This window comes from Streptomyces doebereineriae (genome assembly GCF_031845645.1).
Lineage (GTDB): Bacteria > Actinomycetota > Actinomycetes > Streptomycetales > Streptomycetaceae > Streptomyces > Streptomyces canus.
The window spans coordinates 1-103,644 of sequence record NZ_JAVREZ010000030.1; the positions used below are offsets into that span (position 1 = coordinate 1).

Here is a 103,644-nt window from a genome sequence, read left to right on the forward strand (position 1 = left end):
GGTTGCGGTGCCGGTGCGGGCGGCGGGGGCGGGGGAGCCGGTGGCTCGGGGGTCGGCGTCGGCTTCGGCGGCTTCGGCGGCTTCTGCGTCGGCGTCGGCGTGGGGTCGGGAGTGGGGGTCGGTGTACACGGAGGCTCGGGGGGTGTGGGAGTGGGTGTGGGCGGGGGTGGAGGCTCGGGCTTCGGGCACGGCGGGAAAGTGGGCCAGGTGGGGCTCCCGGCGACCGCCACCGCCTCTGCGCCGTTGGGACCGACAGAGGCGTAGGCGCAGGCATCCGCCTCGGCCACCCCTGCCGTGGGACCGATGAGCGCCCACGTCAACGTCAGCAGGGCCAACACCCGTATGGCGGAGGCGGATTGGGGTGATTCGGGTCGATGCACGACGGAGATCATGAGGCCTGCCACGCTCTCCCACGCGCGGGCGCGAACAGATTGGTCCGAAGGAGGGATAAAAGGTCGCTCGATGTTTGAATTCCGGGCGCTCGTCCGTCCGGCGGGGGGTACATCTGTGCGGCCTGAGGCAGGTGTGGTCACAGCTTCCGAAAAGAAATATGCGGGACGGTTGAACACAACCCCTGCTCCGCTGCGTACCCATTGTCGTGCGGCGGCGCAGCAGGGCGCTGCAACACCCTTTTGAATTATGGGGAGTTGACGATGAAGACCTCCTGGCGGAACGCCTCACTCGTGGCAAGCGCCGCGGCGGTGCTGGTGCTGACGACGGCGTGCGGTCAGGAAGGCGGCACGTCGTCGGTGGGCAGCCAGAACGTCGGTGCCACGGCGGCGGCGGGCGGTTACGGCGGTGTCGGCTCCGGTATCGGGACCGGTACCAGCCCGAGCGCCAGCTCGACCGTGGGCGGTGGCCAGGGGAACCTGGGAGCCCAGTCGGCCTCGGCCGGCAAGCTCGAGGTTTCCGCAAACGCCGAACTCGGGGACGTGCTGACCGACAGTGCCGGTCTCAGCCTCTACCGCTTCGACGAGGACACCGCCGAGCCGCCGAAGTCGAACTGCAACGGCGACTGCGCGACCGCCTGGCCGCCGGTACCCGCGAACGACGCCTCGGCCGGCGCCGGTATCGACAAGGCGCTGCTCGGTGAGGTGACCCGGGCCGACGGCAGCAAGCAGCTGACCATCGGCGGCTGGCCGGCCTACCGCTATGCGAAGGACACCAAGGCCGGCGATCTGACCGGCCAGGGCGTGGGCGGCAAGTGGTACGCGCTGGCGCCCACGGGCAAGAAGGCGTCGGTCGCCAGCCTGCCCGGACTGTCCACGCGCAATGACCCCAACCTGGGCGAGATCGTCGTCGACAAGAACGGCATGACGGTCTACCGCTTCGCCAAGGACAAGGCCTGGCCCGAGCCGGTCTCCAACTGCAACGGTGCCTGCCTGGAGAAGTGGCCGGTCGTGGCGCCGGTGTCGGCGAACGACACCAAGGACGTCCAGAAGAAGGGCCTGATGAGCTTCACCCGCTCCGACGGCGTCAAGCAGCAGACGGTCAACTGCTCGCCCATCTACACCTTCGCGGGCGACAAGGAGGCCGGAGACACCAACGGCCAGGGCGTCGGCGGCACCTGGTACGCCGTCCGTCCCAACGGAGAGATGGTCGGCGTCTCCGACAAGTGACGGCGGTCTCGCCCGAACCACCGGTCCGCCCCTTCCGCGCCGCACGGAGGGGGCGGACCGGTTTTGCCGTCATTCCCCCCAACTCCCCGCGAGTCGGCGCCCGCTCCGGAACTCTCCGGAGTGCGGCGCCTACTTTTCGTAGGGAATCCACAGCGTTCCGCAGCGGCACGTGCCGCAGGCAGTGACCGGGAACGGACGGTCAATTTCCGTTTCCACTCGCTCCATTGGCGGTCGATCAGTAGCCTCAGCTCGAACACCGGATCGTCTACGCCTTGGAGAGATACATGGAGCGTCCCGCCTGGGCTCCCCGGAGCATCGACATCTCGGTGCCGAGTGTCTCGCGTATCTACGACTTCTACCTGGGCGGTTCGCACAACTTCGAGGCCGACCGCGAGGCGGCCCGCAGGGTCATGGAGTTCGCACCGGGGCTGCCGAAGACCATGCAGGCGAACCGGGCCTTCCTGCGGCGAGCGGTGCGGTTCGCCGCCGACGAGGGCATCACCCAGTTCCTGGACATCGGCTCCGGCATCCCGACCTTCGGGAACGTCCACGAGGTCGCCCAGAGTGCCCGCCCCGGCGCCCGTGTCGTCTACGTCGACCACGACCCGGTGGCCGTCGCGCACAGCCAGGCGGTCCTGGAGGGCAACGCGGACGCGGGAGTCGTCGCCGCCGACCTCCGCAAGCCCCAGGAGATCCTCGCCAGCCCCGAGGTTCAGCGCCTGATCGACCTGAACCGGCCGGTGGCACTGCTTCTCGTTGCCATACTGCACTTCGTGGAAGACGCGGACGACCCCTACGGAGCGGTGGCGGAGCTGCGCGACGCACTCGCGCCCGGCAGCCTGCTGGTGCTCACGCACGCGTCGTTCGAGGGAATCCCGCTTCCGCCGGAGCGGACCGAGGGTGCGGTGGACGTGTACAAGGACATTCGCAACCCGCTGATCATGCGCTCGCGCGAGGAGATCGCGCGGTTCTTCGAGGGGTACGACATGGTGGAACCGGGACTGGTGTCGCCGCCGCGGTGGCGGCCCGAGTCGGCGACCTGGAACCCCGACGACGAGGATCCGTGGGCCTTCTCCGGGTTCGCCGGCGTGGGGCGTACCGCGTGATCGCCGAGCCGGACGGGCCGGAGGACAGACTGCGCCGGTTCGCGACGATCTGGAGCCGGGCCGTGTTCCCGGTGACGTCGACGTCCGCGACCCGGCCGGAGTTCGAGGAACAACTGCTGCCGCTGGCCCGCCGGTTGAGCGAGGCGCTCGCGGCCAGGGTCGTCGACACGGACGAGGGCCGGGCGGTCGGCGCCGCCCTCGTCGACGCGCACTGCACGGACCCGGAGGCGCTGACCCGCTCCCTGGACTGCGTCGACGCCTATCTGGTGCTCTACTGCGGCGGCGACGGCGACCGCGAGGACCTGCGGTCCCGTTCCGCACGGCTCCAGCACGCCATGGCCGCCGGGTTCGCCCACGCGCTGCGGGAGCGGACGCTGGCCGAGCAGGAGGCCATCGCGCAGGCCGCCCTCGAGGCGCAGGGCGTGGTGGCGCAGGCGCTGCACGCGACCGAGGCCCGGTTCCGCGCGGTGTTCGAGGGCGCGGCCATAGGGATCGGCATCGCCGACCTGGACGGCAACGTCCTCCAGGTCAACGGCGCCCTGCTGCGCATGTTCGGCGTCTCAGACCAGACGATGCGCGGCCGCAGGGTCCAGGAGTGGATCCACCCCGAGGACGCCCCCCAGACCTGGACGCTCTACGACGAACTCGTCCGCGGTGACCGCGAGCACTACCACCTCGAAAAGGCCTTCTACCGCCCGGACGGAACGGTCCTGTGGACCAACCTGACGGTCTCCCTGCTGCGCGACGCCGACGGCGTTCCGCAGTACCAGCTCGCCCTCATGGAGGACACCACCGAGCGCCGGCTGCTCAACCTCCGGCTGCGCTACGAGGCCACGCACGACGCGCTCACCGGACTGCCCAACCGCACGCTGTTCTTCGAGCGCCTGGAGAAGGCGCTGAACGCGGGCGAGGGCCAGCGGTTCGGCCTGTGCTACCTCGACCTCGACGGCTTCAAGACCATCAACGACAGCCTCGGCCACGCGGCCGGCGACCGGCTGCTCGTCGAGGTCGCCGACCGGCTCCAGTCGTGTGCGACCGCGCCGGGCGAGATGGTGGCCCGGCTCGGCGGTGACGAGTTCGTGGCGCTGACCACCGGCCCCGACACCGAGAGCGAGGTCGACGACCTCGCGGCGCGCATCATGAACGTGCTGCTCGCCCCGGTCCGTATCGACGGCCGCGAGCTGACCGTGCGCGGCAGCATCGGCATCGTCGAGGGACCCACGGGCGAGCGAGGTCCGGCGGAGGTCCTGCGCAGCGCCGACATCACCATGTACCGGGCCAAGTCGGCGGGCGGCAACCGCTTCGAGCTGGCCGACCCGGAGGCCGACGCCCGTGCCATCACCCGGCACGGGCTGACCACGGCGCTGCCCGCGGCCCTGGACCGCGGTGAGTTCTTCATCGAGTACCAGCCACTGGTCCACCTCGGCGACGGCAGTGTGCGGGGCGCCGAGGCACTGGTCCGCTGGCTGCATCCGCAGCACGGAGTGCTCGGCCCGGACCGGTTCATCCCGCTCGCCGAGCACACCGGGCTGATCGTGCCGCTCGGCCGCTGGGTCCTGGAGCAGTCGGTACGTCAGGCCCGTGAATGGCGAGAACGGTACGGGGAGAACGGTCCCCTGAGGATCAACGTCAACCTCTCGCCGTGCCAGCTCACCCACCCCGGCCTGGTCCAGGACACCGTCGACATCCTGGAGCGCGCCGGCGTCGAGCCGGACGCCCTCTGCCTCGAAGTCACGGAGTCGGCCCTCATCGGCGCCGACGACGACCTCCTCAAGCCGCTGCGCCGGCTCGCCGAGATGGGCGTCGACATCGCCCTGGACGACTTCGGCACCGGCTACTCGAACCTGGCGAACCTTCGCCGCCTCCCGGTCAGCGTCCTCAAGCTGGACCGCTCCTTCACCCAGAGCATGCAGCAGTTCCCCGCCGATCCCGTCGACCTCAAGATCGTCGAGGGTATCGTTTCGCTCGCTCACGGCCTGAACCTCGCGGTGACGGTCGAGGGGGTCGAAACCGGGGCCCAGGCCGAGCAGTTGCGGATACTGGGCTGCGACACGGCCCAGGGCTGGTACTACGCCCGCCCGGGCCCGCCGGAGCGGCTGCACGAGCTGGCGCTGGTGGACGCGACGGGCTGACGCACCTTCCGCCGTCCAGGTCCCGCCGCCGACTCAGGGCAGCGGGACCGACCGCAGCGAACCGGGGATGCGGGTCACGACGACGTGGCACGTGATCTCCGCCCGGCGCGACGACTGCGGGGGTGTTCGCCGGCCCTCGTCTGCGGGTACGCCGGCAACATGCGGGGCGCTTCCGGTTCCCCGCGGACCGCGCTCAGCGCTCCAGGAGCATCCGCTGCAACTCCCGTGCCGCCCGCGGCGGAGCCACATCGCTGCGGTGGGCCAGCGCGATCGTCCGGTGCAGGCCGGGACGGGCGAGCGGGGTGACCCGCAGCCCCCGGCCCGAGCGGGTGGCGACCATGCGCGGTACGACGGCCACGCCCAGGCCCGCCCGAACGAAACCCAGCACCGCGTCCATCTCCCCGCCCTCCACCGCGAAGTCCGGCTCGAAGCCCTCGGCGCGGCACGCTGCCACGGTCAGTTCGCGCAGGTCGTAGCCGTGCCGGAACATCACCAGGGGCTCGCTCTCCAGGTCGGCGACGCGCACGGTACGGCGGCCCGGGCCACCCGGGGCAGGCGCCTCCGGCGAGGACACGACGACCAGGTCCTCGCGCAGCAGCTCCACCGTCGTCAGCGCCGGTGACGGCGACGGCAGCGGGAGGACCACCAGGGCCAGGTCGAGGGCGCCACGCGCGAGCAGCCGTACGAGATCGTGGGAGCCGCCCTCCTCGATCATCAGCCGGATGCCGGGATAGCGGTCGTGGAAGGCGCGCAGCACGTCCGGCAGCAGGCCGGTGCACAGGCTCGGGGTCGCGCCGAGCCGGACCCGGCCGCTGCGCAGCTGCGCCAGCTCCTGCACCTCGTGCCGGGCCGTGTCCGCGTCGGCCAGGATCCGGCGGGCCAGCGGCAGCAGGGCCTCGCCCGCGTCGGTGAGGGTGATGTTGCCGCGCGCCCGCAGGAACAGATCGGCCCCGAGCTCCCGCTCCAGCGCCTTGATCTGCTGGGACAGGGACGGCTGCGCCACATGGACGAGATCGGCGGCGCGGGTGAAGTGCCGGGTCTCGGCGACCGCCACGAAGTACTGGAGCTGCTGGAACTGCATCCCCGTACGATAGTCGCTCTCTATGGAATCAAGCCGGACCATGTCTTGGACCGATCGGCTCGTTCGGCTCTAGCGTCTTGACCCATGGCTCTGGCAACGCGGACGGACCGACGGCCGTCCATGGCACGCACCGTGTGGGACAGCTCCGTCGGCAAGAAGACCGTGATGGCCGTCAGCGGCCTGATCATGCTGCTGTACCTGGTCGTCCACATGATCGGCAACCTGAAGATCTTCTTCGGGGCGGGCGAGTTCAACCACTACGCGCACTGGCTGCGCACGGTCGGGGAACCGTTCATGCACTATGAGTGGACGCTCTGGATCATCCGCGTCGTGCTGGTGGTCGCCGTCGTCGCGCACGCCACCTCGGCGTACCAGCTCAGCCGCCGCGACATCCGGGCACGGCCCACCAAGTACGTCCACAAGAAGCCGCAGGCGAGCTACGCGACGCGCACCATGCGCTGGGGCGGGATCATCCTCGGCCTGTTCATCGTGTGGCACATCCTCGACCTGACGACCGGCACCGTGCACTCCGGCGGCTTCCAGGAGGGCCACCCGTACCAGAACGTCGTGGACACCTTCTCCACCTGGTACGGCAACGTCATCTACATCGTCGCGATGCTCGCCCTCGGCCTGCACGTCCGGCACGGCTTCTGGAGTGCCGCGCAGACCCTCGGCGTCGGCAGCCGCACCCGCGACCGTGCCCTCAAGGCCGTCGCCAATGTCCTCGCACTGGTGCTCACGGCCGGCTTCATCGCCGTGCCCGTGGGTGTCATGACCGGAGTGGTGAGCTGAACATGACGTACACCGACTACCTGACCGGCGAACCGGCCGCCGACACCAAGGCTCCGGCAGGACCGGTGGCCGAGCGCTGGGACAAGCGCCGTTTCGAGGCCAAGCTGGTCAACCCCGCCAACCGCCGCAAGCACACGGTGATCGTCGTCGGCACCGGCCTCGCGGGCGGCTCCGCGGGCGCGACCCTCGCCGAACAGGGCTATCACGTCGTCCAGTTCTGCTACCAGGACTCCCCGCGCCGCGCCCACTCCATCGCCGCTCAGGGTGGCATCAACGCGGCCAAGAACTACCGCAACGACGGCGACTCGATCCACCGCCTCTTCTACGACACCGTCAAGGGCGGCGACTTCAGGGCGCGCGAGTCCAACGTCCACCGCCTGGCACAGATCTCGGTGGAGATCATCGACCAGTGCGTGGCGCAGGGCGTGCCCTTCGCGCGGGAGTACGGCGGTCTGCTCGACACCCGCTCCTTCGGCGGAGTGCAGGTCTCCCGGACCTTCTACGCCCGGGGCCAGACGGGTCAGCAGCTCCTGCTGGGCGCCTATCAGGCGCTGTCGAGGCAGATCGCGGCCGGGAACATCGAGATGCACCCGCGCACCGAGATGCTCGACCTGATCGTCGTCGACGGACGGGCCCGCGGGATCGTGGCCCGCGACCTCGTCACCGGGCGCATCGACACGTACTTGGCGGACGCGGTCGTGCTGGCCTCCGGCGGCTACGGCAACGTCTTCTACCTGTCGACGAACGCCATGAACTCCAACGCCACGGCCATCTGGCGGGCCCACCGCCGCGGCGCACACTTCGCCAACCCCTGCTTCACCCAGATCCATCCGACCTGCATCCCGCGCACCGGCGACCACCAGTCCAAGCTCACGCTGATGAGCGAGTCACTGCGCAACGACGGCCGGATCTGGGTGCCGAAGGCCAAGGGCGACACGCGTCCGCCGAACCGGATCCCCGAGGACGAGCGCGACTACTACCTGGAGCGCATCTACCCGTCCTTCGGCAACCTGGTCCCGCGCGACATCGCCTCCCGCGCCGCGAAGAACGTCTGCGACGAGGGCAGGGGAGTGGGGCCGGGCGGACAGGGCGTGTACCTCGACTTCGCCGACGCCATCCAGCGCATGGGCCGGGGGGCCGTGGAGGCGAAGTACGGCAACCTCTTCGACATGTACCAGCGGATCACCGACGAGGATCCCTACGAGGTGCCGATGCGGATCTACCCCGCCGTGCACTACACGATGGGTGGCCTGTGGGTGGACTACGACCTCCAGACCACGATCCCCGGGCTGTTCGCGATCGGCGAGGCCAACTTCTCCGACCACGGGGCCAACCGCCTCGGCGCCTCCGCGCTGATGCAGGGCCTGGCCGACGGCTACTTCGTGCTGCCGGCGACCATCAACGACTACCTCGCCCGCAACCCGCACCAGGACGCGGTGACCGGCGAACACCCCGCCGTGCAGGAGGTGTTGGCGGAGACCGAGGACCGGCTCAACCTGCTCCTCGCCGTGGACGGCGACCGCACGCCGGACTCCTTCCACCGCGAGGTCGGCGAACTCATGTGGGAGTTCTGCGGGATGGCGCGCACCGACTCCGGACTGCGCAAGGCGCTGGAGCGCATCCCGCAGATCCGCGAGGAGTTCTGGCGGCGGATCAAGGTCCCCGGCACCGGCGAGGAGTTCAACCAGTCGCTGGAGAAGGCGAATCGCGTCGTCGACTATCTGGAGCTCGCCGAGCTGATGTGCCTCGACGCACTGCACCGCGCCGAGTCCTGCGGCGGTCACTTCCGCGAGGAGTCCCAGACGCCGGACGGCGAAGCCGCCCGCCGGGACGACGAGTTCGCCTACGCGGCGGCCTGGGAGTTCACCGGCACCGGCGATGCTCCCGTCCTGCACAAGGAAGACCTGGTCTTCGAGTACGTCCACCCCACTCAGCGGAGCTACGCATGAAGCTCACCCTGCGCGTCTGGCGACAGAAGAACGCCGACGCCGACGGCGCGATGTCCACATACGAGGTGGACGGCATCTCGTCCGACATGTCCTTCCTGGAGATGCTGGACACCCTCAACGAGGAGCTCATCCTGCGCGGTGAGGATCCGGTGGCCTTCGACCACGACTGCCGCGAGGGCATCTGCGGCGCGTGCTCGCTCGTCATCAACGGCGACGCCCACGGGCCCGAGCGGACGACCACCTGTCAGCTGCACATGCGGTCCTTCTCGGACGGCGACACGATCGACGTCGAGCCGTGGCGGGCGTCCGCGTTCCCGGTGATCAAGGACCTGGTCGTGGACCGGTCGGCCTTCGACCGGATCATCCAGGCCGGGGGATACATCACGGCGCCCACGGGTGCGGCACCCGAGGCCCATGCGACGCCGGTACCCAAGCCCGATGCCGACCTCGCCTTCGAGCACGCCGAGTGCATCGGCTGCGGGGCGTGTGTCGCCGCATGTCCCAACGGGGCGGCGATGTTGTTCACCTCGGCCAAGGTGAACCACCTGAACGTGCTGCCGCAGGGGGCCCCGGAGCGGGAGACCAGGGTGCTCGACATGGTCGAGCAGATGGACGAGGAGGGCTTCGGCGGGTGCACGTTGACGGGTGAGTGCGCGACGGCCTGTCCCAAGGGGATTCCGCTGGTCTCCATCACCAGCATGAACAAGGAATGGCTGCGGGCGACCCGGAAGGTCGCCAGGCGCTGAGAGACGTTCGCCGACAAGGTGCGGACGGGCGGGGTCGGACGTGGTGCTCAAGTCCGGCCCCGCCAAGGTCATGTGGACGTGGACAGGGCCTCGTCGATCAGCGCGCGGAGCCTCTCGTCGTCCAGGACCGCGCGGTAGTCGCCGTACGGGGAGAGACGGTCGTCCTGGGCGCGGAGGGACTCCAGGGCGGTGCGTGCGGGGCCAATGGGCGTGCCGCCGAGGCGGATCAGGGCGCTGAGCGCTTCACGGAACGAGCCGTAGTGCTCGCCGCCCGCTGCCATCGCCAGGAACTCCTCCTCCAGGACCGGGCGGGCGGGCCCGGGATCGCCGGTGATCGACCAGAGGGTGATCGCCGCCTGGAGCCTGACCCCAGGCAGCTCGCTCTTCAGGGCGTTGCGCACCCGGTCGGCGTACGGCGCGGCCACGGTGCCGAAGTCGGCGAGGAAGCCGACCGCGGCCACACTCCGGGAGTGGTCCGTGACAGGGAGGGACTCGCCGACGGCCCGCAGGTTCCCGGCGGGATCGTCGCCGATGCGCCAGAGGATCCAGTGCAGCCAGGCGTTGTTCTCCTCCGGATCCTCGGACAGGTGCCCGCGCACGGCCGGGGCGGCTGGGACGGCGGCCGGACCCAGCGTCGCCAGCGTCCGCACGGCGTCGTGCCACCGGAAGCGGTCCGGCAGATACCCCGTGATCTCCGGCAGGGCGGGAAGGGCGGCAGGCCCCCAGGCCCGGAGGACCTCCAGGAGGTCGGCCATCAGGTAGCTGTCCGCGTCGGGGTCGGTCAGCCCGCGGCGCAGTTCCTCGCGTATCGACGGCAGGAGGTCATCGACGTGCGCCGTCATCGGACCCAGCACGTCGACGAGCTCGGGGCGGCGCGGATCTCCGGAGGTGTAGGCGCGCCCGTCCTCCTCGCGGAACCGCGCGCACAGCCGCTCCACCAGCCCCGGCAGCGCCCGTGGGTCGTCCATCCGGGTCAGCGCCCACAGCGCGTGCTCACCGACGGTGCCCTCCAGGAAGCCGCCGTCGCCCGGGTCGTCGAGCAGGCCGGCCAGTCGGTCGGCGTGGGCGACGGCCCGGGGGCCCAGCGCGGCGAGGAGATGCACCGCCCTGAGACGCACCGTGGAGTCCGGGTGGTCCATCAGACCCGCCGCGACCCGGAGCAGCGCGGCCTCGACGGACCGGTGGCGGGTCAGCAGCCGCCAGGACCGGTCCAGCACCGCCCGCAGCAGATCGGCGTCCTCGGCGGGGTCCGCCGCCGCGGCCAGCCGGGTCAGGAACCGCGTCGTCGCGGCGGGCTCGTTCTCGTACAGGGCGGCCGTCCAGTAGGCGACGTCCTCACGGCTGAAGGGCTCGTCGACGTCCAGGACGTACCAGACGGCCTCCCAGCGCGACCGCAGAGCGGGATCGGCGAGGGCCTCGACCAGCGCGTCCAGCTCTCCTACGGCGAGCTCGGGCTCCGTTCTCGCGAGGGTGTGGACGGCCGCGACCCGCAGGACGGGGTCGGTGTGCCGCAGCAGTCCGGTGAGGATTGCCCGGACTTCGGCGTCGGCCGTGTGGTCGCCCAAGGAGAACAGCACCGTCAGCCGGACCGCCGGGTCCTGCTCGGCCCGCCAACGCTCCCGCAACGCACCGGCGCCCTCCACGAGGGCGAGCGCCTCTCGTCGTACGGCGGGATCGGCGTCGGTGAGCAGGGCTTGGACCGTGTCGTGCGCGCGCCGCCACGCCTCGGGCCAGCCCGGGTCCACCGGGCCCTGTCGTCGGGCCAGGGCGGCCAGCAGCTCGACCAGGGTTTTGCGCGCGCCCGTCCCCGGCTCGGTGGCGAGCGCGACGACGAACGGCAGGGCGGCGGTGGCGAGCGCGGAGATACCGGTCGGTGTGCCCGCAAGGGCGGAGAGGAGTGGACAGCAGTCGCTCTCGGTCGAGTCCGGACCCCGCTCAAGCAGTCGGCTCAGAGCGCGCCGCACGTCCTTTGCCGACTCGCCCAGCTCCTCCCACGCAACTGCCTCCAGCGCCTCCACCACTCGTACGTCCCCCTGCTTCTGTGATCGGCTCCTGGAGAGAGACGGTAGCCCCGGCCCGGGGGTTGCCTTGCTCCGGTCACCGGCGGGACACCGGCCGGTCGACGGACTCGGAGACCCCGGACACCTTGCCCGAGGCGTTCAACCTCCGCACATCCGCGCTCTCGGAACCCGTCACGTACACGCCAACCGGCGTCGGGAGAACAGGGACAGCGGCACCGCTCGCCGCCTCCGCCTGTGACCTGGAGAGTGCCATGAACGGCGTTTCCACCCTGGACCGTCCCCCGCAGAGCGTCGCCCCCACCCGCTACACCGTCAGCCTGGCCCGCGACGAGGACGACGTACGGGCCGCGCAGCGGCTGCGGCACGACGTGTTCGCCGGGGAGATGGGCGCCCTCCTGTCCACCCCGGAACCCGGCCTCGACGTGGACGGCTTCGACGCCTACTGCGACCACCTGCTCGTCCGCGACACCGTGACCGGCCAGGTCGTCGGCACCTACCGGCTGCTGCCCCCGGAGCGGGCCGCGGTGGCCGGACGCCTGTACTCGGAGAGCGAGTTCGACCTCGCGCCGCTCGACGCGATCCGCCCGAGCCTCGTCGAGGTCGGCCGCTCCTGCGTGCACCCCGACCACCGCGACGGGGCCGTCATCGGTCTCATCTGGGCCGGGATCGCCCGCTACATGGTGGACCGCGGCCATGAGTGGCTGGCCGGCTGCTGCTCGATCCCGCTCGCCGACGGCGGCGCGCTCGCGGCCGGCACCTGGGACCGGGTGCGCACCAAGTACCTGGCTCCCGAGGAGTTCCGGGTACGGCCCCTGCTGCCCTGGGAGCCGGCCGAGGGGGCGCCCGCCGTCCACACCGAGCTGCCCCCGCTGCTGCGCGGTTACCTCCGCCTCGGCGCCTGGGTGTGCGGTCAGCCCGCCCACGACCCGGACTTCGGGGTCGCCGACATGTACGTGCTGCTGTCGATGCGCCGGGTCAACGCCCGCTATCTGCGGCACTTCCTCTCGCTCGTCCCGGCCTGATGAGCGTCTGGCTGCCCAGCGCGCCCTGCACCCCGGGGGCGTGTGTGGAGCGGACGGGGGCCGCCACGGCCGTACCCCGTGCCGTGCTCCGGCTCCTCGCGGTCAGTTCGGTGCTGCTCGCCGGGATCGCGTTGCTGCCGGTCGGCCGGTTGCTCCCGGCCGGCGCGGTCAGGTGGTGGTGCCGGGCGGTGGTGCGGGCCTCGGGGGTCCGGGTCCGCATGTCCGGCGCCGCCACGCCCCCGGGCGGGGTGCTCCTGGTCGCCAACCACATCTCCTGGCTGGACATCCCGCTGCTCGCCGCGGTACGCCCCGCGCGGATGCTCGCCAAGTCCGAGATCCGTCAGTGGCCCGCGGCGGGATGGCTGACGGCCCGCAGCGGGGCGCTGTTCATCGAGAGGGACCGGCTGCGTGCCCTCCCGGACACGGTCGCCCGCATCGCCGAGGCGCTGCGCGGCGGCTCCGCGGTCGCCGTCTTCCCCGAGGGCAGCACCTGGTGCGGCCGCGCCCAGGGCCACTTCCGCCACGCGGTGTTCCAGGCGGCCCTGGACGCCGGGGTGCCCGTCCAACCGGTGAGGCTGCGGTACCGCCTCGTCGACGGCGGGTCCAGTACGGCCGCCGCCTTCATCGGCGACGACTCTCTGCTCGCGTCGGTGTGGCGGGTGGTGTCGGTACGGGGGCTGATGGCCGAGGTGGAGGTAGTCGACCCCGTCACCCCGGGCAGCCACCCCGATCGCCGCTCCCTGGCCCGGGCGGCACAGTCGCGCTCGTGCCACGGGCGGACCGGGGAACACACGGCCGACTGACACCCCGACGGCGAGCAGCCCGGGCGCCGCCCGTACCCAACGCCCGGACCAGCGGGCGGGGCCGATGGAGCCAGGGGCTTGAATTCGGTGTCTGGGTCAGGCTGGCGGGTCTTGGGCTGAGGGCGGCGGATCGAGTGCCCGCGCTCAGTGCCCGGGGCGGAGTGTCGGTCATCGTGTGGGGGCTGATGAGGGCGGGTGTCTGTATCCGGTGCGGGGGTCGGGGTGGCGGGTCTTGGGCTGAGGTCGGGCGGATTCGGGTGCCCGTGCCCAGTGCGGGGGTCGGGGTGGCGGGTCTTGGGCCGGGGTTGGGTGGATTCGGGTGGCCGTGCCCAGTGCGGGGGCCGGAGTGACGGCCATCGTGTCGGGGAGATGGAGTCAGGTGCCTGTTTCCGGTGCGGGGGCCGGGGTGGCGGGTCTTGAGTTGGGGTCGGCGGATTCGGACCCAGGTGCCGAGTGGCCCGGCCGGAGCCACGTCCCCCCGCCAGGGCTCACGGAGTCAGGTGCCCGAGGTCAGTGCCCTTGCCAGGTAGGGGGCCGTGGCGCTCTCCTCCACCTCGGCCACTTGCCCCGGGGTTCCTGCCGCCACGATCCGTCCGCCGGCGTCCCCGCCGCCCGGGCCCAGGTCGATGACCCAGTCCGCGCCCGCCACGACCGACATGTCGTGCTCGACGACGATCACCGTGTGGCCGGCGTCAACGAGGCCGTGGAGTTGGCGCATGAGGACCTCCACGTCGGCCGGGTGGAGGCCGGTCGTGGGTTCGTCGAGGAGGTACAGGGTGTGGGCGCGGCGGACGCGCTGGAGTTCGCTCGCGAGCTTGATGCGCTGGGCCTCGCCGCCGGAGAGTTCGGTGGCCGGCTGGCCGAGGCGGAGGTAGCCGAGACCGACGTCGAGGAGGGTGGCGAGACTGCGGGCCACGGCCGGGGTGTCCGCGAAGAAGTCCGCCGCCGACTCCACCGTGAGGTCGAGCACCTGGGCGATGTTCCGTCCCCGGTACGTCACCTCGAGCGTGGCGGGGTTGTAGCGGGCCCCGCCGCAGTCCGGGCAGGGCGCATAGGTGCTCGGCAGGAAGAGCAGCTCCACGCTGACGAACCCCTCGCCCTGGCAGGTCTCGCAGCGCCCTCCCGCCACGTTGAAGGAGAACCGGCCCACACCGTAGCCGCGTTCACGTGCCTCGTCGGTGCCGGCGAAGACCTTGCGCGCGACGTCGAACAGACCCGTGTAGGTCGCCAGGTTGGAGCGCGGGGTCCGGCCGATCGGCTTCTGGTCGACCGAGACCAGACGGCCCACCCCCTCCCGCTCCTCCGTGATCTCTCCGACCAGCGTGGACTTGCCCGAGCCCGACACCCCGGTCACCGCGGTGAACACGCCGAGCGGGAACTCTGCCGTCACCCCGCGCAGGTTGTGCCGGTCGACCGGCCCGACCGTCAACCGGCCTCGCCATGACCGCACTTCACGCTTCACCACGGGGGAGTGGTCGAACAGGAACCGAGCCGTCGCCGATTCCGCGACCTCGGCCAGCTGCTCCACCGGCCCGCTGTGCAGCACCCGCCCGCCGTGCTCACCCGCCCGCGGACCGACGTCCACCAGCCAGTCCGCCCCGCGCATGACGTCCAGCTGGTGCTCCACCACGAACACCGAGTTGCCGGCCGCCTTCAGCCGCGCCAGCACGGTGAGCAGTGCCTCGGTGTCCGCGGGGTGCAGTCCGGCGGAGGGTTCGTCGAGGACGTACACGACTCCGAACAGCCCGGACCGCAACTGGGTGGCGAGCCGCAGCCGTTGGAGTTCACCGGCGGACAGGGTGGGCGTCGCGCGGTCCAGGCTGAGATAGCCGAGACCGAGCTCGAGGATGGGCGCGATACGGGCCTTGAGGTCGTCGGTGAGGACCCGCGCGGTCTCGCCGCGGGCGACCAGCGAGGCGGCCAGCTCGGTCAGCGGCAGCGCCGCGATGTCGGCGATCGTGCGGCCCGCGAAGGTGACCGCCAGCGCCTCCGGACGCAGCCTGCTGCCGCCGCAGACCGGGCACGGGGCGGAGACCAGGAACCCCTCGGCCTTCGCCCTGAGGGTCTGGCTCTTGGAGTCCGCGAACGTCTTGAGGACATAGCGGCGGGCGCTCATGTACGTGCCCTGGTACGGGCGTTGAATGCGGTCGGCGTTGCGCACCGGGTGCACGGTGACGACCGGCTGCTCGTCGGTGAACAGGATCCACTCCCGCTGTTCGGCGGGCAGTTCACGCCAGGGCCGGTCCACGTCGTAACCGAGCGCGTCGAGGATGTCCCGCAGGTTCTTGCCCTGCCAGGCACCGGGCCACGCCGCGATGGCGCCCTCCCGGATCGACAGCGACGGGTCGGGGACCAGCGACTGTTCGGTCGTACGGTGGACGCGGCCCAGGCCATGGCACTCCGGGCAGGCGCCGACCGCCGTATTGGGGGAGAAGGAGTCCGAGTCGAGCCGTTCGGCGCCCGGCGGGTAGTCACCGGCCCGGGAGAACAGCATGCGCAGCGAGTTCGAGAGGTTGGTGACGGTCCCCACGGACGAGCGGGACGTCGGCGCCGAACGACGCTGCTCGAGCGAGACCGCGGGCGGCAGTCCGGTGATCTCCCCGACCTTCGGCGCGCCCACCTGATGGATCAGCCGGCGCGCGTACGGAGCCACCGACTCGAAGTACCGCCGCTGAGCCTCCGCGTAGATCGTCCCGAACGCCAGTGACGACTTCCCCGAACCGGACACCCCCGTGAACACGGCCAGCACATCCCGCGGAATGTCGACATCCACCCCTTGGAGATTGTGCTCACGGGCACCGCGGACGCGGACGTACGGGTCGTGGGAGCCGTTGGGGTCGTGCATGAGAACGACTCTAACCGGAGGTGATCGTCGCCAGCCGCCGGTAGGAGTCCAGCAGGGCCTCGCGGTCGTATGTGCTGGTCGTGACCAGGACCTCCTGCGCCGCCGTCTCCTTCAGTACCGTCTCCAGCTCGTGGGCGACCTGCTCCTCGGTGCCGGCGATGTGCCCGGCGAGACCGGCCTCGTAGAAGCCGCGTTCCCTCTCCGTCATCGTGAGACCCTCGACGCGCTCCACGGGCGGGAGCGGCGGGAAGGTGCCGTGGGTGCGGGAGTACGCCATCGCCCAGGCCTCCGGGATCAGCAGGCGCCGTGCCTCCTCCGGGGTGGCGGCCACCGCGACCGTCCCGGAGATGACGACATACGGCTCGCGGGCCCAGGGAGAGGGCCGGAAATGCGCGCGGTAGTGGTCGATGCCGCGCTGCATCCGCTCGCGGCTCCTGAGGTCGCCGATGACCATCGGCAGGCCCGCGCGGGCCGCGATCGCGGCTCCCTCGCCCATGGCCAGCACGAAAGGCGGCACGGTCAGGCCTTCGGCCGGCCGGGCGTGCACGCCCGTCGGGGAGGTGCCGCGGAACCAGCCCAGCAGTTCCTCCAGCTGTACGGCGAAGTCGTCGGCGTCGTCCTTGCCGCGCCCCAGCGCCTTGCGCACGCCGTCGGTGAACCCGACCGAGCGACCCAGGCCCATGTCGATCCGGCCGGGAAAGAGGGACTCCAGCACCCCGAACTGTTCGGCGACGACCAGGGGTTGGTGGTTGGGCAGCATGACACCGCCGGTGCCGACCCGGATCCTGTCCGTGGCGGAGGCGACGGCGGCTGCCAGCACGGTCGGGGCGGAGCCCGCGACCCCCGGCACGCCGTGGTGCTCCGAGACCCAGAACCGGTGGTAGCCGAGCCCCTCCAGCTCCCGCGCCAGCCGGACGGTGTCCCGCAGCGCCTGCGCGTTCGAGCCGCCCTCGCGGGTGCGGGAGCGGTCCAGGACGGAGAAGCGGGTGGCGGCGATCACGGAACTCACACAGGGTTCAACGCGAGACCGGGTGCGGTATTCCCGCCGGAAAACCGGATGACCGCGATCGCCGCAGGTCAGCACAATGGACCGCGTGACCGTCCAGAACATTCTGCTCTCCGGCGTCGTCGGCTCGACCGCGTACGGACTCGCCCGCGAGGGCTCCGACGTGGACCGGCTCGGCATGTTCGCCGCGCCCACCGAGACCCTGCTCGGCCTGCACACGCCGAAGGAGTCCCACGTCACCACGGCACCGGACCGCACCCTGCACGAGGCGGCGAAGTGGTGCCGACTCGCCCTCGGCGGCAATCCGACCGTGATGGAGCTGGTCTGGCTACCGGACGAGCTGTACGAGGTGCGCACCCCGCTGGGCGACGAACTCATCGGCATCCGCGGGTCGTTCCTGAGCGCCCAGCGGGTCCGGGACGCCTATCTCGGCTACGCCACCCAGCAGTTCAGGAAACTGGAGAGCCGCGCCGGCGACCACCGCACAGCCAAGCACGCCCGGCATCTGAAGCGGCTCTGCCACCAGGGTCTGGAGCTGTACACCACCGGACGGCTCGCGGTGCGGGTCGTGGACCCCGAGGAGTACCACCGCTTCGGGGACGCCGTCGCCGCCGATCCCGCGTCGGCCCGGTCACTGCTCGCCCACTACGAGACCGCGTTCGCCGAGACCCGCAGTGTGCTGCCGGACCGGCCCGACGAGCGACCGGCCGAGGCGTGGCTGCGCCGCGTCCGCGCGGAGTTCTACGACACGGCGGCGTGAGCGGGGGCTTCAGCTGAACCGGGCTGGACCCGACCCTCAGCCCTCGGGACGCAGCAGGCCGCGCTCGTACGCCTTGACCAGGTTCTGCGGGACGAGATGGGCGACGCCCTCGATCGTGACCGGCACCAGCTGGGTGGTGGTGGCCTTCCACTGCGAACGGCGGTGGCGGGTGTTGCTGCGGGACATCTTCCGCTTGGGGACAGCCATGGCGGGAACCTCCTCGGTGGGTGAGCACCGAGGACGCTACATGAAAATGGATCCCATTAACAATTAACGGCGGCGTCGGGACCGTACCCGAGCCTCCCGCGGCGGCTCGATGAACTGCAGCTCCAGCGTCAGCGGCGGCTCGGCGACCCCCGGCCCGCCCGCGGCCGCCCACTGCACGACCTCCTCGGTGCCCTCGTCGTCCATGACGAACCCGATCCAGGCGGCCCGGCCACCCGCCCGGCGCCCGGCGGCGGAGGGCCGCACGACGATGACGTTCGCCTGGTCGCAGGGGCCCAGGCAGTCGGTCGTACGGACCTGGAAGCCGTGCTCGGCCGCCCCCGCCCGCAGCAGCTCCAACTGCCAGGCGTGGTCGGTGCCGGGGTGCTTGCGGGTGTCGCCGCAGCAGCAGCCCCGGCAGACGACGACGGTGCAGGAGGCGGAGCCGATCAGGGAGGTGCGGGGCGTCGAGGGCATGGGAGAAGCATGATCCATACGGCTCGCGCCCCGTGTCACCGGGTCGGCAGGATCAGAACCTCGCGCCCACGGCGGCCCCGCTCCGCGGCACCAGGAACGACGGCGCCGACGGCAGTGAACCGTCGGCCCCGCGTGCGCCCGTGAGCGGCGCAGGGTCCGTGCTCAGTACCGAGGACGCGTTCCACGTGCCGCCCAGATCCCAGGAGTTGCCGCTGGAGACGGTGGCAGAGCCGAGGGCGGCCGCCTTGGCGTCGGCGACGGACAGGTTCCCGGTCAGCTTGGCCTTGCCGCCCGAGACGTCGGCGTCGAAGCCGGTTCCGCCGTTGGCCCACGTGGAGTTGCGGGTCAGAGCCAGGGCGCCGGTGTTGCCGTTGTCCGTCACGCCGTGCGCCGCGTTCTTGAAGGCGATCGAGTTGCGCAGGGTGTGCGCCACCGCCGGTGCCGGGCTGCCGCCGCCGAGCTTGAAGCCATTGCCGTCGCCCGCGAAGTCGGGGAAGTTCCAGCGGTTGAAGCCGTTGCCGTACGCGATCGTGTTCTCGACGGTGACCGGCGAGGTGAACTTCCAGTCGTCGAAGCCGTCGTCGACGTTGTTCCACAGCCGGGCGCCCCGCACGACGTTGCCGCTGCCCGAACCCTCCTTGATGGCCAGCCCGTCCGCGCTCTCGCCGTTCTTGCGCGGGTCGCGGTTGCCGTAACTGTCCAGGTTCAGGATCTGGTTGTTGCTGGAGGCGCCCTGGAGCTGGAAGCCGGACTCGTAGTTGTCGTGGGTCTTCAGACGGGCGAAGACATTGCTGTTGCACCCGTCGCAGTAGACGCCGTAGGGGCCGTTCACGATCTCCAGGTCCGAGATCCGCCAGTAGGAGGCCTCCTGGTGGATCGCCCCGCGCTCGGCCCGCGGGATGCTGCCGCCGACCGGGGTGTGGCTCGCGGCCAGCTGCTCGCCGTCGATCACGACCCGCTCGCCCTGATAGGCGCCGAGAGAGATGGGCTGGGACGCGGTGCCGGAGGTGGCGATGGTGATGTTGTCGGTGAGCGCGTAGGTCCCGGCCCGTACGGCGATGGTGTCGCCGGCCTTCGCCAGGTCCACTGCCCGTTGGACGGTGCGCAAGGGCTGCGCGAGGGTGCCCGGGGCGCTGTCGCTCCCGTTCGTCGCCACGACGAGCGTCGTCGGCGCCGCGGATGCCTCGGTCGCCGGTAATGCCGTCATCAGTACGGCGCTCACCGCTGCCGCCGTCCAGATCGCCTTGTTCACGTGCATGGGGTCTCCCGCCTCGGCCTGACTGCTGTATCGCCAGGCAGTGGTCGCCCGGGGCGGGAAGGTTGCCGGGTCTAGGGTGGGTGAGGTGACCGCCAGCAGCAAGCGCCCGCTCGCCGTGTTCGACCTGGACAACACCCTGGCCGACACGGCCCACCGGCAGCGGTTCCTGGAGCGCAGGCCGCGCGACTGGGACGCCTTCTTCGCGGCCGCGCCCAAGGACCCGCCGATTCCCGAGGGCATCGCGCTGGTGCTGGAGCGCGCCGAGGAGTGCGAGATCCTCTACCTCACCGGGCGGCCCGAGCGCTGCCGGCGCGACACGCTCGCCTGGCTCGGCGCACAGGGGCTTCCCGAGGGGCGCGTGTACATGCGGCGCAACGACGACCGGCGGCCGGCCCGGCGCACCAAGCTGGAGATCCTGAAGCAGCTCGCCCGCACCCGCGAGGTCCGGGTCCTGGTGGACGACGACGAGTTGGTCTGCGAGGACGCCGAACGAGCCGGATTCACCGTCGTACGGGCACGCTGGACCGCCCCTTCCGCGGCGCTGGAGGTGGTGCAGGAGCAGGAGGGGCGGACCTGAGAGCCGTCAGTCGGTCTCGTCCAGGCGGAAGCCGACCTTCAGCCCCACCTGCCAGTGCTGGACCTGCCCGTCCTCGATCTGGCCCCGCACTTGGGTCACCTCGAACCAGTCGAGGTTGCGCAGGGTCTGCGAGGCACGGGTGATGCCGTTGCGGACCGCCTGGTCGACGCCGTCCGGCGAGGTGCCGACGATCTCGGTCACCCGGTAGGTGTGGTTCGTCATGGTTCCACGGTGCCTCAGGCGGCGGCGGAGCGCGAGCCGTCCGACCCTATCGTTGGCCCATGGACGGTATGCCCAATCCCCTGCGCCGGCTCACCTTGGAGCAGCTCCGGCGCCGTACGAGCATGAAGTGGCGGACCTACCCGGAGGACGTACTGCCCCTGTGGGTCGCCGAGATGGACGTCCCCCTGGCCGAGCCGGTCGCACAGGCGATCCGGGACGCGGTGGCACTGGGAGACACCGGGTATCCGGCCGGCACCGCGTACGCCGAGGCGCTGGCCGACTTCGCGAGCAAGCGGTGGGACTGGGACGGGCTCGCCGTGGAGCGTACGGCGATCGTCCCGGACGTGATGCTGGGCATCGTAGAGATGCTCAAGCTGGTCTCCGGACCGGGCGATCCGGTGGTCGTCAACTCGCCCGTGTATCCGCCCTTCTACCAGTTCGTCGGAAACATGGGCAGGCAGGTCGTCGAGGCTGAGCTCGGTGCGGACGGCCGGATCGACTTCGAGGTCCTGGAGGACGTCTTCGGGCGGGTGCGGAAGGGCACGGCCCGGCCCGCCTATCTGCTGTGCAGCCCGCACAACCCCACCGGCGCCGTCCACTCCGCCGCCGAGCTGGCGGACGTGGCGGCGCTGGCGCGGACGTACGGAGTGCGGGTCGTGGCCGACGAGATCCACGCCCCGCTCATGGCGGCGGGTGCGACGTTCGTCCCCTACCTGAGTGTGCCCGGCGCGGGGACCGGGCTGTCGCTGATGTCGGCCTCCAAGGCCTGGAACCTGGCCGGGCTCAAAGCCGCCGTGGCTGTCGCCGGGCCCGACGCGGCCGACGACCTCGCGCGCCTTCCCGAAGAGGTCGGTCACGGCCCCAGCCATGTCGGCGTCATCGCCCACACCGCCGCGCTGCGGGACGGCGGTGCCTGGCTCGACGCCCTGCTCACCGGCCTCGACGACAACCGTCGGCTGCTGGCCCAGCTCCTCGCCGAGGCGCTGCCCGCCGTGCGCTACGAACCGGCCCAGGCCACCTACCTCGCCTGGCTGGACTGCCGCGCGCTGGATCTGCGCGGCGATCCGGCGGACGTCTTCCTGGAGCGTGGCCGGGTCGCCCTGAACTCCGGCGTTCCGTTCGGCACCGGGGGCGCCGGCTTCGTACGGCTGAACCTGGCGACGTCTCCCGAGCTGATCACCGAGGCGGTCCGGCGGATGGCCGCGGCCCTCGACTGACCGCGGGGACCGGCCCGGAACCGGCCCCCGCGAGTCCGCGCTACCGCACCACGCTCAGCGACAGCGCGAACCGTCCCTCGCTGTCCGTCCACCAGTGCGCCAACTCCAGCCCGACGGCGGCCAGTTCGGCACGGACGCCCTCCTTGCGGAACTTCGCCGAGATCTCGGTGTGCAGCTCCTCGTCCGCCGCGAAGTCGACAGCCAGGTCGAGCGCGGGGACCTTCACGGTCTGTTCCGTACGAGAGCGCAGCCGCATCTCGATCCACTCGTTCTCGGCGTCCCAGAGGGCCACGTGGTCGAAGGCGCCGGGATCGAAGTCGGCGCCCAGCTCGCGGTTGACGACGGTCAGGACGTTCTTGTTGAACGCGGCCGTCACCCCGGCCGCGTCGTCGTACGCCCTGACCAGCACGTTCTCGTCCTTGACCAGGTCGGTGCCGAGCAGCAGCGCGTCACCGGGCGAGAGCAGGGCATGGACGGAGGCGAGGAACGCGGCGCGCTCGACCGGCAGCAGGTTGCCGATCGTGCCGCCGAGGAAGGCCACCAGACGCGGGCCCGGCGTCCCCGGCAGGCTCAGACCGCCCGTGAAGTCGGCGATCAGCGCGTGCACGCTCAGCTCCGGCCGCTGGGCGATGAGCGCGTGCCCGGCCTGGGTGAGGGCACTCTCGCTGACGTCGACCGGCACATACGTGTGCAGCCCGGTCAGCGCGTCGAGCAGGTACCGGGTCTTCTCCGAGGAACCGGAGCCCAGCTCGACCAGGGTGCGGGCGCCGGTCGCCGCGGCGATCTCGCCGGAGCGCGCGACGAGGATCTCCCGTTCGGCGCGGGTCGGGTAGTACTCGGGCAACTCGGTGATCTGCTCGAAGAGTTCGCTGCCGTGGGCGTCGTAGAACCACTTCGGCGGCAGTGTCTTCGGCGTGTGCGTCAGGCCCTTGAGGACATCGGCGCGCAGGGCGGCCTCGGTGGCGTCCTCGGGCAGGGTGCGGGTCAGAAGGAACGGACTCACGTGCTGGGCTCCTCGAGTGGTTCCGCGGACGGTTCCTTGAGCGGTGTGAGCAGGACGTCGGTGCGGCTCGCCGCGAGCAGGGTGCGGTCGGGGACCTCCTGCCAGTGCGGATCGTCGTCGTACGGCTCGGAGGCCACGACGGTGCCGGTGCCGGGGCGCTGGAGGTACCAGAGGGTGTCGCCCCAGGCGGTCGCGGCTATGGACTCCCCGTTGGTCAGCAGGAGGTTGAGCCGGGAGCCCGGGGCCGCCTCGGCGACCTCCAGGACCGTGTCGGCCAGCGCCTGGCCCTCCTCGTCACCGCCGTGCAGCCGGTTCAGGACCAGCGCCCACACGAACGCCGAGTCGTTGCGGGCCTCCATCGACAGAAGGTCCGCCGGGGGCAGCGCGGTGGTCAGGGGCGCCAGGGCATGTGGCCACCCCTTGACCGCGCCGTTGTGGCTGAACAGCCAGGGCCCCGAGGCGTACGGTGCCGCGGCGGCCTCGGCGTCGGCTCCCGCCAGGGTCGCGTCCCGTACGGCGGCCAGGATCGCCGTGCTGTTCACGACCCGTGCCAGGTCCGCGAAGGACAGGTCCGCCCAGATGGGTCCGGCCCGTCGGTACCGTGCCGGGACCGGGTCGCCCTCGGCGTACCAACCGACCCCGAAACCATCGGCGTTGACGGTGCCGTACCGCTGCCGCCTGGGCGCCCAGGACTGGCGGTAGAGGCTGTGCGGGGGCGCCACGAGGAGGCTGCCGAGCGGCTCCGCGGGTCCCAGATACGCCAGATGACGGCACATCAGACGGCTCCCGAACGGGCCGTGCGGAAGCCGGAGAAGATCTGCCGCCTGATCGGATAGTCCCAGTTGCGGAACGTGCCCCGGCAGGCCACCGCGTCCACGGCGAACGAACCACCGCGCAGCACCTTGTGGTCGGGGCCGAAGAACACCTCCGAGTACTCCTTGTACGGGAACGCCTGGAACCCGGGGTAGGGCTCGAAGTCGCTCGCCGTCCACTCCCACACGTCACCGATCAACTGCCTCACGCCGAGCGGTGACTCGCCCTTCGGGTAGCTGCCGGCGGGGGCGGGTCGCAGGTGCCGTTGGCCCAGGTTGGCGTGCTCGGGCGCGGGGTCGGCGTCGCCCCACGGGTAGCGCGTCGAGCGGCCGCCGGCCGGGTCGTGGCGGGCCGCCTTCTCCCACTCGGCCTCGGTGGGCAGCCGCCGTCCGGCCCAGCGGGCGTAGGCGTCGGCCTCGTACCAGGACACGTGAACCACCGGCTCGTCGGGCGGCACGACCTCGGTGACGCCGAAGCGCCTGCGCAGCCACTGCTTGCCGTCGCGGCTCCAGAACAGCGGTGCGTGGATGGAGTGTTGGCGGATGTGTGCCCACCCGGCCGGGGCCCACCAGCGCTCGGTGTCGTAGCCGCCGTCCTCGATGAAGGCCTGGTACTCGGCGTTCGTCACCGGAGTGGTGTCGATGTAGAAGGGATCCACCTCACGCCGGTGCGCCGGGCGTTCGTTGTCCAGCGCCCACGGCTCGTCGGAGGTACCCATCGTGAACGGGCCTCCGGGCACGAGGACTTCGGCCGGGCCGGTGAACAGCGGGGCCGGTTCCGGGTCGGGGGCGGTCAGGGCCTGGGGGCCCCTGCGGAGCTGATGGGTGATCAGCATCGTCTCGTCATGCTGCTGTTCGTGCTGCGCGATCATCCCGAAGGCGAATCCGGCCTCGGTGAGCCGGGTCCCGTGGAGCGCGGCGCCCTCCAGGACGTCCAGCACCCGGCCGCGTACCTCCGCCGCGTAGCGCCGGGACTCCACGGGCGACAGCAGGGGCAGCGTGGGGCGTTCGGAGCGCGGGTGCTCGAAGGCGTCGTAGATGCCGTCGATCTCGGGCCGTATCGCCTCCTGCCCGCCGACGGTCCGCAGCAGCCACTGCTCCTCCTGGTTGCCGATGTGGGCGAGATCCCACACGAGCGGCGACATGAGCGGCGAGTGCTGGGCGGTCAGGTCGGGGTCCTCCACACAGCTGGTGAGGAGGGTCGTGCGGTCCCGGGCGGTGACCAGGGTGGTCACGGCCCGCTCGCGGACGGACTCGGGGTCGACGAGGGAGTCGACGGACGGGTTGGTCATGTGCGGATTTCCTTCCCGAGCGAACCGTGCGTCCGGTCCAGCAGATCGTCGGCGGGGCACCGGCCCCGGATGACATAGCGGTGCAGATACGTTTCGACGGCGTCCGTGACCTCGGGTGTGGCGCCCAGCCGTGGCAGCGCCTCCAGGGCCGCCGCGAAGCACGCGATCGCCGCTTCGTGCAGTTCGGGGTCGGCCAGGCCGTGGCGGGCCGCGTCGATCCACAGCGGATTGTGCGGCGCGGGCAGCGCGAGGGTGCGCTCGGCCAGCGGCTTCACCACCCGGTAGGCGGTCTCGGCGGCCTCGGGGTCGTCGAAGAGCGCCGTCGTCACCGCGAGCGGCACGATCCAGCCGTCCTCGCCCGGCTGGGCGTCGATCATGCGCAGCTCGAGATGGCCGCGCGGCCTGACCGGCGGGAACAGGGTCGAGACGTGGTAGTCGAGATCCTCCCGGGTCGGCTGCCGGGGCGCGCCCGACCTGGCCCACTCCCGGAAGGTGAGACCCTCCGGGACGTCCCAGGGGCCGCTGTCCCGTCGTATGCACATCACCGGCGCGTCCAGGACGTGCCGGGCCCAGGCAGTGCGGGGGTCGGTGTCCAGGGAGGGGCCGCCCGCCCGGCCCTTGCCGATCTCCGTCCACAGCAGCTGGCGGGTCGAGAGCCAGCCGGTGGGCTCGGAACCGGCGAGCGGGGAGTTGGCGAAGGCGGCCACCAGGACCGGGCCCAGCTGGTGCGCGAACGACCAGCGTCGTCCGAGGCCGAGGGGACCGGGCTCCTCGTGTCCGGCGTCCACGCACACCTGCACGGAGGCCGAGGTGCACATCATCGCGCGGCCCGCCGGGCCGGTGCGGTCGAGGCAGGTCTCCAGGGCGTCGTAGCGCGGTTCGTGCAGATACCTGCGGGGCGGGTGCCACGGGTCGTGGCCGATGCCGACCAGGCCGAGGCCGTGCTCGGCGAGGGCCGCCCGGACGGCGGCGAGGTCGGCGGAGACGGTACCGATGCACTCCATCAGGGAGTCGGCGGGCTGAGAACTCAGCTCCAGCTGACCGCCCGGTTCGACGGTGAGCGCCGACTTCAGGGGCACGGTCCGCAGTGCGGCGTAGGCCGCCGCGAGTCGTTCGGGTGTGACGGGGAGCCGAGGGCTGCTCAGCTCGTGCACGAGCCATTCCACTTCCACCCCGATGCGGCGGGGCGGGCCGGTCTTGAAGCAGATGCCTCGGACCAGGGCCTCGAGCTCTGCTTCGGGCAGTGATGTACGGGGCTTCGTACAGTCGCCCGGCGTACAGTCGCTGGGTGTGTCGGACATGTCGGGATCCTCCTGAGATTCCACCATGCCACCAGTCCGGGGATCAGGTGGGTCGGACCGGCAACGCTCGTCCCACCCAAGACCCTCATCTCGTTCCGCACAAGGGGGCACATCCTTGCATTAGGGGCTGTGGATCTCCGTTTTCCCGGGGTTTTCGAGGCGTTTTCCTGCTGTGCCGGGCGCCGGAAACTCTGTTGCACCGCATCCACGCCATCGCCGACGATTCCTCCATGGGTACGACGGGGGAGACCGCGCGGCGCGCGGTCATGGCGCTCACGGGGGTGGCGCCATGAGCGCGCGTCTGCGCGGGATCGCGCACGAGACGGAACAGATCGTCGCGGCGGGGCACTATCGAGCCCCGGACGGGCACGAAGTCTCCCTGGCCGCCGCGATCGAGGCGGCACGGGCGGGGACGCGGATGCACGGACCGGAACCCGTGGAGGTGCCGCCCTTCCCCGCTGTGGACACGTTCCTCGAGGTCACGGGCGAGAGCAGCCTGGAGGCGGCCCATCGGCTCGGCGGCCGCACCGCCGTCCTGAACTTCGCCTCGGCGCGCAATCCGGGCGGCGGTTATCTGAACGGCGCCCAGGCACAGGAAGAGGCCCTGTGCCGGGCGTCCGCGCTGTACACCTGCCAACTGGAGGCCCGCGAGTTCTACGACCATCACCGGGCCCACCGCGACCCGTTCTACACCGACCGGGTCATCCACTCACCGGCCGTGCCGGTGTTCCGGGACGATCGCGGGCGTCTGCTGGAGGCGGCACACCTCGTGGGTTTCCTGACGGCGGCCGCCCCGAACGCCGGGGTGGTCCGGCGGACGGCACCCGAGCGGGCCGCCGAGCTGCCACGAGCCCTCGCGGCGCGGGCCGGGCAGGTGCTGTCGGTCGCCGTCGCGGAGGGCTACCGGCGGCTGGTGCTGGGCGCCTGGGGATGCGGGGTCTTCCAGAACGACCCCGCACAGGTGGCGGGGGCGTTCCGGGCGCTGCTCGAGCCCGGCGGACGGTTCGCCGGGGCCTTCGAGCATGTGGTGTTCGGGGTGCTGGACCGGACGCGCGACGCGCAGGTGCGCGCAGCCTTCGTAGGGGCGTTTCCGGAGCGTCAGCTCCAGCCGTAGCGCTCGTGCAGCCGCTGCCTGACCAGGTTGAACCGCCCCCGGTCCAGCGCGCACGCCTCGCGGCGCATCCCCTCCTCGTGGAGACGCAGGATGCGGTCGACATCCACCCAGGAGTCCCGCCCGGTCCGGTCCCAGGGCCCGCTGCCGATCGGCACCCACTCCCGGTCCCCGTCGTGCCGCTTGCTCGACAGCTGTACGGCGAGCAAGGTGCCGGCCGCCTCCCGGGCGACCACGAGCACGGGACGGTCCTTGCCGCGTCCGTCGTTCTCCTCGAAGGGCACCCAGGTCCACACGATCTCGCCGGGGTCGGGGTCGCCGTCGTGCGCGGGGGAGTACTCGGTGCGCACCCTGCCGACCTCGCGGGGATCGGCCTCGGTGGTGGCGGTGGCGCCGAAGCGGCCGGGGACGTTCTCATCGGTAAACGCAGTCACGTGGGGAACCTTAAGGCGTCCCGCGAACCGGGCCAGGGGTACGGTCGGTCGGATGAACGCGACGTCGGCCGCGACGGCGGGCGCGGTCACCTTCGTGTGGCTGGGGATGGTGCTGGCGATCTCCTTCCTGGACCCGGTGACCCACCGGGCCGGATCGTCGGGTGGACCGTGGCCGCGGTGGTGCTGCTGGTCGGCCTGGGTGTCACGCTGCTCGCGCTGTGAACGCGGGTCGTCCGGGACCCTCGTACCCGAGAGCCCCGGACGGATGTCGGGTGCCGCTGCCCGTTACTCCTGGACCGGCACCTTCTGGGAGGGCGGCGACGCCACCCCGTTGAGCGAAGTGCCGTTGACGGGCTGACCGTTCTGGTTCATCGACGCCAGCAGCTGACGGGCCAGACCCAGCCCGGTGCCGCCCATGGTGAGCGCCTTGGCGAACATGTCCGCCATGCCGTCGGCGCCGTTGAGGATCACCATGTTGTCGGCGTTGCCGAACGCGGACGCGCCGGCCCTGACGATCTCCGGCCAGTTCTCGGCGAGTTGCTGGGCGACGACCGCCTCCTGGTTCTCGGCGAGGGCGGCGGCACGGGCCTTGATGGCCTCCGCCTCCGCGAGGCCCTTCGCCTTGGCCGCCTCGGCCTCCGCTAGACCCTTGGCCTGAGCCGACGCGGCCTCGGCCTCACCGGTGGCCCGGGTCGACGCCGCCATGGCCGTACCGCGGGCCTTGGTCGCCTCGGCCTCGGCCAGCGCGGCCGTCTTGACCCGGGTGGCCTCGGCTGCCGCGGCGAGCTCGGTCTCCTTCGCCTTGGCCTCGGCCCCGGAGATCCGCGCGTCACGCTCGGCCTCGGCGAGGGTGCGCTTCTCGTAGGCCTTGGCGTCCGCCGGCTTGCGGACGTCCGCCTGGAGCTGCTGCTCGCGCCGGTTCGCCTCGAGTTCGGCGATCCGGGTCTCCTGGACGACGACCTCCTGCCGGGCGGCCGCGTCGGCGAGCGGACCGGCCTGGCGCGCTTTCGCGCCCGCCTTGTCCCGCTCGGCCTGGTAGCCGGCCTGGAGGATCTCGCTGTCCCGGGTGGCCTCCGCCATCCGGGCGAACGACTTCTGCTCGGCCTCGGTGGCGAGCCGGTTCGCCTCGGCCTGCGCGATGCGCGCGTCCCGCTGGACGGCCGCCGCGTGCGGCATCGCCAGGTTCTGGATGTACCCGGTCGGGTCCTCGATCTCGTGGATCTGCAGGGAGTCGACGATGAGCCCCAGCTTCTCCATCTCCGTGCCGCAGGCGGCCCGGGTCTGCCCGGTGAGCTTCTCCCGGTCGCGGATCATGTCCTCGACGGTCAACCCGCCGACGATGGACCGCAGATGACCGGCGAACACGTTGTGCACCCGCTCGGACATCAGCTTCTGCTGGTCGAGGAAGCGACGCCCCGCGTTGGCGATCGACACGAAGTCGTCGCCGACCTTGAAGATGACCACGCCCCGCACCTTGAGCGGAATGCCCTGGTGGGTCACGCAGTCCACATGCAGTTCGGTCTCGTTCAGGTCGAGCGAGAGCTTGCGCACCGCCTGTACACCGGGCAGCACCAGCGTGCCGCGTCCGGTGACGATGCGGAATCCCATACCCGCTTCGAGCCCCTCCGTCTTGTGGTTGGAGCCCGAGATGATCAGTGCCTCGTTGGGTTCCGCGACACGCCACATCAGCTTGAACAGACCGATCAGAACGGCGATGGCAGCAACGGCCACCCCCGCAACGACGCCGACAATCATCGGCATACGCCCCCTTTGCATGGTGCCCTTTCGGCACCGAACGAAGGGAGTGTGCGCCTGTTCGAGGCCCGGGTGAAGACGCTGACGCATCCTTGTCGAAACCTTGATACACACGCCTCTCACCTGCGCGTGAGCAGGCTCAACTGTCGTACGCCGCCTGTACGTAGACCGTCCTCGGCGGCAGGTACTCCACCACCATCACCACCGTCCCCCGCTCGATCCGGTCCGTGCCGGTGGCGGGGTAGGCGAGGAAGTGCTCGGCGCCGCCCCGCACCCGGACGATCACCTCGCCGACGAGCCCCGGTCCGATCGCCCCCGTGACCCGCCCCATGAGCCCGACCATCGACGCATCGTCCATGGTCACAGGGTACGGGCCAGGGGTCCTCAAGCGACCGGTGAATCCGCGCTGACGCGAGGCTCCGGCCAGACCTCGGGCCAGCGCAGCTCCGCCTCCAACTGCGCGGCGAGCGACAGCAGGAGCGGCTCGCTGTTCGCAGGGCCGAGCAACTGCGCCCCGACGGGCAGCCCGCCGCCGACGAACCCGGCGGGCACATTGACCCCGGGCCACCCCAGCACGTTCCAGGGCCAGGCGTAGGGACAGGCCGCGATCATCGCGCGGTCCGTGGCCAGCCCGCCCAGCTCCAGCATCGCCCCGATGCGTGGCGGGGGAGCGGCCGTCGTGGGGGCCAGGACGACGTCGTACGACGTGAAGAACCCGCCGATACGGCGGTGCAGGACCGCCTCCGCGCGCCGCGCCACCCGCAGCGGGACCCCGCCGAGCAGTCCGCCGAGCCGGGCCGCGTCCCGGGTGCGGCGATCGAGGAGCGCGGGGAAGGGCGCCTCGCGGACCCGTTCGGCGATACCGGCCGTGGCGCGCGGGATGAAGGTGAGCCCGATCTGCCCGTACGGCGGATCCGCCTCCTCGACCGTGTGCCCCAAGTCGCTGAGTTTCTCGGCGAGTTCGACGACCCGCGCCCGTACCTCCGGCCGGAGCCGGGCGGGCAGCGCGGTGAACGGCGGCTTCAGGGCGAGCGCGATGCGCAGCCGGCCGGGGTCGCGGCCGATCGCCGCCGAGGCATCGACGGCGGGCGGGCGATGGGGGTCCAGGGCGTGGTTGCCGGCGGCCGCGTCGAGGAGGAGGGCCGCGTCGGCGACCGTGCGGGCGAGCGTGCCGTTGACGGTGATGCCCTGGAAGGACTCGCCGCGCGGCCAGGTCGAGATACGGCCGCGCTGGGGTTTGATGCCGACGAGGTGGGTCCAGGAGGCGGGGATCCGTACCGACCCGGCCCCGTCCGAGCCGAGCGCGGCGGGCACCAGACCTGCGGCGACGGCCGCGGCGGACCCGCCGGACGAGCCGCCCGGCGTGTGCTCCGGGCTCCACGGATTGCGGGTCGCGCCGAAGGCGGGCCCCTCGGTGAACGGCCACTGCCCGAACTCGCAGGTGTTGGTCTTGCCGACGATCACAGCCCCGGCCGCGCGCAGTCGCCGTACCGCCTCCCCGTCCCGGGCGACCGCCGGGAACTCCCCCCGGCAGCCGAACGCCGTGGGTTCACCGGCCACATCCATGTCGTCCTTGACGGCGACGGGCACCCCGAGCAGCGGCTTCCGTACCCCGGCGGCCAGTTGGGCGTCCGCGGCCTCGGCCTCGGCGAGAGCGGCCTTCGTCCGGACGATCCGGAAGGCGTTGAGGGAGGCCTGGGACGTCTCGATCCGCGCAAGGGCCTGTTCGACGAGGGCCCGGGAGGTGATCGTGCCGTCGGCCAGTGCGCGGGCGGTCTCCACCAGGCCTGCGGAACGGTCGTGCGTCATACGGGGCACCTCCGGACTCCGGGACGACGTTGCCTACTGAACAGTAACGTCGGAAAGCGCTTCGCCGGAACGTGCCAGGCCGGAGTGACGGCCATGCGGGTGCCACAGCTTTCGCACAGGGCTCACCGGGTCCTGCGCGAAGCATTGACGCGTTCAGGCCACAGCCCTACCTTCTGATCGACTTCCCGAACTGCGTTCGGTATGTCGGACGTGCAGGTCGAACGTCAGAGTCGCGTCTTGTTCTTGTCCGAGGGAGAGCCGCCCGTGAGCACACGACCCCCCACACCGTCCCGCCGCACACTGCTGCGCGCCATGGCGGCCCTGCCCGCCTCGGCCGTCCTGCTGGGCGAACTGCCCGGCCTCGCCGGCACGGCACTGGCCGCCGCCCCGCCCGGCGGCTCGGCCACCCGCTACACGATCGTGCCGTTCCTCAACAGCAATGACGGGACCGTGAACGTCTACCAGTCCGACGATGCCACGGACTTCCGGCTGCTCAAGTCCTCCGCCTACACACCGCCCGGCAACAGAATCCGCGACGCGAGCGTCTTCAAGCACGCCGACGGCTACTACTACCTGACGTACACGACCCACACCTGGCAGGACGTCAGCACCACCATCGGTTTCGCGCGGAGCTCCGACCGGGCCAACTGGACTTTCCTGTACGACTACACGGTCCCGATCACCAACCTGTCCCGTGCGTGGGCGCCGGAGTGGTTCGTCGACAGCGACGGCAGCGTGAACGTCATCGTGTCCTGCTCGGTCACCAGCGACGAGTGGATCTTCACGCCGTACCGGCTGAAGGCGACGAACTCGGCGCTGACGGCATGGAGTTCGCCGGTAGCCCTGTCCGGGATCGGCGCGAACCACATCGACACGTACATCGTGAGGACCGGCTCGACGTACCACGCCTTCACGAAGAACGAGACGACGAAGTACATCGAGTACGCGACGGCCTCCTCGCTCACCGGCCCCTACACGATCTCCCGGACCGGCGACTGGGCGGGCTGGGGCAGCTATCGCGAGGGTCCGTCGGTGATCCAGCTCGACAACGGCGGCTGGCGGATCTTCTTCGACGGTTACGGCGACGGCACCTACTACTACGCCGACAGTTACGACACGTTCGCGACGTGGTCCGCCCCGACCGCGCTGCCGGTGGTCTCCGGCACCGCCCGGCACTTCACGGTCATCAAGGAGACGGTGTCCGGCGGGCCTTCCCTCGCGAAGAACGTCACCCGGTCCTTCCAGTCGGCCAACTACTCGACGCGCTACTGGCAGGCGCAGTCCTCGCTGCTCAACCTCCCGGTGGTGACCGGCTCCAGCACGGCTGCCGAGAAGTCGGCGTCCACCTTCACGGTCGTCGCGGGCCTCGCCGACTCGAACGGCTACTCCTTCCGCGACGCCTCCGGCAGCTACCTGCGCCACTGGGACTTCCGCGCCCGCTTCGACGCCAACGACGGCACGTCGACCTTCGCCAAGGACGCGACGTTCATCGCCCGCACGGGCTCGTCCTCGGGCGCGATCCGCTGGGAGTCGTACAACTATCCCGGGTACTACCTGCGCCACTACAACTACCAACTCCGGGTGGAACGGACGGCCGGGACGGATCTGTTCCGGCAGGACAGTTCCTTTGTGCCGGTGGGTGCCTGGGGCTGAGCCGGACTCAGGACCGTCGCGGGTCTTGTCACCAGGGCGGGCGGCGTGCCAGTGTCCGGGCAATGGTTACGTAACCATTACCGGTTTGAACGGGTTTGAGGGTCTGTGTCCGGCCCCTCATTCATCACTGCCTCGGCTCAGGTGACGAACCCGCACGCCGCAATCCGCACATCCGTCACTGGAGACGACATGACGAAGACCCCGACGAGACCGAGAAGACTGGCCAGTGTGCTCATGGCCGGCTTCGGCGCGACACTCATGTTCCTGACCGCCCCCGCCTTCGCCCAGCCGGCCGCCGAGACGTCAGCCGCCTCGCCCGCGCCGGTGAAGCCCGCGAAGGGCGGCACCAGTGACTTCCGCGGGGTGAACTGGGCGGACCCGCGGGACAACTACGCCAGTGACGCCGTGGTGCCCAGCGGCCTGTCGGTGACCGACGACTACCGCACGGTGTACCGCACCACGGGTCGCATGGTGCGCGGCTTCAAGAAGAACCTGGGCGCCAACACGCTGCGACTGCCGATCAACCCGGCGAGCGTGGGCACCACCTGGTGGAAGTCGTACCGGGCGACGATCGACGCGGCCACGGCCGACGGCGACAAGGTCATCGTCAGCTACTGGGAGGCCGACAGCAGCAAGGACGGCCTGGTCGACGACACGGCCGCCTGGAAGACGATGTGGAACACCGTGGTGCGGGAGTACAAGCACAACCCGCGGGTCTACTTCGAGCCCATGAACGAGCCGCACGGCTACACCCTGGACCAGTGGGTGTCCGTCACCAGCGGCTGGCTCGCCCAGCACAAGGACGTCCCGCGCGGCCGTGTCGTGATCAGCGGTACCGGCTACAACGACAACGTCACCGGTGTCGGCGCGGCACCCGAACTGCGGGGCACGCTGCTGTCGCTGCACTTCTACGGCTTCTGGGCCAGCTACACCCAGCAGGCGGACTGGACCGCCGACCTCGAAGCCCGGATCGGCAAGTACGCCGGCCGGACGATCATCGACGAGGCCGGCTCCCCGATGACCATCGGGCTGAACTACGGCGCCTGGAACGGCAACGTCTACACCTCGTATCTCGCGGCCGTGGCCAACACCGCCCGCAGCAAGGGGATGGGACTGGTGTACTGGCCGGGGCTGAGGTTCGGCGACGCCTACTCGATCGAGTCGCTGGACTCCGAGGGCAACCTGGTGGACAACAGCGCCACCGGAGTCGCCCTGCTGCGCTGGGGCTACGGCTTCGGCAAGACCCCGCCGGTCAACGACCTGCCGCCCGCGCCTCCCGGCGAGGTCCTGCGCGGAGTGGGCTCGGGCCGCTGCGTCGACGTGCCCGGCTTCAGCACGGCCAACGGCACCCAACTCGACCTCTGGGACTGCAACGGCGGCGGCAACCAGACCTGGAACTTGAACGCGGACAAGCAACTCACCGTCTACGGCAACAAGTGCATGACCGTGGGAGGCACCGGAGCCACGGCGGGAGACCCGGTGGTCATCGAGGACTGCACCGGCGCGGCGGCACAACAGTGGAACGTGAACGCGGACCTCTCCGTGACCAGCGTCGCGAACCCCGCGCTCTGCCTGGACGCGGCCGGGGCGGGCACCGGCAACGGCACGGCGGTCGACGTCTGGTACTGCAACGGAAGCAGCAACCAGCAGTGGACCAGAAGCTGATGCCGGTACCTGGTTCCCGCAACCACTGATCCGACCCGTACGGGTCAGCGCCGCCGCGCTTCACCTTCCGGTGAGAGCGGCGGCGCTTTCGTACGGCGGAGCAGTGCTGCTCGGGTGTCGCGGCGGGCCTCGACCGGCCGTGGACGGGGCCGCTCGGTCGCCACGCAGGCCGGGTGAGGACAGAACCGCGGCCCCCGTGCGCGTCCCCGCGGCCCCGGCGGGGGAGAATGAGGGCCGTACCCAACGGTCGAGCCTTGCGGAGGAGCCGGGAAATGCAGAACGCGCGAGCGGGGCAGGTCGCAGGGCCCGAGGACCTCATCGATGTGGCCCGTCTGGTCACGGCGTACTACACGCTGCGCCCCGACCCGGCCGAACCGGGACAGCGGGTGGCCTTCGGCACCTCGGGACACCGCGGTTCGTCCCTGGCGGCGGCGTTCAACGAGGACCACATCGCGGCCACCAGCCAGGCCATCTGTGAGTACCGTGCCGCCCAGGGCACCGACGGGCCCCTCTTCCTCGGCGCCGACACCCACGCCCTGTCCGAGCCCGCCCGGGCCACGGCACTGGAGGTGTTCGCGGCCAACGACGTGACCGTCCTCATCGACCAGGCCGACGGCTACACGCCCACCCCGGCCGTCTCGCACGCCATCCTCACCCACAACCGGCACCGGACCTCGGCGCTCGCCGACGGAGTCGTCGTCACCCCCTCGCACAATCCGCCCGCCGACGGCGGCTTCAAGTACAACCCGCCGAACGGCGGCCCCGCCGGATCCGAGGCGACCTCCTGGATCCAGGACCGCGCCAACGAGATCATCACCGGCGGCCTGAAGGACGTACGGCGCATCCCCTACGCCCGTGCCCTGGCCGCACCCGGCACCGGCCGCCACGACTTCCTCGGGACCTATGTCGCCGACCTGCCGAACGTGCTGGACCTGGAGGCGATCCGGTCCGCCGGCGTGCGCATCGGCGCCGATCCGCTGGGCGGCGCCTCGGTCGCCTACTGGGGCCGGATCGCCGAAGAGCACCGGCTCGACCTGACGGTGGTCAATCCGCTCACCGATCCCACCTGGCGCTTCATGACGCTCGACTGGGACGGCAAGATCCGCATGGACTGCTCGTCGCCGCACGCCATGGCCTCGCTCATCGAGCAGCGCGACCGGTTCGACATCGCCACCGGCAACGACGCCGACTCCGACCGGCACGGCATCGTCACGCCGGACGCGGGCCTGATGAACCCCAACCACTATCTGGCCGTGGCGATCTCGTACCTGTTCTCGCACCGGGACCAGTGGCCCGCGGGGGCCGGGATCGGCAAGACCCTGGTGTCGTCGAGCATGATCGACCGGGTCGCGGCGGACCTCGGCCGGACGCTGGTCGAAGTACCCGTCGGCTTCAAGTGGTTCGTGGACGGCCTGTCCGACGGCACGATCGGCTTCGGCGGCGAGGAGTCGGCCGGCGCGTCCTTCCTGCGCCGCGACGGCTCGGTGTGGACCACCGACAAGGACGGCATCATCCTGGCCCTCCTCGCCTCCGAGATCACGGCGGTCACCGGCAAGAGCCCCTCACAGCACTACGCCGAGCTCACCCAGCGCTTCGGTGCCCCCGCCTATGCGCGGGTCGACGCCCCGGCCTCCCGCGAGGAGAAGGCCCTGCTCGCCAAGCTGTCCCCGCGCCAGGTCACCGCCGACACCCTCGCCGGAGAGCCGGTCACGCAGGTCCTCACCGAGGCCCCCGGCAACGGCGCTGCCCTCGGCGGTATCAAGGTATGCACCGCCAACGCCTGGTTCGCGGCCCGCCCCTCGGGCACCGAGGACGTCTACAAGATCTACGGGGAGTCGTTCCTCGGCCCGGACCATCTGCGCCGGGTCCAGGAGGAGGCCAGGTCCGTGGTGCTGGCGGCGCTGAGCGCCTGAGCCGACATGGACGATCGCGACGTGGCGTCGAACGGGGAGGCCGACGAGATCCGCCGTTTCTGGGGCGGGCTCGGTCTGCCGGGCCTGATCGACGTCCACACCCACTTCATGCCCGAGCGGGTCCTGCACAAGGTCTGGGACTACTTCGACACCAACGGGCCGCTGATCGGCGGGCTGGGATGGCCGATCACCTACCGGAAGGAGGAGGCGGAGAGAACGGCGCTGCTGCGGGAGTTCGGGGTCAGGGCCTTCACCGCGATGCTCTACCCTCACAAGCCCGGCATGGCCAGGTGGCTGAACGGATGGGCGGCCGACTTCGCCCACCGCACCCCCGACTGTCTGCACACCGCCACCCTCCACCCCGAGCCGGACGTCGAGACCTACGTCCGCGAGGCCGTCGAAGCAGGGGCGCGGGTGTTCAAGGCGCACGTCCAGGTGGGCGCGTACGACCCCGCCGACGAACGCCTCCAGCGGACCTGGGGGCTGCTGGCGGAGGCAGGCGTCCCCGTGGTGATCCACTGCGGCTCCGGGCCCGCACCCGGCAAGCACACCGGCCCCGAGCCGATCGCGCGGGTGCTGGCACGGCACCCGAAGCTGCGGCTGATCGTCGCGCACATGGGCATGCCCGAGTACGAGGAGTTCCTCGACCTCGCCGAACGGTACGACCAGGTGCGGCTGGACACGACGATGGCGTTCACCGACTTCACCGAGGGGTTCATGCCGTTCCCGCGCCGGGCCCTGCCCCGGCTCGCCGCACTCGGCGACCGCATCCTGCTCGGCTCCGACTTCCCGAGCATCCCCTACCCCTACCTGCACCAGCTCCACGCCCTGGAACGGCTGGACCTCGGACCGGAGTGGCTGCGGGCCGTGTGCCACGACAACGCGAGAAGTCTGTTCGACGTATAAGGCCGCCACACATGTATGGGTTGAGGGAAGGGCCGCCTCGACCTCCCCAGGTGTGACGGCCCTTCCCCCGGGCAAGCATCGTTTCTGCTACCCGGAAGATCCGGACTCATTCCCGGCTTGCCGTGCCTCGCACTCGCCGGCCCGCGTGAAGATGCTGCCGGGAGGGGTTGACGGGCACGCGTCAGGCGGTCACCTTGAAACAGCGCCAGGGGTGTGGGAGCGCTCCCGTGCCGTACGGGTCGTACGGGCCACACGCGTTGTACGGGCCGTACGGAAGGGTCCCGGGGCCCGGCACCGCATCCCGCGTCCCGCCCCGACCGTCCCCACCTCCGAAGGATGGCCACATGCAGCCCCCTCCGCCCCGTCACTTATCCCGCAGAACACTGGTGACCGCCACCGCTGCCGGCCTGGTCGCCGCCGTCGCCGCTCCCTCGCGGGCGTCCAGCGCCGCCCCGACCCGGTTCCACACCGTGGGCCGGGTCAAAGCGGCCGCCGACGGGTTCGTGCGGTACAGCTGGCCCGGCATCTACTTCGAGGGCCGGTTCCGCGGTACCGGTGTCGGCGTCGTCCTCGACGACTCCGTCAACGACTACGACGTCCAGATAGACGGCAGGACCACGGCCACCCTCGTGACCCCGGGCCGAACCACCGCCTGGGTCAAGGGACTCACCGACACCGAGCACCGCGTGCGGCTCGTCAAGCGGACGGAAAGCGCTTGGGCCGAGGGGCGGTTCGGCGGTTTCGTCGCCGCTCCGGGCGGCGCGATCCTCGCCAGGCCGCCCGCCCGGCGCAGGCAGATCGAGTTCATCGGCGACTCCTACACCGCGGGCTACGGCAACGTCTCCGGCACGCGTGACTGTTCGACCAACGGGGGAGTCGACCGGAACACCGACTCCGACCTCTCCTTCGGCGCCCTCACCGCCCGACGGCTCGGCGCCGACTACCAGATCAACGCGTTCTCCGGCCGTGGCATGGTCCGCAACTACAACGGCAGCAGCCCGGGCACCGACTTCCGCGCCTACTACGACCGTGCCCTGCTGAGCGTGGAGGGCGACGTCTGGCAGAAGCCGGCCGGCTGGCGGCCGCAGGCCGTCGTCATCGGACTGGGCCTCAACGACTTCTCGACGCCCCTCAATGCGGGCGAGCATTGGGGCACTGAGGCCGAACTGGTTGGCGCCTACGAGTCCGCCTACCACGGCTTCCTCGACAAACTGCGGGCCCGCTACGGCCCCAGGACGTTCCTCGTCGTCAGCGCCACCAACCTGGGCTCCAGCCCGTTCGCCGAGACCGTCGAGCGCATTGTCCGCACCCGCAACGCGCAGGGCGACGGACGGGTGAGCTACTGGTATTACGACGACCCCGCCCTGGACCACCTGGGCTGCGACTGGCATCCCTCCGCCGAGGACCACCGGATCATCTCCGGCCTGCTCGACGACCACCTCGCCACGCTTCCGCTGCGCTGGTAGCCGACGGGCCGTCAGTACACCCTCATGCCGCCCCGGTGTTCAGTTGATGCAGAGCAGGTTGAGCACGCACAGCCCCGACGGATCGGTCGCAGAGGACGAGGACGTCGTCGTCTGCGAAGTCTGCGAGCTGTTGCTGCCCGCGCCCGTGTTCGTGGTCGTCGTGCTGTCCGTGGCCGTGGACGAAGGGGTCTGCTCCGTCGTCGTATCGGTGGTGCCGGACGTGCCCGTCGTGCCGCCGGTGTCGGCGCCCGTCGCGACCGATGTCGAGAGTGTGGTCCGAGACTGCGACTGCGAGGCGGTCGTCGCCGTGGGCGTGGGGGAGGTGGCGGAGTCCGGGTGGACCGACGACCGGGTCGTGGTGGACGCCGCGTCGCCCGTGCGCCGGTGCGAGGTGACCGACTTGGAGGGTGTGTTCGTGGATGCCTGCTGTGCCTTGGCGGGTGTCGACGCCGGGAGTGCGTCGTCCGAGGTCGGCAACTCCGCCACGCCCATGGACCGGTTGTCCGGTGACGTGGCCGCCTGGGTGCGGACGTTGGACTGCTGGTTCATCGCGGAGACGGTCAGGCCACCACCGACGAGGGCGACGGCGGTCGCGACCACCGCCTTGCGCTGGTTCTTCCGCCAGCGGGCCCGCTGACGTCGGCGCGCTGCCCGGCCCTCCGCCGCCACCGGCGCGTCCGTCACGTCGTCGGACGGCACCTCGGCCGGGTCGGCCCCCGCCGCAGGCTCCTCGTGGAGGCCCGCGTCGTGCCACGTGGGTGCTTCGTCCCACGCCGCTGCCGCCACGCCCGTCGTCGCGTAGATGTGGGCGGGGGGAGCGATGTCCGGGGCGTAGGCGCCGCATCCGGGACACGCCAGGGCGCCGTTGAGATGCCGACGGCACGAGGAGCAGTAGTCCATCTGGTCTTCCTGAGTCGACTGCACCATCGGCCCAGTGGCCGTGGCCGGTCTCGTTCGCACGGAGGATCGAGCCGGAGGCAAAAGTAGCGAGCCTTTCGAAAGGCGGTGTGCAGCCTGTGTGATGCTCCTGCGCAGATGTCCGAGGGGTGAGGTGGACAGGAGGGACGTAAGTCTCTTTCGCGCCCCTTGGTCCTTGGTCGAGCGGCATCGGTCCGGTCGACGAGTGGTCGGCGGCTGGGGAGCGAACTGTCGTCAGGTTCGCTCCCCCCGGTCGGGGTCAGGCTCCGCCGCTCAGGCCGAGTCCGGGTGATCCGGCCGGCAGCAGTGTGCCGAGGGCCTCCGGGGTCGCGATGCCGGGCAGGATCTGCTCCCACCAGTTGGTCAGGCGGTCGTGAAGATCGCGGTGGGCGCTCGTGACGTGAGAGAGCATCTGGATGCCGGTGAACGAGCCCACCACGCTGGCCGCCACGTCTTCGGGCGCCAGCTCCTTGCGGAGTTCTCCGGCGCCCTGGGCACGCGCCAGCTCCCGGCTGAAGGCCCGTAGCCACCAGTCGTACATGTCGGAGTCGTTCGTCTGGAACGTTCCCCGCTCCACGGTGAGCCGGATGCTCGCGCGGAACAGGACGTCCGTGCGCAGCCGACGGGCCAGCTCGTGGGTGAGGTCGATGGCCTGCTGCATCGGTGACGCCGAGGGGCTGCGCACCTCGACCGGAACCTCGGTCTGGGCGGTCATGACGCCCTTGGCGATCTCCTCCTTGGATGCGAAGTGGAAGTACATCGCTCCTTTCGTGACGCCGCTGCGCTCCTGGATCTCGTTGATACTCGCCGCGGCGTAGCCTCGTTCGTCGAAGACCTCGGCCGCCCCGACCAGGAGCCTCTTCCTCGTCTCGATCGCTCTTTCCTGCCGTGCCATCGGGTCAGTCCTTGTTTCATGGGCGTGTCAGCCCTGTGAGCGTTCTGATCAGTTAATTCAAAAACAAACCGTACGTTGGGTATTCTATGCCTCCGTAACCCGTACGTCGATCACCCGCTGGAGCCCGTGCCATGCCGGTCCACCTGTCCCTCCCCGCCGAACTCGCCGACGACCTCTCTGCGCCCGCCGCCGAGTCCTTACATCCCCTGACCTTCGAGCGGACGGCGCCGCGTGATCTCGTCCACCGGCGGGCCATCGGCGAGGTGCTGCTGACCGACGACTGGATACGTCTCGGCGCGCACCGCTTCAAGGTGGGAGCCCAGTGGCCGCGCGGACACGGCTTCTACGGCCCGGTCGGAGGCCGCTGGCACGATCCGCTGCTGGCCGCCGAGAGCATCCGGCAGACCTCCTCTCTGGTCAGCCATGTCTTCTACGACCTGCCACGCGACCACCCGACCCTGATGACCGAACTGAGCCTCGCCCTGTCTCCGGAGGCCCTGCGGCTCGACGACCGGCCGGTCGATGTCGAACTGACCGTCGACTGCGGTGAGGTGACCCGGCACGGCAGCCGGCTCGCGGCGATGACGATGGAGATCGGACTGGTCCGTGACGAGGTGCCCCTGGGGCGTGGCCGCATGACCTTCAACTGCATGCGCCGCTCCGTCTACCGGCGGCTGCGGGGCTCGCACGCCGAGGTTCCCGCCCGTCTGCCCGAGCAGCCCGAACCGCTGCCTCCCCATGAGGTCGGCCGGGCCGTCGAGGCCGACGTGGTGCTCGGCCTGCCCCTGGACGATCCCGGTGCGGCCGATCCGCGCCAGGGAGCCTGGCCGCTGCGGGTCAACTGGGCGCACCCGACCCTCTTCGACCACCCCACCGACCATGTGCCGGGGATGCTCCTGCTGGAGGCCGCGCGGCAGGCGGCGCAACGCCTGGCGGGTCCCGGCCCGGTGTTGGTCACCGTGATGACCAATCAGTTCCACCGCTATGTGGAGTTCGACGCACCCTGCCTCGTCCGGGCGCGGCTGTCCGCCTCCGGTGACGGCGGGCACGAGGTGCGGGTGGCCGCCGAACAACACGGTGCGGTCGTCTACGAGTGCACCCTCACCCTCCAACGCGCACCGGTGTCCACGGGCGGCCCGCGATGAACCGTCCGCTCGTCCTCGTCACCGGCGGATCCGGTTTCGTCGGCGGGATGGTCGTCCCGCTGCTCCGGTCCGCCGGAGTGCGGGTGCGCGTCCTGGCTCACCGGCGTCCCGTGACGCCGATCCCGGGTGTCGAGGTCGTGGACGGCGACCTCACGGATCCCGCGGCCCTGCGCGGCCTGTGCCGCGATGTGGACGCCGTGCTTCACCTGGCCTCCTGGATCGGCAAGGACGAGGACCGGTGCTTCGCGGTGAACGTCGACGGCACGCGCCGCCTGGTGGCCGAGGCCGGCCGGGCCGGCGTGAGCAAGTTCGTGCAGCTGAGCACCGCGGCCGTGTACGGCAACGGGCCCTTCCGTGAGGCGGCCGAGGGCGCGGTGGAGCCGCGCCCGGTCTCGCCGACCAGTCGCAGCCGCCTGGCCGGTGAACGGTTCGTGCTCGCGGCGGGCGGTGCGGTCCTGCGCCCGTACCTCATCTACGGCACGGGAGACCGGTGGGTGATGCCGGCGCTGCTGCGCATGGTGCACGCCCTGCGCTCGGGACTGCCCGAGCGGGGCTCGGCGCTGCTGTCGCTCACCGAGGTCGGCTCTCTCGCCACTTCCCTCACCCGGATGGCCGTCACCACGCCGCCCCGGCGAGCGACCGGTGTCTTCCACGCCTGTCCGCCCCGACCGGTCAGCCTGCGCGAACTGGTCGTCGCCACGCACCGCCACCTCGGGTTCCCGCTCGTTGGCGGGGATCAGCCCTTCGAGCAGGCTCGGGAGGAACTCGTGGCGGCCGGATGTGACCCCCACGTGCTGGACCTGCTCGGTGTGGACCACTGGTTCGACGCGACCCGGCTGCGCACCGTGGGCGATCATGCCCCGGACGTCGGCCTGACAGCGGGGCTGTCGGCCCACGCCGCCTGGTATCGGGACCAGTTGCTCTGACGCTCCGAGCCGCGATGTCCCGGCACTCCGCTGCCGGGACCCGCGGCTCACCTCCTCCTGCCACGGTCGCCGGGTTGAGTGACCGAGGACACACGGGGAGTTCCTTGCCCGAGAAACAAACCGAACGTTAGGGTTTTTCCAGAAACAAACCAAACGTTCGGATTAGTAATCGTGGACCCGACCTTCCGAAGGAGAGCTCCGTGCCCGCACCGGTCGTGATCGTGAGCGACGTACTGCCCGGCGACAGCATCGCCGCCCTGAGGAGCGTCTGCGACGTCCGGCACGTCGACGGCCGTGACCGCCCGGCGCTGTTCGCCGCGCTGCCGGACGCGGACGCCCTGATCGTGCGCAGCGGCACCCGGGTCGACGCGGAAGTCCTGGACCGGGCGCCCGGCCTGCGCGTCGTCGCACGCGCCGGCGTCGGCCTCGACAACGTCGACACCGACACCGCCAGGGCGCGCGGCATCACCGTGCTCAACGCCCCGGACTCCAACACCGTGAGCGTCGCCGAACTCACCGTCGCACTGATCGTCTCCTCGGTGCGCCACCTCACCGCCGGGATGCGCTCCCTCGCGAACGGCGAGTGGCGTCGCGCCGAACTCACCGGCGTCGAACTCGCCGGCCGCACCCTGGGCATCGTCGGCTACGGCCGCGTCGGCCGGCAGGTCGCGCGCCGGCTGGCCGCCTTCGACATGCACATCCTCGTGCACGACCCCTACGCGGACACCCTCGGCGACGACGTGCACCCGACGGGCCTCGACGAACTGCTCACCGCGAGCGACGTCGTCACCCTGCACCTGCCCAAGACCCCCCGGACCGCGGGACTCATCGGCGCCCGGGAGCTGTCCCTGATGAAACCCACCGCACATCTGGTCAACGCCGCCCGCGGCGGCATCGTCGACGAGACGGCCCTGCACCGGGCACTGCGCGACGGCCGGCTCGCCGGTGCCGCACTGGACGTCTTCGCCACCGAACCACCCGGCACCTCACCCCTGTTGGCCCTGCCGAACGTGGTGGCCGTGCCGCACCTCGGCGCGAGTACCCACGACGCACAGCTGCGGGCCGGACAGGAGGTCGTCCGCAAGGTCCTCGCGGAACTGACCCCGGTCGCCGTCCCCGCACCCACCGCCGTCTGAGCGGTGCCACCCGCACGCCGGAGACCCACCATGCCTGCCCCAATCTCAGCAGCGATCACCCCCGCCCTGATGACCAGAGCCCGCGACGACCTCGCCGAACTGGTCGCCCTGCGCACCGTCGTCGGAGCCGCGCCGCCGGACCACTTCCCCCGAGCGGCCCGCACCATCGCCGACCTGCTCGCCGAAGCCGGCCTTCCCGAGACCAGGCTGCTGCCCGCCGACGACGGCACCGAGACCGTCTACGCACGCCGCCCCGGCCCGCCCGGCGCACCCTCCGTGGTCCTCTACGCCCACTACGACATCGTCTCGGCCCAGGACGAGACGGCCTGGCGCACTCCGCCGTTCGCACTGACCGAACGCGACGGACGCTGGTACGGCCGCGGCAGCGCGGACTGCAAGGGAAACGTCGTCACGCACCTCACGGCGCTGCGCGCCCTCCAGGACGCCCTGCCCCACGAGCCCTACCCGGACCTCGACATCACGGTCCTGGTCGACGGGAGCGAGGAACCCGGCGAAGGAAGCCTGGAGAAGGTGCTGCGCGCACACCCCGGGCTTCTCGCACCGGACGCCGTCGTCATCGCCGACGCGGGTAACGCCGCCCCGGGCATTCCGACGCTGACCACCTCCCTGCGCGGCATGGCCGTCGTGGAGATCACGCTCTCCACCCTGTCCAGGACCCTGCACTCGGGCCAGTTCGGCGGACCCTTACCCGATGCGATGACCGCCCTCATCCGTCTCCTGGCCACGCTGCACGACCACCGCGGCACACCCTGCCTGCCCGTCGTGGACACCGACCAGGCCGGGTGCGACACCCGCCAGGACCAGGCGGAGTACAGCGAAGCCGACTTCCGCGCGGACGCCGGAGTCCTGGACGGCGTCGAACTCATAGGTACCGGCTCCGTCGCCGACCGGCTGTGGCGGCTGCCCGCCGTCACCGTCCTGGCCGTCCAGTCGCCGTCGCTCGACGACGCCGTACCCGCTCTCCGGCCCTCGGCGAAGGCACTGGTCAGCGTGCGCACCCCGCCCGGCTCGGACGTCCTGCACACCCATGAGGCGCTCGCCGCCCATCTGCGGGCCCACACCCCCTGGGGTGCGCACCTGGACATACGCCGGGTCACCAGCGGCCCGTCCTTCCGCGCGGACACCGGCCGGACCGCGCACACAGTGCTCCGCGACGCCCTGCGGGACGCCTTCGGCGCACCGCCCCGCGAGGTGGGAGCCGGCGGTTCCATCGCCGTCTGCTCCGTCTTCAGGAGGCTTTACCCCGACGCGGAGATCCTCCTGTGCGGCGTCGCGGACCCGCCGTCGAACATCCACGGCACCGACGAGAGCGTGAACCCGGGTGAGATCGCCTCACTGGCCCAGGCCGAAGTCCTTTTCCTGCGCCGCCTGGCCGCGCTCCGGAAGAACACGCCCGAGGCCGGCGACGACCCCGTCCCTTCGCCGACCGGCGAGCAGGAGGACCGATGATCTACCAGCGCGCCTGTGACATCGTCACCGACGACGTCTTCCTCGAACTGGACGGCGTCCTGACCGACAGCCGGCTCTTCCTGAAGCTGGAGGGGATGAATCCGGCCGGGTCGGTGAAGCTCAAGTCAGCCCTCGGCATGGTGGAGGACGCCGAGAAGAGGGGCGTGCTCTGGCCCGGTGGACGGATGGTGGAATCCTCGTCCGGCAGCCTCGGTATCGCCCTGGCCGTCATCGCCGCCGCTCGCGGATACCACTTCACCTGCGTGACCGATCCGAACATCTCCCCCCAGAGCCTTTCCCTCATCCGGGCGTTGGGAGCCGAGGTCGTCCAGGTCACGCGGCGGGACCGCAACGGTGGCTATCTGGGCTCCCGTATCGCCCGCATCCGTGAGATGACGGGGGCCGACGCCGGGCTGGTGTGGCTCAACCAGTACGCCAACCCCGCCAACGCACAGGCACACGCCCGCCGGACCGCCACCTCGATCCTCAAGAACATCGGACACGTCGACGTCCTCCTGGTCGGCGCCGGCACCACCGGCACGCTCATGGGCTGCACACGGCACTTCCGGGCGTTCTCGCCCTGGACGAGGATCGTCGCGGTCGACACCACCGGGTCGGTCACCTTCGGCGGCCCGCCCGGCCCACGCCACATCCCCGGTCTCGGCACCAGCCGCCGTCCCGAACTGTGCCGGCCCGACCAGGTCGACGAGGTCGTCCTCGTCGACGAGCCCGACGCCGTGCGCATGTGCCGCCGTCTGGCCCGCGAACACGGGCTGCCGCTCGGCGGCTCCACCGGATCCGTGCTCGCGGCCCTGGAGTCGATCACCGACCGGATCCCCGCGGGCTCGCGGGTCGTGGCCCTCTCGCCCGACATGGGCGACCGCTACGCCAAGACGATCTACGACGACCTGTGGGTGGCCGACACCTTCGGCGCGGACGTCCTCGACGACTCCGGCAGTTACCCCGTCGCCGTGTGACCGGCCGTCGCCACTCCAGCTCTGACACGCAACGAGAAAAGGGAAACACCCATGTTCGACTTCCACGTGGTGGGCGGCACCGCCCTGCGCGCCCTCATCGACGTCTCCCGCCCCGAGATCGTCGAGACGGTCCGCTCCGCCTACCTCACCCACGACGCCGGGGACTCGGTCAACCCGAACAGCTACTTCCTGCGCTTCCCGCAGAAGCCGGACGCCCGCATCATCGCGCTGCCCGCCCATCTCGGCGGCGACTACGGCCTGTCCGGCATCAAGTGGATCGCGAGCTACCCCCGCAACATCGAGCGGAACATCCCGCGCGCCTCCGCCACGCTGCTCCTCAACGACTACGAGACCGGCTACCCCTTCGCCTGCCTGGAGGCGTCCCAGATCAGCTCCGCCCGCACCGCCGCGTCCGCGGTCCTGGGCGCCGAGGAACTGACCGGCGGACGCACCGCGCAGCGGATATGCCTGGTGGGCGCCGGCGTCATCGCACGCAACATCGCGGAGTTCTTCGCCGCGCAGTCCTGGTCCGTGGACCGCTTCGTCGTCCACGACCGGGAAGCCTCCTACGCCGCCGCCCTCACCCGGCGCATCACGGGCCTCGGGTACCGGGCCGAGCAGGAGGACTCCTTCGAACGGGCCGTGGCCGACGCCGACCTCGTCGTCTTCGCCACCACCACGTCGGAGCCCTGGGTCACCCGGGCCGACACCTTCGCCCCCGGCCAGACCGTCCTCAACATCTCACTGCGCGACCTCGGCTGGGAGATCGTCGCCGGCGCGCAGAACATCCTCGACGACGTCGACCACTGCCTGACCGCCGACACCTCACCGCACCTGGCCGAACAGCGGCTCGGCCACCGCGACTTCGTCGACGGCACCCTCGCGCAGGTGCTGCGCGGCAAGGTCGCACCGGCCGCCGACCGGCCGCGGATCTTCTCGCCCTTCGGGCTCGGTGTCCTCGACCTCGCGGTGGGACAGCGCCTCCACCGGCAGGCCGTCGAGAAGGGGCTCGCCGTCGGTGTGCCCGACTTCTTCGGCGAGACACAGCGCTGGAACTGACACTCGCGCCCGCCCCGCCGTACGACGAAAGGCACTCCCTGATGCCGCACACCGCCACCGCCCTCGCCACCCGCACTCCCGCACGGGAGGCCGAACTGGCCGCTCTCGCGGCCGGTCACGCCCAACGATTCCCCTGGTACCGCGATCTCCTCCTGGGCCGCGGCGCCCTCGGCTCCGGCGACCTCGCCGACCTCCCCCTCATCGGCACCGACCTGCTGGCGGCCCGCTACTACACCGCCGGGCACCCGCAGCTGCCGGACGCCTCCGTGTACCACACGTCCGGAACCTCCGGCGGACAGCGCAAGCGCATCCTCTACTCGCCCGCCGACGACGACGCGTACGTGGCCCAACGACGGGAGTTGTTCCGGGAGTTCACCCGGACCGTGCCGCGCGGCGCCGTCGCGGTCGCCGACCTCGGCACCGGCCACGCCGCGGCCTCGGCACGCCGCGTCTTCCTCGAACTCGGCTTCCAGGCCCACGACATCGACTTCACACGGCCCGTCGACGAACACGTGGCGAAGCTCAACGAGTGGCGCCCGGACGTGTTCTTCACCATGCCGATGATCCTCGACCGGCTCCTCCAGGCCCGCCCCGGCCTGGACATCCGGCCGCGGAAGATCATGGTCGTCGGCGATGTGGCGCCACCCGCCTGGCGCGCCCATGTGGCGGACCGGTTCGGCCTCGAACCCGCGGACGTCCTCGACGTGTTCGGCTCCATCGAGATCGGCGCCATCGCCCACTCGTGCGCGCAGACCGGCCTCTACCACTTCCACGACCACATCGTTCCCGAGGTGCTGCCCCCCGAGGAGCTGACCGGCCGCACCGAGAACGACCGGGTCCCCTCCCACCAGGAAGGCAGCGGAGCTCTCCTGCTCACCTCCCTCACCCGCGGATACTTCCCGGCGATCCGCTACGTCACCGGCGACGCCGTCACCGGGTTGCGCCGCATCCACCACGACGGCCGCGAGGTGTTCGCGTTCGAACGCATCGACGGACGCCTCGCCGGTGACCTGAAGCACGGCGAGCGCATCAGCAACCACGACCTGGCCCAGATCATGGCCGAGGTCTTCCCGGGCAGCCCGTTCGAGGCGGCCGACGACGACGGCCTGGTCATCCGGGTGGTGGCCGACACCGTCGACCACGACCGGCTCGCCGCGATCCGCTCGGCCGTCGACCGGCGGGCCCCCGACGTCGCCCAGATGATCGCCTCGGGTCTCGTCGGACCCGTGCGGGTGATCGGTGTCAGTCCCGACGGACTGCGCTCCGGCCATGCCAAGCGCCGTCTCGACCTCAAGGAGGGCTGACCCGTGTGCGGAATCGCCGGATCGGTGTCCCTGGGACACGCTCCCGTCCACGCCCCCTACACGTCGGCCGCCTGTGCGGCCATGGCACACCGGGGACCCGACGAAACGGGTTCCTTCGTCACCGCCGAGGCAGCCCTGGCGATGTGCCGGCTGAAGGTCATCGGCCTGCACGACGGCTCCCAGCCCGTCTTCAGCGACGACGGCACCGTCGTGTGCGTTCTCAACGGTGAGATCTACAACCACCAGGAACTGCGCGACCTGCTCGCCGCCCGCGGCCGTCCGGTGCGCGGCGGCAGCGACGCCCAGGTACTGCCGCACCTGTACCAGGAGTTCGGCGAGCACTTCGTCGAGCGGTTGCACGGCATGTTCGCCCTCGCCGTTCACGACACCCGCCGCGACCGGCTCGTCCTGGCCACCGACCGGGTCGGCAAGAAACCGCTGTTCTACGCGCGGCCCGCCGGCGGCGGGGTGGCGTTCGCCTCCGAACTGCCCGCGCTGATGCTGCACCCGGGGATCGGCCGGGAGACCGACCCCGTCGCGATCGACCAGTACCTCAGCTACCGGGTCGTGCCCGCACCGCACACCATCTACCGGCAGGTGCGCAAACTAGAGCCCGCCACCGTCCTCGTCCTGGAGGCGGGCCGCCCCGAACGCCGCCGCACCTACTGGCAGTTCGACTTCACCGCCGAGCTGACGGACGTGCCGCAGGCCGAGATCGACGACCGGATCGACGCGTTGCTCCAGCAGGCCGTGCAGGACAGGCTGGAGTCGGAGGTGCCACTGGGAGCGATGCTCAGCGGCGGGCTCGACTCCAGCCTGGTGGTCGCCCTGGCCACCAGGCAGCTGGGCCGGCCGATCCACACGTTCTCCGTCGGGTTCGAGCACGCCGCGTTCGACGAGTCGGAGTACGCCCGCGCCGTGGCCGAGCACTGCGGCACCCGGCACCACGTGTACCGGATCGGCGCCGAGGACGCGCGGGAGGCCGTCGACACCATCCTGACCCACATGGGCGAGCCCTACGCCTTCCCGTCGGCGATCGCCGCGTCATGCATGTACAAGCTGGCCCGGCAGCACGTCACCGTGGTGCTGACCGGCGACGGATCCGACGAGATCTTCTGCGGATACGGCCGCTACCAGCGCCTGCGCGATCTCCCGGGTGATTCCGGACTCGCCGACCGCTACGAGCATGTCCTTGCGGACGGCGTGCCCCACCCGCTCAAGAACAGGCTGTACGCGCCCGACTTCGCGGCCCGGATCCCGGGCCATCCGCACAACTACCTGCGGGCCCGCTTCGATCGCACCGACCCCTCGGTTCCGGACCTGGACCGCGCCATGCAGGTCGACAGCCGTTTCTGGCTCTCCGACGCACAGCTGGTGAAGATCGACCGGATGTCGATGGCGCACTCCGTCGAGCCCCGGAGCCCCCTGCTCGACCACCGGCTCATCGACTACGTCACACGGGTCCCCGCGGCCCGGAAACTGGTCGGCGCGAACGAAAAGGCCCCGCTCAAGCGCGTGGCCGCCCGCTACCTGCCCGCATCCGTCCTGGAGCGCCGCAAGCAGGAGCTGGCGGTGCCCCTGGAGAGCTGGCTCGGCGCGGAGCTGCGCTCCTCCATCAGCGACACACTGCTGTCCGAAGCCTCCCTGGAGCGCGGCTACTTCCGCCCGGACGCGCTGCGCTCGGCGGTCCGCGAGTTCCGTCCCGAGCACACCTACGCGCTGTGGACGCTCTACATGCTCGAACGCTGGCACCACCTCCAGGAGAACGGCACGGCCCGCGAGGCAGCCGCCGTGGCGCACGTCTGAGCCCGCGATGTCCTGCCGCGGACCTCCGCCGAACCGACGCCCACCCGAATCCCGACACCCGCGAAGGAACCTCCATGTCATCCACCACCTCGCTCGTCGACTCCCCGCCCATGCCCGCAGAGGGCGTACGGCTCAAGCCCTCCTTCGACGCCGGCCGGCTGCTGCGGGAACTGACCTCCCTGCGCGAGCACACCTGGGACCAGCAGCGCGTCTACACCGAGGACGGCGTCGGCGCCGCCACCGAGGTCGACTGGCGCTGCCTGGCCCTGCGCAGCCCCGGCGGCGACGCCGACCGCACGGACCCGGGCGGCCCCGGCCCGCGGGACTTCGAGGAGACCGTGTGGCTCGACCGCATCCCGTACGTCCGTGACGTGCTGGACTCCATACCGGCCCCGCTGCACGCGGTGCGGTTCATGGCGCTCGGCCCCGACACCGTCGGCATGGACCACACCGACCCCAAGTACGGGCCGCGCTGGGGCGTAGGGCGGCTGCACGTGCCGGTCGCGACCAACCCGGGCGCCGTGCTCGTCCTCGACGGGGTGGAGCACCGCTGGCAGCCGGGGGAGTTCTGGTTCGGCGACTTCAGCCGCACCCACCGGGTCCAGAACACCGGCACCGAGCACCGTGTCCACCTCGTCGTCGACGTCCTGGTCACCCCCGGTCTTGCGGCCCTGTTCCCGGAGACCTGGCAGGAGTACTTCCGCCACGGCGAGGTGCTCTTCAACCGCCAGGAGTGCCCGCAGACCGCGGACGAACGACGGCGGCTGGCCACCCGCTTCCCCGTCCCGGCGACGTTCCACCTGTGGGAGGACGACACGCCGCTGTCCGCCGACGCGCCCCAGGAGACGGCGACCCTCGCCGAGGAGGGTGACCGGATGACGCTCCGGCTGCCCGGCGACCGTGTCTTCGCGCTGGTGCACCTCGGCGACAACGAGTACCGGCTGAGCGGCTGGAGCGAGGAGCGCACGCTCCAGGTCTTCCCCGACGGCCCGGAACCCAGGGTCGTGCTGCGCACCCGTGAGGGCAGCCAGGTCCACGAGCTGACCGTGACCGCCGAGCGCCTCGCCGCCTGAGACATCACCGTGCGGGGCGCGGCACGGCCGCGCCCCGCACCCGACCGAGGGAAGCCATGACCGACTTCCGCGACAGCGGCGCCCCGTCCGCAGCGGACGCCGCGCACCCGCCCGCCGTCATCGTCATCACCGATCTGGTCGTGCTCGCCAAGCACCTGCGCCTGCTGGACGCGGCCGGACAACGCGGACTGACACCGCTGTTCGTCTTCGGACCCGAGACACCCGCCGACGAGCTCGCCCGCCGCCGCGCCGACCCGGAGCACCCGCTCTTCCGCCTCGCCGACGAGGAGTTCCGGCACCTCGCGGACACCTCGCTCGACACCCTGCTGCGCGCCGTCACGCCCTGGCTGCACGACCGCACGGTACGCGCGGTGCTCAACGTAGGGGAGGTGTTCGTGGAGGCCGCCGGAGCCCTCGCCCAGACCCTGGGGCTGCCCGGGCCCGGCACCCACGCCGCCCGGGTCTGCCGCAACAAGCTGCTGCAGCGGCTGACCGCTCCCGCCCTGGCACCGCGCTTCACCCTCGTGGACCCGGACCGCCGCACCACGGTGACGCACTTCCCGGCCTTCCCCGCCGTCCTCAAACCCGCCTCCAGGATGTCCAGTTCGGGCGTGCGCGCGGTCGCCGGGCCGGACGCCGTCCTCCCGCTGCTGCCCGACTACGGCCCCGGTGAACTGCTCCTGCTGGAGGAACGCGTGACCGGGCGCGAGTTCTCCGTGGAGACCTTGGTGCGCGACGGCCGCCTGCTCTGGTCCGGCATCACGGCCAAGGACACCAACGAGTCCGGCACGTCGTTCTTCACCGAGACCGGCCACACCTCTCCCGCGCCGCATCTGACCCCGGCCCAGGAGAAGCTGCTGCTCGACGCCAACGCGGACTTCCTGCGCGCCGTCCGGTTCGGGACCGGCATGAGCCACGCCGAGTTCCGGCTGACCGCCGAGGACCGGGTGGTACTGATGGAGGCCGCCGCGCGTCCGCCCGGGGACGCCATCACCCGCCTGTGGCGGCTGGCCACCGGCATGGACCTGGACGCCGCGCTGCTGGACCTCGCGCTCGGCACCGAGCCCGCCACCGCACCGGCCGCCCGCCGTGCCCGGCAGGTCTATCTCGACCACCCATGGGGACGCCTGACGGACGTGACCTCCGAGGGCGCACCGGTCCACTGGGTCGGCGAACAGGGCCGGTGGCCCGACCTGCCGCCCGTCGCGGCGGACGCCCCGGCCCGCGGCCACGCCGTCCTCGTGAGCCGGCACCGCGGCGACCTGCTCGGCGACCAGTCCGACTCCCAGGGCCGCTCGGTCTCCGTCGTCCTGGACGGCCCCCTCGACACCGACCTCGACCTCGCGGCACCCGAGACCGTCCGGGGGGTGACGATCCACACCGAGCGGACCACGGACGCCGAGGGGATCGCGAGCGGCGGACCCGGTGAGGGCGCCGGGAGGGCCGAGGCCGTCGAGGAGGTCGTACGGTGACCGGCCGTCCCGGCACCGCGCCCGCGCCGCACGACACCGTGGCGCCGGCGCGCGACGCGGCCAACGCGCGGGCGGTGGCCCGTCTCACCGAGGCCCGCCCGGTCCTGGAGACCATTGCTCCCGCCGCCGAGGTGGTGCCCGGCATGACCGCCCGGACGATCCTGGTCTCCGGACCGCCGATGCCCTGGCAGGGGTACGAGGGCGGTCAACGGCGGGCCGTCATCGGGGCCGCGCTCTACGAGGGGCTGGCCCGGGACGAGGCGGAGGCCGAGGCCCTGCTCGCCGACGGCACCCTCGCGGTGCGCCCCTCGCACGACCACGCCACCGTGGGCTCGCTCACCGGCGTGTGCACCGCGTCGATGCCGGTGGTCGTCGTGAGGGACGAGGCATCCGGGCGGCGCGCGTTCTGCCGTATGAACGAGGGCGCCGACCGGAACTCGCTCACCTTCGGTGTCTGGGACCACGGAGTCGGCGCCCGACTGCGGCACGTCTGCGACGTCGTGTCACCCGCACTCGCCGAGGTCCTGGGCCACTTGGGCGGGATTCCCCTCGCCCCGATCATCCGCCGGGCCCTGGCCATGGGCGACGACCTGCACAGCCGGCACCGGGCCGCCGGGACGCTGCTGCGGGCCGCGCTGCTGGACGCCGTGCTGGATCTGTCCCGCGACCGGGTCGCGGAGCGCCACCGGCAGTTGGCCGCTTACCTGCGCACGGCCGACTACCTCTTTCTGCACCTGGTGATGGCGGCCGCCAAGGCGGCGGCCGACAGTGCTTCCGGCATCCCCGGCAGCACCCTCGTCACCGCGATGAACCTCAACGAGAAGGAGTTCGGGCTCCGCGTCTCAGGCCTCGGCGACCGCTGGTTCACCGCTCCGCTCCCGCCGGTGTCCACGCTGCGCGGCCGACTCGACGACGGCTTGACCACCGACGACCTGGCGTATGTCGGTGGCGAGAGCCTGATCACGGAGACGGTCGGTCTCGGCGGCATGGCCGCCGCGGCCGCCATGCCCCTCCAGGACCACTCCGCCGGGAGCCCCCGGGAGATGATCCGCCTGACCGAGCGCATGTACGGGATCACGCTCGCGGAGCACCCCGAGTACCGCGTTCCCGCCCTCGCCCACCGCGGCGTGCCGTGCGGCATCGACGTGCGGCGAGTCGCCGAGACCGGCATCGTCCCGGCCATCCACCTCGGCGCGACGCTGCGCGACGGCGGTCACGCCGGCGCCGTCCTGTTCCTTCCCCCGCTCGAACCGTTCCGGCGGGCCGCGGACCTGTTGTCCGCGTCCTCGCCCGCCACCGCACCCGCCTGACCCGGAGATCCCCGTGACACCCTCGTCCCCTTCCCGCCACGACACGGCCGCCGTGCCCGACACCACCCCGGAGGGCGCCGAACGGCAGGCCGCGCCCCCCGCCCTCCTCGGCCCGCTGCGCAGCTGGCTCGCCGTCGTCGCCGTCGGCATGGGCGTCTTCGCCTTCACCACCACGGAGATGGTCCCCATCGGACTGCTCCCCGCCATGAGCGGCGACCTCGGCGTCTCCGAGGGCACCGTCGGTCTCTCGGTCACTCTGTACGGCGCCATCGCGGGCCTGTTCGCCCCCGTGCTCACGGTGGCGACCCGCCGCTTCGACCGCCGGCTGCTCCTGCTGGTCGTGCTCACCGTCTTCGTCGTGGGCAACGCCTTCACCGCTCTGTCGTCCTCGTACGCGATCCTCATGACCTCACGGCTGCTGACGGGCTTCGCCCACGGCGTGATGTGGTCGATCGCGGCGAGCATCGCCATCCGCCTGGTGCCGCCGGAGAAGTCCGTCCGGGCCACCGCGGTCGTCTTCAGCGGCATCTCCATCGCCTCGGTGGCCGGCGTGCCGTTCGGCACCTTCGTCGGCGGACTGTCCGGCTGGCGTACGGCGTTCTGGGCCATCGCCGCGATCGGTGTGCTGATCCTCGCCGCGGTGGCCGTCCTGCTGCCCCCGCTCGCGCCGCGTTCCGTCGTGCGGCTGGCCGAAGTGCCCAGGCTGCTGCGGGACGGCAACCTCAGGATCGCCACGCTCGTCACAGCGGCCATGGTGATCGGCCACTTCGCCGCGTACACCTATGTCGCGCCCTTCCTGGAGCAGGACGCCGGCATCCCGTCCCACTGGGTCAGCGCACTGCTGCTCCTGTACGGCGTGGCCGGCGTCGTCGGCAACTTCGCCGGCGGTGCGGCGGCCGCCCGAGCGCTGCGCGCCACCACGCTCACCTGCATCCTGCTGCTCGCCGCGGCCGTCGTGCTGCTGGTGGTCAACGGCCGGTGGCATCCCGGCACGGTGATCCTGCTGCTGGTGTGGGGCATCGCGTACACGGCGCTGCCGGTCTGCCTCCAGACCCTCGTCTTCGCCAGCGCCCCCAAGGCCCCCGAGGCCGCGACCTCGCTGTACATCTGTGCCTTCAACGTCTCCATCGCGCTGGGCGCCATGGTCGGAGGCTGGTTCGTGGATTCGTCCGGGCCGTCCGCGGTGATGTTCCTCGGTGCCGGATTCAGCGTCCTGGCCGCCCTGTTGATGACCCGGTACCGCGTCGCACGGCCCGAGTGACCGGCTGTTCCCTTACGTGGAGGCTTCCGTGACACCACCCCCGACCGGACCGCCGGTCGACCTGCGATCCGACACCGTCACCCGTCCCGACGCACGGATGCGGGAGGCGATGGCCCGTGCCGAGGTCGGCGACGACGTCCTCGACGGCGACCCCACCATGCGCGCGCTGGAGGAGGAGGTCGCGGGCCTCCTCGGTACCGAGGGCGCCCTGTGGGTGCCCAGCGGGTCGATGGGCAACCTGATCGCGCTGTGCGTGCACCTCGACCGCGGCGACCGCTTCCTCGCCCCGGACCGCGCGCACATCCTGGACCACGAGGTCGGCACCGCCGCGTGGCTGGCCGGCGGCATGCCGCGCGCCCTGCCCTGGACTGCCGGCCCCGGCGCCATCAGTCCCGCGGACATCACCCGGGTGGTCGGTCGCGGCGGACCGTACTTCGCGCTGCGGGACCGGCTGTTGTGCCTGGAGAACACGCACAACGCGGCGGGCGGCACCGTCACCACCCCGCCGGAACACCGCCGGCTGACCGACGCCGCGCACGCCGCCGGGCTGCTGGTGCACCTGGACGGCGCCCGCCTCTGGAACGCCGCGGTCGCCCTCGGCGTGACCCCGGCGGAGCTGGCCGAGGGTGCCGACACCGTCCAGGTCTGCCTGAGCAAGGGGCTGGGCGCGCCGGTGGGTTCGGTAGTTGCGGGCGACAGGGCGTTCGTGGAAGAGGCGCGCAGAGTCCGCAAGATGCTCGGGGGCGGAGTCCGGCAGGGCGGCGTACTGGCGGCAGCCGGCCTCGTGGCGCTGGAGCGCGTCGACCGCCTCGCCGAGGACCACGACCATGCCCGGCTGCTCGCGGCCGGACTGGCCGACCGCGGCTGGCGGACCGGTGTCCCACGGACCAACATCCTCGTCCTGCCGGTCGACGACCCGCAGCGCACCGTCTCCGTCCTCGCCGAACGCGGTGTTCTCACGGTCCCCACGGACACCGGCGTGCGGATGATCACCCACTGCGATGTGTCGCGCGCCGACATCCTGCGGGCGGTGGAGTCCTTCCCACCGCCCGGCTGAGCGCGTGCGAGCAAAGCGCCCGAGCGCCACCCCCCGACACTGCCGCCCCACTCCACCGGGAGTAACCATGCCGTTGTCGCGTACGTCGCACGGTCGCGCCCACGAGGCGGGCCGGGCGCCCTCACCCGGGGCGCCCGCCCCACCGCGGGCCCCGGCCCGGTCCGGGGCCCTGCCGCTGGCGGGGGCCGTCGCCGGTGGTGCCGCGCTGGCCCTGGAGTCCGTGGTCAACGGCAGGCTCGGTGAGCACACCGGGGCCGTGGCCGCGGCCGCCTGGTCGAACACACTCAGCCTGGGTGTCGCTTCGGTGGCCGCGTTCTTCCTGGCAGGACTGCGGCCTGCGTTCGCCGCACTGCTGCTTGCGCTGCGTTCGCGTGGACTGCGGCCATGGCACTGCCTGGGCGGCCTCGCGGGCGGCGGCATGGTCCTGACGCAGGCGCTGACCGCCGCCGCGCTCGGGCCCGCTGCCTTCACTCTGGCGCTGGTCGCCGGCCAGACCCTGAGCGGCGTGGTCATGGACCATCTGGGCCTGGGCCCCGGTACGCCCCGCCGTGCCACCCGGCGTCGGCTGTCGGGCGGGCTGCTCGCCGTGTGCGCTGTGGCGATTCCGGTGCTGGCCGCCCCGGACGCGGGCCGTACGCTCGCGCTCGCCGTCCTGCCGTTCCTCGCCGGCTGCGCTCTGTCCTGGCAGATGGCGGTGAACGGGCGGGTGGACGAGGCCGCCGGACACCATCCGTACCCCGCGGTACTGCTGAGCTTCGCCACCGGCACCGCGCTCATGGTCACCGCCGTGGTCGTGCTGACGGTGTCCTCCGAACTGCCCCGGCCTCGGTCCGGACCGCTGTGGCACTACGCGGGCGGCCTGCTCGGCTGTGTAGTGGTGCTGGCCGCGGTACTGACCGTGCGCCGCATCGGGGTCCTGGCCGCAGGCCTGGGCATGATCAGTGGTCAGGTGCTCGGTTCGCTCGCCCTGGGGCCGCTGCTCGGGGAGCCGCCGGCACACCAGGGGGCGGTCGCGGCCGCGGCGGTGCTGCTGATAGGCGCGGCCGTGCTGGCGGCGCCCTCGCGCGCGCGAGCCCCGCGGCTCGGTGGGAGAGGGGACTGACCTTCCGTGCCACGACAACAACGCGCCGTCCGCTCGCGCGAGGCCATCGTGAGGGCGGCGGCTCATATCGTCGACCGTTACGGTCTCAAGGGCGCGACTCTCTCCAGGGTGAGCGGTGAGGCCGGACTGTCCAAAGGCGCGGTCTACTTCCACTTCGCCGACAAGGACGCGCTGGCCACCGCCTTGGAGGAGGAGGCGGAGCGTGCTCTGGACGGACTGGCCACCGCCCGCGGACGCCCGACCGGCCCGGCCATGGCATCCGTGGTCGAGACGACCCGTGAACTGGTCGGACTGCTGAGCCGGGACGTCGTCGTACGAGCCGGCTTCCAGGTCAGCTGCGACCGCGCCGAAGGTGGCGTCCCGACGCTGCGCCGCCGGCTGGTGACCCTCCTGCTGCGACAGCTGGAGGACGCCCGGCGCGACGGAAGCCTCGCACCGGGCGTCGCGATCGAGGACCTCGTCGCCACGGTCCTCACGGTCACCATCGGTGTCCAGATTCTCTCCCGCGAACCGGGCGCCGCCCAGAACGTGCCCCGGGCCCTGGAGTACTTCTGGCAGGGCGCACCCGCTCGCGGAACGGACGAGCGGGTGCGCGTGGAGCACGAAGGCGGACCGGGAGACACCTGCTGACGCGGTGTCAGTACGCGGTCGTGGCCGCGTCAGCCGTGCCGGACGGTCCAGAGGGTGGCGTGGTAGACGCCGTCGGGAGTGGAGGGGTCGGCCGAGGCCGTCGCGCTGTTGCCCACGGCGGCCCCGTGCCGGTCGACGTCGGACGCCGTGGAGTGGACGCCGCCGACGGCGGGCAGGAGCGTGAACTCGCCGGTGTCGACCCGGTAGACGTAGCCGAAGGGGCCGGGGTTGGTGTCGCCGGCGGCGAACTTTCCGGCCACGCCGTTGATGTAGGTCCGGCCGGGTCCGGGGCCGAAGGTCGAGAGCGTCTTGGTGCGCAGGTCGTAGGCGTACGCGCCCGGACGCGTGGTGGCGAGGACGGTGTGCCCGGTGACGACCGGGCGGTAGGACATCTCGGGGCCCAGGTCGCTCCAGACCCCGCTGCGGATGTCGTACGCGAAGCCGCGCTCCGGCGGTTGCTCGGAGGAACCGTCCGGCTTCGGCTGGAAGGTGCCGACGACCGTGTTGCCGGTGATCGAGGTGACCTTGCTGGAGACGCCGTTGTCGTAGGCGCTCAGGTCGGTCCAGGCCCGGGTGCGCAGGTCGTACACGTAGGCGTGGCCTCCCTCGAACGGCGTGTCGGGGTAGTCCCAGGTGCCCGCGACGTACCGGTTCTGGGAGCTCCCGGCCGCGGTGCTGGTCCCGTCCGGGCCGACCGGGGACTCGAGTTCGGTCATGACGCCGGTGCGCGCGTCGTACGCGTAGGCGTGGGTGTTCTGGTTGCCGGGTGTCCTGGCGCTGCCCACCACCGTGCTGCCGCTGATCCCGGCGACGTGGCTGTCGGTGCCGCCGAAGGTACCGATCGTCTGCGTACTCCGGGTGCGCAGGTCGTGCACGAACCCGCGGGAGTTGCCGTTGGCCAGCGTGGAGTCGCCGATCACATAGCGGCCCTCGACGTCGAGCGCGGAACTCGACGTCCCCCCGAGGGTGCCGAGGTCGGTCATGACGCGCGTGGAGCGGTCGTACGCGAAGGCGTGCCACTCGAAGTCGCCGGCGATCGCGGAGCTGCCGACCACCGTGTCCCGGTCGAGTGCGAACCCCGAGCTGTAGGCGCCGCCGAGGGTGCCCAGGTCGACGGCGGTGTACTGCGGTGAGGACGGCTTCGAGGTGTGGGCGAGCGCCGGACCCGAGCCGAGTCCGAGCAGTGCGAAGGCGAGCGCCGCGACCGCGGCGCGGGCACCTAATCGTCTGTGTCTCATGGAGTCCCCCCTGTGGACTGGTGTGCGATCTGGTCGTTGCTACCGTCCTGCCTCTCCAGCCAACCGCCGCCCCACGGAAGGTACGGAAAAACTCATCCGGGTGACGAACCCCCTGTGGACGCCCGGCGCGCCGGTGCGCGCGCCGCCAGCGCCTCCAGCAGCAGGTCCACCGCCTCCTCGAACGAGCTGTCCGCCATGCCCGGCAACTCGCGCCGTACCGCGGTGAGCGCCGGGTACGCCACCGGGTCCAGGTCCTGGTAGACGTCCCCCCACGCCCGCTGGTCGGCCTCACGCTGCTGCCGGGGGAGTGCCTGGAACGCCGCGTCGGTGGCCGCGTGGCTGAGCACGGTGTCGATGAAGGCCAGGTACAGGCGCGCGGCGGCGGCGCGCTCGAAGCCCGCGGAGAGCAGGAGGCCGATCCCCGTGTCCACCGCCTGGATCTCGCTCCTGCGCCGGGTCACCCGGTGCGCGGCCATGGCGGCCGCCCGCGGGTGGGCGAGGTATCCGGCACGGACCCGCAGGGCCATCTCGCGCAGCGAGGCCACCCAGTCCTCCCCGGGGACGAACCCCGCCATCGCGTCACCGATGATCCGGTCCGCGATGGCGAGCACCAGGTCGTCGGTGTCGTGGAAATAGCGGTAGAGGGCGGTCGGGTCGCAGCCCAGCGCCGCGCCGAGCCGACGCACGCTCAGCGCCTCGGGACCGTGCTCGCCGATCAGCCGCAGGGCCGTCTGCACGATGAGGTCCTCGGACAGCAGGACTCCGGAGCGGGTGGGCCGCCGGCGTCGGCGCTCCTGCGGGACACGGCTGGACATGGGCACGTTCCTCTCGTCCGGGCGCGCTCAGTGAACGACCCCCACCCGCCTTACGTCAACAGGGTTGACCCAATGTGGACGTCGGCTGTTCCATCACCTCACCGCGCGGCTCTTCCCCGTCTCCCGTCCCCGAGGAGCCCTCATGTCATCAGCACCGCCCCTGCCCTCCGCGCCGGGCCCGGCCCTGCGCCGTTCCCTCGGCGTCGTCGACGGCGTGGCCATCGCCGCGTCCAGCACCGCGGCCACCACCAGCATCGCCATCGGCATGGGCACGATCGCGACCATCGTGGGCCTCCAGGCCCCGGCGCTGCTGCTGCTGGCCTTCCTGCCGGTCCTCGGCATCGCCACCGCCTACGCCCGCCTGAACCGCTCGGAGCCGAACTGCGGCAACGGCTACGTCTGGGTCGGCAGGGCCCTCGGCCCCTGGCCCGGCTTCCTGACCGGCTGGGTCACCCTGGTCGGCTCGGTCATCTTCTGCGCCTACACCAGCGCGATCATGGGCTCGGTCGTCCTGGCCTTCGCCAACAAGGCCGGACTGCACAGTCTCGCCGGCATCGCCCTCGACCCCACCTCCACCGGTGTCACCACGGCCGTCGGGCTGGTGATCCTCCTCGGCCTCACCGCCCTGGCCGTCACCGGGGTGCGGTCCGCCACCCGCTTCCAGTTCGCCCTGCTGATCTTCGAGTACGCCGTGCTGCTGGCCTTCTGCGGCTGGGCCCTGGTCACCGGGGACCACGCCGTGTCGCTGTCCTGGTTCAACCCCTTCGAGATCTCCAGCGGCACCACCTTCGCCCAGGGCATGGTGCTCGCGGTCTTCTTCTTCTGGGGCTGGGACGCGGCCTTCAGCGTCAACGAGGAGACGAAGAGCCCGGGCGACGCGGCCCGCGGCGGCCTCATCGCCCTCTTCGCCATGCTCGGTCTGTTCCTCTTCGCCTCGGTCGCCTTCCAGCGGGAGATGAGCCTGGCAGAACTCGTCAGAAACGGCCCCCAGGCCCTCCCGTACCTCGGCGAGAAACTGGCCGCCGAACCCTGGGCCACCCTGCCCCTGGTCGCGCTGATGTTCTCCGCCGTCGCCTCCGTGCAGGCCACTCTGATCCCCACGGCACGCGGCCTGTTCGCCATGAGCCGTGACCGCACGATGGGGCCGGTGTGGACCCGGATCCACCCGCGCTACGGCACCCCCGCCGCCGGCACCGTCGTCGTGATGTCCATCGCCGGAGTGATCGCCGTGCTCGCCGTCGCGATCCCCAAGCTGAGCGACATGCTGCTGGCCGCCGTCAACGCGATCGGCCTGATCGTCGCCCTCTACTACGGCCTCACCGCGGTGGCCTGCGCCGTGCGCTTCCGCTCCGCGCGGCACGAAGGAGCACGGGAGGCGCTGCTCGCCATCGGCGTGCCCGCCGTGTCCGGCCTGATCCTGCTCGGCCTCGGCGGCTACCTCGGATACTCGTACCTGACCATGAGCGACCACTTCGAACTCAGCCCGGACAACGGCTGGTTCATGTTCTCGCTGCCCGCCGCGATCATCCTCGCCGGCCTCGGGATGGCCGCCGTGGCCAAGTACGTGAGGCGCTCGCCGTACTTCACCACGGGGCGCGGCACCGACGCCGAGTCCCTGACCCTGCCGATGGACCGTACGGCAGTCTGACCTTCTCTGGAGCCCACTCCCATGTCACACACCGCGGACCTCGTCCTCACCGGCGGTCCCGTGCACACCGTCGATCCCGCCCGCAGCCGCGCCACCGCCGTGGCCGTGCGCGACGGGCGGATCGCCGCCGTCGGCCACGACGAGGTGCGCGAGCTGATCGGCCCGCGCACCGAAGTCGTCGACCTCGCCGGGAAGTTGCTGCTCCCCGGCTTCCAGGACGCCCACGTCCACCCGCAGGGCGCCGGCCTCGAACTCGGCCTGTGCCACCTCGCCGACACCGTCGACCCGGCCGAGTACCTGCGCAGGATCAAGGCGTACGCCGATCAGCACCCGGAAGCCGAGTGGATCACCGGCGGCGGCTGGTCCCTGGAGGCGTTCCCCGGCGGCGCTCCCACAGCTGAGGCCCTCGACGCGATCGTCCCGGACCGACCCGTCTTCCTGCCCAACCGCGACCACCACGGCGCGTGGGTCAACAGCCGGGCGCTGGAGCGCGCGGGCATCGACTCCCGTACCCCGGACCCGGTCGACGGCCGGATCGAACGCGACGCCGACGGCAACCCCACCGGCATGCTCCAGGAGGGCGCGGTCCACCTCGTGGGAAGGCTGGTTCCGGATCCCACGCCGCAGGAGCAACTCGCGGCCCTGCTGCGGGCCCAGGCCGTGCTGCACTCGTACGGCGTCACCGCCTGGCAGGACGCCATCGTCGGCGCGTACGCCAACATGACCGACCCGGCGCCCTCCTATCACGCGGCCCTCGACCAGGGACTGCTCACCGCCCGCGTGGTCGGCGCCCTGTGGTGGGACCGTGCGCGGGGTGCCGAGCAGATCCCCGAACTCGTCGCCCGACGCGAGGAGTTGAACCGCGGCCGGTTCCGTGCCACCACGGTGAAGGTCATGCAGGACGGCATCGCGGAGAACCACACCGCCGCGATGCTCGACCCGTATCTGACCGGTTGCGGCTGCTCCTCGGACAACAGCGGCATCAGCTTCGTCGAGCCGGGCGAGCTGAGGAAGTACGTCACCGAACTCGACGCGTCCGGCTTCCAGGTCCACTTCCACGCGCTCGGCGACCGCGCGGTGCGCGAGGCCCTCGACGCCGTGGAGTCCGCCCGCGCGGCCAACGGGTGGCGCGACACGCGGCACCACCTCGCACATCTGCAGGTCGTGCACCCGCACGACATCCCCCGGTTCCGCACCCTGGGCGCGAGCGCCAACCTCCAGATGCTGTGGGCCGCTCACGAACCGCAGATGGACGAACTGACCCTGCCCTTCCTCGGCGCGGAACGCGGCACACGGCAGTATCCGTTCGGTGATCTGCTGCGCGCGGGCGCGACCCTGGCCGCCGGCAGCGACTGGCCGGTCAGCAGCCCCGACCCCTTCCAGGCCATCCATGTCGCCGTCAACCGGATCGCCCCCGACGCCCCTGAGGGCACGCCGGAGTTCCTTCCGGAGCAGCGCCTCGACCTGGGCACCGCCCTCGCCGCGTACACGGCGGGGAGCGCCCATGTGAACCACCTCGACGACATCACCGGCAGCATCACCGTGGGCAAGTCGGCCGATCTCGTCGTCCTCGACCGCGATCCGTTCGCAGGGCCGCCCGAGGAGATCGCCGCCACCCGGGTCCTGGAGACCTTTGTCGACGGGCAGCGAGTTCACGCGGCGCGGGACGCCTGAGCTGACGTGTGCGGGCTCGGCCGACCCTCAGGTGATTTCGATGTCCGGGGACGGGGAAGGCGGAATGGGGCACGCAAACCTCCGCAGCACCCCCCGCCCCTGAAGCCCCTCGACCTGAGGAACGTCATGACAACGCACAGCCCCGCCCGTGCCCACGGAGCGGCCCTGCTCGCCGACCCGCTGCTCAACAAGGGCACCGCCTTCAGTCCCGAGGAGCGTGCCGAACTCGGCCTGGACGGGTTGCTGCCACCGGCGACGGAGACGCTCGACGAGCAGGCGGACCGGGCGTACGAGGCGTTCCTCGGGTACGACAAGCCGCTCAACCGGCACATCTACCTGCGCCAGCTCCAGGACACCAACGAGGTGCTGTTCTACGGCCTGCTCACCCGGCACCTGGAGGAGATGCTGCCGGTCGTCTACACGCCGACGGTCGGCGAGGCGTGCCGGCGCTTCAGTGAGATCTACCGCAGGCCGCGCGGTCTGTTCCTGACGTACGAGGACCGCCACCGCTTCAGGGAGATCCTGCGCAACCGGCCCGGCGGCGAGGTCGACGTCATCGTCGTCACCGACGGTCAGCGCATCCTGGGCCTGGGCGACCAGGGCGTCGGCGGCATGGGCATCCCGATCGGCAAGCTCAGCCTGTACACCGCCATCGGCGGCATCCACCCGGCGCGCACTCTCCCGGTCCTCCTGGACGCCGGCACCGACAACGAGCAGCTGCTGGCCGGCGAGCACTACCTGGGCCGCAGGCGGCACCGCGTCACCGGGGACGCCTACGACGAGATGATCGAGGCGTTCGTGTCCGCGGTGGAGGCCGAACTCCCCGGCACCCTGTTGCAGTGGGAGGACTTCGCGACCGCGCACGCCCGTCCCATCCTGGGCCGCTACCAGGACCGGCTGCTGACCTTCAACGACGACATCCAGGGCACCGCTGCCGTGGCGCTGGGCGCGCTGTCCACCGCCACGAAGATCGCCGGAACGTCCCTGACCGACCACCGCATCGTGGTCCTGGGCGCCGGTTCGGCGGCGATCGGGGTCGCCGACATGATCCGTACCGCGATCGTGGAGGAAGGCCTCTCCGAACAGCAGGCCGCCGACCGCTTCTGGTTCGTCGACATCGACGGCCTGCTGGTGCGCTCCCGCACCGACCTCACACCCGAGCAGCGCGTCTACGCGCGCGACGACGCGGAGGTACGACAGTGGGGTGCGCTCGATCTTGGGCGTGTGGTCGCCGAGGTGAAGCCGACGGTGCTGATCGGGCTCTCCACGGCGCACGGTGCGTTCACCGAGGAGATCGTGCGGACGATGGCCGACGGCTGTGACCGGCCGGTGATCCTGCCGCTGTCCAACCCGACCTCGAACGCCGAGGCCGAGCCCGCCGACCTCGCCCGCTGGACCGACGGCAGGGCCCTGATCGCGGCCGGCTCGCCCTTCCCGCCGCTGACGCTGGACGGGCGTGAGGTGCCGGTGGCGCAGGCCAACAACGTCTACGTCTTCCCCGCCGTCGGCCTGGCGGTCACCGCCTGCCGGGCCACCCGCGTGACCGACCGCATGATGGTGGCGGCGGCGCGGGCCGTGGGGGAGTGCGCGGTGCAGGCGGGCGCCGACGGGGCGACCCCGCTGCTGCCTCCACTGGCGAGCATGCGGGACGCCGCCCGCGAGATCGCCCTGGCCGTCGCGCTGGCCGCAGTCGAGGACGGCGTCGCCCCCGAGGCCACGGAGGCCGAGCTGCGCGACGCGATCGCGACGACGCAGTGGACACCGAGGTACGCGTCCTGACATGCAGTTGCCGGACCTGGCAGCTCCGAGTGCCTGTGAAAGGATCTGCGGTGGGCGCGAGGCCTGCTGGGGTTGAAGGCGGAGGACGAGTGACATGGACCGGCCGCCAGGCATGATGGACGTGGCCCGGGAGGCCGGCGTCTCGCACATCACCGTCTCCCGTGTCATCAACGGCCATCCTTCGGTCCGTCCGGAGACCCGCACGCGGGTCGAGGCCGCGATCCAGAAGCTGGGCTATCGCCGCAACAGTGTCGCCAGGGCCCTCAAGAGCCGGCGTTCCTCGACGATCGGCGTGGTGATCGTCGGGTCGGAACTGTTCGAGCTGCCGCGTATCCTCCTGGGCGTCGAGACGGCCGCCAAGCAGGCCGGTTACTGGGTGAGCCTGGCCAGCAGACAGGGTGAGAGCACCTCCGCCGACCTCATGGAGACACTGCGACGCCTCACCGACCAGTCGGTGGAGGCGATCGCGGTCGTAGCGGACCGGCCCGTCGTGGTGGAGGCGTTGTCCGGCCTGTCCTTCGGGGTGCCGGTGACGGTGGTGATGTCCGGCAGCGCACCCAACCCCGGTCTGGGCTTCGTCGAGGTCGACCAGGAACTGGGCGCCCGGCTCGCGGTGCGCCACCTCCTCGGCCTCGGGCACCGGGACATCGCCCACCTGACGGGAGCGCTGCGCACCTTCGACGCCCGGGCACGCGTCGACGGCTGGCAGGCCGAACTCACCGCGGCGGAAGCCCAAGGAGCCCTGCTGGAAGGCGACTTCAGCGCGGAGAGCGGATTCCGCCTGGCCCGCGAACTCTGCGACGCCGGCACCGGCCTGCCCACCGCGGTCTTCGCCGGGAACGACCAGATGGCGATGGGAGCGCTGGCCGCCTTCGCCGAGCGGGGCGTGAAGGTGCCGCAGGACGTCTCCCTCGTCGGCTTCGACGACATGAAGGGCGCCGGATACCTGGTCCCCGCTCTGACCACGGTCCGGCAGGACTTCGCCCACCTCGGCAGGACCGCCATCGAGCAGCTGGTGCGGATGCTGGGCGGGGAGCCTGCGGAACGGCAGAAGATCACGCCGGAACTCGTCGTACGGCGAAGCACCGCCGCGCCGCGCGCCGGTTCCTGAAGCCCGCCACGGTTTCGACAGCCCTCACCGGAGGGCCTCACCAGGGGAGTACGGACAGCACATGCGTTATCGGGAACTGGGCCGCACCGGCCTGACCGTGTCCGAGATCGGCTACGGCGCCTGGGGACTGGGCCAGGGCGCCTGGGTCGGCGCCGACGACGACTCCGGCGTCCGCGCCCTGCGCCGCGCCCTCGATCTGGGCGTCACCTTCATCGACACCGCCCGGGCCTACGACCGCAGCGAGCGCGTCGTCGGCCGGGCGCTCAAGGAGCTCCCCGGCGGCGGGGAGGGCGTCCACGTGGCGACGAAGGTCGCTCCGAAGGTGCCCGTCTCCTTGTCGCCGAGCGGACTCGACCCCATGGTGGCGTTCCCGGGCGCGCACCTCCGGGAGAGCCTGGAGACCAGCCTGCGCGAACTCGGCCGCGATCACGTCGACCTCCTTCAGCTGCACACCTGGGAGGACGAGTGGACCGGCCGCGGCGACTGGCTGGAGACGGTGGACGCCCTCAAGCGGGAGGGCAAGATCAGGTTCTTCGGGATCTCCGTCAAGGACCACCAGCCCGAGAACGTGCTCACGGTGCTGCGTACCGGAGTGCTCGACACCGTCCAGGTCATCTACAACGTCTTCGAACAGGCCCCGTCCGACGCCCTGTTGCCGGCCTGCGAGGAGTACGGCGTCGGCGTGATCGTCCGTGTCGCCCTCGACGAAGGCGCCCTCACCGGAGCGATCCGCACGGGTGCCACCTTCCCCGAGGGCGACTGGCGCAACTGGTACTTCAGGGACGACCGGCCCGCCCAGGTCGAGCAGCACGTCGACGCGATCCTCGCCGACCTGGGCAGCGCCGCGGAGGAACTCCCGTCCGCCGCCCTGCGGTTCGCCCTCGCAGGGCAGGCTGTCTCCACGGTCATCGTCGGAATGCGTTCCCTGCGGAACGTGGAACGCAACGCGGCGATCGCCGACGCGCCACCGCTGACCGAACGGGAACTCGCCGTGCTGACCGAGCACCGCTGGGCGAAGAACTTCTACGGCTGATCCCCGCGAGCGGCGTCAACGGGCCGGGGCGTACTCGAACCAGTGCACGTGCGCCTCGCCCGCGTCGGCGCCGCCGATGCCGTACAGGCCGAGGTGGACCCCGACGAACCCGCCGGCGCGTTCGGTGCTGAAGAAGGGCCGCTCGATGCTGCCCAGAGTCGTCCACGTGCCGTCCTCGACGTGGAAGGTGTAGCCGGACTCGTCGCTGTCGACCACGAGGACGACCTCGTCGGATGTCACGGCGACTGCCCCGAGCCGGGTGGGGGAGCCCGCCTCGTGGGCGGTGAGCACAACGTGCGGGACGCCGGAGGCGTCGGCGGTCAGCGCGAGGGTGGCGTGGTGCGCGTGCTGGAAGACGACCAGCCCCGCTTCCTGAGTCGGAGCGGTGGCGGTGAAGCGGACCCGGGCCCTGGCGCGCATACGGAGATGCTGCTGACGGCGTGCGACGAACGCGGGAGTGCCCGTACCGGTGAGGGGCTCGGGGGAGAGGCGGATGGTCAGGCCTCCTTCCCCCGGGCCGGTCGAAACCAGATGACCGACCGGTCCGCGCAGGCTGCTCCATTCCGGGCCGAGCGCTGTGCCGCCGAAGTCGTCCCGCGCCGGCCGGACCGGCGCCACGGCCCCCGCGCCGGTCCCCGCCGGCAACCGCTCCGACAGCCTCACCCGACCCGTGTCCGGAGCGAACACCGGGCCGTCGGCGGTCCATTCGACCGGGACGAGGAACACCTCGCGGCCGAGGGTGTGCGTGCCGTCGAGCGGTCGTACGCCCAGAGCGACGGCCCAGGTCTCCCCGGCGGGCGTGTCGACGAGGTCGACGTGACCGACGTTGTGGATCGGCTCCGCCGCCCCGCGGTGGCGGTGGGTGAGCAGCGGGCTCCTCGGGTCGGTGGAGTAGGGGCCGGTGACGGCGTCGGCGCGGGCCGCGGTCACGGCGTGATGACGCTCGGTTCCGCCCTCCGCGCCGATCAGGTGGTAGACCCCGTCGCGCTTGTACAGATGCGGTGCCTCCACCCAGGCGCCGCGCATGGCGCCGTACCACAGCGCATGGGTCGGCCCGGTCAACGCCAGGCTTTCCAGGTCGAGTTCGCGCATCCACAGCTCGCCGGGGCCCGTCACCTCCGGCTCGGCGGCGTCGCGGCAGGCGGTGAACCAGCAGCGGCCGTCGTCGTCGAAGAACAGTGACGGGTCGATGCCCTCCGCCTCCAGGACGACGGGGTCGGACCAGGGACCGGCGGGGTCGGACGCCGTGAAGAGGTAGGTGGTGCTGCCCTGGCGGCCCCTCGCCAGGGCCACGACCACGTAGAAGGTGCCTCCGTGATGGCGGATCGTCGCGGCCCAGAGGCCGTCCGACACGTCGAGCCCGGTCAGCGGCACCTGGGACGGGCGGTCCACCACGTGTCCGAGCGGCTGCCAGCCCACCAGGTCGCGGCTGTGGAGGACCGGGATCCCGGGGTAGTACGCGAACGACGACGTGACCAGGTAGAAGTCCTCGCCGACCCGGCAGATCGAGGGGTCGGGGTGACTACCGGCGAGAACGGGGTTGGAGAAGGTCGGCACGGGGGCGCACTCCGAGTCGGACGGGAAGGGAACGAGCGGGGGCGGGACAGGGGCCCTGGCTGCTTGTTAACGTTAACATCGCCATCGGTCAAGACAACGGAGAGACGTGCATGCCCACTGTCGCGAACACCCAGCAGCTGACGTTCCCCGCCGACTTCCTCCTCGGCTCCGCGACCGCCGCCTACCAGATCGAGGGTGCCGCCGACGAGGACGGGCGCGGCCCCTCCATCTGGGACACCTACTCCCACACGCCGGGCAAGACATGGAACGGCGACACCGGTGACGTGGCCGCCGATCACTACCACCGTCTCGACGAGGACCTCGACCTCATGGCGTCCCTGGGCCTGAAGGCCTACCGGTTCTCCATAGCCTGGCCGCGCATCCAGCCCACGGGCCGTGGGCCGGCCAATCCCAAGGGGCTGGACTTCTACAGCCGCCTGGTCGACGGTCTGCTCCAGCGGGACATCGCGCCGGTCGCGACGCTCTACCACTGGGACCTGCCCCAGGCCCTCGAGGACGAGGGCGGCTGGACGAACCGCGAGACCGCTTACGCCTTCGCCGACTACGCCCGTGTGGTCGGCGAAGCGCTCGGCGACCGCGTCGCGATCTGGACCACGCTGAACGAACCGTGGTGCTCCGCCTACCTCGGCTACGGCGCCGGAGCCCACGCTCCCGGCCGCAGCGACGGCGCCTCGGCGCTGACCGCGGTCCACCACCTCAACCTCGCCCACGGACTGGCCGTTCAGCAACTCAGGGCGGTCACCACCAACGACCCGCAGTACTCGGTCACGCTCAACTTCCATGTCCTGAGGGGCGAGGGCGAGGGTGCCGACGAGGCCGTACGGCGCATCGACGCGCTGGCCAACCGCGCCTTCACCGAACCCCTGTTGCGCGGCCACTACCCCCAGGACCTCATCGAGGACACCGCCGCCGTCACCGACTGGGCGTTCGTGAAGGACGGTGACCTCGCACAGATCCGGCAGCCCCTGGACCTGCTCGGCGTCAACTACTACGCCACCACCACCGTCCGCCTCTGGGAGGGTGTGACACCGCGTCAGAACAACGACGGGCACAAGGACATGGGCGGGTCCCCCTGGCCCGGCTCGACCCATGTCGAGTTCGTCGCACAGGAGGGCCCGCACACCGCCATGGGCTGGAACATCGACCCCGACGGACTCGAGGAACTCCTCCTGGACCTGCACACCCGGTTCCCGGACCAGCCTCTGGTCATCACCGAGAACGGAGCGGCCTTCGAGGACCACGTCTCCACCGGCCCCGACGGCGGCCAAGCCGTCCACGACCCGGAGCGCATCGACTACCTCCACCGCCACTTCGTCGCCGCCCATCGCGCCCTCACCGCCGGTGTCGATCTGCGCGGGTACTTCGTGTGGTCCCTGATGGACAACTTCGAGTGGGGATACGGCTACTCGAAGCGCTTCGGCATCGTCCACGTCGACTACGAGACCCAGCGGCGCACGCTCAAGGACAGCGCGCTGTGGTACCGGGAACTGGCGACGACGGGAAGCATTCCGCTGCCGGGGACCAGGGTGGGCTGACCCGACACGGGCCCCGGACCATTGGGTGAAGTGTCAACTACGTTTACACTTTCTCCATGGGAGAGACGGTGCGATGGCTGACGCCGGAGGAGCAGCGCGCGTGGCGTGGCTTCGTCCGGTTGCATGAGCGGCTCGGCGGGCGCCTCGGGCGCCTGCTGCAGTCGGAGTCCAATGTGTCGCCGGCCGACTTCGCGGTGCTGGTCCATCTGACGGACACCCCGGAGGGGCGACAGCGGTACCAGGATCTGGCCCGGGCGCTGGAGTGGGAGAAGAGCCGGATGTCCCACCACATCGCGCGGATGGCGGGGCGGGGGATGGTGGTCCGGGAGGACTGCCTCGAGGACGCGCGGGGCGCCTTCGTGGTGATCACGGACGTCGGCCGGGCGGCGGTCGAGGCGGCGGCCCCGCGTCATGTCGAGGCGGTACGTGAACTGTTCATGGACCATGTCACCCCGGCCGAACTGCGGGTCCTGGCCGAGATCTCCGAGCGCGTCATCGGCAAGCTGGACGAGGACCCGTCCTGACCCGGTCCCGTCTGCCTTGGTGAGGATGCAATGTCCGGCATGATCACCCAGGTGCGTCCGCCACAGCCGATCCGGATCGGTGCTCTCGTTCCGCTGACCAGGCCCGGCTGGGTCGAGGCGGGCCGACACCTGCTCGCCGGGCTCGAACTGGCCGTCGGCGAGGTCAATGACGCCGACGGGATCGGCGGAAGACCGCTCGAGCTGGTGGTCCGGGACACCGCGGAGTCGAGGGCACCCGCGGGCAGATCCGGTTCTCCCGCACGCCCGGCATCAGCGTCTGGCAATGGGCTCGGACACCGGTCCAGGTCGTTGACCGGGATCCGGCGGAACCCGGCCGCTTCCGGATCCGACACGCCGGCTGAGAGAGCCGGGGCTTCGGTTGGTCAGGCGGCCTGCCACAGCTCGATGCGATTGCCCTCCGGGTCGGTGACCCAGCCGAATCGACCGACACCCTCCATGTCCTGCGTCTCCTCGGCCACGTCCGCTCCGCCGGCGCGCAACTGCGCGAGCATCGCGTCCAGGTCGCGGACCCGGAAGTTGAGCATGGTCTGCTGGGAGCGGGACCCGAAGTAGTCGGTCCCGGACTCGAACGCCGCGAACACCGTGGGCCCGGCTTCCTGACGCCACAAACCGTTCTCGTCGGCGTCCAGGCCCAGGCAGTCGCGGTACCACGCACTCAGGGCAGCCGGGTCGGCGGCCCTGAGGAAGTATCCGCCGATTCCAAGCACACGTTCCATGCCGGCCATCTTGCCAGGAGGGCGGGCGGGCAGCGGGGCCGACATGGTCGGCGTCGGGCGGGACGTCTGCGGCAGGTCGATGCGCCGGGTCCGTCCCGTGCGGTCCCGCAGCTCAGCGGTCGTGCACCGGTGCCCGCTCGTCCAGGAGTCCTTCGCCCCGCAGGTCGTCCCACAGCTGTGCCGGGATCTCCGCGCCGAACGCCGACGTGTTGCTGCGTACCTCCTCCGCGGTGCGCATGCCGACGACGATGCCCGCGACCGCCGGGTGGCGCAGCGGGAACGCCATCGCCAGCTCCGGGAGGGTCACCCCGTGTGCCTCGCAGACGTCGGCGATGCGGTGCGCACGTTGCAGCAAGTGCGGCCCGGCGGGGGCGTAGTCGAAGGTGCTGCCCTCGGTGGGGCGGGCCGTGGCGAGCAGACCGGAGTTGAAGACCGACGCCGCCAGGACCGACACCCCGCGGTCCGTGCAGGCGGGCAGGAGTTCGTCCAGGGCGCTGTGGTCCAGGAGCGTGTAGCGGCCGGACAGCATCACGACGTCGACGTCCGACTCCCTGACCAGCCGGGTCAGTTTGCCGGGGTGGTACATCCCCGCGCCGATCGCCCCCACCACGCCCTGGGCGCGGAGTTCGGCGAGGGCCGGGTATCCGTCACGCAACGCGTCCTCGAAACGCTCCTCCGCGTCGTGCAGGAACAGCACGTCGATACGGTCCACGCCCATCCGCTCCAGCGAGTCCTCCACGCTGCGCAGCACACCGTCCCGCGTGAAGTCCCACACCCTGCGGTGGGTGGCGGGCACCGCGAAGCTCTCGTCCATACGGCCCGCCGGGTCCTGCGGGACCAGCAGTCGGCCGACCTTCGTCGACAGGGTGAACTCGTCGCGAGGCCTGCCCCGGAGCAGGGCGCCGGTGCGGCGCTCGGAGTGGCCGATGCCGTAGTGCGGGGAGGTGTCGAAATAGCGGATACCGCTGTCCCAGGCCGCCTCCAGGGCGCCGGCGGCCGTCCCGTCGTCCAGCGGTGCGAAGAGCCCGCCGAGCGGACCGCCACCGAAGCCCAGTTCCGTGACGTGCACATCGGTTTTCCCGAGCCGGTTCCGCCTCATCCACTGTTCCCCTCATCGGGCCGACATCGCGCGATCATCCTGCCGCGGCGAGCGCCCCACGGCCAAGGAGATTTACCGGTGCGAGGCTTCCTCCACCGGTTCGTCGGCCTACCTGTCGTTCCAGGCCTCGTAGCCGCGGGCGGTGCCCTCGGGGAAACCGTTGTTCGTGAAGGCGGCCAGGGCCATGGTGTCGATGTCGGACTCCACTCCCGTCCCCCGATAGGTGATCGTGTCCGGGAGCATCGCCAGCGCCGTCGTGCCCTGTCCCTGCTCGTGCGGGCGCAGCTGGACGCGGATGCCGTGCCGGTCCGCCAGCCGGCCGACCACGTACAGGCCCATGCGCTGGGAGATCGCGACGTCCACGGTGGGCGGGTCGGCCAGGTGGTGGTTGATGTCGGCCAGTTCCCCTGGCGGCAGCCCGATGCCCCGGTCGTGGATCTCGACCATGATCCGGCCGTCGGGCAGTCGTGCCGCGGTGACCAGGACATTGGAGTGCGGCGACGAGAACGTCGTCGCGTTCTCCAGCAGTTCCGCCAGCAGGTGCACCAGGTCGGTCACCGCGCGGCCGTGGATCTGGGTCTCCGGGACACCCGACAACTCGACCCGCTCGTACTGCTCCACCTCCGAGGCGGCGGCGCGGATCACGTCGACCAGGGGCAGCGGCTGGTCCCACTGCTGGGCGGGGGTCTCGCCGCCGAGCACGAGGAGGTTCTCGCCGTTGCGGCGCACCCGCGTGGCCAGATGGTCCAGCTTGAAGAGGTTCTCCAACTGCTCGGGGTCGGCCTCCTTGCCCTCGAGACCGGTGATCAGGGCGAGTTGACGCTCGATCAGTGACTGGTTGCGGCGCGCCAGGTTGCTGAAGATCGTGTTGATGTTGGCGCGCAGCAGTGCCTGTTCGGCGGCGAGCCTGACGGCCTCGCGGTGCACATGGTCGAAGGCGCGGGCGACCTCGCCGATCTCGTCCGTGGTGGTGATCGGGATCGGCGCCACCTGGGCGTCGACGCGGCCCGGGATGGCCCGGGTGAGCTGGGTGAGCAGCGCGGGGAGACGCTGCTCGGCGATCTCGAGGGCCGAGGCGCTCAGCCGGCGCATGCTGGTGCTCATCGTCCGGGCCACCCAGGCGGCGAGCAGGAAGGCGGCGAGGACGGCGGCGAGGACCAGCGCGGCGTTGATGACGGCGTCGTTGCGGGCGTCGTCGGCGATGCTGTGGGCGTCCGCCAGAGCGCTGTCGGTGAGGTACACCTCGACGCTGCGGTACGCGTCGAAGCTGAGGGTGGAGGCGGCGAAGAACGTCTCGGGCGTGATGCCCTGCGCGGCGAGCTGCGCGGCCGACTTGCCCGAGGCGATCTCGGCGGCCATCTTGTCCAGGCTCGGCGGGGCCACGAAGGTCTTTCCCGCCGCCTCGGCCTGCGTCTGGGTCTTCTCGGCCTGCTCCTTGCCACGCTTCTCCGCGTCGGACAGGGCGTTGCGCAGCCGCGTCATGTCCTCGTCGGTGCCGGCGCCGGCGTACTCCTGGAGCGCGACCTGTTCGAGATAGACGTACGAGCTGAACGAGCCGAGCTGGACCTGGAGTTCGCCCTCGGCGAGCTTGCCGCGGTCCTCGACGAGGAGGTGGGTGCCGATCGCCCGGATCAGGGATTCGGCGGCCTGGGTGAGGGAGGCGGCGTAGAGGGTGCGGCCGAAGCTGGCCTGGTTGCTGCTGCCGAAGCCGAGCTCGTTGGAGATCTCCATCAGCGGGTGCTGGACGGCGTGGTAGCTCTCCTCGGTCTGCACGCCGGTCAGCCGAGAGGTGAAGGCGTTCGCGCGCACCGACGCGAGCTGTTTCTCGCCGGTGCGGACCAGCTGGACCCGGCGCTCCAGCCCGGCGGTCTGCGGCATCCGCTCCACCGCCTCGTCGAACGCCTCCGCGTCCGCGTCCGTGACGGCCCGGGCCTTGGCGACCAGGCTCGACGTCCGGTCGCCCTTGACCAGGGGAATGACCGACACATCGCGTTCGTCGATGGCGTCGCTGGCGTACTTGTTCGCCGCCTGGACCAGTTCGGCCACGCGGACCGCGTCGTCGGCGTCCTGCCAGGTGTCCACGGAACGCTTGACGCGGATGCCGCCGAGGACGAGGGCCACGATCACCGGGATGAGGAGGATGGCCTGGAGTTTTCTGGCCACGCGCCAGTTGCGGGTTCCCCATCGCCTGCGGGGGGCGGACGGTGTGTTCGACAAGATGGCCTCACGGTTCTGGTTCGCCTCACGTCCTGCACTCCTAAGAACGCGGCGCACAGGGGTATTTGTTCAGATCGGCGCGCCGGGCGATTCGGGGAGGGGTGCGCACGATGAGCGGTGGTGGCCAATTCCTAGCACCACGTCTTCACTTTCGACCGGCCTTTCGCCGAAGTGGGTGTCGCCCGGCTGTCACAGATCCCGTCGCTGTCCTGTCCTGCTGAAGGAAACCCCGAACAGGAAAGGGAGACAGCGATGAAGATCGTCGTCATCGGAGGTACCGGCCGGATCGGGTCGCAGGTGGTGAACCTGCTCCAGGACCGCGGCCACGAGGCCGTGGCGGCCGCGCCCGGCACGGGCGTCGACACCCTCACCGGCGAGGGCCTCGCGGAGGTCCTGAAGGGCGCGGACGTGGTCGTGGACGTGGCGAACTCCCCGTCGTTCGAGAAGGAGGCCGCCATCGACTTCTTCACGCGCGCCATGCGGAACCTCACCGCGGCGGAACAGCAGGCGGGGGTCCGCCACCACGTGGCGCTCTCCATCATCGGCGTCGACGAGGTGCCCGAGCTCGGCTACTACCTGGCCAAGGTCGCCCAGGAGGAGGCCGTGCGCGCGAGCGGCGTGCCCTTCAGCATTGTGCGGGTCGGTCAGTTCTTCGAGTTCATCGCGCCGGTGATGGACCTGACCACCCAGGGCCAGGAGGTGCACCTGCCCTCCACCCAGCTGCGCCCGATCGCCGCCGCGGACGTCGCCGCCGTCGTCGCCGAGACGGCCCAGGGCGAGCCCGTGAACGGGCTGCGCCTCAAGGCGGGCCCCGAGATCCACCGCCTCGACCGGCTGGCCGAGATCACCCTGGCGGTGAAGCCGGACGGCCGCACCGTCCTCACCGACGAGAACGCCGGCATGTTCGCGGGCATCCCGGACGGCGTCCTGACCGGCGACGGCACCGTGGAGACGGCGCCCACCCGCTATGAGGACTGGCTCAAGCAGAACTGATCCGGGTGCCTGCCCCGTGACACCGGCACGCGCACGGTTCGCCGGACACAGGCCGGGGCAAGGCTAGGGCTCCTGGCGTACGAGCCGGCCCGACGACCGCTCGTACGCCCGGAGCTTCTCCGGTGCCAGCACCCAGTAGAGCCCGTCGATGCCGTCCGCGCCCACCGTGACGCTCACCAGGCCGACGGTCTCCCCGTCCTTGCGGATGAGCAGACTGGGCAGACCGTTGGCCTCGGCCATCGCGAAGTCCGCCCCCGGGATGAACTTGTTCACGAAGGCACTGATCTTGGCCACCCGCCCCGCGCCCACCACCTCCAACCGCGCCACGCCCCGCAGACCGTTGCCGTCCGCGTAGGCGACCACGTCGGCCGACAGAACGCTCTCCAGAGCCGCCACGTCACCGTGTCGCGCCGCCGCGACGAACGCGTCGAGCAGCCGGCGGTGCTCCGCCGTGTCGACGGGGCCACGGCGCTCGGCGGACAGCCGCTTGCGGGCCCGGCTCACGATCTGTCGCACATTGGCCTGGCTCAGCTGGACGATGCCCGCGATCTCGTCGTACGGGTAGTCGAAGGCCTCCCGCAGCACGTAGGCGGCCCGCTCCACGGGATTCAGCCTCTGCAGAACCAGCAGCACAGCCAGCTCCAGCGCCTCACCGCGCTCGGCGCCGACCTGCGGGTCCACACTGGTGTCCACGGGCTCCGGCAGCCACGGGCCGATGTAGGCCTCCCGGCGCACCCGCGCCGACTGGGCCACGTTGATGGCCAGCCGCGTGGTGATCTTTGCCAGGAACGCCCCGGGATTCAGCACCTCGCTCCGGTCGGTGTCCTGCCACCGCGGCCACACGTCCTGCACCACGTCCTCGGCCTCGGACACACTGCCCAGGATCCGGTAGGCGATCCCGAACAGCCGAGGACGCAGTCGCTGGAACGCGTCCGCCTCCTCGTCGAGAGAGCCGTCGGTCAGTGGCGGAAGCTTGTCCATGGAGCCGATGCTACGGCGGTCCCGCCAGGCCCCAGCGCAGCGCGACGGAAGCCGCCCGAAGAGCCTGCGGACGGGGGGACCTGTCTCAGAGACGCGGGGAGCGGCGGACCGTCAGGACGGCGACGTCGTCGTGCGGGCCACCGCTGCCGGCGAACGCGCGGGCGTCGTCGTGCAGGGCCTGCGGCAGCTCGGTGGGGGACAGGCCGACGTACTTCGTCAGGCGCTCGTCCACCGGGTAGAACGTGCCGTCCGCGGAGCGGGTCTCCGTCAGGCCGTCGGTGCTCAGCAGCAGCGTCGCGCCGTCGGGGAACTCGAACCAGCCCACGGTCGTGGGCTCGTGGGCGAGCTCGGCCAGGCCGAGCGGGACGCCGGGCTCCAGTTCGGGAGTGCTGATGGTCCCCTCGTACAGCACATGCGGCAGGACATGTCCGCAGTTGACGGCCTGCACCTCGGTCTCCGCGTCGACGCCGACGACGAGGGCGGTGACGAAGCGTTCGTCGTCACCGGTGTGCATGGCGTAGGAGTTGTGCCGCACGACGGCGGCGTCCAGGGTGTCCACGAGCCCGGTGAGGGTGGGCTCGCGGTGGGCCGCCTCCCGGAAGGCGCCGATGACGGCGAACGCGGAGCCCACGGCGGCGAGCCCCTTGCCCTGCACGTCCCCGATCAGCACCCGGGTCCCGAAGGGCGAGTCGACGACGTCGTAGATGTCGCCGCCGACGAGCCGTTCCTCCTGGAGCGGCTCGTACACGCCGTTGACCAGGACGTCGTCGGTGAGAAGGGGGAGAGGGTGCAGGATATGCCGCTGCATGGCCGCGGCGGTCGAGCGCAGACGCAGCATCGCGTGCTCGCGACTGATCCGCCGGTGGCAGGCGTAGACGGAGGTGGCCGCCAGGGCCAGGGTGAACAGGATCAGCAGGAGCCGGTCGAGCCAGTGGCCCCCGTCGCGGTCCCGCAGCAGCACACTGAGGGTGACGACGACCGCCGTCCACGCGGCGACGAACGTCGTCTGCCGGACCGTGCCCAGCGCCGAGGCGGCGCCCGGCAGGAACACCAGGAGCCCCAGGAGCCACACCTCGGACCCGGACAGCGTGCCGAGGACCTCGACCAGGCCCGTCACGGTCACCACCCCGGCGACCAGTTCGGCGTTGCCCGGAGGTTCGATGGCGTCGAAGGTGTCGCCAGGTCTCTTGCGGCGGCTACCTGTCATGCGTGCTCCCGGGCAGGTGGTGATCTCCCCCTACGTTATGCAGGCCCGCCCCGGCCCGGTGACGCGCCCCGCCGATCCGGCCGGGGGCTGACGGGTGGCACCTCCTCGTGCCACGACCCGTTCGACCAGGCTACCCGCCCAGCTCCTTGCTGATCCGGTCCAGCATGAACGCCGAGGACTCGCGCGCCCGCTCCTCCCAGGCGAAGACACAGGCCGTCGCCACGCCGTCGAAGCCCAGCTCGCGCAGGGTGCCGAAAAAGGCGTCCCAGTCGACCTCGCCCTGGCCGATGTCCAGGTGCTGGTGGACACGGGCCGTGGTGCCGGGCGGGTTGAGGATGTAGCGCAGGCCGCTCGACCCCTTGTGGTTGAAGGAGTCCGCGATATGCACGTGCTGGAGCTTGTCACCCGCGTAGCGCATCATCTTCGCGATGTCCGCCCCGGTCTCCGCAGCGCCCGAGAGGTGGAAACTGTGCGGCGCGCAGTACAGGTAGTTCACCCAGGGCTTGTTGATGGCCCGGACGAGGTCGACCGCGGGCGTGTTCTCCTCGCAGAAGTCGTCGGGGTGGGCCTCCAGGTTCAGAGCGATGCCTTCGCGCTCGAACAGCGGGAGCAGTTCCTCCAGCGAGTTCCAGAACGCGGCCTCGCTCTCGGCGGCGCGCTCGGGGCGACCGTTGAACTCGCTGTTCATCAGCGGGCATTCGAGGTCCGCGGTGATCTCGATCATCCGCTTCCAGTAGCGGACGGCGGCCTGCCGCTCGGTCTCGTCGGGCGATGACCACTTGTACAGCGGCAGCACGGAGGACAGTTTCACGCTGTGCGTGCGCAGGGCGTTCTTCAGCTCCGCGATGCGCTCGTCGTCCGCCCGCGGGTGCAGGAAGAACGGCATGAAGTCGTCACGTGGCGACAACTCGATGTATTCGTAGCCGAGTTCGGCCACCGTGCGCACCATGTCGTCGATCGGCAGAGCGCGGAACATGTACGGGTCGAGGGCGATCTTCACGCGGCACCTCCGTAGAAGGCGGGACGGGGCTTGAGGTCCGTGGCGACGACGCGGCCCGACTCCAGGGCCTCGACGGTCGCGGCGGTGATGACGGTGGCGGCGTACCCGTCCCAGGCGGACGGGCCGGTGGGCTCGGCACCGGCGGCGAGGCCGGCGATCCACTCACGGAACTCGGTGTCGAAGGCGTCCCGGAAGCGGCTCACCCAGTCCGTGAGCACCTCGGTGCTGTGCCGACCGGAGGTCCGCACGCCCACCGTGGCCGGGTCGGGCAGCCGTACGAGACCCTCCTCGCCGACCGCCTCGCACTGGATGTCGTAGCCGTACTGGCAGTTGACGAAGACCTCCAGATCGATGCGGACGCCCTTCGCCGTCTCGAAGAGCATGATCTGCGGGTCCTTGAGGTGGGTGAACCGTTTGCTCGTGGCGCGTGGGATGAGCACCTGGGTGGAGACGATCTCGTCGTCGAGGAGCCAGCGCAGCACGTCCACCTCGTGCACGGCCGTGTCCAGGGCCGCCATGGCGGAGGTGTACGACTCCGGGACGGTCGGGTTGCGGTGGGCGCAGTGCACGATCAGCGGCTCACCGATCCGGCCCGATGCGATGACCTGCCGCATCTTCCGGTAGCCGGCGTCGTAACGGCGCATGAAGCCGACCTGGACCAGGCGGCGGCCGTGGGCCGTCTCCGCCTCGACGATCCTCAGACAGTCCTCGGCGGTGGTGGCCAGCGGCTTCTCGCAGAACACCGGCTTTCCCGCGGCTATCGCGGTCAGCACGTGCTCGGCGTGGGTGGGGCCCCAGGACGTCACGAGGACGGCGTCGACGTCGTCCGCCGCGATGAGCTCGGCACCGTTCGCGTACACCCGGGCACCGACCGGTGCGGCCGCCTCCTCGGCACGGGCCGCGTCGATGTCGGTGACCGCGACGACCCGGGCACCGGTCACGGTGTGGGTGAGACGCCGGATGTGTTCGTGGCCGATCCAGCCGGCGCCGATCACCCCTACACGTACAGTCATGGTCATTTCCTAACGAGTGGTAACTAGGAGAAGCGCGCCCGGAGTTCGGCTTCGAGGGTCTCGAGGGTGCGGCCCTTGGTCTCAGGGACGCAGCGCTTCACGAAGACGATCGAGAAGACGCCCGCCACCACGAAGAGGAAGAAGGTGTTGGAGATTCCGATGCCGGAGACCAGAGACGGGAAGACAAGACCGATCACGAAGTTGGTCAGCCACAGCACCACCGCGGCCACGCCCATGCCGAAGCCGCGCATCCGCATCGGGAAGATCTCCGACAGCATCAGCCAGGTCACCGGCGAGATCGCGCCCTGCTGGAAGGCCAGGAACGTGACGGTCATCGCGAGCACGGCGTAGGCGCGAGCGTCACCCGAGGGCAACACCAGCGAGAAGACACCGATGAGCAACAGGGCCGCCGTGGTACCCGTCTGACCGGTCATCAGCATCGGGCGGCGGGGCACCCGGCCCAGCAGCCAGATCCCGACGAAGGTCGCCAGCACCGAGATCACACCGTTGGCGATGTTCGCGGTCAGCGCGCTGTCGGCGGCGAAACCGGCGTCGGTGAGGATCTGGGTGCCGTAGTACATGATCGTGTTGACGCCGGTGATCTGCTGCACGATCGCGATGCCGAAGCCGACGAACATCAGCTTGCGGATCCACGGCGTGGACTTCATGTCCTGCCAGCCGCCGAGCCGTTGCTCCTCCTCCTTGACCGCGAGCGCGGACACCTCGGCGAGTTCGGCTTCGGCGCGCTGTCGCGAACGCACCTGCTTCAGGACCTCCAGCGCCTCGTTGAAACGCGTCTGTGAGGCCAGCCAGCGCGGGCTCTCCGGCATCACCAGCATGCCGAACCACAGCACCACGGCCGGGACCGTGGCGATCACCAGCATCCATCGCCACACCCCGCCGGACTCGCCGCCCGCCCGAGCGATGATCGCGTTGGAGGTGAAGGCGAGCAACTGCCCGCTGACGATCATGAGTTCGTTACGGGTGACCAGCGCGCCACGCCGCTCGGCGGGGGAGACCTCGGCGAGGTAGACCGGCACGGTCACCGAAGCACCGCCGACCGCGAGACCGAGGACGAACCGCGCGACCACCATCACCGCGGTGGTCGGCGCGAGGGTGCAGGCCAGCGCTCCGACGAAGAACAGCACCGCGAGGGCGAGAATCGTACGGCGCCGTCCGCGTGCGTCCGACAGCCGTCCGCCGATCACCGCGCCCAGCGCGGCACCCAGCAGCAGCGAGCTGGTGACCATGCCCTCGGTGACCGCGGTCAGACCTAGGTCGTCCGTCATGTACGGCAGGGCGCCGTTGATGACGCCGGTGTCGTAGCCGAAGAGCAGTCCGCCGAAGGTGGCGATGATCGTGATGACCCGCAGTCGCCGGGAGACGGCGGGCGGGGCCTCGTCCGTGAGGGCGGGGGACTGAGTCGCATCGTCCCTGACGTCCATGGCCACCTCCTATCGGTCGTCGTTCGGGCGTCGGGTCCCGGTGAGGCCGCAGCCGGCCAGGTGTTCCCGTGTGGTCACCGCGACGGGCAGCGGCACCTCGGGAGCGCACGGGTACAGGTCCTGCTCGACGATCACGAACAACTCGGCGTCCAATTGGGCGAGTTCGGCCACGACGTCGGCCGGGTTCGGCACTCCCGCGGGCGGCGACACGCACACCCCCCGTTTGACGGCCTCGCCGAAGGAGAGGCCCTCGGCGGCGACCTGCGCGAGTATCTCCGGGTCCATCTGCTTGATGTGGACGTAGCCCATCCGCTCGCCGAACCGGCGGATGAGATCGAGGTTGTCCCCGCCGCCGTAGGCCACATGCCCGGTGTCCAGGCAGAGGTTGGTGTACCGGCCGTCCGACTCGTTCAGCAGCCGCTCGATCTCCGGCTGGGTCTGGATGTGGCTGTCGGCGTGCGGGTGGATCACCAGCCGGAGGTCGTACTCGTCGAGCAGCAGCCTGCCCAGCCGGTCGGCTGCCTTGCCGAAACCCGCCCACTGGCCGGCGGTCAACTCGGGGGACTCGGTGAACGCGCCGGTCCTCTCGTCCCGGTACATGGGTGGGATGAGTACCAGGTGGTGGGCGCCCGCGGCCTGGGTGAGCGTGGCGACCTGGCGGACGTGAGCGAGCATCTCGTCCCATGCCTCGGGCCGGTGCAGCGCGCCGAAGGCCGTACCGCCGGAGACCTGGAGGCCACGGGCGTCCAGCTCCTCCTCGAGGCGCTGCGGGTCGGTGGGGAGATAGCCGTACGGGCCGAGCTCCAGCCACCGGTAACCGGCCTGCGCGAGTTCGTCGAGGAAGCGGGTGTGCGACACCTGGTGCTCGTCCTCGGGGAACCAGACGCCCCAGGAGTCGGGCGCGGAGCCCAGACACAGGTTGCCGACGGTGGTGCGGAGCGGGGATGGCGCCGTTGCCATGAAGTGTCCTTCGGGGAGGGGGACAGGGGTCAGTTGGAGGTGCGGCAGTCGAAGCCGGCGGCAATCTGCTGGGCCTGCTGCGGCCGGCGGGTGGTGACGACCTTGGGGCGGGTGACCTTGATGCGGCGCTGCAATCGCGGCGCGGCTTCGCCGGAGGCGGTGAACAGGGCGGTGCCGTTGCCGTAGGGGTTGGCGTTGATGACAGCGAAGGGCGACCCGGGCCTGCTCGGCGCCGGTGGCGGGATGGGAAACCGGAGCGGTGTCCGTGCCGGGGAGCCGTTGATCCAGTGGGGAATGGTGTTCACGGGGAGCGGTTTCCTTACAGGTAGTGGCGCGGGGTCTGATTGTGGGCGGCGTGGGCGGCCCGGGTGGTGCCTAGGGCGGCGACCTCGCTGACGGGGACGTCCCACCACGAAGGTCGTGTGCCGCAGCCTCGGCGCCCCCGCCTTCGCCCGGTACGCCGGCGCGGTCGGCGTGGCCGAACGGCTCGGCTCCTCGCTCAGACCGGTCCCGGTGATCCAGAAGATTGACGCTTCCCGCACCGCCGCCAGATCCAGCTCGCCCGGCGCGATGGCCGCCGCCACCGCCACCTCGGTCGGCCTGCCGCCCAGGTACTTGCCGAACGACGTGACCTCCGCCAACCCGACACCCGCCTGGAGCAGATAGACATTCACCCCCACGCGGCCCATGGTCAGCACATCGAACGGCATCGCCGAATTCCCTCCGCTGTCGCGCTCTACTAGCGCGCTCTAGTGCGAGTACGATGGCCCCTGTCCAAATGTCATGTCAATAGCTTGTTGCCGGAGGTTTTCGAGGCTGCCCTAGGGTGGGTTCCGTCGAAAGGTGGGTTCACGCGTGGATGCAGCACCGGGCAGGCAGCGGCCGACGATGGCCGATGTGGCCGGCAAGGCAGGTGTGTCCCGGGCGCTGGTCTCGATCGTGTTCCGCAATCAGCCCGGCGCGAGCCAGGAGACCCGTGAGCGCGTGCTGAGGGTCGCCGACGAGATCGGCTACCGCCCCGACAGCGCGGCCCGGTTGCTGGCCCGTGGCCGCAGCCGCACGCTCGGCGTGATGTTCACCGTGCACCAGACCTTCCAGACCGACCTGATCGAGGGCATCTACCCCGAGGCCGAGCGGCTCGGATACGACGTCCTGCTCTCGGCGGCGGTCCAGGGGCGCAGCGAGGCCAAGGCGGTCGAGGCCCTCCTCGGGCACCGCTGCGAGGCGCTGATCCTGCTCGGCCCCGACGCGGACGCCGGCTATCTCGACGAGCTCGGTCAGCGGGCCGTGACCGTGTCGGTCAGCCGTCGCGTCCCGCGGGCCCGCGTGGACTTCGTGCACAGCGCCGAGAGCAAGGGTGTCCGGCAGGCCATGGACCACCTGGTCGAACTCGGCCACCGCAGGATCGTGCACATCGACGGCGGCCGGGGCCCCGGGTCCGCCGAACGGCGGCGCTCCTACCGGGCCGCGATGCGACGGCACGGCCTCGAGTCGGAGATCCGGGTCATCCCCGGTGAGCACACCGAGCAGTCCGGTATCGAGACCGGCAGGCTGCTCCTGGCCGAGCGGGACCGTGGGCTGCCGCTGCCGACCGCGGTACTCGCGGGCAACGACCGGTGCGCGATGGGCCTGTTGATGCCGTTGGCCCGGGCCGGTGTGGAGGTTCCGCGGGACATGTCCGTCGTCGGCTATGACGACAGCCACCTCTCCCATCTCATGCCGATCGGTCTCACCACCGTGCGCCAGGACGCGGTGCTGATGGCCGAGCACGCGGTGCGGTTCGCCGTGGAGCGACTGGAGAATCCGCAACTGGAGCCGCGCGAGGCCGTGCTGGACCCGAAGCTCGTCGTGCGCGGCACCAGCGGTCCGCCGCGGGAAGCGCCCTGAACGACGTGTCCGCCGCCCCGGTTGCCCGGATGCCGAGCCCGCTCCTCAGCCCTCGTACTCCCGCAGTTTGCGGTACAGCGTGGCCCGCCCGATGCCGAGTACCGCCGCCGCGCGGGACTTGTTGCCGCCGTGGCGGTGCAGGGTCTCCAGGATGGTGGCGCGTTCGGCGTGTTCCATCGGGCTGAGCGGACGGACGGCGGGCCCTTCCCGCACGGTGTCCGGCAGCTCGGCCCGACGCACCGGCCCGGAGACCCGTCGGTGTTCCGCCAACGCCTGGACGACATGGGCGAGTTCGGTGACGTTCCCGGGCCACGGATGCTGTTCGAGCGCGCGAAGGGCGTCCAGGGTCCAGGTCAGCGGAGGATTTCCCGGCGCCGGGCGCGGCGTGAGGGCCGACAGCAACTCCCTGATGTCCTCGGTGCGTTCACGCAGCGGCGGGAGGACGACCGTGCGGGCGGCCAGTTTGTCGAGGAGCCGTTGCAGGCAGGGGCCGGGTGGAGTGCCGGGGGTGTGGGTGACCAGCAGCCGGGTGTCCGGGTGCGTGTCGAGCAGGGAGTTGAGCGTGGCCACGGCGGGCTGCGTCAGCCGCTCGGCGTGCCGGAGGATGAGGGGGCTCGCCGCGGCCCATTCCGTCAAGTCCCCTTCGAGCGCGCCGCCTTCGGCCGCGTCGACGGTCTCGATGTCGGCCGGCCCCAGCAACTCCCGGGCCAGCGCGGTCTTCCCCGTTCCCCGTTCACCGGTCAGCAGCAGGGGCTCGGGGGAGCGGATCAGTTGGGCGGCGCGCTCCACGGCGTACCGCCACGGAAGGGAGGAGCCGGTCAGACGGGGGAGCGGGCGCGGTCTCGGCCTCGGCGTGCCCTCGTCCTGCGGCTCCAGGACGGCCACGATCCCCACGACCACGCCCGCCTGCCGCACCAGGTCGATCCGGGCGCTGCACCCGGCTCCCTCGGGCAGCTCCGCGGCGGCCGGCGCGTCCGTGTGCCGTGCCGTCGTCGCCGTACGCTCAAGACTCCGGAGCACCTCGGGCGTCATCAGCCGCTCCGCCGCCGCGCTGATCAGACGGTTGCGGCCGTCCAATGCGACCACCGCGCGGTCCTCTCCCCGCGCGGCTCGCAAGTAGGCGTCCAGCAGGACCTGTTCGGCGCGTCCGGCCCGGGCGAGAAGTTCGGCCTCCACGGCGGCGGCAGCGGCCTCGGCGAGGGCCGCCTGCGGGTGCGGCGGGCATCCGCCGCACAGGTGGGAGGCGACGGTGAGGGTGCCGAGTGCCTGTCCGCTCTTCGGTGCGAGCACCGGGACGCTGACCGCCGACACGTCCTGCCACACGTCGAGGAAGTGCTCGGGCCCGTGCACCTCGGCACGGCGCCGACCGCGCAGGGCGAGGGCCGCGCTGTTGTGGCCGACCTCCTGCTCCGACAGTCCCGGGTGCGGGGTGAGCCCGGGGGCGCTCCCGGACGTCCACAGCACGCGCAGTCGCGCGTCGGTGAGGAGGAGGACCGAGCGGCCGGTGCCCAGGGCGGGGGCGATCCGTTCGAGCACCGGACGGGCGGCGCCGAGGAGCGGCGACTCGACCGGCCGGGGCGGATCGGCGGCGGGCTCCTTCAGGTCGTGCGGTACGCCGAAGAACCGGGCCCGCCGCCACGCCGCGAGGACCTCCTCCGGCACACCGTCGGGCAGCGGGCGCCCGGACAGGAAGCGCTCACGCGCCACTCGCAGCGGTGGGAGGGCGTGGACTGCGGGGGAGGGCTCTGTGGTGGTCACGACGTACCCACCGTAGCGGGTTCGGTTGAACGGGCAACGACTGCCCCGTGCGGAGGGACAGCAGATGCCTATGTCTCGTATTGAGACACCCGCACACCGCCGTACCGCACCATGATCAAGACTGTCCGTCGTCCGTATGCCCACGCCAGGAGCGCCCCGTGTCCCCCGTCGTCGAGACCGACGTCCTGATCGTAGGCAGCGGCCCGGCCGGAGCCTCGGCCGCGCTCGCCCTGAGCACCTACGGCGTCCCGAACATCGTCGTCACCCGCTACGCGAGCCTCGCCGACACCCCCCGCGCGCACATCACCAACCAGCGCACGATGGAGGTGCTGCGCGACCTCGGCGTCGAACAGGACGTCATCGCGCAGGCGACCGGGCAGCATCTGATGGGCAACACCACCTTCTGCACGAGCCTGGCCGGCGAGGAGCTGGGCCGAGTGCGCTCGTGGGGCAACGACCCGCTCGTCCAGGCCGCCCACGAACTCGCCAGTCCCACCCGCATGTGCGACATGCCGCAGCACCTCATGGAGCCGGTCCTCGTCGACGCGGCCGTCGCCCGCGGCACCAGCCTGCGTTTCCAGACCGAGTACCTCTCCCACACCCAGGACGCCGACGGCGTGACGGTCACGGTGCGGGACCGGCTGCGCGGAGACACGTACGAGATCCGTGCCAAGTACCTGATCGGCGCGGACGGCGGCCGCTCCAAGGTCGCCGAGGACGCCGGGCTGCCGATGGGCGGCCAGATGGGCGTGGCCGGCAGCATCAACATCGTCTTCGAGGCGGACCTGGCGAAGTACACCGCCCACCGGCCCTCCACCCTCTACTGGGTCCTCGCCCCGGGCGCCACCGTCGGCGGCATCGGCGCGGGCCTGGTGCGCTGTGTGCGGCCGTGGGACGAGTGGATGATCGTGTGGGGGTACGACGTCACGGCGGGCGCCCCCGACCTGACCACCGAGTACGCCGAGTCGGTCGTGCGCCAGCTGGTCGGCGACGACGAGATCCCCGTGACGATCAAGTCGTCCTCGGCCTGGACCGTCAACGAGATGTACGCCGAGACCTACTCCAACGGCCGCGTCTTCTGCGCCGGTGACGCCACCCACCGGCACCCGCCGTCCAACGGTCTCGGCTCCAACACCTCCATCCAGGACTCCTACAACCTCGCCTGGAAGCTCAAGCTCGTCCTCGACGGCACCGCCGCCCCGAAGCTCCTCGACAGCTACACCGCCGAGCGCGCCCCCGTCGGCAAGCAGGTCGTCACCCGCGCCAACCAGTCGATCGGCGAGACCGCCCCGATCTTCGAGGCCCTCGACGGACTCTCCCCGCAGACCCCCGAACAGCTGTGGGCCAACATCGCGGCCCGCAAGGACACCACGGAGGCCGCCGAGAAGCAGCGGGCCCGGCTCCGCGAGGCCATCGCCTTCAAGGTGTACGAGTTCAACGCGCACGGCGTCGACCTCAACCAGCGCTACGCCTCGGACGCCATCGTCCCCGACGGCACCCCCGCGGAGACCTTCGCGCGCGATCCCGAGCTCCACCACCAGCCCACCTCCCGCCCCGGCGCCCGTATCCCGCACGCCTGGATCACCTCCGGCACCCGCACCCTCTCCACCCTCGACACCGTCGGAAAGGGCCGTTTCACCCTGCTGACCGGCATCGGCGGCGAGGGCTGGGTCCGGGCCGCCGCGGCACAGGGCACCGAGATCGCCACCGTGGTCGTCGGTCCCGGGCAGGAGTACGAGGACCCGTACGGCGACTGGGCGCGCCTGAGCGAGATCTCCGACGCGGGCGCGCTGCTCGTACGGCCCGACGGGTTCGTCGCCTTCCGGCACGCGACCGCCACGCCGGATGCGGGAACACTCCTGACGGACGCGCTGCGGCAGATCCTCGGACACGCCTGAGGCCCGGACACACCGGGCGCGCAATCATGGATAAAGCGACACGTCGACGAGGAGGAGCCGGGATGACCACCGACGCGATCGGGACCAGCGTCACCGAGGAGGCCGTCGCCAGTCTCCACGCGACCGCCGATCCCCGCCTGCGCGAACTGCTCTCCGGTCTGATCGGCCACCTGCACGACTTCGTGCGCGAGAGCCGGCTCACCCAGGAGGAGTGGGAGAAGGCGATCGCCTTCCTGACGGCGACCGGGCAGAAGTGCACCGACACCCGGCAGGAGTTCATCCTGCTCTCGGACGTCCTCGGCGTCTCCATGCTCGTGGAGACCCTCAACGGCGACCGCGTACAGGGCGCCACCGAGTCCACCGTGCTCGGCCCCTTCCATATGACCGAGTCGCCCGTGCGGGAACTCGGGGACGACATCGACCTGGTGGGCGGTGCCGAGCCGTGCGTGGTCAGCGGCCGGGTGCTGTCGGCGGACGGCACCCCGCTGCCCGGCGCCGTCCTCGACGTCTGGCAGGCCGACGACCAGGGCTTCTACGACGTCCAGCAGCCCGACGTACAGCCCGCGGGCAATGGACGCGGACTGTTCACCGCCGACGCCGAGGGCCGCTTCTGGTTCCGCACCTGCGTCCCTGCGCCGTATCCGATCCCCACCGACGGCCCGGTCGGCGACCTGCTGGGGGCGACCGGTCGGCACCCGTACCGGCCCGCCCACATCCACTTCATCGCCGGAGCCGAAGGCCACACCCCCGTCACCACCCACATCTTCGTCGCGGGCAGCGACTACCTCGACTCCGACGCCGTCTTCGCCGTGAAACAGAGCCTCGTGCAGGACTTCGCGACGACCGACGACCCCTCCCTGGCCGCGGAGTTCGGCATCCCGAACCCCTTCCGGCACGCCCGCTTCGACCTCGTACTGGAGCCGAACGCATGACGTTCTCGGCCGACTTCACCTACGAGAGCCGTCCCGTGCGGGTCGTCCTCCGGTCAGGCGCCGCCGTGACCGCGACTCCCGGCGAGGCCGAACACCTGGGCCTGCGACGCCTGTTGGTGGTGTGCGGCAGCCGGGGCGAGGCCGTGGCGCGGGCGGTCGCGGACGCGCTCGGCGACGCCTGCGCGGGGCTGCACGCCGAGGCCCGTATGCATGTACCCGTCGAGGACGCCGACCGGGCCGTGGCGGTGGCCCGCGCGACCGGGGCCGACGGGGTCGTCGCGGTCGGCGGCGGCTCGTCCATCGGCCTCGGCAAGGCGATCGCCCTGCGCACCGGACTGCCGCTGATCGCCGTGCCGTCGACCTACTCGGGCTCCGAGATGACCCCCGTGTGGGGCCTGACCGAGGGCGGCGTCAAGCGCACCGGCCGCGACCCGAAGGTCCAGCCCCGCAGTGTCGTCTACGACCCCGAGCTGACCGTCTCCCTGCCGGTGCCGCTCACCGTCACCAGCGGCATCAACGCCCTCGCCCACGCCGTCGAGGCGCTCTACGCCCCGGACACCTCGCCGCTGATCGCGCTGATGGCCCAGGACGGCGTACGGGCGATGGGGGAGGCGCTGCCGCTGCTCGCCGCGCGGCCCGACGACCTGGACGCGCGCGGCCGAGCCCTGTACGGCGCGTGGCTGTGCGGGGCGTGTCTGGGGGCGACCACCATGGGGCTGCACCACAAGCTGTGCCACGTCCTGGGCGGCACGTTCGGCCTGCCGCACGCCGACACGCACACCGTCGTCCTGCCGTACGCGCTCGCGTACAACGCCCCCGCCGTGCCCGGTGCGTTGACCGTACTGGGCCGGGCACTCGATGCCGACGACCCGGCACGAGCCCTGTGGGATCTGGCCGGGCGCCTGGGCGCGCCGCGCTCGCTCGCCGAACTCGGTCTCAAGGAGACCGACTTGGCGGAGGCGGCCGTACAGGTGGCGGGGCAGCCGTACGCCAACCCCCGTCCTGTGACGGCGGAGGGTGTGCGGGAGGTACTCCAGGCGGCCTATGAGGGACGTCGACCATGAGTCCCGCAGCACGACAGCAAGTCCCCGAAGAAAGGTGAACATCATGGCCCTCGCACTGCTCCGGCGCCGGCGGTCCAAGGCTGCCCTTGCCGAGGCGGCGGGCCTCTCCGTCCCCCTCCCGGAAGGCGCGGGCGCGGTGGCCCGTGAGATCGTCGACCCCATGGGCTCGCCCATGGCGGGCGCGGACGTCACCGTCACCGCCCTGGACACGCACCGGGTCGCGGTCCGCGGGACGACCGACCCCTACGGCTACTTCCTCGCCGTTCTGCCGCCCGGCCGCTACAGCCTGATGGCCGCGGCCGAGGGGCTCCAGCCGCACCGCGAGACGGTCGAGGTGGGGCCGTACGGGATGACGCCCACCGAGCGGGTCTGGCTCCAGCCCGCCCAGGCGCTGCAACTGCCCACGCCCGGCGTCTGGCTGTTCGATCCGCCGCACACCGCGATCCGCTTCATCGCCAAGCATGTCGGCATGGCCCACGTCCACGGCCGCTTCGAGCGTTTCGAGGGCGGTATCCAGGTCGCGCAGGACATGTCGCAGACCCGTGTTCAGGTCCGTATCGACGCGTCGAGCATCACCACCGGCAACACCACGCGCGACAACCATCTGCGGTCCGCCGACTTCCTCGACGTCGAACGCTTCCCCCACATCGACTTCGTCAGCACCCGCTTCGCCTATCGCGGCGGGAGCAAGTGGACCCTCCAGGGCAGCCTGACCATGCACGGAGTGAGCCGCTCGGTCGCCCTGGACACCACATACCTCGGCACGGTGAACGGCGGCTACGGCGAGGAACTCCGCTGTGCTGCCCTGGCGACGGCGGAACTCCACCGGGAGGACTACACGCTGAACTGGCGGTCGATGCTGGCCCGGGGCATCGCGGTCGTCGGCCCCACGGTCCAGCTGGAGCTGGACGTCCAGGCGATGTACCGCACCCACGACACGCCCACCCCGCCGGAGTAGGCGCGAGCGGTAAACCGGGCATTGTCAGACCCGGTCGGTACCGTCGGTCCATGAGAGCCAACGGAACATTCAGCGTGAAGGCGTTCGTCCCGACCGAGCTGAAGCCCGAACCGGCCGTGACCACCGGGCTTCCGGTCGGTGTCGCGACGATGGAGAAGCACTTCGAGGGCGAGATCGCCGGCCGCTCGGCGACCTTGTTCACCGCCGCGTACGACCAGGAGTCCGGCGTCGGCACCTACGTGGCCATGGAGTCCTTCGAGGGTTCGCTGCATGGCAGGTCGGGCGCCTTCAACTTCGTGCACTCGGCGACGACCTCCGGCAGCGACCGCACCGCGGAGTTCTTCACAATCGTCCCCTCCAGTGGCACCGGGGACCTGGCGGGGATCTCCGGCACCGGTGGCCTCGGGGTCGACGCCGACGGTACCCACCGGATCCGGCTCGACTACGAGCTCGGCTGACGTCCCCGGCCCAACTCGCAGTCACCGGGGGGCACATCGCACGTCCTCGGGGTCGACAGCTTCACAGAAAGCTCACATAACCCAACTCAAACTTTAGGTTTCAAGCGTTACGCTCACCGGCATCCGAGTGCTCGGGGGAGCGGCTCGTCCGTCATGGCACTCCTCCCCCCACGGTTTCAGGAGACTCGGCGTGATTGACGGCGACGTAGTGGTGATCGGCGGCGGCTATGCGGGCGTCCGGCTGGCGAAACGGCTGGACGCGACGGCACGGGTCACGCTCGTGGACCGCAAGGAGGTCTTCTTCCACCGGATCTCCTCCCTCCGGGCGGGTGTGCGCAAGGAGTGGAGCGCGACCCCCTTCATCTCGTACGACCGGCTGCTGCGCCACGGCCAGTTGGTCGTGGGCAAGGTGGTTCGCATCGACACCGCCGAGCGACGAGTGGTGCTGGCCAACGGCACGCGGCTGCCCTACGACGTGGTGGTGATCGCGACCGGCGCCGACTACCCGGAGCCGGCCCGCTTCGCCGGGACCACCACCGAGGAGGCGATGAAGTCCCTCGCCGAGCACCAGCAGAAGATCGCCTTCGCCGAGCACGTCCTCGTCGTCGGCGGCGGGCCCTCCGGCGTCGAACTCAGCGCCGAGATCCGGCTGGCCCGGCCGGACGCCCGGGTCACGCTCGCGCACTCCGGTTCCGCGCTGCTCGGCAGCACGGGCAGCCAGCGGGCCGGACGCAAGGCGCGCGAGTGGCTGGAGGCCCACGACGTGGAGGTACGGCTCGACTCCTTCATGGCCCCGGGCAACGACTTCGCCACCTACCGCGACGCCCGTGGTGACGTCATCACCGCGGACCTCTCCTTCTGGGCGACCGGCACCACCCCCAACACGCTCTGGCTGCGCCTGGGCGGACACGGCGACCTGCTGACCCCTTCCGGGCATGTGAAGGTCGATCGCTCGCTGCGGGCCGAGGGGCACCTGGACGTCTTCGCGGTCGGTGACGTCAACGACGCCACCGAGCTCAAGATCACCCCGGCGGCGCTCGCCCAGGCCGACCTCGCCGCCTGGAACATCCGCGCTCACCTGAACAGTTCGGGCAAGCACCGCAAGGAGCCGCGCTTCTACCGGCCCATCCACCGCACCCCGCTGATCGTGCCCTTCGGCCCTGCCGACGGGGTGACCATGCTGCCCGTGCCGGGTGGCGAGACGGCGGTGCTCGGCAGCCGTACCAGCGCCGTGGCCAAGGCGAAGACGCTCATGACGCCCTACATGAGGCGCCAACTCGGCTACACGGCGGCCTGATCGGCGAGGGCGACCCCGGCGGTGGCGTGCCGGGGTCCCCGGTGCGTGGCGAGGTGAAGCCACGCGCCGGCCGCCGGTGAGCATGAACTCAGGTCGAGGCGTGGAAGGTGCCGGGGTCTCTCACGCGTGCAGGACGTGCTGGGTGGGCCGCACCAGTCCCGACTCGTAGGCGAAGACCACCGCCTGGACCCGACCCCGCGCACCGATCTTGGTGAGGATGTTGCTGACGTGGGACTTCACGGTGGTCGGGGCGATGGAGAGCCGGTCGGCGATCTCGGCGTTGGAGTCACCGGAGGCGACAGCGGTGAGGACGTCCCGCTCGCGTCCGGTGAGGGTGCCCAATCGGTTGCCGGGTGCGGTGCTCTCGATGGCGCGCTGGTCGCGGACGGCGTCGATGAGCGCACGGGTCAGTCCGGGGGAGACGACCACGTCACCGGCGGCCACGACCCGCACGGCCGCGACCAGTTCGTCGGCGGTGGCGTCCTCGGGGAGGTGTCCGGCGGCTCCGGCGCGCAGGGCGCCGTAGGGGTAGGTGTCGTCGGCCGTGGTGAGGAGCAGGACGTGCGGGGCGTGCCCGTCCGGGGTGTGGGCGATACGGCGGACGGTCTCGGCGGTGTCCGTGTCGGTGGCGCGGCCCTCCAGCAGGACGACGTCCGGCCGGAGCAGGGCGCTCAGCCGGATCGCCTCCGGCCCGTGCGCGGCCTCGCCGACGACGCTGAGGTCGGGCTGGGACTCGAGGAGCATTCGAAGGCCGACACGCTGAAGTGACTGGCCGGTGGCGATGAGGACGCTGGTCATGGCGTGCGTGCTCCATTCTCGTCCAGCCGACTACATGCTGAACGAAACGGTTTCGTTCTCGTGGACTTCAGAGTAGCTCGGGAGCTATCGATACGGGCGCGTATCGATTGTGGGGTGGGTCACATTCCGGTTGTGTTTGGGTCCTTGGGTCAGGGGGGCAACCCCGGCCGGACCGGCGGCGACACAACAGTGAATCCCGGCCCCCACGAAGGGAGTTCACTCCATGCGCACCCGCATCGCGCGTCTCGTCACCGTCCTCGCCGCCCTGCTCGCGGTACTCGCCGCCCCCGCCGTCACGGCGACCCCGGCACAGGCGGCGGACACCTGGAACCCGCCCGCAGGCCTCGTGCAACCGCTGGGCGAGGTGTGGAACCACGTCGAGTCGACCTACCCCGACCTCTACGGCTTCCGCAACTACGGCTGGGACCAGGTCGTCGCCAACAAGGGAAGCGTCAACTACTGCGTCCGCTGGGAGTCCGACGCCCCCGTCAGCGCCGCCCTGCGGGACCAGGTCCACGCCGCGCTGAAGAAGCAGTTCGGCAAGTGGATGGCGGCCATGCTCGACAACGGCACCGGCACCAACGCCTGGCCGTACACCACCGTTCCCGTCAACATCGTCGGCTGGGCCGTGAAGAACCGCTCGACCCTCCAGTGGACGGACAACTCGGTCGACATCTACGCCGGAAACCTGGACTCCGACGGTGCCCCGCAGTGCGCTCCCGACTGCGGCCGCTTCTTCCACCAGGACGGCAACTACTCGAAGTGCCCCGGCGGTGTGGCCCGCCACTACGACCAGTCGCTCTGGCTCACCAAGGGCTTCCAGGGCGGCGCCGGCGGGGACTGGGGCCAGCGCGTCGGCCAGGAGTACTTCACCGGCGCCCTCGCCCAGGAGAACATCCACATCTATCTCCACGAAGTCGGCCACACCTTCGGTCTCGACGACTTCTACGACTGGACCCCGACCGGTCAGTGCTGCTTCCTGATGAAGGCGGGCAGCGCGACCCAGATCACCGACTTCGACAAGTGGATGCTGCGTGACTTCTGGCGCCACCTGAAGAGCCGGTACGGCTACTGAGGAGAGGGGATTGACGCGGCCCGGTGTGGCTGCCACAGTTTTGACTACGTAGTCATCGGGTCATGGCGCACGTGTGCGAGCTTCGATGACTACGTAGTCAAGAGTTCTACGGCGAGGAGCGCACATGGCGGCCACCGGACCCGGACGTCCGCGGCGGGGCCCCGGCATGACCGAGGTCGCGCGGGCCGCCGGTGTCTCGCAGAAGACCGTGTCGCGGGTCGTCAACGGCGAACCGCACGTCAGCCCGGAGGTACGCGACCGCGTCCTCCGGGCCGTACAGGAGCTGGGGTACCGCCCGAACAACGCGGCGCGCGCCCTGCTTCTCGGCCGTTACCGGCGGATCGGCGTCGTCTCGCTCGGCAGCGCGCTCTACGGCCCCGCCACCCTGCTTCTCGCCCTGGAACGGGCCATGCACCGGGCGGGCTACTCCTTCGCCCTGGCCGGAACCCTGGAGGGACAGCCGGTCCAGGTCGCCGTGGAGGCACTGCTGGAACAGGGGGTGGACGGGATCGTCCTGTCCGAGCCGATCGACGACGGCGCCCCGCTCCGGCTCAGCGCGGACGTGCCGGTGGTCAGCCTCGGCGAAGGCGTCGAGGTCGGCCAGGGCAGGAGTGCCGTCGTCGGCGCCGACGGGCTCGTGGCCGCCCGGATCGCCACCGAACACCTGCTGTCGCTCGGCCACCGCACGGTCTGGCACATCCCGGGACCGCACGACTGGTGGGCCGCGCGTGACCGCGTGCGCGGCTGGCGGGAGGCCCTCGCCGCCGCCGGTGCCCCCGAGCCCCCGCTGCCGGTCGAGGGCGACTGGAGCCCGGCCTCCGGGTACGCGGCCGGACGCCAGTTGGCGGGGCTCTCCGACGTCACCGCCGTGTTCGCCGCCAACGACGACATGGCGATCGGGGCGCTGCGGGCGTTCGCCGAGGCGGGCCTGTCCGTCCCCGGCGACGTCAGCGTCGTCGGCTTCGACGACATCCCCGCGGCCGCGTATCTCTCCCCGCCCCTGACCACCGTCCGCCAGGACTTCACCGCGGTCGCCGACCGGGCCGTCGACGTGCTCATCGCCATGATCGAAGGCGGCCCGGCACCGGCCGAACGCACGGACATCCCCGTCGAGTTGACCGTACGGGCCTCCAGCTGCCCGGTACGCGAACCCGCACCACCCCTGCGCTGAACCGTCGGCGCGACGGCCCGCGGCACACCATGCCGCAGGCCCGCTCCGCCCTGCCCGCGAGTGCCGCCCGGGACGGCCGCACCCGCGCTCCCCGTAGCCGCACCACGTGAGGAGTCACGTGTGTTCCCCGCATCCCCGACCCGCCGCACCCTGCTGCGTGGCGCCCTCGGTCTCGGCGCCGCCACCGCCCTCACCGCCTGCGGAGGTGGCAGCACCACCGCCCGCACCTCCGGAGACGTGACCCTCTCCCTGTGGACCCACGACCCCGGATACGAGGACTTCTTCCGCAAGGGCATACCGGAGGCCGACCGGCTCACCGACTTCCGCTACCACCTCGACGTCACCCGCGCCGGACCCGCCGACCTCGTCACCAAGCTGCTCGCCCAGGCCGTCGCCGGACGCGGCACCCCCGACGCGATCGGCTTCGAGATCGGCAGCTTCCCGCGCATGCTGCGCGGTGACATCGCCCCGCGGCTGCTGCACGACCTGACCCCCGACATCACCGCCGTCCCCGGCCTGAAGGACGACCTGCTCCCCGCCCGCCTCGCCCCCTACAGCAAGGACGGCAGGCTCCACGCCCTCGACTCGGACACCCCGATGGTCGTCTACTACTACCGCGACGACCTGTTCTCGCAGTGGAACCTCCCCACGGACACCGCCACTTGGGAGGAGTACGCCGAACTCGGCGCCCGCGTGCACAAGGACCACGGCGCCTCCCTCTGCGTCGTCTCCACGGTCGGCAGCGACACGGGACAGGTCGTCCAGTCCTTCCAGATGCTGCTCTACCAGCGCGGCGGCGCCTTCTTCGACGCCGACGGAAACCTGGTCCTCGACTCCCCGGAGGCCGAGGAGACCCTGCGCTTCCTGTGCGAGGGGCTGCGCACCGGCTTCGTCATCGACATCTCCGACTACTACGGGGCGGCCATGCAGACCGCCCTGAAGACGAACAAGGTCGTCGGGCTGCCGATGGCCATCTGGTACAAGAACTACGGCCTGATCCCCAACGTGCCCGAACAGAAGGGCAGATGGCGGGTACGGGGCCTGCCCCGGTTCACCAAGGGCGGCGGGGTGACCGCCGCACTGGGCGGCACCGGCTTCGGTGTCGTCAAGGACAAGGCCAACACCGAGGCGGCCGTCGACTTCCTCCTCAACACCTGGCTCACCCACGAGGGGCAGGTCCGCCGCTTCACCGAGACCGGCTATCTGCCCACCCGCCGTTCCGTGTACGAGGATCCGCAGCTCAACGCCACGAAGGACGACTTCTGCGGCGGCCAGCAACTCTTCCGGCTCTACCGGTCGTTGCTGCCCGACGTCCCGGCCTTCTACCAGAGCCCCGACCAGTCGATCCTCTTCGACGTCCTCGCCGGCAACCTCCTGCGCGCCTACCGCGGCGACGTCACCCCACGCCAGGCGCTCAAGCAGACCGCAGCCGACTACCGCGACCAGGCCGGACGTTAGGAGGCCCCGCTGTGACCACCGTTGTCGCGGGCCGCGCCCGCACCGCCGACGAACGCACCGGTGAGCCCGGTACCGCGCAGCGCCCACGCCGCACCTGGGCGCCGTACCTCTTCATCTCGCCCTTCTATCTCCTCTACGTCCTGTTCATGCTGATCCCGATCGCGGTCTCGCTGTGGCTGAGCCTGACCGAGTGGGTCGGCCTCGGCACCCCGCACTGGGTGGGCCTGCGCAACTACCGCAACCTGCTCACCGACATCAGCTTCCACCGCGCCCTCGGCAACACGGCCGTCTTCGTCCTCGTCGCCGTCTGTGTCGTCGTGCCGCTCGCCCTGCTGATCGCGCAGGCCCTCAACACCCGCGGTCTGCGCGCCCGGGACCTGTGGCGCACCGCCTACTTCGTGCCGATCGTCGTCTCGCCGATCCTTGTCGCACTCATCTTCGGCCTGCTCTTCGACCGGCAGTTCGGCCTGATCAACTCGATCCTGCGCGCCCTGTTCGGCACCGGCGGCGTCGACTGGCTCGGCGACCCGAGCCTGGCCAAGGTGAGCATCGCCCTGGTCATGCTGTGGCGCTGGACCGGCTACCTCACGGTGTTCTTCCTGGCCGGACTCCAGAACGTGCCGAGGGAGTTGTACGAGGCGGCCGCCCTGGACGGCGCCGGACGCGTCCGCACCTTCACCACCGTCACCCTCCCGGCGCTGAAGCCGGTCACGGCCTTCGTCGTCGTCACCTCGTTCATCGGCGCCGCCCAGATCTTCGAGGAGCCCTACCTGCTCACCGGCGGCGGACCGGCCGAATCCACGCTCTCCGTGACGATGTTCATCTACCGGGCTGCCTTCCAGCGCCAGCAGTTCGGCTACGCGGCCGCCGCCGCCGTCGTGCTGTTCGTCCTGGTCTTCGGCCTCAGCCAGCTCTTCAACCGGCTCCTCGGCATCGGGAGGGCGTCCGCATGATGCGCACCCGCGTACCCCTGTACGGCACTCTCGTCCTGCTGCTCCTGGCCTTCCTGGCCCCGCTGCTGTGGGCGCTGAGCGGTTCGTTCAAGCCGCGCGGCGACATCTTCGCCTACCCGCCCCGGCTGCTGCCCGACCCGTTCACGCTCGACAACTACCAACGCCTGCTGTCCGGGCAGCCGTTCTGGCGCTGGTTCCTGATGAGCACGGTCGTCGCCCTCGTCGCCACCACCGTGTCCGTGTTCGTCTGCGCCCTGGCCGGATACGGCTTCGCCAAGTTCCGCTTCGCCGGCAGGCGCCTGCTGTTCGGCGTGATGTTCAGCTCGCTCTCGGTCCCCTTCGCCGTGATCCTGGTGCCGTTGTTCGTGATCCTCGTCAAGAGCGGCCTCGGCAGCCCCTGGTTCGCGCTGATCGTGCCGTGGGTGGCGCCCGCGTTCGGGATCTTCATGATGCAGCAGTACATCGTGCAGTCCGTCCCGGACTCCGTCCTCGAGGCCGCCAGGATCGACGGGGCCAGCGAGTTCGGCATCTTCCGCACCATCGTGCTGCCCCTGCTGCGGCCCTCGCTGGGCGCGCTCGCCGTCTGGCAGTTCCTGCAGAGCTACAACAGCTTCCTGTGGCCGCTGGTGCTGGTCTCCGACAGTTCCCAGTACACCCTGCCGCTCGGCCTGCAGACCCTGTTCGTGTCCGAGCAACGGCAGTACGACCTCGTGCTCGCCGGAGCCGTCATCGCCGTGGTGCCCGCGGTCGCTCTGTTCGTGGTGCTGCGCAAGCAGCTCCTCGAAGGCCTGTCCACGGGTGCAGTCAAAGGCTGACCCGTCAACAACCGTATTGGAGAAGGATGTTCGAGCTTCCACCCCGCGTTCTGTTCGGCGCCGCCTACTACCACGAGTACCAGCCGTACGAGCGGTTGAAGGACGACCTCGACCTGATGGCCGAGGCGCGCTTCACGGTGATCCGGGTCGGCGAGTCCGTGTGGTCCACCTGGGAACCGGAGAACGGCCGCTTCGACCTCGACTGGCTCCAGCCCGTCCTGGACGGCGCTCACGAGCGGGGTATCTCGGTGATCCTCGGGACACCGACCTACGCCGTACCGCCGTGGCTGGCCCGCCAGTACCCGGAGATCGCGGGGGAGTCACGCACCGGTGAGCGCATCGGCTGGGGTGCCCGGCAGGAGGTCGACTTCACCCACCCGGCGTTCCGCTTCCACGCCGAACGGGTCATCCGGAAGATCGTCGCCCGGTACGCCGACCACCCCGCCGTGATCGGCTACCAGGTCGACAACGAACCCGGCCCCCATCTTCTGCACAACCACGGCGTGTTCCAGCGCTTTGTCGACGAACTCCGCGCGCGGTACGGCGATGTGGAGACCCTCAACCGCGAATGGGGCCTGGTCTACTGGTCGCACCGGCTCTCCACCTGGGCCGACCTGTGGACCCCCGACGGCAACGCACAGCCCCAGTACGACCTGGCGTGGCGGCGCTTCCAGGCCCGGCTCGTCACCGAGTTCATCGCGTGGCAGGCCGACATCGTCCGCGAGTACGCCCGCCCCGGCCAGTTCGTCACCACCTGCATCTCCTACGACCGCCAGGGCGTGGAGGACGACAGGCTCACCGAACGGCTCGACGTCACCGCGGGCAACCCGTACTACACGATGCAGGACGCCCTCGAACTGCCCGACCCGGGCGTCGACGGACAGGACTGGACGACCAACGGCACCTGGGCGCTGTACCGCAGCGCCGACCGCATGTACTCCTCCCGCCAGGAACAGTTCCTGGTCACGGAGACCAACGCCCAGGCCATCAGCTACCCATGGAACAACCGACCAGCCTACGACGGCCAATGGCGCCAGGCCGCCTGGGCGTTGATCTCCCGCGGTGCCTCGATGATCGAGTACTGGCACTGGCACACCCTGCACTTCGGCACCGAGACCTACTGGGGCGGCATCCTCCCGCACAACGGCCGCCCCGGCCGCGTCTACCGCGAACTCGCCACGCTGGGAACGGAGTTGGAGAAGGCGGGCGACCTAACGGCAGCCCTCACCCCGGACGCCGACGTCGCCTTCCTGTACGACGGTCCCAGCAAGTGGGCGCTCCAGGCGCAACCGCCACTCGCTCTGGCGGACGGGGGTGCGAACGGGCGGTCGTACGAGACGGTCTTCGACGCCTTCTACCGGGGCGCCTTCGACGCGGGGCTCCAGACCCGCATCCTCCACCCCGGGCAGCTCTCGACGGCCGTCCTGCCCGAGGTCCTCGTCGCCCCCGCCTTCTACGCCGCCGACGACGAGACCCTCGACCGCCTCAGGGCCTACGCCGAGGCGGGCGGGCACCTGATCGTCGGCCCCCGCACCGGGTACGGCGACACCGAGGCGAGGGCCCGCACCGAAGCGCAGCCCGGAAGGCTGGCGGAGGCGGCCGGGGTGACGTACGACGAGTTCAGCAACCTGGGCACCCCGCTGCCGGTCACCGGCACGGAAAGTCTCCCCCTGCCGCCCGAAGCGTGCGCCCTGCACTGGGCCGACGGTCTCCAGCCGCAGGGAGCCGAGGAGTTGGCGACCTACGACCACCCCCACTTCGGGCGCTGGCCGACGGCCACGACACACCGTCATGGCGCCGGCCGCATCACCTACGTGGGTACCGTTCCCGATCCCGCCTTCGCCCGGGCCGTGTTCGAGTGGGCGGCCCCGGCCGCCTGGCGCCCGGCCCATCCGAGCGTCACCGCGACCTCGGCCACCGCCCGCGACGGCCGCCGGGTCCGCTTCCTGCACAACTGGTCGTGGGAGGCGGTGTCGGTCGCCGTGCCGACGTCCCTACGGAACGCTCTTACGGACGAGGTGTACCCGGCGGCCGTGCCCCTGGGACCCTGGGACGTGAAGATCCTCACGGAGGACGAGACAAAGGGGTAGCTCCGCTAGCTCCTGTCGACCAGGCTCTGCGTGCCCAGCACCGAGATCAGCCGCAGCTTCTCGGCGGCCTCGGTGCCCGGCTCGGCCGAGTACACGAGGATGTGCAGGTCGTTCTCCTCCACCCGGAGGAGGTCGCAGTCGAGCGTGAGCGTGCCGACCTGGGGATGCTCGATCGTCTTGCGCGAGCCGGCGAGACGGCCCACCACCCCCGCGTCCCACAGTTCGGCGAACCGCTCGCTCCTGGTGCGCAACTCCGCCACGAGGGCCTGGAGTTGGCGGTCGGCGGGATAACGGGCGGCGGTCGTGCGCAGTTCGGCGACCATGCCCGCCTCGAAGTCGCGCCGTTCCTCCGGCGTGTGCCGCACTCTGGTCGGCATGCCCGTGAAGTTGCGCCACACACCGTTGCGTTCGAAGCCACGCAGGACCGACGGATCGCCCATCAGAGCCGCGTACATCGGGTTTGCCAGCAGCAGCGTCATGGCCGCGTCGGAGACCGCGACGGCGGTGTCGACCAGCCGGTCCAGCAGCCGCTGCACGCTGGGCGTGATGAACCCGGGCACGACATCCGGTCCCGGCGGCACCAGTTCCGCGAGGCCGAAGAGGTACGTCCGCTCGTCCCCCGAGAGCCGCAGGGCCCGGGCCAACGCCTCGACGACCTGCACGGACGGGTTGACCGCCCGGCCCTGTTCGAGACGCGTCACGTAGTCGACCGAGATGCCGGCCAGCAGGGCCAGCTCCTCGCGCCGCAGCCCGGCAGCCCGCCGATGGCCGCCGGAGGGCAGCCCGGCCGCGTCCGGGGGCACCCGGTCGCGCCAGCGCCGCAGCGCCTGTCCCAGTTCTGTCACCGCCATGCTCCTCAGTGAACACCGTCGGCCGCCGACGTGCCTGGTACCGCCAGTCCCAGGAAGAAGGGTCTTCTGGCTGACCGCGCTTCGGCGCAGCAAGCTGGACGGCATGACGACAACACTCATCACCGGAGCGAACAAGGGCCTCGGCTTCGAGACCGCCCGCCGGCTCATCGCCGCAGGACACACCGTCTACGTCGGCGCCCGTGACGCCGAGCGCGGCCGCCGCGCCGCCGACGAGCTGGGCGCACGGTTCGTCCAGCTCGACGTCACCGACGACGCCTCCGTCGAGGCCGCGGCCAAGACCCTGGACGCCGCGGGCGGCCTCGACGTCCTGATCAACAACGCCGGTATCGAGACCCGCACCGAGGACAACAGCGTGCCGGTCGCGGCGACCGTGACCGCCGACCAGATGCGCACCACCTTCGAGACGAACGTCTTCGGAGTCGTCCGCGTCCTGCACGCCTTCCTTCCGCTGCTCCAGCGCTCGGCCGCGCCCGTCGTGGTCAACGTCAGCAGCGGCCTGGGCTCCCTGACCCATCTCTCCGACCCGGACCACCCCGCGCACTTCTACCCGGGCATCGCCTACCCGACGTCCAAGACCGCGGTCAACATGCTCACCGTGCAGTTCGCGAAGGCGTTCCCGGCCATGCGGATCAACTCCGTGGAGCCCGGATTCACCAAGACCGACCTGAACGGCAACACGGGCACGCAGACCGTGGCCGAGGGCGCCGAGATCATCGTCCGCATGGCGCAGGTCGGCCCGGACGGCCCGACCGGCGGCTTCTTCGACGCCAAGGGGCCGCTCTCCTGGTGACCCCACGGGTGATCCGGACTCCCCTCCCACAGGGTCAGCCCTTGCGGGTGTTGATCTCCTCGGTGAGGGCGGGGACGACGTCGAAGAGGTCGCCGACGACGCCGTAGTCGACGAGGTCGAAGATCGGAGCCTCGGCGTCCTTGTTGACCGCCACGATCGTCTTGGAGGTCTGCATGCCGGCGCGGTGCTGGATCGCGCCGGAGATGCCGTTGGCGATGTACAGCTGCGGCGAGACACTCTTGCCGGTCTGGCCGACCTGGTTGGTGTGCGGGTACCAGCCCGCGT

At 71.2% G+C, this 103,644-nt stretch carries 90 protein-coding genes and 3 pseudogenes; 56 read left to right on the plus strand and 37 right to left on the minus strand.

Annotated elements, in window-relative coordinates:
• A pseudogene (locus tag RNB18_RS46745) lies at positions 1-189 on the minus strand (NADH-quinone oxidoreductase subunit C); the annotation flags it as partial.
• 464 nt (positions 190-653) lie between these two features.
• Here RNB18_RS46745 and RNB18_RS46750 point away from each other — a divergent pair.
• The 3 genes from RNB18_RS46750 to RNB18_RS46760 all read left to right on the plus strand — a co-directional run bounded on the left by RNB18_RS46750 (position 654) and on the right by RNB18_RS46760 (position 4,857).
• Entirely contained in the window at positions 654-1,619 is a 966-nt protein-coding gene (locus RNB18_RS46750) for an SCO0930 family lipoprotein (protein WP_311720272.1), read from the plus strand.
• Between the two features lie 284 nt (positions 1,620-1,903).
• Positions 1,904-2,725, plus strand: a complete 822-nt coding sequence (locus RNB18_RS46755; RefSeq protein WP_311720273.1) for an SAM-dependent methyltransferase — start codon at positions 1,904-1,906, stop codon at positions 2,723-2,725.
• On the plus strand, positions 2,722-4,857 hold the full coding sequence (locus tag RNB18_RS46760; protein WP_311720274.1) for a putative bifunctional diguanylate cyclase/phosphodiesterase: 2,136 nt from the start codon (positions 2,722-2,724) through the stop codon (positions 4,855-4,857). Before RNB18_RS46755 ends, RNB18_RS46760 begins: the two co-directional genes overlap by 4 nt.
• Positions 4,858-5,050: 193 nt before the next feature.
• Here the strand turns inward: RNB18_RS46760 and RNB18_RS46765 are convergent, their stop codons facing one another.
• Positions 5,051-5,938 (minus strand): LysR family transcriptional regulator, encoded by an 888-nt coding sequence (locus RNB18_RS46765; protein ID WP_311720275.1) that lies wholly within the window; start codon positions 5,936-5,938, stop codon positions 5,051-5,053.
• Between the two features lie 120 nt (positions 5,939-6,058).
• On the opposite strand from RNB18_RS46765, the gene RNB18_RS46770 reads away from it, so the two are divergent.
• Genes RNB18_RS46770 through RNB18_RS46780 form a run of 3 tightly spaced genes read left to right on the plus strand, consistent with a single transcriptional unit; the run spans position 6,059 to position 9,425 of the window.
• Positions 6,059-6,730 (plus strand): succinate dehydrogenase, encoded by a 672-nt coding sequence (locus RNB18_RS46770; RefSeq protein ID WP_311720276.1) that lies wholly within the window; start codon positions 6,059-6,061, stop codon positions 6,728-6,730.
• A gap of 2 nt (positions 6,731-6,732) precedes the next feature.
• A complete protein-coding gene (locus RNB18_RS46775) occupies positions 6,733-8,679 on the plus strand; it encodes a fumarate reductase/succinate dehydrogenase flavoprotein subunit (protein WP_311720277.1) in 1,947 nt (648 codons plus the stop codon).
• The gene (locus tag RNB18_RS46780) at positions 8,676-9,425 is read left to right on the plus strand and encodes a succinate dehydrogenase/fumarate reductase iron-sulfur subunit (RefSeq protein WP_311720278.1); all 750 of its coding nucleotides are present in this window, start codon (positions 8,676-8,678) and stop codon (positions 9,423-9,425) included. Before RNB18_RS46775 ends, RNB18_RS46780 begins: the two co-directional genes overlap by 4 nt.
• Positions 9,426-9,493: 68 nt before the next feature.
• Here the strand turns inward: RNB18_RS46780 and RNB18_RS46785 are convergent, their stop codons facing one another.
• Positions 9,494-11,446 carry a HEAT repeat domain-containing protein gene (locus RNB18_RS46785; RefSeq protein WP_311720279.1) on the minus strand — a complete coding sequence of 651 codons (1,953 nt, stop codon included), beginning with the start codon at positions 11,444-11,446 and terminating at the stop codon, positions 9,494-9,496.
• Positions 11,447-11,697: 251 nt separating this feature from the next.
• Here RNB18_RS46785 and RNB18_RS46790 point away from each other — a divergent pair, with 251 nt between their 5' ends.
• Together RNB18_RS46790 and RNB18_RS46795 are read left to right on the plus strand one after the other, a co-directional pair.
• Positions 11,698-12,468 carry a GNAT family N-acetyltransferase gene (locus RNB18_RS46790; RefSeq protein WP_311720280.1) on the plus strand — a complete coding sequence of 257 codons (771 nt, stop codon included), beginning with the start codon at positions 11,698-11,700 and terminating at the stop codon, positions 12,466-12,468.
• Positions 12,468-13,271, plus strand: a complete 804-nt coding sequence (locus RNB18_RS46795; protein WP_311720281.1) for a lysophospholipid acyltransferase family protein — start codon at positions 12,468-12,470, stop codon at positions 13,269-13,271. Before RNB18_RS46790 ends, RNB18_RS46795 begins: the two co-directional genes overlap by 1 nt.
• Positions 13,272-13,767: 496 nt before the next feature.
• Here the strand turns inward: RNB18_RS46795 and RNB18_RS46800 are convergent, their stop codons facing one another.
• Together RNB18_RS46800 and RNB18_RS46805 are read right to left on the minus strand one after the other, a co-directional pair.
• Positions 13,768-16,116: an excinuclease ABC subunit UvrA gene (locus RNB18_RS46800; RefSeq protein ID WP_311720282.1), complete on the minus strand. Its 2,349-nt coding sequence runs from the start codon at positions 16,114-16,116 to the stop codon at positions 13,768-13,770.
• 10 nt (positions 16,117-16,126) lie between these two features.
• Positions 16,127-17,125: an LLM class flavin-dependent oxidoreductase gene (locus RNB18_RS46805; RefSeq protein ID WP_311720283.1), complete on the minus strand. Its 999-nt coding sequence runs from the start codon at positions 17,123-17,125 to the stop codon at positions 16,127-16,129.
• 85 nt (positions 17,126-17,210) lie between these two features.
• Between RNB18_RS46805 and RNB18_RS46810 the strand changes: the two genes are divergently transcribed.
• A complete protein-coding gene (locus tag RNB18_RS46810) occupies positions 17,211-17,882 on the plus strand; it encodes a nucleotidyltransferase domain-containing protein (RefSeq protein WP_057618153.1) in 672 nt (223 codons plus the stop codon).
• Between the two features lie 36 nt (positions 17,883-17,918).
• Here the strand turns inward: RNB18_RS46810 and rpmF are convergent, their stop codons facing one another.
• From rpmF to RNB18_RS46825, 3 genes are all read right to left on the minus strand, one after another.
• On the minus strand, positions 17,919-18,089 hold the full coding sequence (rpmF, locus tag RNB18_RS46815; RefSeq protein WP_266511464.1) for a 50S ribosomal protein L32: 171 nt from the start codon (positions 18,087-18,089) through the stop codon (positions 17,919-17,921).
• A gap of 63 nt (positions 18,090-18,152) precedes the next feature.
• Positions 18,153-18,563, minus strand: coding sequence for a (2Fe-2S) ferredoxin domain-containing protein (locus RNB18_RS46820; protein ID WP_311720284.1), 411 nt, complete (start codon positions 18,561-18,563; stop codon positions 18,153-18,155).
• A gap of 52 nt (positions 18,564-18,615) precedes the next feature.
• Positions 18,616-19,821, minus strand: a complete 1,206-nt coding sequence (locus tag RNB18_RS46825) for a right-handed parallel beta-helix repeat-containing protein (RefSeq protein ID WP_311720285.1) — start codon at positions 19,819-19,821, stop codon at positions 18,616-18,618.
• A gap of 85 nt (positions 19,822-19,906) precedes the next feature.
• On the opposite strand from RNB18_RS46825, the gene RNB18_RS46830 reads away from it, so the two are divergent.
• Positions 19,907-20,398, plus strand: a complete 492-nt coding sequence (locus RNB18_RS46830; protein ID WP_311720286.1) for a phosphatase domain-containing protein — start codon at positions 19,907-19,909, stop codon at positions 20,396-20,398.
• Positions 20,399-20,404: 6 nt separating this feature from the next.
• Here the strand turns inward: RNB18_RS46830 and RNB18_RS46835 are convergent, their stop codons facing one another.
• The gene (locus tag RNB18_RS46835) at positions 20,405-20,620 is read right to left on the minus strand and encodes a dodecin (protein ID WP_311720287.1); all 216 of its coding nucleotides are present in this window, start codon (positions 20,618-20,620) and stop codon (positions 20,405-20,407) included.
• A gap of 59 nt (positions 20,621-20,679) precedes the next feature.
• On the opposite strand from RNB18_RS46835, the gene RNB18_RS46840 reads away from it, so the two are divergent.
• Positions 20,680-21,837, plus strand: coding sequence for a MalY/PatB family protein (locus RNB18_RS46840; protein WP_311720288.1), 1,158 nt, complete (start codon positions 20,680-20,682; stop codon positions 21,835-21,837).
• Positions 21,838-21,877: 40 nt separating this feature from the next.
• Here RNB18_RS46840 and egtD read toward each other — a convergent pair whose 3' ends face one another.
• The 4 genes from egtD to egtA are packed head-to-tail and all read right to left on the minus strand — an operon-like array spanning position 21,878 to position 26,245.
• Complete coding sequence (gene egtD, locus RNB18_RS46845) at positions 21,878-22,840, minus strand: L-histidine N(alpha)-methyltransferase (RefSeq protein ID WP_311720289.1); 963 nt, start codon at positions 22,838-22,840, stop codon at positions 21,878-21,880.
• On the minus strand, positions 22,837-23,616 hold the full coding sequence (egtC, locus tag RNB18_RS46850) for an ergothioneine biosynthesis protein EgtC (RefSeq protein WP_311720290.1): 780 nt from the start codon (positions 23,614-23,616) through the stop codon (positions 22,837-22,839). Before egtC ends, egtD begins: the two co-directional genes overlap by 4 nt.
• Positions 23,616-24,944 (minus strand): ergothioneine biosynthesis protein EgtB, encoded by a 1,329-nt coding sequence (egtB, locus tag RNB18_RS46855; protein ID WP_311720291.1) that lies wholly within the window; start codon positions 24,942-24,944, stop codon positions 23,616-23,618. Before egtB ends, egtC begins: the two co-directional genes overlap by 1 nt.
• The gene (gene egtA / locus RNB18_RS46860; protein WP_311720292.1) at positions 24,941-26,245 is read right to left on the minus strand and encodes an ergothioneine biosynthesis glutamate--cysteine ligase EgtA; all 1,305 of its coding nucleotides are present in this window, start codon (positions 26,243-26,245) and stop codon (positions 24,941-24,943) included. The genes egtB and egtA overlap by 4 nt, the downstream gene beginning before the upstream one ends.
• Before the next feature lie 289 nt (positions 26,246-26,534).
• Here egtA and RNB18_RS46865 point away from each other — a divergent pair, with 289 nt between their 5' ends.
• A complete protein-coding gene (locus RNB18_RS46865; RefSeq protein WP_311720293.1) occupies positions 26,535-27,359 on the plus strand; it encodes a TIGR02452 family protein in 825 nt (274 codons plus the stop codon).
• Here the strand turns inward: RNB18_RS46865 and RNB18_RS46870 are convergent.
• Entirely contained in the window at positions 27,344-27,790 is a 447-nt protein-coding gene (locus RNB18_RS46870; protein WP_311720294.1) for a type II toxin-antitoxin system PemK/MazF family toxin, read from the minus strand. The two genes, RNB18_RS46865 and RNB18_RS46870, sit on opposite strands and share 16 nt — an antisense overlap.
• 52 nt (positions 27,791-27,842) lie before the next feature.
• On the opposite strand from RNB18_RS46870, the gene RNB18_RS46875 reads away from it, so the two are divergent.
• Positions 27,843-28,148, plus strand: a complete 306-nt coding sequence (locus RNB18_RS46875) for a hypothetical protein (RefSeq protein ID WP_311720356.1) — start codon at positions 27,843-27,845, stop codon at positions 28,146-28,148.
• Here RNB18_RS46875 and RNB18_RS46880 read toward each other — a convergent pair.
• The 3 genes from RNB18_RS46880 to RNB18_RS46890 form a co-directional block, all read right to left on the minus strand.
• A complete protein-coding gene (locus RNB18_RS46880) occupies positions 28,076-29,551 on the minus strand; it encodes a flotillin family protein (protein ID WP_311720295.1) in 1,476 nt (491 codons plus the stop codon). The two genes, RNB18_RS46875 and RNB18_RS46880, sit on opposite strands and share 73 nt — an antisense overlap.
• 133 nt (positions 29,552-29,684) lie before the next feature.
• Positions 29,685-29,903: a hypothetical protein gene (locus RNB18_RS46885; RefSeq protein WP_266450852.1), complete on the minus strand. Its 219-nt coding sequence runs from the start codon at positions 29,901-29,903 to the stop codon at positions 29,685-29,687.
• A gap of 26 nt (positions 29,904-29,929) precedes the next feature.
• Positions 29,930-31,354, minus strand: a complete 1,425-nt coding sequence (locus RNB18_RS46890; protein WP_311720296.1) for an amidase — start codon at positions 31,352-31,354, stop codon at positions 29,930-29,932.
• A gap of 264 nt (positions 31,355-31,618) precedes the next feature.
• Between RNB18_RS46890 and RNB18_RS46895 the strand changes: the two genes are divergently transcribed.
• The 5 genes from RNB18_RS46895 to RNB18_RS46915 all read left to right on the plus strand — a co-directional run bounded on the left by RNB18_RS46895 (position 31,619) and on the right by RNB18_RS46915 (position 38,957).
• Positions 31,619-33,007, plus strand: coding sequence for a glycoside hydrolase family 43 protein (locus tag RNB18_RS46895; RefSeq protein ID WP_311720297.1), 1,389 nt, complete (start codon positions 31,619-31,621; stop codon positions 33,005-33,007).
• A 189-nt stretch (positions 33,008-33,196) separates the two neighbouring features.
• The gene (locus tag RNB18_RS46900) at positions 33,197-34,672 is read left to right on the plus strand and encodes a ricin-type beta-trefoil lectin domain protein (protein ID WP_311720298.1); all 1,476 of its coding nucleotides are present in this window, start codon (positions 33,197-33,199) and stop codon (positions 34,670-34,672) included.
• Between the two features lie 272 nt (positions 34,673-34,944).
• The gene (gene pgm / locus RNB18_RS46905) at positions 34,945-36,585 is read left to right on the plus strand and encodes a phosphoglucomutase (alpha-D-glucose-1,6-bisphosphate-dependent) (protein WP_311720299.1); all 1,641 of its coding nucleotides are present in this window, start codon (positions 34,945-34,947) and stop codon (positions 36,583-36,585) included.
• A gap of 6 nt (positions 36,586-36,591) precedes the next feature.
• Positions 36,592-37,491 (plus strand): amidohydrolase family protein, encoded by a 900-nt coding sequence (locus RNB18_RS46910; RefSeq protein ID WP_311720300.1) that lies wholly within the window; start codon positions 36,592-36,594, stop codon positions 37,489-37,491.
• Positions 37,492-37,835: 344 nt separating this feature from the next.
• Positions 37,836-38,957, plus strand: coding sequence for an SGNH/GDSL hydrolase family protein (locus RNB18_RS46915; protein ID WP_311720301.1), 1,122 nt, complete (start codon positions 37,836-37,838; stop codon positions 38,955-38,957).
• Between the two features lie 39 nt (positions 38,958-38,996).
• Here the strand turns inward: RNB18_RS46915 and RNB18_RS46920 are convergent, their stop codons facing one another.
• Entirely contained in the window at positions 38,997-39,884 is an 888-nt protein-coding gene (locus tag RNB18_RS46920; protein ID WP_311720302.1) for an SCO2400 family protein, read from the minus strand.
• Between the two features lie 250 nt (positions 39,885-40,134).
• The gene (locus tag RNB18_RS46925) at positions 40,135-40,770 is read right to left on the minus strand and encodes a ScbR family autoregulator-binding transcription factor (RefSeq protein ID WP_311720303.1); all 636 of its coding nucleotides are present in this window, start codon (positions 40,768-40,770) and stop codon (positions 40,135-40,137) included.
• A 131-nt stretch (positions 40,771-40,901) separates the two neighbouring features.
• Between RNB18_RS46925 and RNB18_RS46930 the strand changes: the two genes are divergently transcribed.
• From RNB18_RS46930 to RNB18_RS47000, 15 genes are all read left to right on the plus strand, one after another.
• Positions 40,902-41,915, plus strand: coding sequence for a ScbA/BarX family gamma-butyrolactone biosynthesis protein (locus RNB18_RS46930; protein ID WP_311720304.1), 1,014 nt, complete (start codon positions 40,902-40,904; stop codon positions 41,913-41,915).
• Complete coding sequence (locus tag RNB18_RS46935; protein WP_311720305.1) at positions 41,912-42,841, plus strand: NAD-dependent epimerase/dehydratase family protein; 930 nt, start codon at positions 41,912-41,914, stop codon at positions 42,839-42,841. The genes RNB18_RS46930 and RNB18_RS46935 overlap by 4 nt, the downstream gene beginning before the upstream one ends.
• Before the next feature lie 200 nt (positions 42,842-43,041).
• The gene (locus RNB18_RS46940; protein ID WP_311720306.1) at positions 43,042-43,977 is read left to right on the plus strand and encodes a hydroxyacid dehydrogenase; all 936 of its coding nucleotides are present in this window, start codon (positions 43,042-43,044) and stop codon (positions 43,975-43,977) included.
• 69 nt (positions 43,978-44,046) lie between these two features.
• Entirely contained in the window at positions 44,047-45,447 is a 1,401-nt protein-coding gene (locus RNB18_RS46945; protein WP_311720307.1) for a M20/M25/M40 family metallo-hydrolase, read from the plus strand.
• Positions 45,444-46,424 (plus strand): 2,3-diaminopropionate biosynthesis protein SbnA, encoded by a 981-nt coding sequence (gene sbnA / locus RNB18_RS46950; RefSeq protein WP_311720308.1) that lies wholly within the window; start codon positions 45,444-45,446, stop codon positions 46,422-46,424. Before RNB18_RS46945 ends, sbnA begins: the two co-directional genes overlap by 4 nt.
• A 51-nt stretch (positions 46,425-46,475) precedes the next feature.
• The gene (sbnB, locus tag RNB18_RS46955; protein WP_311720309.1) at positions 46,476-47,483 is read left to right on the plus strand and encodes a 2,3-diaminopropionate biosynthesis protein SbnB; all 1,008 of its coding nucleotides are present in this window, start codon (positions 46,476-46,478) and stop codon (positions 47,481-47,483) included.
• Between the two features lie 41 nt (positions 47,484-47,524).
• Positions 47,525-48,787, plus strand: coding sequence for a phenylacetate--CoA ligase family protein (locus tag RNB18_RS46960; RefSeq protein WP_311720310.1), 1,263 nt, complete (start codon positions 47,525-47,527; stop codon positions 48,785-48,787).
• A 3-nt stretch (positions 48,788-48,790) separates the two neighbouring features.
• Positions 48,791-50,593 (plus strand): asparagine synthase (glutamine-hydrolyzing), encoded by a 1,803-nt coding sequence (gene asnB / locus RNB18_RS46965; RefSeq protein ID WP_311720311.1) that lies wholly within the window; start codon positions 48,791-48,793, stop codon positions 50,591-50,593.
• Positions 50,594-50,667: 74 nt separating this feature from the next.
• A complete protein-coding gene (locus RNB18_RS46970) occupies positions 50,668-51,666 on the plus strand; it encodes an aspartyl/asparaginyl beta-hydroxylase domain-containing protein (RefSeq protein ID WP_311720312.1) in 999 nt (332 codons plus the stop codon).
• Positions 51,667-51,722: 56 nt separating this feature from the next.
• Complete coding sequence (locus tag RNB18_RS46975) at positions 51,723-53,138, plus strand: ATP-grasp domain-containing protein (RefSeq protein ID WP_311720313.1); 1,416 nt, start codon at positions 51,723-51,725, stop codon at positions 53,136-53,138.
• Positions 53,135-54,448: an oxamate carbamoyltransferase subunit AllG family protein gene (locus tag RNB18_RS46980; protein WP_311720314.1), complete on the plus strand. Its 1,314-nt coding sequence runs from the start codon at positions 53,135-53,137 to the stop codon at positions 54,446-54,448. Before RNB18_RS46975 ends, RNB18_RS46980 begins: the two co-directional genes overlap by 4 nt.
• A 13-nt stretch (positions 54,449-54,461) precedes the next feature.
• Positions 54,462-55,709, plus strand: a complete 1,248-nt coding sequence (locus tag RNB18_RS46985; RefSeq protein ID WP_311720315.1) for an MFS transporter — start codon at positions 54,462-54,464, stop codon at positions 55,707-55,709.
• A gap of 28 nt (positions 55,710-55,737) precedes the next feature.
• Positions 55,738-56,766: a threonine aldolase family protein gene (locus tag RNB18_RS46990; RefSeq protein ID WP_311720316.1), complete on the plus strand. Its 1,029-nt coding sequence runs from the start codon at positions 55,738-55,740 to the stop codon at positions 56,764-56,766.
• A gap of 67 nt (positions 56,767-56,833) precedes the next feature.
• The gene (locus RNB18_RS46995; protein WP_311720317.1) at positions 56,834-57,868 is read left to right on the plus strand and encodes a DMT family transporter; all 1,035 of its coding nucleotides are present in this window, start codon (positions 56,834-56,836) and stop codon (positions 57,866-57,868) included.
• Between the two features lie 6 nt (positions 57,869-57,874).
• The gene (locus tag RNB18_RS47000) at positions 57,875-58,498 is read left to right on the plus strand and encodes a TetR/AcrR family transcriptional regulator (RefSeq protein WP_311720318.1); all 624 of its coding nucleotides are present in this window, start codon (positions 57,875-57,877) and stop codon (positions 58,496-58,498) included.
• 29 nt (positions 58,499-58,527) lie between these two features.
• Here the strand turns inward: RNB18_RS47000 and RNB18_RS47005 are convergent, their stop codons facing one another.
• Positions 58,528-59,736 carry a hypothetical protein gene (locus RNB18_RS47005; protein WP_311720319.1) on the minus strand — a complete coding sequence of 403 codons (1,209 nt, stop codon included), beginning with the start codon at positions 59,734-59,736 and terminating at the stop codon, positions 58,528-58,530.
• A 92-nt stretch (positions 59,737-59,828) separates the two neighbouring features.
• Positions 59,829-60,551 carry a TetR family transcriptional regulator gene (locus RNB18_RS47010; RefSeq protein WP_311720320.1) on the minus strand — a complete coding sequence of 241 codons (723 nt, stop codon included), beginning with the start codon at positions 60,549-60,551 and terminating at the stop codon, positions 59,829-59,831.
• A gap of 142 nt (positions 60,552-60,693) precedes the next feature.
• Between RNB18_RS47010 and RNB18_RS47015 the strand changes: the two genes are divergently transcribed.
• From RNB18_RS47015 to RNB18_RS47035, 5 genes are all read left to right on the plus strand, one after another.
• Entirely contained in the window at positions 60,694-62,199 is a 1,506-nt protein-coding gene (locus tag RNB18_RS47015; RefSeq protein WP_311720321.1) for an APC family permease, read from the plus strand.
• Between the two features lie 21 nt (positions 62,200-62,220).
• Positions 62,221-63,873 (plus strand): amidohydrolase, encoded by a 1,653-nt coding sequence (locus RNB18_RS47020; protein ID WP_311720322.1) that lies wholly within the window; start codon positions 62,221-62,223, stop codon positions 63,871-63,873.
• A gap of 126 nt (positions 63,874-63,999) precedes the next feature.
• A complete protein-coding gene (locus tag RNB18_RS47025; protein ID WP_311720323.1) occupies positions 64,000-65,652 on the plus strand; it encodes an NAD-dependent malic enzyme in 1,653 nt (550 codons plus the stop codon).
• A 94-nt stretch (positions 65,653-65,746) separates the two neighbouring features.
• Entirely contained in the window at positions 65,747-66,763 is a 1,017-nt protein-coding gene (locus RNB18_RS47030; RefSeq protein ID WP_311720324.1) for a LacI family DNA-binding transcriptional regulator, read from the plus strand.
• A gap of 61 nt (positions 66,764-66,824) precedes the next feature.
• The gene (locus RNB18_RS47035) at positions 66,825-67,796 is read left to right on the plus strand and encodes an aldo/keto reductase (protein ID WP_311720325.1); all 972 of its coding nucleotides are present in this window, start codon (positions 66,825-66,827) and stop codon (positions 67,794-67,796) included.
• 15 nt (positions 67,797-67,811) lie between these two features.
• Here RNB18_RS47035 and RNB18_RS47040 read toward each other — a convergent pair whose 3' ends face one another.
• Positions 67,812-69,353 (minus strand): glycoside hydrolase family 43 protein, encoded by a 1,542-nt coding sequence (locus RNB18_RS47040; RefSeq protein ID WP_311720326.1) that lies wholly within the window; start codon positions 69,351-69,353, stop codon positions 67,812-67,814.
• Between the two features lie 110 nt (positions 69,354-69,463).
• On the opposite strand from RNB18_RS47040, the gene RNB18_RS47045 reads away from it, so the two are divergent.
• From RNB18_RS47045 to RNB18_RS47055, 3 genes and pseudogenes are all read left to right on the plus strand, one after another.
• Entirely contained in the window at positions 69,464-70,909 is a 1,446-nt protein-coding gene (locus tag RNB18_RS47045) for a GH1 family beta-glucosidase (RefSeq protein WP_311720327.1), read from the plus strand.
• A 56-nt stretch (positions 70,910-70,965) separates the two neighbouring features.
• Complete coding sequence (locus tag RNB18_RS47050; RefSeq protein ID WP_311720328.1) at positions 70,966-71,433, plus strand: MarR family winged helix-turn-helix transcriptional regulator; 468 nt, start codon at positions 70,966-70,968, stop codon at positions 71,431-71,433.
• 30 nt (positions 71,434-71,463) lie between these two features.
• Positions 71,464-71,655, plus strand: a pseudogene (locus tag RNB18_RS47055) (ABC transporter substrate-binding protein); the annotation flags it as partial.
• A 161-nt stretch (positions 71,656-71,816) separates the two neighbouring features.
• On the opposite strand, the gene RNB18_RS47060 reads toward RNB18_RS47055, so the two are convergent.
• The 3 genes from RNB18_RS47060 to RNB18_RS47070 form a co-directional block, all read right to left on the minus strand.
• Positions 71,817-72,170 (minus strand): VOC family protein, encoded by a 354-nt coding sequence (locus tag RNB18_RS47060; RefSeq protein ID WP_311720329.1) that lies wholly within the window; start codon positions 72,168-72,170, stop codon positions 71,817-71,819.
• Between the two features lie 112 nt (positions 72,171-72,282).
• The gene (locus tag RNB18_RS47065; RefSeq protein ID WP_311720330.1) at positions 72,283-73,269 is read right to left on the minus strand and encodes an aldo/keto reductase; all 987 of its coding nucleotides are present in this window, start codon (positions 73,267-73,269) and stop codon (positions 72,283-72,285) included.
• Between the two features lie 108 nt (positions 73,270-73,377).
• Positions 73,378-75,432, minus strand: a complete 2,055-nt coding sequence (locus tag RNB18_RS47070; RefSeq protein ID WP_311720331.1) for a sensor histidine kinase — start codon at positions 75,430-75,432, stop codon at positions 73,378-73,380.
• Between the two features lie 306 nt (positions 75,433-75,738).
• Here RNB18_RS47070 and RNB18_RS47075 point away from each other — a divergent pair, with 306 nt between their 5' ends.
• Positions 75,739-76,479 carry an SDR family oxidoreductase gene (locus RNB18_RS47075; protein WP_311720332.1) on the plus strand — a complete coding sequence of 247 codons (741 nt, stop codon included), beginning with the start codon at positions 75,739-75,741 and terminating at the stop codon, positions 76,477-76,479.
• 63 nt (positions 76,480-76,542) lie between these two features.
• Here RNB18_RS47075 and RNB18_RS47080 read toward each other — a convergent pair whose 3' ends face one another.
• The 8 genes and pseudogenes from RNB18_RS47080 to RNB18_RS47115 all read right to left on the minus strand — a co-directional run.
• A complete protein-coding gene (locus RNB18_RS47080) occupies positions 76,543-77,460 on the minus strand; it encodes an RNA polymerase sigma-70 factor (protein WP_311720333.1) in 918 nt (305 codons plus the stop codon).
• Positions 77,461-77,545: 85 nt separating this feature from the next.
• Positions 77,546-78,667 (minus strand): PP2C family protein-serine/threonine phosphatase, encoded by a 1,122-nt coding sequence (locus RNB18_RS47085; protein WP_311720334.1) that lies wholly within the window; start codon positions 78,665-78,667, stop codon positions 77,546-77,548.
• Between the two features lie 130 nt (positions 78,668-78,797).
• On the minus strand, positions 78,798-79,667 hold the full coding sequence (locus RNB18_RS47090) for a sugar phosphate isomerase/epimerase family protein (RefSeq protein ID WP_311720335.1): 870 nt from the start codon (positions 79,665-79,667) through the stop codon (positions 78,798-78,800).
• The gene (locus RNB18_RS47095) at positions 79,664-80,680 is read right to left on the minus strand and encodes a Gfo/Idh/MocA family protein (RefSeq protein WP_311720336.1); all 1,017 of its coding nucleotides are present in this window, start codon (positions 80,678-80,680) and stop codon (positions 79,664-79,666) included. Before RNB18_RS47095 ends, RNB18_RS47090 begins: the two co-directional genes overlap by 4 nt.
• A 23-nt stretch (positions 80,681-80,703) precedes the next feature.
• Entirely contained in the window at positions 80,704-82,125 is a 1,422-nt protein-coding gene (locus RNB18_RS47100) for a sugar porter family MFS transporter (RefSeq protein WP_311720337.1), read from the minus strand.
• A 9-nt stretch (positions 82,126-82,134) separates the two neighbouring features.
• Positions 82,135-83,085, minus strand: coding sequence for a TIM barrel protein (locus RNB18_RS47105; RefSeq protein ID WP_311720338.1), 951 nt, complete (start codon positions 83,083-83,085; stop codon positions 82,135-82,137).
• Positions 83,086-83,114: 29 nt separating this feature from the next.
• Positions 83,115-83,390: a hypothetical protein gene (locus RNB18_RS47110; protein WP_311720357.1), complete on the minus strand. Its 276-nt coding sequence runs from the start codon at positions 83,388-83,390 to the stop codon at positions 83,115-83,117.
• Between the two features lie 135 nt (positions 83,391-83,525).
• Positions 83,526-83,795, minus strand: a pseudogene (locus RNB18_RS47115) (hypothetical protein); the annotation flags it as partial.
• Positions 83,796-83,973: 178 nt separating this feature from the next.
• Between RNB18_RS47115 and RNB18_RS47120 the strand changes: the two are divergent.
• The gene (locus RNB18_RS47120; RefSeq protein WP_311720355.1) at positions 83,974-84,972 is read left to right on the plus strand and encodes a LacI family DNA-binding transcriptional regulator; all 999 of its coding nucleotides are present in this window, start codon (positions 83,974-83,976) and stop codon (positions 84,970-84,972) included.
• A gap of 45 nt (positions 84,973-85,017) precedes the next feature.
• Here the strand turns inward: RNB18_RS47120 and RNB18_RS47125 are convergent, their stop codons facing one another.
• The gene (locus RNB18_RS47125) at positions 85,018-86,730 is read right to left on the minus strand and encodes a helix-turn-helix domain-containing protein (protein WP_311720339.1); all 1,713 of its coding nucleotides are present in this window, start codon (positions 86,728-86,730) and stop codon (positions 85,018-85,020) included.
• A 158-nt stretch (positions 86,731-86,888) separates the two neighbouring features.
• Between RNB18_RS47125 and RNB18_RS47130 the strand changes: the two genes are divergently transcribed.
• The 6 genes from RNB18_RS47130 (at position 86,889) to RNB18_RS47155 (ending at position 93,337) form a co-directional block, all read left to right on the plus strand.
• Positions 86,889-88,628, plus strand: a complete 1,740-nt coding sequence (locus RNB18_RS47130) for an FAD-dependent oxidoreductase (protein WP_311720340.1) — start codon at positions 86,889-86,891, stop codon at positions 88,626-88,628.
• Positions 88,629-88,690: 62 nt separating this feature from the next.
• Positions 88,691-89,560 carry an intradiol ring-cleavage dioxygenase gene (locus RNB18_RS47135; RefSeq protein ID WP_311720341.1) on the plus strand — a complete coding sequence of 290 codons (870 nt, stop codon included), beginning with the start codon at positions 88,691-88,693 and terminating at the stop codon, positions 89,558-89,560.
• Positions 89,557-90,624, plus strand: coding sequence for a maleylacetate reductase (locus tag RNB18_RS47140; RefSeq protein ID WP_311720342.1), 1,068 nt, complete (start codon positions 89,557-89,559; stop codon positions 90,622-90,624). Before RNB18_RS47135 ends, RNB18_RS47140 begins: the two co-directional genes overlap by 4 nt.
• A 43-nt stretch (positions 90,625-90,667) precedes the next feature.
• A complete protein-coding gene (locus tag RNB18_RS47145; RefSeq protein WP_311720343.1) occupies positions 90,668-91,582 on the plus strand; it encodes a YceI family protein in 915 nt (304 codons plus the stop codon).
• 50 nt (positions 91,583-91,632) lie between these two features.
• Positions 91,633-92,040: a DUF3224 domain-containing protein gene (locus RNB18_RS47150; RefSeq protein ID WP_311720344.1), complete on the plus strand. Its 408-nt coding sequence runs from the start codon at positions 91,633-91,635 to the stop codon at positions 92,038-92,040.
• Positions 92,041-92,230: 190 nt separating this feature from the next.
• A complete protein-coding gene (locus RNB18_RS47155) occupies positions 92,231-93,337 on the plus strand; it encodes an NAD(P)/FAD-dependent oxidoreductase (protein ID WP_311720345.1) in 1,107 nt (368 codons plus the stop codon).
• Between the two features lie 120 nt (positions 93,338-93,457).
• Here the strand turns inward: RNB18_RS47155 and RNB18_RS47160 are convergent, their stop codons facing one another.
• Positions 93,458-94,135, minus strand: a complete 678-nt coding sequence (locus RNB18_RS47160) for a response regulator transcription factor (protein WP_311720346.1) — start codon at positions 94,133-94,135, stop codon at positions 93,458-93,460.
• A 223-nt stretch (positions 94,136-94,358) separates the two neighbouring features.
• On the opposite strand from RNB18_RS47160, the gene RNB18_RS47165 reads away from it, so the two are divergent.
• The 6 genes from RNB18_RS47165 (at position 94,359) to RNB18_RS47190 (ending at position 101,697) form a co-directional block, all read left to right on the plus strand.
• Positions 94,359-95,210, plus strand: coding sequence for a hypothetical protein (locus tag RNB18_RS47165; protein ID WP_311720347.1), 852 nt, complete (start codon positions 94,359-94,361; stop codon positions 95,208-95,210).
• 124 nt (positions 95,211-95,334) lie between these two features.
• Positions 95,335-96,381, plus strand: coding sequence for a LacI family DNA-binding transcriptional regulator (locus RNB18_RS47170; protein ID WP_311720348.1), 1,047 nt, complete (start codon positions 95,335-95,337; stop codon positions 96,379-96,381).
• A gap of 120 nt (positions 96,382-96,501) precedes the next feature.
• On the plus strand, positions 96,502-97,839 hold the full coding sequence (locus RNB18_RS47175; RefSeq protein ID WP_311720349.1) for an ABC transporter substrate-binding protein: 1,338 nt from the start codon (positions 96,502-96,504) through the stop codon (positions 97,837-97,839).
• An 11-nt stretch (positions 97,840-97,850) separates the two neighbouring features.
• The gene (locus RNB18_RS47180) at positions 97,851-98,792 is read left to right on the plus strand and encodes a carbohydrate ABC transporter permease (protein WP_311720350.1); all 942 of its coding nucleotides are present in this window, start codon (positions 97,851-97,853) and stop codon (positions 98,790-98,792) included.
• Positions 98,789-99,607 carry a carbohydrate ABC transporter permease gene (locus RNB18_RS47185; protein ID WP_311720351.1) on the plus strand — a complete coding sequence of 273 codons (819 nt, stop codon included), beginning with the start codon at positions 98,789-98,791 and terminating at the stop codon, positions 99,605-99,607. The genes RNB18_RS47180 and RNB18_RS47185 overlap by 4 nt, the downstream gene beginning before the upstream one ends.
• Before the next feature lie 26 nt (positions 99,608-99,633).
• Positions 99,634-101,697, plus strand: coding sequence for a beta-galactosidase (locus RNB18_RS47190; protein WP_311720352.1), 2,064 nt, complete (start codon positions 99,634-99,636; stop codon positions 101,695-101,697).
• 5 nt (positions 101,698-101,702) lie between these two features.
• On the opposite strand, the gene RNB18_RS47195 is transcribed toward RNB18_RS47190, so the two are convergent.
• Positions 101,703-102,548, minus strand: a complete 846-nt coding sequence (locus RNB18_RS47195; RefSeq protein ID WP_311720353.1) for a helix-turn-helix transcriptional regulator — start codon at positions 102,546-102,548, stop codon at positions 101,703-101,705.
• 103 nt (positions 102,549-102,651) lie between these two features.
• On the opposite strand from RNB18_RS47195, the gene RNB18_RS47200 reads away from it, so the two are divergent.
• Complete coding sequence (locus RNB18_RS47200) at positions 102,652-103,359, plus strand: SDR family oxidoreductase (protein WP_311720354.1); 708 nt, start codon at positions 102,652-102,654, stop codon at positions 103,357-103,359.
• Between the two features lie 34 nt (positions 103,360-103,393).
• Here RNB18_RS47200 and RNB18_RS47205 read toward each other — a convergent pair.
• The coding region (locus tag RNB18_RS47205; RefSeq protein ID WP_311718855.1) for an electron transfer flavoprotein subunit alpha/FixB family protein at positions 103,394-103,644 on the minus strand (251 nt) is incomplete at its 5' end.

What these genes read in the sequence shown, in the direction of transcription:
- RNB18_RS47200 (WP_311720354.1), top strand. Translation starts at nt 102,652, where the DNA reads ATGACGACAACACTCATCACCGGAGCGAACAAGGGCCTCGGCTTCGAG.
- RNB18_RS47065 (WP_311720330.1), bottom strand. Translation starts at nt 73,269, where the DNA reads ATGAGGCGGAACCGGCTCGGGAAAACCGATGTGCACGTCACGGAACTG.
- sbnB (WP_311720309.1), top strand. Translation starts at nt 46,476, where the DNA reads ATGTTCGACTTCCACGTGGTGGGCGGCACCGCCCTGCGCGCCCTCATC.
- RNB18_RS46890 (WP_311720296.1), bottom strand. Translation starts at nt 31,354, where the DNA reads ATGACGCACGACCGTTCCGCAGGCCTGGTGGAGACCGCCCGCGCACTG.
- RNB18_RS47160 (WP_311720346.1), bottom strand. Translation starts at nt 94,135, where the DNA reads ATGACCAGCGTCCTCATCGCCACCGGCCAGTCACTTCAGCGTGTCGGC.
- RNB18_RS47020 (WP_311720322.1), top strand. Translation starts at nt 62,221, where the DNA reads ATGTCACACACCGCGGACCTCGTCCTCACCGGCGGTCCCGTGCACACC.
- RNB18_RS46970 (WP_311720312.1), top strand. Translation starts at nt 50,668, where the DNA reads ATGTCATCCACCACCTCGCTCGTCGACTCCCCGCCCATGCCCGCAGAG.
- RNB18_RS46910 (WP_311720300.1), top strand. Translation starts at nt 36,592, where the DNA reads ATGGACGATCGCGACGTGGCGTCGAACGGGGAGGCCGACGAGATCCGC.
- RNB18_RS47045 (WP_311720327.1), top strand. Translation starts at nt 69,464, where the DNA reads ATGCCCACTGTCGCGAACACCCAGCAGCTGACGTTCCCCGCCGACTTC.
- RNB18_RS46800 (WP_311720282.1), bottom strand. Translation starts at nt 16,116, where the DNA reads ATGCACGACCCCAACGGCTCCCACGACCCGTACGTCCGCGTCCGCGGT.
- RNB18_RS47165 (WP_311720347.1), top strand. Translation starts at nt 94,359, where the DNA reads ATGCGCACCCGCATCGCGCGTCTCGTCACCGTCCTCGCCGCCCTGCTC.
- RNB18_RS47015 (WP_311720321.1), top strand. Translation starts at nt 60,694, where the DNA reads ATGTCATCAGCACCGCCCCTGCCCTCCGCGCCGGGCCCGGCCCTGCGC.
- RNB18_RS46755 (WP_311720273.1), top strand. Translation starts at nt 1,904, where the DNA reads ATGGAGCGTCCCGCCTGGGCTCCCCGGAGCATCGACATCTCGGTGCCG.
- RNB18_RS47150 (WP_311720344.1), top strand. Translation starts at nt 91,633, where the DNA reads ATGAGAGCCAACGGAACATTCAGCGTGAAGGCGTTCGTCCCGACCGAG.
- egtA (WP_311720292.1), bottom strand. Translation starts at nt 26,245, where the DNA reads ATGTCCGACACACCCAGCGACTGTACGCCGGGCGACTGTACGAAGCCC.
- RNB18_RS47120 (WP_311720355.1), top strand. Translation starts at nt 83,974, where the DNA reads ATGGCCGATGTGGCCGGCAAGGCAGGTGTGTCCCGGGCGCTGGTCTCG.
- rpmF (WP_266511464.1), bottom strand. Translation starts at nt 18,089, where the DNA reads ATGGCTGTCCCCAAGCGGAAGATGTCCCGCAGCAACACCCGCCACCGC.
- RNB18_RS46885 (WP_266450852.1), bottom strand. Translation starts at nt 29,903, where the DNA reads ATGGACGATGCGTCGATGGTCGGGCTCATGGGGCGGGTCACGGGGGCG.
- pgm (WP_311720299.1), top strand. Translation starts at nt 34,945, where the DNA reads ATGCAGAACGCGCGAGCGGGGCAGGTCGCAGGGCCCGAGGACCTCATC.
- RNB18_RS47195 (WP_311720353.1), bottom strand. Translation starts at nt 102,548, where the DNA reads ATGGCGGTGACAGAACTGGGACAGGCGCTGCGGCGCTGGCGCGACCGG.
- RNB18_RS47140 (WP_311720342.1), top strand. Translation starts at nt 89,557, where the DNA reads ATGACGTTCTCGGCCGACTTCACCTACGAGAGCCGTCCCGTGCGGGTC.
- RNB18_RS46920 (WP_311720302.1), bottom strand. Translation starts at nt 39,884, where the DNA reads ATGGTGCAGTCGACTCAGGAAGACCAGATGGACTACTGCTCCTCGTGC.
- RNB18_RS46765 (WP_311720275.1), bottom strand. Translation starts at nt 5,938, where the DNA reads ATGCAGTTCCAGCAGCTCCAGTACTTCGTGGCGGTCGCCGAGACCCGG.
- RNB18_RS47185 (WP_311720351.1), top strand. Translation starts at nt 98,789, where the DNA reads ATGATGCGCACCCGCGTACCCCTGTACGGCACTCTCGTCCTGCTGCTC.
- RNB18_RS46865 (WP_311720293.1), top strand. Translation starts at nt 26,535, where the DNA reads ATGAGCGCGCGTCTGCGCGGGATCGCGCACGAGACGGAACAGATCGTC.
- RNB18_RS46790 (WP_311720280.1), top strand. Translation starts at nt 11,698, where the DNA reads ATGAACGGCGTTTCCACCCTGGACCGTCCCCCGCAGAGCGTCGCCCCC.
- RNB18_RS46825 (WP_311720285.1), bottom strand. Translation starts at nt 19,821, where the DNA reads ATGCACGTGAACAAGGCGATCTGGACGGCGGCAGCGGTGAGCGCCGTA.
- RNB18_RS47100 (WP_311720337.1), bottom strand. Translation starts at nt 82,125, where the DNA reads ATGGACGTCAGGGACGATGCGACTCAGTCCCCCGCCCTCACGGACGAG.
- RNB18_RS46975 (WP_311720313.1), top strand. Translation starts at nt 51,723, where the DNA reads ATGACCGACTTCCGCGACAGCGGCGCCCCGTCCGCAGCGGACGCCGCG.
- RNB18_RS46880 (WP_311720295.1), bottom strand. Translation starts at nt 29,551, where the DNA reads ATGCCGATGATTGTCGGCGTCGTTGCGGGGGTGGCCGTTGCTGCCATC.
- RNB18_RS47075 (WP_311720332.1), top strand. Translation starts at nt 75,739, where the DNA reads ATGAAGATCGTCGTCATCGGAGGTACCGGCCGGATCGGGTCGCAGGTG.
- RNB18_RS47170 (WP_311720348.1), top strand. Translation starts at nt 95,335, where the DNA reads ATGGCGGCCACCGGACCCGGACGTCCGCGGCGGGGCCCCGGCATGACC.
- RNB18_RS46925 (WP_311720303.1), bottom strand. Translation starts at nt 40,770, where the DNA reads ATGGCACGGCAGGAAAGAGCGATCGAGACGAGGAAGAGGCTCCTGGTC.
- RNB18_RS47135 (WP_311720341.1), top strand. Translation starts at nt 88,691, where the DNA reads ATGACCACCGACGCGATCGGGACCAGCGTCACCGAGGAGGCCGTCGCC.
- RNB18_RS46775 (WP_311720277.1), top strand. Translation starts at nt 6,733, where the DNA reads ATGACGTACACCGACTACCTGACCGGCGAACCGGCCGCCGACACCAAG.
- RNB18_RS46995 (WP_311720317.1), top strand. Translation starts at nt 56,834, where the DNA reads ATGCCGTTGTCGCGTACGTCGCACGGTCGCGCCCACGAGGCGGGCCGG.
- RNB18_RS47010 (WP_311720320.1), bottom strand. Translation starts at nt 60,551, where the DNA reads ATGTCCAGCCGTGTCCCGCAGGAGCGCCGACGCCGGCGGCCCACCCGC.
- RNB18_RS46750 (WP_311720272.1), top strand. Translation starts at nt 654, where the DNA reads ATGAAGACCTCCTGGCGGAACGCCTCACTCGTGGCAAGCGCCGCGGCG.
- RNB18_RS46780 (WP_311720278.1), top strand. Translation starts at nt 8,676, where the DNA reads ATGAAGCTCACCCTGCGCGTCTGGCGACAGAAGAACGCCGACGCCGAC.
- egtC (WP_311720290.1), bottom strand. Translation starts at nt 23,616, where the DNA reads ATGTGCCGTCATCTGGCGTATCTGGGACCCGCGGAGCCGCTCGGCAGC.
- RNB18_RS46930 (WP_311720304.1), top strand. Translation starts at nt 40,902, where the DNA reads ATGCCGGTCCACCTGTCCCTCCCCGCCGAACTCGCCGACGACCTCTCT.
- sbnA (WP_311720308.1), top strand. Translation starts at nt 45,444, where the DNA reads ATGATCTACCAGCGCGCCTGTGACATCGTCACCGACGACGTCTTCCTC.
- RNB18_RS46875 (WP_311720356.1), top strand. Translation starts at nt 27,843, where the DNA reads ATGAACGCGACGTCGGCCGCGACGGCGGGCGCGGTCACCTTCGTGTGG.
- RNB18_RS47050 (WP_311720328.1), top strand. Translation starts at nt 70,966, where the DNA reads ATGGGAGAGACGGTGCGATGGCTGACGCCGGAGGAGCAGCGCGCGTGG.
- RNB18_RS46795 (WP_311720281.1), top strand. Translation starts at nt 12,468, where the DNA reads ATGAGCGTCTGGCTGCCCAGCGCGCCCTGCACCCCGGGGGCGTGTGTG.
- RNB18_RS47095 (WP_311720336.1), bottom strand. Translation starts at nt 80,680, where the DNA reads ATGACTGTACGTGTAGGGGTGATCGGCGCCGGCTGGATCGGCCACGAA.
- RNB18_RS47085 (WP_311720334.1), bottom strand. Translation starts at nt 78,667, where the DNA reads ATGACAGGTAGCCGCCGCAAGAGACCTGGCGACACCTTCGACGCCATC.
- RNB18_RS47030 (WP_311720324.1), top strand. Translation starts at nt 65,747, where the DNA reads ATGGACCGGCCGCCAGGCATGATGGACGTGGCCCGGGAGGCCGGCGTC.
- RNB18_RS47025 (WP_311720323.1), top strand. Translation starts at nt 64,000, where the DNA reads ATGACAACGCACAGCCCCGCCCGTGCCCACGGAGCGGCCCTGCTCGCC.
- RNB18_RS47035 (WP_311720325.1), top strand. Translation starts at nt 66,825, where the DNA reads ATGCGTTATCGGGAACTGGGCCGCACCGGCCTGACCGTGTCCGAGATC.
- RNB18_RS47060 (WP_311720329.1), bottom strand. Translation starts at nt 72,170, where the DNA reads ATGGAACGTGTGCTTGGAATCGGCGGATACTTCCTCAGGGCCGCCGAC.
- RNB18_RS46835 (WP_311720287.1), bottom strand. Translation starts at nt 20,620, where the DNA reads ATGACGAACCACACCTACCGGGTGACCGAGATCGTCGGCACCTCGCCG.
- RNB18_RS46935 (WP_311720305.1), top strand. Translation starts at nt 41,912, where the DNA reads ATGAACCGTCCGCTCGTCCTCGTCACCGGCGGATCCGGTTTCGTCGGC.
- RNB18_RS46770 (WP_311720276.1), top strand. Translation starts at nt 6,059, where the DNA reads ATGGCACGCACCGTGTGGGACAGCTCCGTCGGCAAGAAGACCGTGATG.
- RNB18_RS47005 (WP_311720319.1), bottom strand. Translation starts at nt 59,736, where the DNA reads ATGAGACACAGACGATTAGGTGCCCGCGCCGCGGTCGCGGCGCTCGCC.
- egtB (WP_311720291.1), bottom strand. Translation starts at nt 24,944, where the DNA reads ATGACCAACCCGTCCGTCGACTCCCTCGTCGACCCCGAGTCCGTCCGC.
- RNB18_RS47080 (WP_311720333.1), bottom strand. Translation starts at nt 77,460, where the DNA reads ATGGACAAGCTTCCGCCACTGACCGACGGCTCTCTCGACGAGGAGGCG.
- RNB18_RS46820 (WP_311720284.1), bottom strand. Translation starts at nt 18,563, where the DNA reads ATGCCCTCGACGCCCCGCACCTCCCTGATCGGCTCCGCCTCCTGCACC.
- RNB18_RS46945 (WP_311720307.1), top strand. Translation starts at nt 44,047, where the DNA reads ATGACCAGAGCCCGCGACGACCTCGCCGAACTGGTCGCCCTGCGCACC.
- RNB18_RS46840 (WP_311720288.1), top strand. Translation starts at nt 20,680, where the DNA reads ATGGACGGTATGCCCAATCCCCTGCGCCGGCTCACCTTGGAGCAGCTC.
- RNB18_RS46915 (WP_311720301.1), top strand. Translation starts at nt 37,836, where the DNA reads ATGCAGCCCCCTCCGCCCCGTCACTTATCCCGCAGAACACTGGTGACC.
- RNB18_RS47145 (WP_311720343.1), top strand. Translation starts at nt 90,668, where the DNA reads ATGGCCCTCGCACTGCTCCGGCGCCGGCGGTCCAAGGCTGCCCTTGCC.
- RNB18_RS46900 (WP_311720298.1), top strand. Translation starts at nt 33,197, where the DNA reads ATGACGAAGACCCCGACGAGACCGAGAAGACTGGCCAGTGTGCTCATG.
- RNB18_RS47105 (WP_311720338.1), bottom strand. Translation starts at nt 83,085, where the DNA reads ATGGCAACGGCGCCATCCCCGCTCCGCACCACCGTCGGCAACCTGTGT.
- RNB18_RS47190 (WP_311720352.1), top strand. Translation starts at nt 99,634, where the DNA reads ATGTTCGAGCTTCCACCCCGCGTTCTGTTCGGCGCCGCCTACTACCAC.
- RNB18_RS46960 (WP_311720310.1), top strand. Translation starts at nt 47,525, where the DNA reads ATGCCGCACACCGCCACCGCCCTCGCCACCCGCACTCCCGCACGGGAG.